Origin of the sequence: Vibrio sp. SBT000027 (genome assembly GCF_963894355.1) — a bacterium.
Lineage (GTDB): Bacteria > Pseudomonadota > Gammaproteobacteria > Enterobacterales > Vibrionaceae > Vibrio > Vibrio splendidus.
Genome location: NZ_CAWQGD010000004.1, coordinates 2,710,436 through 2,825,778, shown reverse-complemented (window position 1 = coordinate 2,825,778; position 115,343 = coordinate 2,710,436). Strand labels below are relative to the sequence as shown.

97 protein-coding genes, 1 other RNA gene and 1 other annotated feature (1 of these 99 cut by a window edge) are annotated in these 115,343 nt (G+C 44.9%); of the genes, 68 read left to right on the top strand and 30 right to left on the bottom strand.

The window, feature by feature from the left end; all coding sequences use genetic code 11:
* The 6 genes from nudF to parC all read left to right on the top strand — a co-directional run.
* Positions 1-211, top strand: partial view of an ADP-ribose diphosphatase gene (gene nudF / locus AACU28_RS22440; protein ID WP_121603610.1) — the final stretch only. Its footprint begins 419 nt before the window's first position; the window shows 211 of its 630 coding nt (coding positions 420-630); its start codon lies beyond the left edge, outside the window; it ends in the stop codon at positions 209-211.
* A 4-nt stretch (positions 212-215) separates the two neighbouring features.
* Positions 216-656 carry a DUF1249 family protein gene (locus AACU28_RS22435; RefSeq protein WP_008222561.1) on the top strand — a complete coding sequence of 147 codons (441 nt, stop codon included), beginning with the start codon at positions 216-218 and terminating at the stop codon, positions 654-656.
* 60 nt (positions 657-716) lie between these two features.
* Complete coding sequence (gene cpdA / locus AACU28_RS22430; RefSeq protein WP_121603609.1) at positions 717-1,541, top strand: 3',5'-cyclic-AMP phosphodiesterase; 825 nt, start codon at positions 717-719, stop codon at positions 1,539-1,541.
* 1 nt (position 1,542) lies between these two features.
* Entirely contained in the window at positions 1,543-2,148 is a 606-nt protein-coding gene (gene yqiA, locus AACU28_RS22425; protein ID WP_121603608.1) for an esterase YqiA, read from the top strand.
* 239 nt (positions 2,149-2,387) lie between these two features.
* Positions 2,388-4,268, top strand: coding sequence for a DNA topoisomerase IV subunit B (gene parE, locus AACU28_RS22420; protein ID WP_017077669.1), 1,881 nt, complete (start codon positions 2,388-2,390; stop codon positions 4,266-4,268).
* 3 nt (positions 4,269-4,271) lie between these two features.
* On the top strand, positions 4,272-6,530 hold the full coding sequence (gene parC, locus AACU28_RS22415) for a DNA topoisomerase IV subunit A (protein ID WP_004736005.1): 2,259 nt from the start codon (positions 4,272-4,274) through the stop codon (positions 6,528-6,530).
* 181 nt (positions 6,531-6,711) lie between these two features.
* Here parC and degS read toward each other — a convergent pair whose 3' ends face one another.
* The 3 genes from degS to zapG form a co-directional block, all read right to left on the bottom strand.
* Positions 6,712-7,776, bottom strand: a complete 1,065-nt coding sequence (degS, locus tag AACU28_RS22410) for an outer membrane-stress sensor serine endopeptidase DegS (protein WP_004736004.1) — start codon at positions 7,774-7,776, stop codon at positions 6,712-6,714.
* Positions 7,777-7,934: 158 nt separating this feature from the next.
* The gene (locus AACU28_RS22405; protein ID WP_004736003.1) at positions 7,935-9,290 is read right to left on the bottom strand and encodes a Do family serine endopeptidase; all 1,356 of its coding nucleotides are present in this window, start codon (positions 9,288-9,290) and stop codon (positions 7,935-7,937) included.
* Between the two features lie 126 nt (positions 9,291-9,416).
* The gene (zapG, locus tag AACU28_RS22400; protein ID WP_004736002.1) at positions 9,417-9,872 is read right to left on the bottom strand and encodes a Z-ring associated protein ZapG; all 456 of its coding nucleotides are present in this window, start codon (positions 9,870-9,872) and stop codon (positions 9,417-9,419) included.
* 219 nt (positions 9,873-10,091) lie between these two features.
* On the opposite strand from zapG, the gene zapE reads away from it, so the two are divergent.
* From zapE to sspB, 8 genes are all read left to right on the top strand, one after another.
* Entirely contained in the window at positions 10,092-11,195 is a 1,104-nt protein-coding gene (gene zapE / locus AACU28_RS22395) for a cell division protein ZapE (RefSeq protein ID WP_017077674.1), read from the top strand.
* Positions 11,196-11,441: 246 nt separating this feature from the next.
* Positions 11,442-11,870 carry a 50S ribosomal protein L13 gene (gene rplM, locus AACU28_RS22390; protein WP_010434689.1) on the top strand — a complete coding sequence of 143 codons (429 nt, stop codon included), beginning with the start codon at positions 11,442-11,444 and terminating at the stop codon, positions 11,868-11,870.
* Positions 11,871-11,885: 15 nt separating this feature from the next.
* Positions 11,886-12,278: a 30S ribosomal protein S9 gene (gene rpsI, locus AACU28_RS22385; RefSeq protein WP_004740758.1), complete on the top strand. Its 393-nt coding sequence runs from the start codon at positions 11,886-11,888 to the stop codon at positions 12,276-12,278.
* Positions 12,279-12,609: 331 nt separating this feature from the next.
* Complete coding sequence (petA, locus tag AACU28_RS22380; RefSeq protein WP_017072804.1) at positions 12,610-13,200, top strand: ubiquinol-cytochrome c reductase iron-sulfur subunit; 591 nt, start codon at positions 12,610-12,612, stop codon at positions 13,198-13,200.
* Positions 13,200-14,465, top strand: a complete 1,266-nt coding sequence (locus AACU28_RS22375) for a cytochrome b (RefSeq protein ID WP_004729830.1) — start codon at positions 13,200-13,202, stop codon at positions 14,463-14,465. Before petA ends, AACU28_RS22375 begins: the two co-directional genes overlap by 1 nt.
* Positions 14,462-15,199, top strand: a complete 738-nt coding sequence (locus tag AACU28_RS22370; protein ID WP_004729828.1) for a cytochrome c1 — start codon at positions 14,462-14,464, stop codon at positions 15,197-15,199. Before AACU28_RS22375 ends, AACU28_RS22370 begins: the two co-directional genes overlap by 4 nt.
* Before the next feature lie 97 nt (positions 15,200-15,296).
* Complete coding sequence (gene sspA, locus AACU28_RS22365) at positions 15,297-15,932, top strand: stringent starvation protein SspA (RefSeq protein ID WP_010434700.1); 636 nt, start codon at positions 15,297-15,299, stop codon at positions 15,930-15,932.
* Positions 15,933-15,938: 6 nt separating this feature from the next.
* Positions 15,939-16,433 (top strand): ClpXP protease specificity-enhancing factor, encoded by a 495-nt coding sequence (gene sspB / locus AACU28_RS22360; RefSeq protein WP_017087501.1) that lies wholly within the window; start codon positions 15,939-15,941, stop codon positions 16,431-16,433.
* Between the two features lie 98 nt (positions 16,434-16,531).
* Here the strand turns inward: sspB and AACU28_RS22355 are convergent, their stop codons facing one another.
* The 4 genes from AACU28_RS22355 to AACU28_RS22340 are packed head-to-tail and all read right to left on the bottom strand — an operon-like array spanning position 16,532 to position 19,949.
* Positions 16,532-17,137 carry a BON domain-containing protein gene (locus AACU28_RS22355; protein ID WP_004729818.1) on the bottom strand — a complete coding sequence of 202 codons (606 nt, stop codon included), beginning with the start codon at positions 17,135-17,137 and terminating at the stop codon, positions 16,532-16,534.
* A gap of 16 nt (positions 17,138-17,153) precedes the next feature.
* Positions 17,154-17,744: a phosphoheptose isomerase gene (locus AACU28_RS22350; protein WP_004729817.1), complete on the bottom strand. Its 591-nt coding sequence runs from the start codon at positions 17,742-17,744 to the stop codon at positions 17,154-17,156.
* Positions 17,745-17,746: 2 nt separating this feature from the next.
* Positions 17,747-18,145, bottom strand: coding sequence for a YraN family protein (locus AACU28_RS22345; protein ID WP_121603607.1), 399 nt, complete (start codon positions 18,143-18,145; stop codon positions 17,747-17,749).
* Complete coding sequence (locus AACU28_RS22340) at positions 18,132-19,949, bottom strand: penicillin-binding protein activator (RefSeq protein ID WP_121603606.1); 1,818 nt, start codon at positions 19,947-19,949, stop codon at positions 18,132-18,134. Before AACU28_RS22340 ends, AACU28_RS22345 begins: the two co-directional genes overlap by 14 nt.
* Positions 19,950-20,010: 61 nt before the next feature.
* Here AACU28_RS22340 and rsmI point away from each other — a divergent pair, with 61 nt between their 5' ends.
* The 22 genes from rsmI to AACU28_RS22230 all read left to right on the top strand — a co-directional run bounded on the left by rsmI (position 20,011) and on the right by AACU28_RS22230 (position 48,995).
* Positions 20,011-20,877 carry a 16S rRNA (cytidine(1402)-2'-O)-methyltransferase gene (gene rsmI / locus AACU28_RS22335; RefSeq protein WP_004735998.1) on the top strand — a complete coding sequence of 289 codons (867 nt, stop codon included), beginning with the start codon at positions 20,011-20,013 and terminating at the stop codon, positions 20,875-20,877.
* 196 nt (positions 20,878-21,073) lie between these two features.
* Positions 21,074-21,513, top strand: an RNA gene (gene rnpB / locus AACU28_RS22330) — RNase P RNA component class A.
* Positions 21,514-21,741: 228 nt separating this feature from the next.
* Positions 21,742-22,692, top strand: a complete 951-nt coding sequence (rsmH, locus tag AACU28_RS22325) for a 16S rRNA (cytosine(1402)-N(4))-methyltransferase RsmH (protein WP_004735996.1) — start codon at positions 21,742-21,744, stop codon at positions 22,690-22,692.
* Positions 22,693-22,695: 3 nt separating this feature from the next.
* Positions 22,696-23,013, top strand: coding sequence for a cell division protein FtsL (gene ftsL, locus AACU28_RS22320; RefSeq protein WP_004735995.1), 318 nt, complete (start codon positions 22,696-22,698; stop codon positions 23,011-23,013).
* Entirely contained in the window at positions 23,010-24,767 is a 1,758-nt protein-coding gene (locus AACU28_RS22315; protein WP_102539547.1) for a penicillin-binding transpeptidase domain-containing protein, read from the top strand. The genes ftsL and AACU28_RS22315 overlap by 4 nt, the downstream gene beginning before the upstream one ends.
* Before the next feature lie 18 nt (positions 24,768-24,785).
* Positions 24,786-26,270: a UDP-N-acetylmuramoyl-L-alanyl-D-glutamate--2,6-diaminopimelate ligase gene (gene murE / locus AACU28_RS22310; RefSeq protein ID WP_102538597.1), complete on the top strand. Its 1,485-nt coding sequence runs from the start codon at positions 24,786-24,788 to the stop codon at positions 26,268-26,270.
* Positions 26,270-27,643, top strand: a complete 1,374-nt coding sequence (locus tag AACU28_RS22305; protein ID WP_017087505.1) for a UDP-N-acetylmuramoyl-tripeptide--D-alanyl-D-alanine ligase — start codon at positions 26,270-26,272, stop codon at positions 27,641-27,643. Before murE ends, AACU28_RS22305 begins: the two co-directional genes overlap by 1 nt.
* Positions 27,640-28,722 (top strand): phospho-N-acetylmuramoyl-pentapeptide-transferase, encoded by a 1,083-nt coding sequence (gene mraY / locus AACU28_RS22300; RefSeq protein WP_004735991.1) that lies wholly within the window; start codon positions 27,640-27,642, stop codon positions 28,720-28,722. The genes AACU28_RS22305 and mraY overlap by 4 nt, the downstream gene beginning before the upstream one ends.
* 57 nt (positions 28,723-28,779) lie before the next feature.
* Positions 28,780-30,096, top strand: coding sequence for a UDP-N-acetylmuramoyl-L-alanine--D-glutamate ligase (murD, locus tag AACU28_RS22295; protein ID WP_121603605.1), 1,317 nt, complete (start codon positions 28,780-28,782; stop codon positions 30,094-30,096).
* Positions 30,097-30,118: 22 nt separating this feature from the next.
* Complete coding sequence (gene ftsW, locus AACU28_RS22290) at positions 30,119-31,315, top strand: cell division protein FtsW (RefSeq protein ID WP_004735989.1); 1,197 nt, start codon at positions 30,119-30,121, stop codon at positions 31,313-31,315.
* 12 nt (positions 31,316-31,327) lie between these two features.
* The gene (gene murG, locus AACU28_RS22285; protein WP_017077683.1) at positions 31,328-32,389 is read left to right on the top strand and encodes an undecaprenyldiphospho-muramoylpentapeptide beta-N-acetylglucosaminyltransferase; all 1,062 of its coding nucleotides are present in this window, start codon (positions 31,328-31,330) and stop codon (positions 32,387-32,389) included.
* A gap of 13 nt (positions 32,390-32,402) precedes the next feature.
* Positions 32,403-33,863, top strand: a complete 1,461-nt coding sequence (gene murC, locus AACU28_RS22280) for a UDP-N-acetylmuramate--L-alanine ligase (protein ID WP_017084769.1) — start codon at positions 32,403-32,405, stop codon at positions 33,861-33,863.
* Between the two features lie 278 nt (positions 33,864-34,141).
* Positions 34,142-34,834 carry a cell division protein FtsQ/DivIB gene (locus AACU28_RS22275; protein ID WP_004729846.1) on the top strand — a complete coding sequence of 231 codons (693 nt, stop codon included), beginning with the start codon at positions 34,142-34,144 and terminating at the stop codon, positions 34,832-34,834.
* Positions 34,827-36,095 (top strand): cell division protein FtsA, encoded by a 1,269-nt coding sequence (ftsA, locus tag AACU28_RS22270; protein ID WP_004729844.1) that lies wholly within the window; start codon positions 34,827-34,829, stop codon positions 36,093-36,095. The genes AACU28_RS22275 and ftsA overlap by 8 nt, the downstream gene beginning before the upstream one ends.
* A 31-nt stretch (positions 36,096-36,126) precedes the next feature.
* Complete coding sequence (gene ftsZ, locus AACU28_RS22265) at positions 36,127-37,356, top strand: cell division protein FtsZ (RefSeq protein WP_017084771.1); 1,230 nt, start codon at positions 36,127-36,129, stop codon at positions 37,354-37,356.
* Positions 37,357-37,452: 96 nt separating this feature from the next.
* Complete coding sequence (gene lpxC / locus AACU28_RS22260; RefSeq protein ID WP_017080243.1) at positions 37,453-38,370, top strand: UDP-3-O-acyl-N-acetylglucosamine deacetylase; 918 nt, start codon at positions 37,453-37,455, stop codon at positions 38,368-38,370.
* A 388-nt stretch (positions 38,371-38,758) separates the two neighbouring features.
* Entirely contained in the window at positions 38,759-41,485 is a 2,727-nt protein-coding gene (secA, locus tag AACU28_RS22255; protein ID WP_121603604.1) for a preprotein translocase subunit SecA, read from the top strand.
* A gap of 304 nt (positions 41,486-41,789) precedes the next feature.
* Positions 41,790-42,188 (top strand): 8-oxo-dGTP diphosphatase MutT, encoded by a 399-nt coding sequence (gene mutT / locus AACU28_RS22250; protein WP_076670693.1) that lies wholly within the window; start codon positions 41,790-41,792, stop codon positions 42,186-42,188.
* Positions 42,189-42,280: 92 nt separating this feature from the next.
* Positions 42,281-43,105 (top strand): 4-hydroxy-tetrahydrodipicolinate reductase, encoded by an 825-nt coding sequence (gene dapB, locus AACU28_RS22245; protein WP_017106812.1) that lies wholly within the window; start codon positions 42,281-42,283, stop codon positions 43,103-43,105.
* Positions 43,106-43,608: 503 nt separating this feature from the next.
* Positions 43,609-44,748, top strand: a complete 1,140-nt coding sequence (carA, locus tag AACU28_RS22240) for a glutamine-hydrolyzing carbamoyl-phosphate synthase small subunit (RefSeq protein ID WP_017109272.1) — start codon at positions 43,609-43,611, stop codon at positions 44,746-44,748.
* A gap of 16 nt (positions 44,749-44,764) precedes the next feature.
* Positions 44,765-47,995, top strand: a complete 3,231-nt coding sequence (carB, locus tag AACU28_RS22235) for a carbamoyl-phosphate synthase large subunit (protein ID WP_121603603.1) — start codon at positions 44,765-44,767, stop codon at positions 47,993-47,995.
* Between the two features lie 220 nt (positions 47,996-48,215).
* Positions 48,216-48,995 carry a TSUP family transporter gene (locus AACU28_RS22230; protein WP_004734975.1) on the top strand — a complete coding sequence of 260 codons (780 nt, stop codon included), beginning with the start codon at positions 48,216-48,218 and terminating at the stop codon, positions 48,993-48,995.
* Here the strand turns inward: AACU28_RS22230 and AACU28_RS22225 are convergent.
* From AACU28_RS22225 to gltB (AACU28_RS22175), 11 genes are all read right to left on the bottom strand, one after another.
* The gene (locus AACU28_RS22225; protein WP_017080246.1) at positions 48,946-49,791 is read right to left on the bottom strand and encodes a LysR family transcriptional regulator; all 846 of its coding nucleotides are present in this window, start codon (positions 49,789-49,791) and stop codon (positions 48,946-48,948) included. The two genes, AACU28_RS22230 and AACU28_RS22225, sit on opposite strands and share 50 nt — an antisense overlap.
* Positions 49,792-49,925: 134 nt before the next feature.
* Positions 49,926-50,507 (bottom strand): flavodoxin family protein, encoded by a 582-nt coding sequence (locus AACU28_RS22220; RefSeq protein ID WP_017084777.1) that lies wholly within the window; start codon positions 50,505-50,507, stop codon positions 49,926-49,928.
* A gap of 244 nt (positions 50,508-50,751) precedes the next feature.
* Positions 50,752-51,369, bottom strand: a complete 618-nt coding sequence (locus AACU28_RS22215) for a TRIC cation channel family protein (RefSeq protein ID WP_004734978.1) — start codon at positions 51,367-51,369, stop codon at positions 50,752-50,754.
* A 74-nt stretch (positions 51,370-51,443) separates the two neighbouring features.
* The gene (gene btuF / locus AACU28_RS22210) at positions 51,444-52,313 is read right to left on the bottom strand and encodes a vitamin B12 ABC transporter substrate-binding protein BtuF (RefSeq protein ID WP_017091322.1); all 870 of its coding nucleotides are present in this window, start codon (positions 52,311-52,313) and stop codon (positions 51,444-51,446) included.
* 1 nt (position 52,314) lies between these two features.
* A complete protein-coding gene (locus AACU28_RS22205) occupies positions 52,315-53,268 on the bottom strand; it encodes a cobalamin biosynthesis family protein (RefSeq protein WP_121603602.1) in 954 nt (317 codons plus the stop codon).
* A 10-nt stretch (positions 53,269-53,278) separates the two neighbouring features.
* Positions 53,279-53,974, bottom strand: a complete 696-nt coding sequence (mtnN, locus tag AACU28_RS22200; protein ID WP_017090520.1) for a 5'-methylthioadenosine/S-adenosylhomocysteine nucleosidase — start codon at positions 53,972-53,974, stop codon at positions 53,279-53,281.
* Between the two features lie 127 nt (positions 53,975-54,101).
* The gene (locus AACU28_RS22195) at positions 54,102-54,530 is read right to left on the bottom strand and encodes a DUF1499 domain-containing protein (RefSeq protein WP_065207238.1); all 429 of its coding nucleotides are present in this window, start codon (positions 54,528-54,530) and stop codon (positions 54,102-54,104) included.
* Positions 54,531-54,967: 437 nt separating this feature from the next.
* Positions 54,968-56,380, bottom strand: a complete 1,413-nt coding sequence (locus tag AACU28_RS22190; RefSeq protein ID WP_121603601.1) for an FAD-dependent oxidoreductase — start codon at positions 56,378-56,380, stop codon at positions 54,968-54,970.
* Positions 56,381-56,396: 16 nt separating this feature from the next.
* A complete protein-coding gene (gene gltB, locus AACU28_RS22185) occupies positions 56,397-60,860 on the bottom strand; it encodes a glutamate synthase large subunit (RefSeq protein ID WP_102539739.1) in 4,464 nt (1,487 codons plus the stop codon).
* A gap of 430 nt (positions 60,861-61,290) precedes the next feature.
* Positions 61,291-62,760 carry a glutamate synthase subunit beta gene (locus AACU28_RS22180; RefSeq protein ID WP_004734985.1) on the bottom strand — a complete coding sequence of 490 codons (1,470 nt, stop codon included), beginning with the start codon at positions 62,758-62,760 and terminating at the stop codon, positions 61,291-61,293.
* Positions 62,760-67,307, bottom strand: coding sequence for a glutamate synthase large subunit (gene gltB / locus AACU28_RS22175; RefSeq protein ID WP_004734986.1), 4,548 nt, complete (start codon positions 67,305-67,307; stop codon positions 62,760-62,762). The genes AACU28_RS22180 and gltB (AACU28_RS22175) overlap by 1 nt, the downstream gene beginning before the upstream one ends.
* Positions 67,308-67,837: 530 nt before the next feature.
* Here gltB (AACU28_RS22175) and AACU28_RS22170 point away from each other — a divergent pair.
* The 4 genes from AACU28_RS22170 to AACU28_RS22155 all read left to right on the top strand — a co-directional run bounded on the left by AACU28_RS22170 (position 67,838) and on the right by AACU28_RS22155 (position 73,660).
* Positions 67,838-68,791: a TIGR01212 family radical SAM protein gene (locus AACU28_RS22170; protein WP_121603600.1), complete on the top strand. Its 954-nt coding sequence runs from the start codon at positions 67,838-67,840 to the stop codon at positions 68,789-68,791.
* 91 nt (positions 68,792-68,882) lie between these two features.
* Entirely contained in the window at positions 68,883-70,634 is a 1,752-nt protein-coding gene (locus AACU28_RS22165; protein WP_017077703.1) for a sensor domain-containing diguanylate cyclase, read from the top strand.
* Positions 70,635-70,785: 151 nt separating this feature from the next.
* On the top strand, positions 70,786-73,209 hold the full coding sequence (arcB, locus tag AACU28_RS22160; RefSeq protein WP_121603599.1) for an aerobic respiration two-component sensor histidine kinase ArcB: 2,424 nt from the start codon (positions 70,786-70,788) through the stop codon (positions 73,207-73,209).
* Positions 73,210-73,216: 7 nt separating this feature from the next.
* Positions 73,217-73,660 (top strand): hypothetical protein, encoded by a 444-nt coding sequence (locus AACU28_RS22155; protein ID WP_102539743.1) that lies wholly within the window; start codon positions 73,217-73,219, stop codon positions 73,658-73,660.
* A 204-nt stretch (positions 73,661-73,864) separates the two neighbouring features.
* Here the strand turns inward: AACU28_RS22155 and arcA are convergent, their stop codons facing one another.
* Positions 73,865-74,581 (bottom strand): two-component system response regulator ArcA, encoded by a 717-nt coding sequence (gene arcA, locus AACU28_RS22150; protein WP_004741534.1) that lies wholly within the window; start codon positions 74,579-74,581, stop codon positions 73,865-73,867.
* A gap of 372 nt (positions 74,582-74,953) precedes the next feature.
* Positions 74,954-75,112 carry a ribonuclease activity regulator protein RraA gene (locus tag AACU28_RS22145; protein ID WP_108086383.1) on the bottom strand — a complete coding sequence of 53 codons (159 nt, stop codon included), beginning with the start codon at positions 75,110-75,112 and terminating at the stop codon, positions 74,954-74,956.
* Between the two features lie 47 nt (positions 75,113-75,159).
* Between AACU28_RS22145 and AACU28_RS22140 the strand changes: the two genes are divergently transcribed.
* Positions 75,160-75,645, top strand: coding sequence for a putative 4-hydroxy-4-methyl-2-oxoglutarate aldolase (locus tag AACU28_RS22140; RefSeq protein WP_004734993.1), 486 nt, complete (start codon positions 75,160-75,162; stop codon positions 75,643-75,645).
* Positions 75,646-75,674: 29 nt separating this feature from the next.
* On the opposite strand, the gene AACU28_RS22135 is transcribed toward AACU28_RS22140, so the two are convergent.
* Positions 75,675-76,151, bottom strand: a complete 477-nt coding sequence (locus tag AACU28_RS22135) for a DUF7840 domain-containing protein (RefSeq protein ID WP_121603598.1) — start codon at positions 76,149-76,151, stop codon at positions 75,675-75,677.
* A 316-nt stretch (positions 76,152-76,467) separates the two neighbouring features.
* Positions 76,468-76,587: a sequence feature (Thr leader region), on the top strand.
* A gap of 29 nt (positions 76,588-76,616) precedes the next feature.
* Between AACU28_RS22135 and thrA the strand changes: the two genes are divergently transcribed.
* Genes thrA through thrC form a run of 3 tightly spaced genes read left to right on the top strand, consistent with a single transcriptional unit; the run spans position 76,617 to position 81,330 of the window.
* Positions 76,617-79,076 carry a bifunctional aspartate kinase/homoserine dehydrogenase I gene (gene thrA / locus AACU28_RS22130; RefSeq protein ID WP_121603597.1) on the top strand — a complete coding sequence of 820 codons (2,460 nt, stop codon included), beginning with the start codon at positions 76,617-76,619 and terminating at the stop codon, positions 79,074-79,076.
* 17 nt (positions 79,077-79,093) lie between these two features.
* Positions 79,094-80,050, top strand: a complete 957-nt coding sequence (thrB, locus tag AACU28_RS22125; RefSeq protein WP_102456532.1) for a homoserine kinase — start codon at positions 79,094-79,096, stop codon at positions 80,048-80,050.
* Positions 80,047-81,330 (top strand): threonine synthase, encoded by a 1,284-nt coding sequence (gene thrC, locus AACU28_RS22120; protein ID WP_017077709.1) that lies wholly within the window; start codon positions 80,047-80,049, stop codon positions 81,328-81,330. The genes thrB and thrC overlap by 4 nt, the downstream gene beginning before the upstream one ends.
* A 78-nt stretch (positions 81,331-81,408) precedes the next feature.
* On the opposite strand, the gene grcA is transcribed toward thrC, so the two are convergent.
* On the bottom strand, positions 81,409-81,786 hold the full coding sequence (gene grcA, locus AACU28_RS22115) for an autonomous glycyl radical cofactor GrcA (protein ID WP_004734998.1): 378 nt from the start codon (positions 81,784-81,786) through the stop codon (positions 81,409-81,411).
* Between the two features lie 326 nt (positions 81,787-82,112).
* Between grcA and nfo the strand changes: the two genes are divergently transcribed.
* The 4 genes from nfo to AACU28_RS22095 all read left to right on the top strand — a co-directional run bounded on the left by nfo (position 82,113) and on the right by AACU28_RS22095 (position 84,749).
* On the top strand, positions 82,113-83,021 hold the full coding sequence (gene nfo / locus AACU28_RS22110; protein ID WP_102456527.1) for a deoxyribonuclease IV: 909 nt from the start codon (positions 82,113-82,115) through the stop codon (positions 83,019-83,021).
* 106 nt (positions 83,022-83,127) lie between these two features.
* Complete coding sequence (locus tag AACU28_RS22105; RefSeq protein WP_258183053.1) at positions 83,128-83,250, top strand: hypothetical protein; 123 nt, start codon at positions 83,128-83,130, stop codon at positions 83,248-83,250.
* A gap of 180 nt (positions 83,251-83,430) precedes the next feature.
* Entirely contained in the window at positions 83,431-84,111 is a 681-nt protein-coding gene (gene ung, locus AACU28_RS22100) for a uracil-DNA glycosylase (RefSeq protein ID WP_102456526.1), read from the top strand.
* Between the two features lie 86 nt (positions 84,112-84,197).
* Positions 84,198-84,749, top strand: coding sequence for a hemerythrin domain-containing protein (locus AACU28_RS22095; RefSeq protein ID WP_102456525.1), 552 nt, complete (start codon positions 84,198-84,200; stop codon positions 84,747-84,749).
* Between the two features lie 150 nt (positions 84,750-84,899).
* Here the strand turns inward: AACU28_RS22095 and AACU28_RS22090 are convergent, their stop codons facing one another.
* The gene (locus AACU28_RS22090) at positions 84,900-85,088 is read right to left on the bottom strand and encodes a DUF3545 family protein (protein WP_004735002.1); all 189 of its coding nucleotides are present in this window, start codon (positions 85,086-85,088) and stop codon (positions 84,900-84,902) included.
* A gap of 712 nt (positions 85,089-85,800) precedes the next feature.
* On the opposite strand from AACU28_RS22090, the gene AACU28_RS22085 reads away from it, so the two are divergent.
* A complete protein-coding gene (locus AACU28_RS22085; RefSeq protein ID WP_017084788.1) occupies positions 85,801-87,231 on the top strand; it encodes an alanine/glycine:cation symporter family protein in 1,431 nt (476 codons plus the stop codon).
* A gap of 59 nt (positions 87,232-87,290) precedes the next feature.
* Here AACU28_RS22085 and AACU28_RS22080 read toward each other — a convergent pair whose 3' ends face one another.
* Positions 87,291-87,413: a hypothetical protein gene (locus tag AACU28_RS22080; RefSeq protein WP_259462844.1), complete on the bottom strand. Its 123-nt coding sequence runs from the start codon at positions 87,411-87,413 to the stop codon at positions 87,291-87,293.
* 131 nt (positions 87,414-87,544) lie between these two features.
* Here AACU28_RS22080 and yaaA point away from each other — a divergent pair, with 131 nt between their 5' ends.
* Positions 87,545-88,321 carry a peroxide stress protein YaaA gene (yaaA, locus tag AACU28_RS22075; protein ID WP_017080261.1) on the top strand — a complete coding sequence of 259 codons (777 nt, stop codon included), beginning with the start codon at positions 87,545-87,547 and terminating at the stop codon, positions 88,319-88,321.
* A 182-nt stretch (positions 88,322-88,503) separates the two neighbouring features.
* On the opposite strand, the gene srmB is transcribed toward yaaA, so the two are convergent.
* Positions 88,504-89,769, bottom strand: a complete 1,266-nt coding sequence (gene srmB, locus AACU28_RS22070; protein ID WP_004735005.1) for an ATP-dependent RNA helicase SrmB — start codon at positions 89,767-89,769, stop codon at positions 88,504-88,506.
* A gap of 107 nt (positions 89,770-89,876) precedes the next feature.
* Positions 89,877-90,605: a tRNA1(Val) (adenine(37)-N6)-methyltransferase gene (locus tag AACU28_RS22065; RefSeq protein WP_108091685.1), complete on the bottom strand. Its 729-nt coding sequence runs from the start codon at positions 90,603-90,605 to the stop codon at positions 89,877-89,879.
* A gap of 314 nt (positions 90,606-90,919) precedes the next feature.
* Here AACU28_RS22065 and brnQ point away from each other — a divergent pair, with 314 nt between their 5' ends.
* Positions 90,920-92,233: a branched-chain amino acid transport system II carrier protein gene (brnQ, locus tag AACU28_RS22060; RefSeq protein WP_017077715.1), complete on the top strand. Its 1,314-nt coding sequence runs from the start codon at positions 90,920-90,922 to the stop codon at positions 92,231-92,233.
* A 161-nt stretch (positions 92,234-92,394) separates the two neighbouring features.
* Here brnQ and fldB read toward each other — a convergent pair whose 3' ends face one another.
* On the bottom strand, positions 92,395-92,916 hold the full coding sequence (fldB, locus tag AACU28_RS22055) for a flavodoxin FldB (RefSeq protein WP_004735008.1): 522 nt from the start codon (positions 92,914-92,916) through the stop codon (positions 92,395-92,397).
* 150 nt (positions 92,917-93,066) lie between these two features.
* Between fldB and xerD the strand changes: the two genes are divergently transcribed.
* The 8 genes from xerD to AACU28_RS22015 all read left to right on the top strand — a co-directional run bounded on the left by xerD (position 93,067) and on the right by AACU28_RS22015 (position 102,592).
* On the top strand, positions 93,067-93,981 hold the full coding sequence (xerD, locus tag AACU28_RS22050; RefSeq protein WP_004735009.1) for a site-specific tyrosine recombinase XerD: 915 nt from the start codon (positions 93,067-93,069) through the stop codon (positions 93,979-93,981).
* Positions 93,982-94,007: 26 nt separating this feature from the next.
* Positions 94,008-94,787: a thioredoxin fold domain-containing protein gene (locus AACU28_RS22045; protein WP_004735010.1), complete on the top strand. Its 780-nt coding sequence runs from the start codon at positions 94,008-94,010 to the stop codon at positions 94,785-94,787.
* Positions 94,788-94,866: 79 nt separating this feature from the next.
* The gene (recJ, locus tag AACU28_RS22040) at positions 94,867-96,603 is read left to right on the top strand and encodes a single-stranded-DNA-specific exonuclease RecJ (protein ID WP_121603596.1); all 1,737 of its coding nucleotides are present in this window, start codon (positions 94,867-94,869) and stop codon (positions 96,601-96,603) included.
* A 251-nt stretch (positions 96,604-96,854) separates the two neighbouring features.
* A protein-coding gene (gene prfB, locus AACU28_RS22035) for a peptide chain release factor 2 (RefSeq protein ID WP_099426155.1) occupies positions 96,855-97,953 on the top strand; the annotation gives its coding sequence in 2 pieces (ribosomal slippage) (positions 96,855-96,929 and positions 96,931-97,953; 1,098 coding nt in all).
* A 98-nt stretch (positions 97,954-98,051) separates the two neighbouring features.
* Entirely contained in the window at positions 98,052-99,584 is a 1,533-nt protein-coding gene (gene lysS / locus AACU28_RS22030; protein WP_004735013.1) for a lysine--tRNA ligase, read from the top strand.
* 271 nt (positions 99,585-99,855) lie between these two features.
* A complete protein-coding gene (gene vpsR, locus AACU28_RS22025) occupies positions 99,856-101,190 on the top strand; it encodes a cyclic-di-GMP-binding transcriptional regulator VpsR (RefSeq protein WP_004735014.1) in 1,335 nt (444 codons plus the stop codon).
* A 624-nt stretch (positions 101,191-101,814) separates the two neighbouring features.
* Complete coding sequence (locus AACU28_RS22020; protein WP_004735015.1) at positions 101,815-102,066, top strand: hypothetical protein; 252 nt, start codon at positions 101,815-101,817, stop codon at positions 102,064-102,066.
* 214 nt (positions 102,067-102,280) lie between these two features.
* Positions 102,281-102,592 (top strand): DUF6482 family protein, encoded by a 312-nt coding sequence (locus AACU28_RS22015; protein WP_004735016.1) that lies wholly within the window; start codon positions 102,281-102,283, stop codon positions 102,590-102,592.
* Between the two features lie 86 nt (positions 102,593-102,678).
* Here AACU28_RS22015 and mutH read toward each other — a convergent pair whose 3' ends face one another.
* Positions 102,679-103,344, bottom strand: a complete 666-nt coding sequence (mutH, locus tag AACU28_RS22010; protein WP_086027492.1) for a DNA mismatch repair endonuclease MutH — start codon at positions 103,342-103,344, stop codon at positions 102,679-102,681.
* Between the two features lie 616 nt (positions 103,345-103,960).
* Here mutH and rppH point away from each other — a divergent pair.
* The 7 genes from rppH (at position 103,961) to AACU28_RS21975 (ending at position 111,507) form a co-directional block, all read left to right on the top strand.
* Positions 103,961-104,479, top strand: coding sequence for an RNA pyrophosphohydrolase (gene rppH, locus AACU28_RS22005; protein ID WP_004735018.1), 519 nt, complete (start codon positions 103,961-103,963; stop codon positions 104,477-104,479).
* Positions 104,480-104,481: 2 nt separating this feature from the next.
* Positions 104,482-106,731 (top strand): phosphoenolpyruvate--protein phosphotransferase, encoded by a 2,250-nt coding sequence (gene ptsP, locus AACU28_RS22000; protein WP_121603595.1) that lies wholly within the window; start codon positions 104,482-104,484, stop codon positions 106,729-106,731.
* 8 nt (positions 106,732-106,739) lie between these two features.
* Positions 106,740-107,531: a sulfite exporter TauE/SafE family protein gene (locus AACU28_RS21995; RefSeq protein ID WP_121603594.1), complete on the top strand. Its 792-nt coding sequence runs from the start codon at positions 106,740-106,742 to the stop codon at positions 107,529-107,531.
* A 58-nt stretch (positions 107,532-107,589) separates the two neighbouring features.
* The gene (lgt, locus tag AACU28_RS21990; RefSeq protein ID WP_004735021.1) at positions 107,590-108,411 is read left to right on the top strand and encodes a prolipoprotein diacylglyceryl transferase; all 822 of its coding nucleotides are present in this window, start codon (positions 107,590-107,592) and stop codon (positions 108,409-108,411) included.
* Between the two features lie 9 nt (positions 108,412-108,420).
* A complete protein-coding gene (locus AACU28_RS21985; protein ID WP_009848438.1) occupies positions 108,421-109,272 on the top strand; it encodes a thymidylate synthase in 852 nt (283 codons plus the stop codon).
* Positions 109,273-109,412: 140 nt separating this feature from the next.
* Positions 109,413-110,813 (top strand): winged helix-turn-helix domain-containing protein, encoded by a 1,401-nt coding sequence (locus tag AACU28_RS21980; RefSeq protein WP_121603593.1) that lies wholly within the window; start codon positions 109,413-109,415, stop codon positions 110,811-110,813.
* A gap of 217 nt (positions 110,814-111,030) precedes the next feature.
* Positions 111,031-111,507 (top strand): hypothetical protein, encoded by a 477-nt coding sequence (locus tag AACU28_RS21975; protein WP_017095048.1) that lies wholly within the window; start codon positions 111,031-111,033, stop codon positions 111,505-111,507.
* A 279-nt stretch (positions 111,508-111,786) separates the two neighbouring features.
* Here the strand turns inward: AACU28_RS21975 and AACU28_RS21970 are convergent, their stop codons facing one another.
* On the bottom strand, positions 111,787-112,932 hold the full coding sequence (locus AACU28_RS21970) for a Na/Pi symporter (protein WP_004735026.1): 1,146 nt from the start codon (positions 112,930-112,932) through the stop codon (positions 111,787-111,789).
* 389 nt (positions 112,933-113,321) lie between these two features.
* On the opposite strand from AACU28_RS21970, the gene nhaR reads away from it, so the two are divergent.
* Both nhaR and AACU28_RS21960 read left to right on the top strand, forming a co-directional pair.
* Entirely contained in the window at positions 113,322-114,212 is an 891-nt protein-coding gene (gene nhaR / locus AACU28_RS21965) for a transcriptional activator NhaR (RefSeq protein ID WP_004735027.1), read from the top strand.
* Between the two features lie 99 nt (positions 114,213-114,311).
* Positions 114,312-114,605, top strand: coding sequence for an ArsR/SmtB family transcription factor (locus tag AACU28_RS21960; RefSeq protein WP_004735028.1), 294 nt, complete (start codon positions 114,312-114,314; stop codon positions 114,603-114,605).
* A 455-nt stretch (positions 114,606-115,060) separates the two neighbouring features.
* Here AACU28_RS21960 and rpsT read toward each other — a convergent pair whose 3' ends face one another.
* Positions 115,061-115,321 carry a 30S ribosomal protein S20 gene (gene rpsT / locus AACU28_RS21955; RefSeq protein ID WP_012603273.1) on the bottom strand — a complete coding sequence of 87 codons (261 nt, stop codon included), beginning with the start codon at positions 115,319-115,321 and terminating at the stop codon, positions 115,061-115,063.
* Positions 115,322-115,343 lie beyond the last annotated feature (22 nt).

Genomic DNA, 115,343 nt, shown 5'->3' with positions numbered 1-115,343 from the left:
CGATGTCTTTGTTGGCTGTGTTGATGCAACGACAGCCAAAGGGGTACACGGATTGGACTACGAAGGTGAAGACATTCGTGTGCAAGTGATGAGTCGTGAAGCGGCTTATCAGTTGGTAAAAGACGGTGTGTTTGAAAATGGTGCCACGATCATTGCGCTACAGTGGCTACAATTGAACTACCAAGAATTACAGTCAGAGTGGATAGATTAACGTCATGCCAAATATAGCAGTCAAAAAACCGTATCATGTTGATCTTGCTGAATTGATGCGAGTTTACGAGACTAACTATGCCAAACTTAACGCTCTGTTACCGGTTGGGCATGAGGTTGGTGACGTTCGCTGTTACCAAGCCGTTAATATGGTGTATCAATTGACAGTGAATGAGGTCACAAAATACACCACTTTAATAGATATATGTCAGAGTGACGCGATGCCAGTGTTTCCTTTGCCAAAAATGTCTGTCAGGCTATATCACGACGCTCGAGTTGCAGAAGTGTGCGCTAGCGGGGATTTTTCGCGAGTTAAAGCGAAATATGACTACCCCAACACTAAGCTTTTGCAAAAGGACGAGAAATTTCAATTGAATAAATTTCTTGGGGAATGGTTAACGTTTTGTTTAAAAACGGGTATCAGCCGAACCCCAATTGCCTTTTAATTGAACCTACTTAAACAACACTTTTAAAGTCTAAACAGTAACGTATCTGGATTTGTTATTTTGGAATTATCACACACTTCAAAATTTGATGAGAGCACTATTAAGCTTGTGCAGCTAACGGACACGCATTTATTTGCGCCGAGCAATGGCAGCTTATTAAGCATCAACACTCAAGATAGCTTTCGTGCTGTAGTCGATGGCATTGTTAGTCAGGGCTTTGACTATCAAGCGATTCTAGCTACCGGTGATATATCTCAAGATCACAGTGCTGAGTCGTACCAGAAATTTGAGTCAGGGATAAAGCCTTTGGAAAAGCCATGTTACTGGCTACCCGGGAACCATGACTTCAAGCCTAATATGGGCAGTGTTTTACCATCACCACAAATACAGTGTGTTGAGCATGTCTTGCTAGGCGATAACTGGCAGATGGTTATGCTGGACTCTCAAGTGGTGGGTGTACCTCACGGGCGCCTTAGTGATCAGCAACTTGATCTACTAGAACAAAAGCTGACTGAATTCCCTAAGCGTAACACCTTGGTTTTGCTGCACCACCACCCTTTATTGGTCGGTAGTGCGTGGCTTGATCAACATAACCTGAAAGATGCTGAGCAGTTTTGGGATGTGGTTCAACAGCACACCAATGTAAAAGCGATACTTTGTGGTCATGTTCATCAAGATATGAATCGCAATCATCATGGTGTACAAGTCATGGCAACCCCATCGACTTGTGTTCAATTCAAACCAAACTCGAACGATTTTGCGGTTGATACTTTATCTCCTGGCTGGCGAGAGATTGAATTGCACCAAGATGGTACGGTAACTACGCAGGTTCGCCGTTTGCCTAATGGGCAGTTCTCGCCAGATTTTGATGCAGGTGGTTACTAATATGCCGGATTTTAATCAGCAAACCGCTAAGCCATCGTTGCTTCTCTATATTCACGGTTTTAACAGTTCATCACGTTCTCACAAAGCGAACGTAATGGCTGATTACTGTGCGAAGCATCGCGCGGATATTAAAGTCGTAACGCCTCAACTACCGAGCTTCCCTCAGCAAGCAGCTCTGCATTTACAGCAGCTGGTGGAGCAATATAAAGATCAATATCAGATCGCGTTAGTCGGTAGTTCGTTGGGTGGCTATCTTTCAACATGGTTAAATAGTCATTATGGTTTCAAGGCGGTGGTTGTAAATCCAGCCGTGAAGCCGTATGAGCTTCTTGCTGATTATTTAGGTGAGCAAGTAAACCCATATACAGATGAACGATATGTGCTGGAAACAAAGCATATCGATGAACTGAAGGCGTTAGAGGTTCCGGCTATCGCTAAGCCGAGTGACTTCTGGTTACTTCAGCAAACGGAAGACGAAGTTCTGGATTACCGACAAGCGGTAGAGAAGTACCAAGGTGCGACACAGACAGTAGAAGAGGGCGGGGATCATAGCTTTGTTGATTTTGAACGTTACCCACAACAAATCGTCACTTTTCTAAACCTCTAATCTGTTTCATCAACAGAGTGATTTTCTCTTGTTTGCCTGTTATTTCATCTATCAATGGTGAAATATCATAGTTTGATGTCTTAGTTTTTGAACTAGCTTGACATCATTACTCAGCTTCCAGACTATATTCCCCAATACTTCGCTCGTTCGCTCTACTATGAAGGTTCATAGTAATGATTCTGCTTTAGTGAAACTAGAGCCAGCGAACAGACGCAAACTTTTTGAGTAAACTCCGTATTATGACTGAACAATATAATGCAAAAGACCTCGAGGTACTTGAAGGTCTCGATCCCGTGCGACACCGCCCGGGAATGTATACAGAGACAGAAAGACCAAACCACCTTGCCCAAGAAGTCATTGATAACTCGGTCGATGAAGCACTAGCGGGACACGCTAAGAAAATTAAAGTTGTGCTTCATGCTGACCAATCGTTAGAAGTTACTGATGATGGCCGTGGTATGCCGGTTGATATCCACCCTGAAAAAGGCATCTCGGGTGTTGAGCTGATTTTAACTAAGCTCCACTCAGGCGGTAAATTTTCAAACAATAACTATAAGTTTTCAGGTGGTTTGCACGGGGTAGGTATCTCGGTGGTAAACGCGCTGTCAAAACGCGTTGAAGTAACGGTTCGTCGTGACGGTCAGGTACATGAAATCGCCCTTGAGGGTGGTCATGCCGTAACCGACCTTACGGTTACGGGGACTTGTGGTCATCGCAATACCGGTACTACCGTGCATTTCTGGCCAGATCCAAAATACTTCGATAGCTCTAAGTTCTCTGTTTTACGCCTTATTAATAACCTGCGAGCTAAAGCCGTACTTTGCCCTGGTTTAGAAATCACCTTTATCGACAAGGTTGGCGGTGAAGAACATAAATGGTTCTATGAAGACGGTCTAAAAGACTACCTTGCTGAAGGTGTGAAAGGTTATACCTTATTGCCTGAAGAACCTTATGTTGGCGAATTCGTTGCTGAAACGGAAATGGCGAACTGGGCGATCATTTGGCAGCCAGAAGGCGGTGATATGATCACCGAAAGTTATGTGAACTTAGTACCAACTAAGCAAGGTGGTACACACGTAAACGGTCTTCGACAGGGTCTGCTTGATGCAATGCGTGAGTTCTGTGAGTTCCGTAATCTTCTCCCTCGTGGCGTTAAGTTGACGGGTGATGACATTTTTGACCGTTGTTCTTACGTTCTATCTGTGAAGATGCAAGATCCACAATTTGCGGGTCAAACAAAAGAGCGCTTATCTTCTCGTCAAACTGCTGCGTTTGTGTCTGGTGTAGTGAAGGATGCTTTCAGCTTGTGGCTGAATGAAAAGCCTCAGCTAGCAGAATTACTTGCAGAAGCTTGTATTGCTAACGCACATCGTCGTATGCGCGCAAGCAAAAAGGTTGTACGTAAAAAGATTGCTTCTGGACCTGCACTGCCGGGTAAGCTAACCGACTGCTCGGTTCAAGATTTAAGCCGTACCGAAATCTTCTTCGTGGAAGGGGATTCGGCGGGTGGTTCTGCTAAACAAGCACGTGATCGTGAGTTCCAAGCGGTTATGCCACTTCGCGGTAAGATCCTAAATACGTGGGAAGTGTCAGCAGACCAAGTATTGGCTTCACAAGAAGTACATGATATTTCAGTTGCTCTGGGCATCGACCCAGATAACGATGATTTGTCAGGCCTGCGTTACGGTAAGATCTGTATCCTTGCCGATGCGGACTCGGATGGTCTTCATATCGCGACACTGCTATGTGCACTATTTACTCGCCATTTCCATGCATTGGTTGAAGCGGGTCATATCTATGTGGCAATGCCTCCTCTGTATCGTATCGATTGCGGTAAAGAAGTGTTCTACGCACTCGATGACTCAGAGAAAGATGGTGTGCTTGAGCGACTGTCGCAGAAGAAAGCCAAAATCAACGTGCAACGATTTAAAGGTCTGGGTGAAATGAACCCACTTCAGTTACGTGAAACCACTATGGATCCAAATACTCGTCGTCTTGTTCAATTAACGATTGATGACAACGACGCGACCAACGAGATGATGGACATGCTGCTTGGTAAAAAACGTGCAGATGATCGCCGTACATGGCTACAGACTAACGGTGATATGGCCGAGGTATAATGGATGTCTAACGAAATTACATATGATGGCGTTGAACAGCTGCCAATGCGCAAGTTCACCGAAGATGCCTACTTAAATTACTCAATGTACGTGATCATGGATCGTGCATTACCGTATATCGGTGATGGCTTGAAGCCAGTACAGCGTCGTATTATCTACGCGATGTCTGAGCTGGGCCTATCCGCTGCATCGAAATACAAAAAATCAGCACGTACCGTTGGTGACGTATTAGGTAAGTATCACCCACACGGTGACTCTGCTTGTTACGAAGCGATGGTATTGATGGCGCAGCCTTTCTCTTACCGCTACCCATTGGTGGATGGTCAAGGTAACTGGGGTGCTCCGGACGACCCGAAATCGTTCGCTGCGATGCGTTATACCGAAGCAAAACTGTCAAAGTTTGCGGAAGTTCTGCTTGGTGAATTAGGTCAGGGAACCGTTGATTGGCAACCCAACTTTGATGGCACGATGAAAGAGCCTCAGATGTTGCCAGCACGCCTTCCTCATATCTTACTTAACGGCATTACAGGTATTGCGGTTGGTATGGCGACCGACATCCCGCCTCACAATGTACGTGAAGTGGCGAACGCGGCGATTCATTTGATTGATACGCCGAAAGCTGAACTTCCAGATGTGATGGGTTTCATTCAAGGCCCTGATTACCCGACAGAAGCTGAAATTATTTCGCCGAAGTCGGACATTGAAAAGATCTACCGTACAGGCCGTGGCAGCATAAAAATGCGCGCGGTATGGCACAAGGAAGGCTCTGATATCGTTATCACGTCTTTACCTCATCAAGTGTCAGGTGCGAAGTTACTTGAGCAAATTGCGAACCAGATGCGAGCTAAGAAGCTGCCTATGGTTGACGACTTGCGTGATGAATCAGATCACGAGAATCCAACGCGTATCGTCGTGGTTCCTCGTTCAAACCGTATCGACTGTGACCAACTGATGAGTCACTTATTCGCGTCGACGGATTTAGAGAAAAACTTCCGCGTTAACTTGAACATGATTGGTTTAGATAACCGTCCTCAAGTTAAAGGCTTAGTTCAAATCCTGAAAGAGTGGATTGAGTTCCGTCGCACGACCGTTCGTCGTCGTTTGCAGTACCGTTTAGATAAAGTACTGGCACGCTTGCATATCTTAGAAGGCTTACTTGCCGCTTATCTAAATATTGATGAAGTGATTGAAATCATTAGAACAGAAGACGAACCATGTCCTGTTTTGATGAACCGTTTCAACATTTCTGAAATTCAAGCCAATGCGATACTCGATATTAAACTTCGTAACTTAGCTAAGTTAGAAGAATTTAAAATTCGAGCTGAGCAAGAAGAGCTTGAAGCTGAACGTGAAAAGCTTGAAAAGCTACTCGGTTCAGAGCGTCGCTTGAATACCCTGATCAAAAAAGAAATCCAAGCAGATGCAGATAAATACGGCGATGATCGTCGCTCACCGTTGATTGAGCGTGCTGAAGCGAAAGCGCTAACAGAACGTGACTTAGTACCAAGCGAACCAATTACGGTTGTGTTGTCTGAGAAAGGTTGGATTCGTCATGCTAAAGGGCATGAAGTTGACGCTGAAGGCTTGAACTACAAATCAGGTGATAAATTCTTAGCAAGCACTAAGGGTAAGAGTAACCAACAAGCGGTGTTCCTCGGCAGTGATGGCCGAAGCTACTCCCTTGAATCTCACTCACTGCCATCGGCACGAAGCCAAGGTGAGCCAATTACAGGCCGCTTGAACGTCAGCCCTGGTACTTCTATTCGCCAAGTGGTGATGGGAGAGAATGAACAGCTATGGTTAGTCGGTTCTGATGCGGGTTATGGTTTTGTTTGTAAAGGTAGCGATCTGCTGTCTAAGAACAAGAGCGGTAAAGCGTTGGTTAACTTGCCACAAGCTTCTGAAGTGATGTTGCCAAGCCCGATTGCTGACTTGGACTCTAACCAGATTCTGGCGATTACTAACCAAGGTCGTATGTTGTTGTTCCCGATTAAAGACCTACCTCAGTTGAGCAAAGGTAAGGGTAACAAGATCATCAACATTCCTTCTGCGAAAGCAAAAGAGCGTGAAGAGTTTGTCTCGCATCTAATGGCTATCCCAGAGAATGCGACGCTGACAATCTATGCGGGTAAACGCAAACTTGGCTTGAAACCTGCGGATCTTGAAAATTTCCGTGGTGAACGTGGTCGTCGTGGTGGTTTACTACCTAGAGGACTACAACGAGTGACGCGCATTGATATCGATGAACCTAGCGACGCTTAGCTATGACACGTAGCTATGACACTTAGCTCTTACGCTTAGTTATATAGTTAGTTTTCATTGAGTTTATAATTCGCTTGATTGATAAAAGAAAACCCAGCTTAAGAGCTGGGTTTTTTGTGTCTGGAAGTTTAACAGTGTGGGGTCGCTAACTTCATGTTAGCAATCAACATACGTATATAGGCTACAGGCGTGTATCTTCAGCGATAGTCACCTTGAGGGTCTTGTTTTCACCTTTGCGTAATACACCAACATCAATGACAGTACCTGGGCGCAGGTCAGTAACAATGTCCATTACGCTCTGTCGTCCGCTAATCTGGGTATTATTGATGCTGACAATAATATCTTGTGCTTCAAAGCCTGCATCAGCCGCAGGACCGTTCGGGTCTATCCCGAGTACCACAATACCGCCGATATTCTTATTGCCGAGTAAGCGTGACGTCACCGAGTTGATGTCTTGTCCGTCTATGCCAATATAACCACGAATCACACGACCATCAGCGATGATTTTTTGCATGATTTTATTCGCTAGTGGGTAGGGGATAGCAAATGAAATCCCGTAGGTTTCCATGTCGGTAGCTTGTTGGAAAGACGCGGTATTGATACCGACTAACTCACCTTGTGAATTGACAAGTGCACCACCGGAGTTACCTTCATTGATTGCCGCATCGGTCTGGATAAAGGCTTGATGACCATCTGCACTGATTGAAGAGCGACCTGTTGCCGAGATAATACCAAAGGTTGTGGTTTGACCTAGGTTATACGGGTTACCGATAGCGAGAACCACATCTCCGACATTTGCAGTGTAATCTTGGTTCAGTGGAATCACTGGTAAGTTGTCACCGCTGACTCTGAGTATCGCGATATCGGTGCGCTTGTCTGAACCGACAAGCTGTGCGGCGGCTACTCGTCCGTCTTGAAGTGCCACAACTATTTGGTCGGCTTGAGCAACAACGTGAAAGTTGGTAATGATGTAGCCTTTTTCGCTAACAATGACTCCTGAACCCAAACCTTGAGTCAGTAGCTTATTGCGATCGCTTTCTGCGTATTTACGACTATAAATATTGACCACAGCGGGTGCAGCACGTCGCACCGCTTGGTTAAATGAGATCTGAAGAGAGCCAATATTATCGACTTGAGGACTAGTGACATCTGAAACTATAGCTGGCCTTAAGCTCGGAAATGCGAGAAGAATAAGTGCCGCTGAAACGAGTCCAAGGGAAATAGAACGAAATAGAAAGGACAGCATGTTTCCCTCTTCAACAAGTAAGGTATGGAGCATCCGTCAATGGATGACTGACTTGATTACGAGTGAAGCATAGCATTTTGATTGATCTAAAGAAAAGGGAGACTGAGTAAGTTTAAAGCAAACTTACTGAGCCTCCCTGTAATTGCGCTGACGTATGACTATCGAATAACTAGATAGATAGTCCTGTCGCCTCTTTGGATATTAAGCGCCAACACGCCAGGTTGTTTTTCAAGAATCTTTCTAAATTCAGCAAGGTTCTTAACGGGTTGGCGGTTTACCCCGATGATGATGTCATCTTTAAGAAGTTGATAGGCTTCTGCTGGCGAACCTTGAGCGACACTTGATACCTTGACGCCTGTCGTTGAGTCGCTGTCGGTTGTGTTAGTGAGCTCTGCACCGGCAAGTCCTTCATGGAGTTTTTCAGCTTGTGTCTTACTATTGGTGGATTCACCCAGAGTCACATCAAAGGTCATATTCTTTCCGTCACGAACGACACCAAGTTCGATCTGTTTACCTGCGCCGAGGGTTGCGACTTTGGCTCTTAACTCGCTAAAAGTATCAATACGCTTACCATTAATAGAGACAATAACATCGCCCGCTTTCAGTCCGGCTTTGTCCGCAGCACTGTCGGGTACAATTTGGCTGACAAAGGCACCTTTGCTGGATTCATAACCAAGCGCTTCCGCCAATTCAGAGGTGACCTCTCCGCCTTGAACACCCAGCATACCGCGTTTTACTTCACCGAAATCGAGAATTTGTTCTGTCAGGTTTTTCATCATATTGGATGGGATTGCAAAGCCGATACCGACATTACCTCCGTTAGGGCCAAGGATAGCCGTGTTGATACCAATCAGCTCACCGTTGAGATTCACTAACGCACCTCCAGAGTTACCACTGTTGATAGCGGCATCGGTTTGAATGAAGTTTTCAAAGTTCTCTAGATTTAGGCCGCTACGACCGAGTGCAGAAACGATCCCGGATGTCACGGTTTGACCGAGTCCAAATGGGTTGCCGATAGCGACACTGAAATCACCGACTCTTAACTTGTCGGAGTCTGCAACTTTTATCTGGGTAAGGTTCTTGGCTGTTTCGAGTTTTAATAGCGCGATATCCGACATCTGGTCGCCGCCGATCAGCTCGGCATCGTACTCTCGACCATCATGAAGTTTTACTTTGATATCGTCGGCACCATTGATGACATGGTAATTGGTGACAATATGGCCTTTCTTGGCATCAATGATCACACCAGAACCTAGCCCGCGGAATGGGCGTTCTCGTGTTTGTTCTGGACCAAAAAAGAATTGAAATTGTTCAGGGATTTGCTGACGTTGTACCTGTTTGCCTTCTACGGCAATACTAACCACAGCGGGGGTCACTTGTTCAAGCATAGGTGCAAGGCTTGGTAATTGTTCATTACCCACACTCAATGGCAGTGCGGCTGTTGCTTGAATGGGGGTGATGATTGAACTTAAGCTTAAAGTCAGTACCGATAAAGCAAGCAAAGGTTTTTTCATCATAAACTCCTCTCTAGTTTAGGTCTTAACCCTCTTATACGTTTAATAAGTATGAGAAGTTTCAAATGACCTGAGTGAAAGTTATGACTCAAAAACCTTTGTAAAGTTCACAGAAGTGTTAAATGTTTACGATGCTTTTGCTGTTACAACATCGGGAGCATCCATGATTTCTTTCTTCTGCTCTGTAAATAAACCCGTTGCGCCATTAGCGTAATCTTTCGGTTGTTCTTCAAGTGTCGCCTCTTTAACTGAAGGTTTGTCTTGTGGTTTATCCGAATGGGCTGCGGCTGTTTTCACAAATGGATTATCTTGCTCTGGCAGATTAGGGATCAGCTCTGAGCTTGTTTTTTCCATGTGTTGGTACAGTTTTGTGTAGTCCTTACCTAAGGTGTCCAACATTTCTGCTGATTTCGCAAAGTGGTCAGCTAGCTCTTGTCGCTGCTGTTCAAGGGCAAACTTTGCGCTATCTAATTCTTTCTGTACGTTCTTTTGTTTTTTGTATTCAGGTGTCATGAGACGAGAAATAGCGACCCCTAAAATAACTCCGACTAGTAAACCGGCAACGGCATACATCCAAGGCATAACAGCTCCTTATTATTGTTTTTTAACATGTTTGTTACTGCTTAGTTACACGTGATACGGCTCCATGGTACTATGAGAAAGCCGCAGTATAAAGAGAAATGCGTGTGCGCTAGTTAGCAGTTTGATGCTGCATTATTCACCGCATAGCGACATGTCTCGTACTGTTTGGGCTCATTTTTATTTGCTGTCTGATATTGCTTTCATTGTGGAAATGTCGTCATGAATCCCATTAAAAAATACGAACAAGATATAAAAGAACATGGATTTCAAAGAGATCCAGCGCAAGAGCAAGCCGTTAAATCTTTAGATGAACTCTTTCATCAATTCCAAGATTACATGAATACGCCTATTCCTCAACTGACTCGATTCCAGAAATTAATGGGCAAAAAGCCAGAACTGCCAGAGCCACCAAAAGGCCTCTATTTTTGGGGTGGCGTCGGGCGCGGTAAAACGTACTTAATGGATACGTTCTACGATGCCTTACCGACCACAAAAAAAATGCGTGTTCACTTTCACCGCTTTATGTATCGAGTCCATGATGAGCTAAGGGCGCTAGGTAATGTTAGCGACCCGTTGCCTTTAGTCGCAGATAAGTTGAAAGAAGAAGCGGATATTATCTGTTTTGATGAATTCTTTGTTTCAGACATCACGGATGCCATGATCTTAGGAACTTTGTTCCAAGAGTTATTCGCTCGCAACGTTATCTTAGTCGCGACCTCTAATATTCCACCTGCGGATTTGTATCGTAACGGGTTGCAGCGAGCTCGCTTCTTACCCGCTATTAAGCTTATTCAAGGCAATTGCCATATTCTTAATGTCGATAGCGGAATCGATTATCGTCTTCGTACGTTAGAGCAGGCTGAGATCTATCATTACCCGCTGGATAGCCAAGCGAACATCAACCTCGAAACATATTACGCGCAGCTAGTTGGTGAAGATAAAGAGAAACTCAAACAGATTGAGGTCAATCACCGTCAACTGGATGTAGTCGAAGCAAGCGATGGTGTGCTACATGGTACGTTTGCTCAGCTTTGTCAGTCGGCTCGCAGCCAGAATGACTATATTGAGCTGTCTAGGGTTTATCACACGGTTCTGCTGGCTGATGTGTTGCAAATGGGTGCGACTTCAGATGACGCAGCAAGACGCTTCATTGCGTTAGTTGATGAGTTCTATGAGCGTAACGTGAAATTGATTATTTCAGCGGAAGTGGAGCTAGAAAAGCTATATACCCATGGTCAGTTAGAATTTGAGTTTAAACGTTGTCAGTCGCGTTTAATCGAAATGCAGAGCCATGAATATTTGGCAAAAGAACACTTAAGTTAGCTTTGATTATCTCGAATAAGAAAGAGAATTAAAAAAATCGTGATTTTGTTCAAAAAGAGGTGATTTTTTCTTCGCTCTTCTCTATAATCCTGCGACCTACCGTTACTGCGGGCCTCTAGCGATGAGTAAAATCACGTTATGCCAAGAGTTTTCCAACACTCGAAGGGGTGATGATGGTAACTCTTAGACAGTGGGAATACGCGAGTATTCCTTAAGTGTAAATTTTTTAAATAGGTAATTATTAGCATGAAAACTTTCGTTGCTAAACCAGAAACTGTAAAACGCGACTGGTATGTTGTAGACGCTGAAGGCAAAACTCTTGGCCGTCTAGCAAGTGAGATCGCTTCTCGCCTACGCGGCAAGCACAAAGCAGAATACACTCCTCACGTAGACACTGGTGATTACATCATCGTTGTTAACGCTGAGAAAGTAGCTGTGACTGGTAACAAAGCTAAGGGTAAGGTTTACTACCGTCACTCTGAGTTCCCAGGTGGTCTTAAGACTATCACTTTTGAAAAGCTAATTGCTAAGAAACCAGAAATGGTTCTTGAACTAGCAGTTAAAGGTATGCTTCCACGTGGTCCTCTAGGCCGCGCGATGTACCGTAAGCTTAAAGTATACGCTGGTACTGAGCACAACCATGTTGCTCAACAACCACAAGTACTAGACATCTAATTGGGGATTAAGACAATGGCAGAGAATCAATACTACGGCACTGGTCGTCGCAAAAGCTCAGCAGCTCGTGTTTTCATCAAACCAGGCTCTGGTGAGATCGTAATCAACAAGCGTAGCCTTGATGTTTACTTCGGTCGTCCAACTTCTCGTATGGTTGTTAAGCAACCTCTTGAGCTAGTTGAACTAACTGAGAAACTTGACCTTTACATCACTGTTTCTGGTGGTGGTATTTCAGGTCAAGCTGGCGCAATCCGCCACGGTATCACTCGTGCTCTTATGGAATACGATGAAACTCTACGTCCTGCTCTACGTGCAGCTGGCTATGTTACGCGTGACGCTCGTTGCGTTGAACGTAAGAAAGTTGGTCTACGTAAAGCACGTCGTAAACCTCAATTCTCTAAGCGTTAATTTTTCCTTACCGAAAAATACACGCGACCAGTTTTATTACTGGAATTGTGGTTCAAAGCTCGGCTATATGCCGGGCTTTTTGTCTTTCTGGCCCCCGCTAAACGCTTCCCCCTCCTCGTTTTATTCCTAAATTCTTATATTTTGAAAGCTTTTGTAACCCAATGTGCGCTTTGCCTCATGATTGTTACAAAAAGGTAGCTTTATCTTGTCAAAAAGTAGGGTTTTATTTATCATTTGCCGTCAATAAATAGAACTAAATACATATTTTGTTAGCCATGCTCTTTAATCGGAATTATTTCAATCCATAAGGAGCAAATGGGAGAATGTTTGGATGAGCAACGCGCCTTTAAATAACGGTCGCAGGCGTTTCTTAACCGCAACAACAGCCGTTGTTGGTGGTTTGGGAGCAGCTGCTGTAGCCGTGCCTTTTATTAAATCATGGAACCCGAGTGCCAAAGCGAAAGCTGCGGGCGCGCCGGTGGAAGTGGAAGTCAGTAAGTTAGAACCGGGACAAATGGTTCGTGTCGAGTGGCAAGGTAAACCTGTATGGGTTGTACGCCGTGCTGAGTCGGTACTAGAGAACCTAAAAGCGATCGGTGGTCAACTTCGTGACCCTCAATCTGAAACTGAACAACAACCAGACTACGCACAGAACGAGTTTCGTTCTATTAAGCCGGAGTTCTTCATTGCTGTTGGTTTCTGTACGCACTTAGGTTGTTCTCCAACTTACCTGCCAGATTCTTTTGCAGAACAAGTTCAGGGCGTTAAGTCTGGTTTCTTCTGTCCTTGTCATGGTTCAAAGTTTGATATGGCAGGTCGAGTATTCCAAGGCGTACCAGCTCCATTGAACCTTGTAGTGCCAAAGCATATGTATTTGAGTGACACTAAGATCATGATCGGTGTGGACGAGGGAGACGCATAATGCAAGGATTGCTTGATTGGGTAGAAAAACGTCTACCCGCAATGAATGCTTATAAAAAGCATTTATCTGAATACCCAATGCCTAAGAACTTTAACTTTTGGTACCTTTTCGGTTCTTTGGCAATGTTGGTACTGGTTAACCAAATCCTTACAGGTATTTGGCTAACAATGAACTACGTTCCGTCTGGTGATGGCGCATTTGCATCTGTTGAATACATCATGCGTGATGTGGAATACGGCTGGTTACTGCGTTACATGCACTCGACAGGTGCTTCGGCATTCTTCGTGGTTATCTACCTGCATATGTTCCGTGGTCTAATCTACGGTTCTTACCAAAAGCCTCGTGAGCTACTTTGGCTCTTCGGTATGCTGATCTTCTTAGTGCTTATGGCTGAGGCTTTCATGGGTTACTTACTACCATGGGGGCAAATGTCTTACTGGGGTGCTCAGGTAATCATTTCTCTGTTTGGTGCGATTCCTGTTATTGGTGATGACCTAACGCTTTGGATCCGTGGTGATTACATCATCTCTGGTGCAACGCTGAACCGTTTCTTCGCACTGCACGTTATCGCTCTACCAATCGTACTTCTGCTGCTTATCGTACTTCACGTACTAGCACTGCACGAAGTGGGTTCGAACAACCCAGACGGTATCGAGACTAAGCTTCCTAAAGGCACAATGGGCGACGACTACAAAACTCAGTTCCCATTCCACAAGGATTACACTAAGAAATACGACATCATTGACTCTGTTCCTTTCCACCCATACGGGACGGTGAAAGATATGGTCGGTGTTGCTGGTTTCCTATTCTTGTTCTGTTACGTGCTGTTCTTTAATCCAGAGATGGGTGGATACTTCCTTGAGCCGCCTAACTTCGAAGCTGCTAACCCACTGAAAACACCTGAGCATATTGCTCCAGTTTGGTACTTCACGCCGTTCTACGCTGTACTTCGTGCTGTTCCTGATAAGCTGATAGGTGTAGTTGCAATGGGTGCATCTATTGTTGTGCTATTCCTACTGCCATGGTTCGACCGTTGTAAAGTGCGCTCTTACCGTTACCGTAGCAAACTGCATTTGATTAACATCATCCAATTCACAATAAGCTTTATTGCGCTTGGTGTACTTGGTGCGCTTCCAGCAACGCCAACGTATACGCTACTGGCTCAGATCTTTAGCTTAGGTTATTTCATGTTCTTCGTTCTACTGTGGTTCTACAGTAAAAATGAAGCGACGAAACCATTACCAGAAAGGGTGACATTCAAATGAAAAAGTGGATTGTAATTTTATTTGCTATGTTGCCGTCACTGGCGATGGCAGCGGGTGCAGGCGTACCATTAGACAAAGCAAACAATGATTTAACAGATAAAGCCTCATTGCAAAATGGCGCTAAGATGTTCATGAACTACTGTTTTGCTTGTCACTCAACGCAGTACCAGCGTTATGAACGTGTTGCGAATGATTTAGAGATCCCTGTAGATCTAATGAAGGAAAACCTGATTTTCGACCCTGAAGCGAAAATCGGTAGCTTGATGGTTAATGCTATGCCCTCTGATCAAGCGGCAAGTTGGTTTGGTGCTCCGCCACCAGATCTAACTTTGGTTGCTCGTGTTCGTGGCGCAGATTGGCTATACACGTACCTTCGTACCTTCTATGAAGACCCATCTCGTCCGTTTGGCGTGAACAACATTGTTTTCCCAAGTGTTGGTATGCCGCACGTTCTTGAAGAGCTGCAAGGTATTCCAACACCAATCTACGATACTCATATGGTAGATGGCGAGGAAGTGACAACTGTTGTTGGTACTGAAACTGACGGTTCTGGCGAATTAAGTGCTGGTGAATACGACGAAGCAGTTCGTGACCTTGTTAACTTTTTGGTTTACTCGGGCGACCCAGTTCAACTTGAGCGTCATGCAATGGGTTGGTGGGTAATGGCCTTCTTAGTAATCTTCACTATCATCGTGATTTTGCTGAAGAAAGAGTATTGGCGTGATGTGCACTAATTGTGCTATAATACCGTGCTAATTCCCAAATTATGTTAATGTTCAATGGAGGCTTTAGGCCTCCATTGTTTTTATTTAAAGTGTACTGGAGGGCTCCATGGCTGTAGCTGCCAATAAACGTTCTGTAATGACTCTTTTCTCAAGTGCTTCTGATATGTATAGCCATCAGGTGCGCATTGTTCTTGCTGAAAAAGGCGTAAGTGTTGAAGTTGAGTTGGTTGATGAAAAAAATCTACCAGCAGAGCTTGTTGAACTGAACCCGTACAAATCAGTACCTACTCTTATTGATCGTGAGCTTGCTTTATATGACTCAAAGATCATTATGGAGTACTTAGATGAGCGTTTCCCTCATCCACCGTTGATGCCTGTATACCCGGTTGCTCGTGGTAATAGTCGTCTAATGATGTACCGCATTGAGCGTAACTGGTATTCAGTTGCAGAGAAGATCGTTAAAGGCAACGCTGAAGAATCTGAAGCAGCTCGCGTTAAACTGCGCAACGACCTACTGACTCTTGCTCCTATCTTCGCTGAGTATGAATACTTCATGAGCGAAGAGTTTAGCCTAATTGATTGTTACCTAGCTCCGCTACTATGGCGTTTACCTGAGCTTGGTATCGAATTAATTGGCCCTGGTTCTAAAGAGCTTAAGATTTACATGAACCGCGTATTCGAACGTGATTCATTCCTAGCTTCTCTAACTGAAGCTGAGCGTGAGATGCGACTCGTTCGCTAAGCGTTTATGGATATTTCAAATATGACTCCACGCCGACCATATATGCTTCGTGCATTTTATGAATGGCTGGTTGATAACGAATTAACTCCACACCTTGTTGTTGAAGCAACATTACCGGGTGTAAGAGTTCCAGAAGAGTTTGTTCAAGATGGTCAGATCATTCTGAACATCGCGCCTCGTGCGGTTGGACAACTTGAACTGGGTAACGAAGCTGTGACGTTTAGTGCTCGCTTTAGTGGTCGTCCACACTCTGTGATCGTGCCGCTTTACGCAGTACAAGCGATTTATGCTCGTGAGAATGGTGCTGGTACCATGTTTGAACCTGAAGAGGCTTACATGGAATCTTTTGAAGAAGGGATTGAAGAAAGCCCTTTTGAAGAACAAGAGAAAGGCCCATCTTTGAGCGTAGCAACGGCAGACGTAGATGCTGAAGAGCCTGACTCAGATCCTGAGCCTCCTCGTCCAGCAAAAGGTCGCCCAAGCCTTCGTGTTATCAAATAACGTTTAACGTTAGCTAAATAACGACTCAAATAAAAAAGCAGCGACTCGTCGCTGCTTTTTCTTTTCTGCTAAATAGCATTTAATTGGCTTGCTTAAGGCTAGTTAACGGCCGTCTCTTCTTCGCCATATTCAAACGCTCGAATCACCTGCTTTACGCCTGAAACATTACGCGCAACTTCTGTCGCGATATCAGCATGCTCTCTAGATACTAACCCAAGTAAAAACACCTCTGAATCTTCAGTGATGACTTTAACCTTGATGCCGTTGAGATCAGCGTTTGCAAGAAGGGCTGATTTCACCTTGGTAGTAATCCAGCTGTCGTTACTTATAGCACTGATGGTCAATGGCTCTTTTACTCGCACCTGATTATGGATGCTTTCTACACCTGCCACTTCTTTGGCTTGGTTTTCAAACGCGCGGCGCTCTGAGTCAGTGGTCGCTTGCCCCATCAATACAACCGAACCTCGGTAAGAGCTCGCTGTGATACGAACGTTGCCACGATATGGCTGCTTGTTGGTGATGGCTGCGACTTCAAATTCGATATTGTTATCGTTCCAGATTTGTTTGGTGGTTCGTGTGTCAGTGACTAAGTTCGCTGTGGTTGCAGCACCAGCAATGAAAATGCCAGCACAACCAGACAGGGACAGTGTAAGTAGCGAAACACTAATCAGCTTAAACAGCCTCATAGAGGTTAATGATTTCATTGTGATGCTCCGTATATCACTCTTCGTGAGCAGGGAAGAGTACTTGATCGATTAGGTCACATAGGCAATGCAGTGTCACCATGTGTACTTCATGAATGCGTGCTGTACGGTGTGAAGGGATACGAATTTCTACATCGTGTTCGCCAAGTAAGCCTGCCATTTCACCACCATCTTTACCCGTAAAGGCGATGATCGTCATGTCACGTGTTACCGCTGCTTCCATCGCTTTGATGATGTTTTTGCTGTTACCGCTAGTAGAGATAGCCAGTAAAATATCGCCAGTTTGACCAAACGCACGTACCTGCTTAGAGAAGATCTCTTCGTAGTGATAGTCGTTGGCTACTGCCGTTAGCGTGGTGTTGTCTGCTGTGAGAGCCATTGCCGGGAGGCTAGGGCGCTCGGTTTCAAAGCGATTAAGTAGGCACGATACAAATTGCTGAGCATTCGACGCCGAACCACCATTACCACAACAAAGAATTTTGTTTCCGTTAAGCAAGGTCGCAACCATTGCTTGAGCGGCATGCGTAATTGCGTCTGGCAGTGCTTCTGCAGCCGCAATTTGGATCTGAATACTTTCTGTAAAACTTTCTTTAATGCTGTCTAGCATGTTTATCCTTGGGTAATCGCGTTTTGAATCCAGTCGATATTGTCATTCGGCCCTTCTATGGCAACGATATCAAACCTGAAATCTGTAGAGTGCACCGACAAGCCTTGCTGCATAAGCCAAACATTGGCTGTTTTGAGCAGCTTCTGTGACTTTTTTGCTGTCACCATTTCGGCGGCATGTCCGTAGCGGGTTTGCTTGCGGTATTTTACCTCAGCAAACACAACCGTATTGTTATGGCGCATTATAAGATCAATCTCGCCACATTTAGCTATGAAGTTTTCTTGAATTAACGATAATCCGTGGCCAACTAAATAATTTTTAGCCACGGTCTCGTATTTATCACCCACTTGTTTGTGGGTGATTGTTGGTTTGGACAGGTACTTTCGGCTAAAAAGCCCCATGCTCTGCCCAGCTGATTTCACGTTGAACAACACAGTTGTTGTCGATGGTTAACACGCCGGTTTCACCTGGAATGCTGTAACCCTGTACGGCTTTCATCTGTGGCAATGCATCCATTAGGTAGTAGGCATCCATCCCTAGTGCTTGCAGACGTTTTTGGCCGTTTGAATGTGCAGGCCATAGGTCGTTTAGCTCTTTGTTAAGCTCGTTCTTGCTCTCAACCAATAGTGGGATGTCACTGTAGAACACACCCGTTAGATCTTCGTACTGCTTGTCACCGCTGTTGCTGCGTGAGTTTGAGAACAAGGCTGGTTGGTCAGCATCTGGGTTAATCGCGACTTCAATGAAAGGCTTAATCAACGTAAGCTCTGAGTTCTTCGCCACAATGTAAACAGAGTCGATATCACGACGGCTGCGCGGTTCAGTTTCTAGATCTAGGTTAAGTAGCCCGTCCATTTGAGCGATACGTTGTTGGCTCTCTTGTAAGCCGAATACCTGATTCACATTGCGCTGAAGTTGGCGCTTGTCAGAGAATAAGGTAATCGCGACTTCGTTGTTGCTGTATTTTTTCCACTCTTTCTCAAACGCTTGTTTAACGCGGTCACCTAAACGCCCTTTTGGCGCAAGAATAAGCGGGTACTTGTAGCCTTGAGCAAAAAGGTGTTTCGCTGCCTGAGCGACTTCTTGCTCTGGCGAAAGAGCGAGATAGCAAATATTGGTATCAGGTTCTAGCTGCGTCGGAATATTTAGAGCTAAAGCTGGAATCGAATTTTCGTGGTTTTTCTGCGCTTGCTGAAGCTTGGTAATATTGCTCTTAATCAGCGGGCCAACGATGAAATCTACTTTGTTCTCTTCCAGTGTCGCTTTAATTTCAGCAGCACTTTGTACGTTGGTGTCCATAACCGTTAGCGTTGCGTTTTCTTCGCGCTCTTTGTCATTCATCATCGCAAAGATGAAACCATCACGCACAAGCTGTGCTTGCTTGCCGTACTTACCCGTGAGCGGCAGTAATAGCGCAGTGCTAGTTGGTTTACTGATCTCTAGCGCCAATATGTCAGTGACCGCCTGAGGTGTGTATGTTGCTGCTGGGTGACGAGGGTTCTCAGCTAGCCAATCAGACAGAGTTTTCTGTAGGTCTGGAAGGTTAGAGTTCAGCGTCTTCATATAAATAGCCAGCTGTAACCAACCTGCTAGAACGTCTTCTGTCGGAGAAGTCTTAAGTTCTAGAATCTCATATTGAGAGTAGCTATTCAGGTTCTGCCAAATACGGTCGGCAGCTTGTTGTTGGAGCTCGTCGTCAGCGTCTAGATACTCTGAATAAAGAACTAACTCACGGCTTGCTTCAAAATACTCGCTTTGCATTTCAGAAATGTTCGCGCGTAGCTCGTGATAATCTTTCCACTGCTCGTTCGGAAGTTTCCACCAAGGCTGGAAGTTCAGTTGGCTATAAGCTTGTTCAGGCTGCGAGTTATTCACCAACAGTTGAGCGCGCGCTAATTGCCATTCCGCTTGTTGAACTTCACTCAGCTCTTGTTTGGCTAAGCGCTTGATAAGCAGAGTCGCTTGATCGGTTTTTCCAGCTTGCACAGAAGCCTTAAGTGCCATGATTAACCAGTCGTTTTGTAGACTTCCTTTGCTACTATCCGCCTGCATCATGTAACTTTCAGTTGATTGCGCTGGATCTAGTGTAATATCAACACGCGTTGGTGCTTGAGGACCTGAAGAACAAGCCGCCAATGTAATTGCTAATGCAATTGGAGTTAGTAAGCGTGGTACACTGAGTCTCTTATGGTTCATCGTTGCCATGAGTTCTTTAAATTCCGTATAAATTTGTATCTATATTAATCGTTGAAGTGATGGTAAACAAATGACAGATAACAAAACCTTGCTCACAGAGAGCCCAACTCTCTACATTGTGCCAACCCCAATCGGAAATTTGGGAGATATCACTCAAAGAGCAATTGAAATTTTATCAAGTGTCGATGTTATTGCAGCCGAAGACACACGCCACACGGGTAAGCTGCTTGCTCACTTCAATATATCCACCAGAACGTTCGCTTTACATGATCATAATGAACAAACTAAAGCACAAGTTCTAGTCGAAAGGTTATTAGAAGGTCAGTCTATCGCATTAGTCTCTGATGCGGGTACTCCTTTAATCAGTGATCCAGGTTACCATCTTGTCTCACAATGTCGTCAAGCGGGTGTGAGAGTTGTGCCACTTCCCGGTGCTTGTGCTGTAATTACCGCACTCAGTGCGTCAGGTCTGCCGTCGGATCGTTTCAGCTTTGAAGGCTTCTTACCGCCAAAGAGCAAGGGTCGCAAAGACAAGTTCTTAGAGATTGCAAAAGCAGAGCGCACATGTATTTTCTACGAATCACCGCACCGTATTACGGATTCTTTGCAGGACATGCTAGAGATCTTAGGACCAGACCGTGAGGTCGTTTTGGCTCGTGAGCTAACCAAGACATTCGAAACCATTCAAGGATTACCATTAGGTGAGTTGATTGAATGGATAGAAGAAGACTCGAACCGCAAACGTGGAGAGATGGTGTTGCTGATCCATGGTCACCGTGAAGAAGCGAGCACCGATCTGCCAGACGAAGCAACTCGCACACTCGGCATTCTAACCAAAGAGCTACCCCTTAAAAAAGCGGCGGCGATGACAGCAGAAATCTACAATCTGAAAAAGAACGCTTTATACAAATGGGGCTTAGAGCATCTAGACAACTAGAGAGCTCTTTATAGACTAGGTACCTATTTATAGAGTAGATAACCTTTATTGAAAAAGCTTCTGAGGAATGATGGTATTACCGTTATTCCTCTTTTTTTGTCTAGATTGTGTAAAAATCATGCATTCGATTAGAGGTTTGCAGCATATTTGTGATCTCGCTAGACACTGCTCACTAATCTCTATACAATCCGCCCTCGGAGTTGAACGGGTAATCGCTGCTTTGCTGATGTCCTTCGGGAGACTGACGTTGAGGTCCTTCGGGAAACTGACGTTGAAGTCCTTCGGGAGACTGGTAGAGGGGAGGAACGTCCGGGCTCCATAGAGCAGGGTGCCAGATAACGTCTGGGGGGCGCGAGCCCACGACAAGTGCAGCAGAGAGAAGACCGCCGATGGCCTCATTTCTTCGGAAGAGGCACAGGTAAGGCTGAAAGGGTGCGGTAAGAGCGCACCGTGCGACTGGCAACAGTTCGTAGCAAGGTAAACTCCACCCGGAGCAAGATCAAATAGGCCCTCGCATTGCGCTGCTCGCGTATGGGGGCGGGTAGATTGCTTGAGCCTGTGAGCGATTGCAGGCCTAGACGAATGGTTACCGCCGCGCAAGCGGAACAGAACCCGGCGTATGTGTCAACTCCACCTATATAAAGAACCCATCATTACTTAACGGTAGTGATGGGTTTTTTGCTTTATATTGACGTAAATGATTTAGATTTCCTTAGAATCCTTCACCCTGATATGAGCTTGGGTCAAAAATTCCCAAAGCCTATACACAATATGGTGGAGATACGGCGTGAAATCAGTACACTAAAACGTTAATAGAACAAATTATTGCCGAACTAATGGCTCAATCCACTCACTGAGAAGACTATGACAGAAGCATTCAAACATATTTCAGTATTGCTTAACGAATCTATTGACGGACTTGCGATCAAACCTGACGGTACCTACATTGATGGTACTTTTGGCCGTGGTGGTCACAGCCGTACAATCCTGTCTAAACTGGGCGAGAATGGACGACTCTTTAGTATCGACCGCGATCCACAAGCGATTGCTGAAGCTCAGAAGATTGATGATCCTCGTTTTACGATTATCCATGGTCCATTTTCGGGTATGGCTGAATATGCAGAGCGTTATGACTTAGTCGGTCAAGTGGATGGCGTATTGCTGGATTTAGGTGTTTCTTCACCACAGTTGGATGATGCTGAACGTGGCTTTAGCTTTATGAAAGATGGTCCGCTGGATATGCGCATGGACCCAACAACAGGTGTTCCTGTCTCTCAGTGGTTAGTTGAAGCGGATCTTGATGACATTACATGGGTTATTCGTGAGTTCGGTGAAGACAAACACGCTCGTCGTATCGCGAAAGGCATCATCGCTTATCAAGAGAATGAAGAGAACGAACCGCTAACGCGTACTGGTCAACTGGCTAAGCTTATCTCTGACGTCGCTCCAAAGAGCTTCAAAGAGAAAAAGCACCCAGCGACACGTGCTTTCCAAGCATTCCGTATCTACATCAACAGCGAACTTGAAGAGATTGATACCGCACTGAAAGGCGCAGCAAGCATTCTTGCTCCTCAAGGTCGTATTTCTGTTATCAGCTTCCACTCGCTTGAAGACCGCATGGTGAAGCGCTTTATCCGTAAAGAGAGCCAAGGGCCACAGGTTCCTCACGGTTTACCGCTAACAGAAGATCAAATTAAAGCTTTAGGCAGTGCCGATCTAAAACCAATTGGTAAAGCGATCAAGCCTTCTAAAGATGAAGTGGATGAGAATACTCGTTCGCGTAGCTCAGTACTACGAATCGCAGAAAAGCTATAGTCAATGAAGACCTCCAAGCCTAACTTAGCCAAGATAATATTTTTTGATTTGATCTCCGTGGGCAAGGTTCCATTGGTACTTCTTATCTGTATCTTTGCGAGTGCGATGGGGGTCGTTCTTACGACACATAATTCACGTCAGGCGATCACGAAAAAAGACATGGCATTAGTGGAACGAGAACAGCTTGATGATGAGTGGCGAAATTTAATGCTTGAAGAGACGGCTTTGGCTGAACATAGCCGCGTTCAAGCATCGGCAAAACGAGAGCTAGACATGAAACGTCCAGACTCTGACAAAGAAGTTGTGATCACACTGAAATGACCGGTAAAAAGGAAAAATCACCCGCCAAACCCGTTAAGAAATCAACGAAAGAGCGAGTGAAGAGCGAAAAGGATTCGGATCCAATTCTTATTAAATGGCGTTTCAACGTCGTTATTGCTTTCGTGTTTCTTGCCTTTGCTGCACTCGTTGGTCGTGTGGCTTACATCCAAATTATTGAACCAGATAACTTAATCCGTCAGGGCGATCTTCGCTCGGTACGTGTTAAGGCTATTCCTTCCGCCCGCGGCATTATCTCAGACCGCAATGGCGAACCGCTTGCTGTGAGTGTTCCAGTTGAGGCGGTATGGGCCGACCCGAAAACGATTTTCGATAAAAATGGCATGGCCCAGATTGATCGTTGGTATGCGTTAGCTGATGTACTTGGCTTAGAACGACAATCGATGATCGACAAGATCTCTAGCAACAAATCCCGCCGATTTGTTTACCTACAAAGACAAGTTAGCCCAGCGATGGCTAAGTATATTCGTGAACTAAAGCTGGTGGGTGTTGGCCTGAAAGCGGAATCTCGACGTTACTACCCCGCAGGCGAAGTCAGTGCACACCTTATCGGTGTTACCGGCATTGATGGGCACGGTTTGGAAGGCGTTGAACGCAGCTATGACAAATGGCTCACGGGCGAAGCGGGTAAGCGGACGATTCGTAAAGATCGCTATGGACGCGTTGTTGAAAACATTGCTTTAGAAGAGCGTGAAGAAGGCAAACCACTCGAATTAACGATCGATCAACGATTACAAGCCATTGCTTATCGAGCGATTAAGCAGGCCGTGGCCGATCACAAGGCGACTTCAGGCTCTGCGGTATTACTCGATGTGAAAACGGGTGCCGTGTTAGCCATGGTTAATGCCCCTTCTTATAATCCGAATAACCGCTCTGACTTACAAAGCTTCAAAATGCGTAACCGCGTGCTCACCGATGCAATGGAACCTGGCTCGACCGTGAAACCTTTTGTGGTTTTGGCGGCGCTAGAGAACGGCACTGCAGACCCAGATATCGTGATTGATACTGGCAATGGCATTATGCAGATCGGTGGTAGTCGTGTACGAGATTCTTCTAAAGTCGGTAAGGCTGACTTAGCGTTGATCCTCAAGAAGTCGAGTAACATCGGTGTTGCTAAATTGGCGCTTAACATGCCACTTGAAGCCTTGCTTGGGATGTACAGTTCGGTTGGTCTAGGCGAGATGTCTGGGCTGAATTTGGTTGGTGAAACGAGCGGTATTTTCCCGAATCGCCGTCGTTGGTCAAAGTTTGAAATTGCGACCTTAGCGTTCGGTTATGGCTTGTCTGTTACGCCGATGCAGTTGGCACATGCCTATGCGACGTTAGCTAACAAAGGTTTGTATGAGCCGATTCATATTATTAAGAGTAACGACCAAGATTTTTCTAAGCAAATCATCAAGCGCGAGAACGCTGAGCTGGTTTTGAATATGCTAGAAGGGGTGACTCAAAAAGGCGGTACGGCGACAAGAGCTGCCGTTCCGGGTTACCGCGTTGCAGCCAAAACGGGTACCTCTCGTAAGGCTGAAGCTGGCGGCTACAGTGATGAATACATCGCGGTTACCGCAGGCTTTGCTCCAGTTAGTGATCCAAGAGTGGCATTGGTTGTTGTGGTCAATGAGCCTCAAGGCGACCTTTACTATGGTGGTTCAGTCGCAGCCCCCGTCTTTTCTGAAATCATGAAGGGCGCACTGCAAATAATGAACGTCCCTGCTGATGAAAATAAGTTTCAAGAATAGAGTTAATCAGGATTCAATATGAGTAATAGCCTCACGCTGTCATCTTTACTTTCTCCTTGGGGAGACTTTAGTTCACCTGAACTGGAGTCGATTGCTGTTGAGCAATTGGAGCTAGATAGCCGAGCCATCAAGGAAGGTGATATTTTTGTTGCCGTAGTCGGACATGCTGTTGATGGCCGTCGTTTTATCGACAAAGCGGTCGCACTGGGAGCTCATGCTGTTATTGCACAGGCCGATGCTGAAAAGCCTCATGGTCTGATTGAATGGTTGGATACTGTCCCTGTTATTTACATTAACAACCTTAACTTGGTGCTATCTGAGTTAGCTGGTCGTGTTTACTCGTCTCAAGCGACTAAGTTGATTGGTGTTACCGGCACCAATGGCAAAACCACCATCACCCAATTGATTGCTCAATGGCTTGATCTCGTCGGTCAACGCTCAGCGGTAATGGGCACCACGGGTAATGGTTTCTTAGACAATCTAAAAACCGCAGCGAACACCACAGGCAGTGCCATCGAAATACAGCGCACACTGAGTGAGTTAGCTGCAGAAAAAGCTATCTACACGGCAATGGAAATCTCTTCTCACGGTTTGGTGCAAGGTCGAGTAAAGGCTTTGGACTTTGAGGTAGGTGTATTTACTAACTTGAGTCGTGATCATCTTGATTACCACGGCACGATGGAAGAGTACGCATTGGCTAAGAAGAGCCTGTTTACTCAACACAAATGCAAGCACGCAGTGATCAATGTGGATGACGAAGTGGGTAAAGCTTGGATGCCGGACTTATCCAATGCTATTGCAGTGTCACTGTTACCGCTAACGGGCTATCAACAGTCGGTGTGGGCATCTGATGTCGCTTATGCAGAAACCGGTATCAAGCTCTCTTTCGATGGTAGCTGGGGGCAAGGGAAGCTTTCTGTTCCACTGATTGGTCAGTTCAACGCATCAAACGTACTGGTTGCTTTTGCGACTTTGCTTGCGTTGGGTATCGACAAGCAAATCTTGGTCGACACTGCGCCTCAGCTTCAACCTGTGATTGGCCGTATGGAGCTTTTCCAAGTTCCTAGCAAAGCCAAGGTGGTTGTCGATTACGCTCATACACCCGATGCGCTAGAGAAAGCATTGGCAGCACTGCGCGTGCATTGCTCAGGAAAACTGTGGGCAATCTTTGGTTGTGGTGGAGATCGCGACACTGGTAAGCGCCCAATGATGGCTGCGACCGCAGAGCAGTTCGCCGATAAAATCATTATTTCAGATGATAACCCTCGCAGCGAAGAACCGGCACTGATTGTCAAAGACATGCTGGCTGGCTTAAGTAAACCTGAAGCTGCGTTTGTCGAACACGATCGCTATCAAGCCGTTAAGTTTGCGCTTGAGCAGGCAGGCAGCGATGACATTATTCTTCTGGCTGGTAAAGGCCATGAGGATTACCAAGTATTGAAAGACAAAACGGTACATTACTCAGACCGAGAGTCTGCGCTTCAACTTTTAGGTATTTCATAATGATTGATGTATCACTTGAGCAAATCTGCTCCGTGGTCAGTGGTGAGCTGATTGAAGCGGGCAACTCGAACAATAACGTAATCAATGCAGTTTCAACGGATACTCGTACCGTTGAAGAAGGCGCCTTGTTTGTCGCTATCGTTGGAGAGCGTTTCGACGCGCATGACTTTTGCCATCAAGCCGTTGAAGCAAACGCGAGCGCGTTGTTAGTCGAACGAAAACTTGACCTAAATATTACTCAAGTTGTTGTCGAAGACACTAAACTTGCTTTAGGTGAACTAAGTGCTTGGATTCACAAACAATGTGACGTGCCAACGATGGCGATTACAGGCAGCTGTGGCAAAACGACCGTTAAAGAGATGGTGGCGAGCATTTTACAGCAACGTGGCAAGGTGCTGTTTACGGCGGGTAACTTCAATAATGATATTGGTGTGCCTTTGACCTTGTTACGCAGTGAACCCAATGATGACTATGCTGTGATCGAATTAGGCGCTAACCATATTGGTGAAATTGCCTATACCACTCAGCTAGTGAAGCCACAAGTTGCCTTAGTTAATAATGTAGCCGCGGCTCATTTAGAAGGCTTTGGTTCTATTGATGGTGTGAAACAAGCGAAAGGTGAAATTTTTCAGGGGCTTGCTGCTGGTGATACTGCTATTGTTAATTTAGAGAGCAACGGTGGTGATTTTTGGAATGAAGTACTTGCGGATAAAACGGTTCTGACATTTTCTGAAGGTAGTCGTGAAGCCGATTATTTTGCTGAAAATATCGAAATCAACGACCAAGGCGAAGCTTGCTTTGATATGCAAACACCACAAGGTGCTACGGCTGTTGAACTTGGTATTATTGGTCAGCATAACGTGGCGAACGCGTTGGCGGCTGCAGCGTTGAGCATTCAATTTGGCGCAACGCTTGATGAAATAAAAAGTGGTTTAGCGAATCTTATCTCGGTTAAAGGACGAGTTGAGGTTCAACAATTAAGTCAGAATATCAAGCTGATAGATGACAGTTATAACGCCAGCGTACCCGCGATGAAGGCGGCAGCCAAACTGCTGTCGAGCTTCAAAGGTCAACGTTGGTTGATTTTAGGCAATATGGCTGAATTAGGCGACGAAAGTCTTGCACTTCACCGTCAAGTCGGTGAATATGCTGCCCCATTCGCTTTTGAGCATGTACTCACTTACGGTGATGATACCAAGGTGATTAGTGAGGTCTGTAACGGTACCCACTTTGCAACGCATCAAGCGATGATCGCGCACATAGAGCAGCACTTACGCTTGCCAGAAAACGCGTCACATACCTTGTTGGTAAAAGGCGCGAATAGTGCAGGAATGAGTAAAATAGCCGCTGCTTTAAAGGAGAACTTTTCATGATAATTTGGCTTGCAGAGCTACTACAGCCACACCTTTCTTTTTTCCGTTTGTTCGAATACCTATCGTTTCGTGCAATCGCGAGTATTTTGACGGCTTTATGTCTGTCGCTGTGGATGGGACCTCGTTTAATTGAGCGTCTGCAAATGCTACAAATTGGCCAAGTTGTTCGTAATGACGGCCCTGAATCTCACTTTAGCAAACGTGGTACACCAACCATGGGTGGCGTGATGATCCTAGCTGCGATCATTATTACGGTATTGATGTGGGCTGATCTTTCCAATCCTTATGTTTGGGCTGTATTAGTTGTACTTGCTGGTTATGGCGCGGTCGGTTTTGTTGATGACTACCGTAAAGTGGTTCGTAAGAACACCGATGGCTTGATTGCTCGCTGGAAGTACTTCTGGCAATCGGCTATTGCATTGGTTGTGGCATTTGCTCTGTATGCTCACGGGCACGATACTGCAGCAACTCAATTGGTGGTTCCTTTCTTTAAAGATGTGATGCCACAATTGGGTTTATTGTACATCGTACTGACTTATTTTGTTATTGTGGGTACAAGTAACGCGGTGAACCTAACAGACGGCCTAGACGGCTTGGCCATTATGCCAACGGTTATGGTTGCTGCTGGTTTTGCTGTGATTGCTTGGGCAACAGGTAACGTTAACTTTGCAGCATATCTACACATTCCATACATTCCATACACCTCTGAACTGGTTGTGGTATGTACTGCTATCGTCGGTGCCGGACTTGGCTTCCTATGGTTCAACACTTACCCAGCGCAAGTATTCATGGGCGATGTTGGCTCACTAGCGCTTGGTGGTGCACTGGGTGTGATCGCGGTGTTAGTTCGCCAAGAGTTGGTACTGGTTATCATGGGCGGTGTGTTTGTAATGGAGACCTTGTCAGTTATTCTGCAGGTGGGCTCTTACAAATTGCGTGGTCAGCGTATTTTCCGCATGGCTCCGATTCACCACCACTATGAACTGAAAGGTTGGCCAGAGCCGCGCGTAATCGTGCGCTTTTGGATCATCTCAATGGTATTAGTACTGGTTGGCCTAGCGACACTGAAAGTTCGTTAATCTTATGTGAGCCTCTGATCAGAGGCTCTTTAAAACTATTAAGAGCATCTTGTTTAAATGGAACGTTGGCAAAATATTCAAAATGTAGTGGTTGTGGGGCTCGGTATTACCGGGCTCTCTGTCGTTAAACATCTCGTAAAATATCAGCCTCATACTCATGTGAAGGTGATTGATACTCGAGAGCTACCACCAGGAAAGGAATCTTTACCTGAATCGGTAGAACTGCATTCTGGAAGTTGGAATAGCCAATGGTTAGCGGAAGCTGATTTGGTGATTGCTAACCCAGGTATCGCCTTAGCGACGCCTGAAATACAAGATGTTATTCAAGCGGGAACTCCGGTTGTTGGCGATATTGAACTGTTTGGCTGGGCGGTAGACAAACCTGTTGTGGCTATCACAGGTTCCAATGGCAAGAGCACAGTGACCGATCTAACGGGTGTACTTGCAAAGGCTGCTGGTCTTAACGTTGGTGTTGGTGGCAACATCGGTATTCCTGCCTTAGACCTTCTTGAGCTTGATGCTGATTTATATGTCCTTGAGCTTTCAAGCTTTCAGCTAGAGACAACATCCAGTCTCAACCTTGCAGCGGCGGCCTTTTTGAACTTGTCAGAAGATCATATGGATCGCTATCAAGGCATGGCCGATTACCGTGACGCCAAATTAAGAATTTTTAACAACGCTCAGTACGCGATTGTAAACCGCGAAGACAAAGAGACTTATCCTGACCATACGATGTCATTGGTGACCTTTGGACTTGATGACCAAGAGTTTGGTGTATCAATGGTCGATGGCACCGAATGGCTAGTGGATAATGGTAAGTCAGTACTTGCTACTCAAGATTTAACATTGGTTGGACGTCACAATGTGGCAAATGCGCTAGTCTCGCTAGCACTGCTTAAACAAGTCGGTATTGATTACAGCAAAAGCCTTGAAGCTCTGAAGGCCTACAATGGTTTAACGCATCGTTGCCAAGTGGTGGCTGATAAGCGTTCTATTAAGTGGGTTAACGACTCGAAAGCAACCAACGTAGCCAGTACATTAGCGGCTCTGTCGGGCTTAGAATATCAAGGCACCTTGTATCTTCTGGTTGGTGGTGTAGGTAAGGGCGCTGATTTTAGTGAGCTTGAACCTGTGTTGTCACAGCTAGAGCGTGTTCAACTGTGTTGCTTCGGTGAAGATGCCGCGCAATTTATGCCATTGCATCCATCGGCTAAGACGTTTGATACCATGCGTGACATTATCGAGAGTGTCTCGAAGCAGTTAGTTGCCGGTGATATGGTGATGTTGTCTCCAGCGTGTGCGAGCTTCGATCAATTTAATAACTTCATGGCGAGAGGTGATGCGTTCACTGACCTTGCCCATGAGTATGCCTAACGTGTTGAAGGACTAACATTCAGTGCAAAGAGTGAAAGAGATTAATCAATCCATTTGGCAATGGCTAAACCGTGCCACACCAGAGGCGCTCTACGATCGTCAGTTGGTATGGATTGCTCTTGGACTGATGCTGACCGGATTGGTGATGGTAACGTCTGCTTCGTTCCCAATCAGTGCACGTTTAACTGATCAGCCGTTTCACTTTATGTTCCGCCATGCCATTTTCCTTGTGTTGGCGTTAATCGTATCCAGCGTCATATTGCAAATTCCAATGAAACGTTGGTTTCAATACAGTATGTACTTATTGGGTTTATCCTTCTTTTTGCTGGTCGTGGTATTGGCTGTCGGTAAGTCGGTTAACGGTGCATCGCGCTGGATCCCTCTTGGATTATTTAACTTACAACCCGCTGAAGTCGCTAAGTTGTCGCTGTTTATCTTTATGGCGGGTTATTTAGTTCGTAAACAAGATGAAGTGAGAAAAACCTTCTTCGGTGGCTTTGGTAAACCGATCATGGTATTCGGTGCTTTTGCTGTGTTACTACTTGGCCAGCCCGATTTAGGTACGGTAGTTGTAATGCTGGTGACCTTGTTCGGAATGTTATTTATCGCAGGAGCCAAGCTTTCACAGTTTATTGCTTTGATGGTGGCGGGTATTGCTGCGGTCGTTGGTTTGATTGTGATAGAACCTTATCGTGTTCGACGTGTTACCTCATTTTGGGAACCGTGGAATGACCCGTTTGGCAGTGGCTACCAGTTAACTCAATCGCTAATGGCATTTGGTCGTGGTGATTGGATGGGGCAAGGCCTTGGAAACTCGGTTCAGAAGTTAGAATATTTACCAGAAGCACATACCGATTTTGTGTTTGCGGTATTGGCTGAAGAGTTGGGTTTTGTTGGCGTGACCTTAGTGCTGATCCTTATTTTTAGTTTGGTGCTTAAAGCCATTTTAATTGGCAAAAAAGCCTTCGAGAACGACCAGTTATTCAGTGGTTATCTTGCCTTTGGTATTGGTATTTGGTTTGCTTTTCAGACGCTTGTTAACGTAGGTGCTGCATCGGGTATTGTTCCGACCAAAGGTCTAACCCTGCCGCTTATCAGTTACGGTGGTTCAAGCCTTATCGTCATGTCAGTAGCGGTTTCTATGCTGCTGCGTATCGATCACGAATGCCGAATACAACAAAAAGAACAAGCCGACAATCAAAACGAATTAGTAGAATAAGAATCTAACGTGATGAAACAAAACAAAAAACTTTTAGTGATGGCTGGTGGAACTGGCGGTCACGTTTTCCCAGGGTTAGCGGTGGCGAAAAAGCTTCAGCAACAAGGTTGGGAAATTCGCTGGTTAGGAACCGCAGACAGAATGGAAGCGGATTTAGTGCCAAAGCATGGTATTGAGATCGACTTCATCAAGGTGAAAGGCCTGCGTGGTCAAGGCATTAGCAAGCTAATTAAAGCGCCATTCCAGATTATTAATGCCATACTTCAAGCAAGACAGCACATCAAAGCATGGCAACCAGATGTGGTGCTTGGAATGGGTGGTTACGTGAGTGGCCCCGGTGGCATCGCGGCATGGTTATCCGGTATTCCTGTAGTTTTGCATGAACAAAATGCAGTTGCAGGTTTAACCAACCAATGGCTATCTAAAATTGCTAAAAAAGTATTCCAAGCTTTCCCTGGTGCTTTTCCAACGGCTGACGTTGTTGGTAACCCTGTGCGTGAAGATGTTGTTGCCTTAGCAGAACCCGAGCAACGCATGGCAGAGCGTGACGGCGATATTCGAATCCTAGTTATGGGTGGCAGCCAAGGTGCTAAAATTCTTAACGATACTCTGCCTGTAACATTGGCTCAGTTAGGCGCTGGTTTTACTGTGATGCACCAAGCTGGTAAAAACAATCAACAGCAAGTGATTGAACAATACAAATCACATTCTGTTGATAATGTTCAAGTGACTGAATTTATTGATGATGTGGCGCAAGCTTATGAGTGGGCAGATCTATTAGTGTGTCGCTCAGGTGCATTAACCGTATCAGAAGTGTCTGCAGCCGGTGTGGGTTCTATCTTCGTTCCGTTTATGCATAAAGACAGACAGCAAGCGTTGAATGCCGATCACCTAGTTGAATGTGGCGCAGCGTTAATGATTGAACAGCCTCAATTGACGGCTGATAAGCTAGCGAACACGATTGCTCAGCTTGATAGAAATGAATTAAAAATGATGGCAACAAAAGCTCGTCAAGCAGCCAAGCTTGATGCTGATGTGACCGTCGCTGAAGCGATTAAAGCTTTAGCAAAATAATGAGATTGAATTGATGACGATTGAACATACCCAAGACTTAGCGCAAATCCGTGCAATGGTGCCAGAGATGCGCCGTGTTAAATCTATCCACTTCATCGGTATTGGTGGCGCAGGAATGAGCGGGATTGCTGAAGTCTTGCTTAATGAAGGCTACCAGATCACGGGTTCTGATATTGCTCAAAACCCAGTGACCGATCGTTTAGTTAGCAAGGGTGCTACCGTTTACATCGGCCACCAAGCAAGTAACGTTGCTGATGCAAGTGTGGTGGTGGTTTCAACCGCTATCAACGAAGAAAACCCAGAGATTATTGCTGCTCGTGAAGCGCGTACACCTATCGTTCGTCGTGCAGAAATGCTGGCTGAGCTGATGCGTTTTCGTCATGGCATTGCTGTGGCAGGTACGCACGGTAAAACCACTACGACCGCGCTAGTGACACAAATATATTCGGAAGCGGGTTTAGATCCAACTTTCGTAAACGGTGGTTTGGTAAAAAGTGTTGGTACCAATGCTCGCCTAGGTTCGAGTCGTATTCTTATCGCTGAAGCCGATGAAAGTGACGCGTCATTCTTACACCTGCAACCAATGGTTAGTATTGTGACTAACATTGAAGCGGATCATATGGATACCTACGGCGGCGATTTTGAAACGCTAAAGCAGACGTTTATTGATTTCTTACACAATCTGCCATTCTACGGTCAGGCTGTGATGTGTGTTGATGATCCGGTAGTACGTGAGCTTATTCCTCAGGTTAGCCGTCAAGTGATTACCTACGGCTTCTCAGAAGACGCTGATATCCGCATTGAAAACTATGTACAACAAGGTCAGCAAGGCAAGTTTACGGTTGTTCGCAAAGGTAAAGCCAATCTCGATATTACGTTGAACATTCCCGGTCGCCATAACGCACTGAACGCATCAGCGGCGATTGCGGTTGCGACGGAAGATGACATCAGCGATGAAGCGATTCTAAAAGCGATGGCTGGAACGGAAGGCACTGGTCGTCGTTTCGATCACCTTGGTGAATATGAAACGGGTAAGGGTGTTGCAATGCTGGTCGATGATTACGGCCATCACCCAACCGAAGTTGATGTCACCATTCAAGCTGCGCGAAGTGGTTGGACTGATAAACGTCTTGTGATGATCTTCCAACCGCACCGTTATAGCCGCACTCGCGATCTGTATGATGACTTCGCGAACGTTCTTGAGCAGGTTGATGTGCTTATTCTGTTAGATGTTTATTCTGCAGGTGAGAAACCTATTGCAGGGGCTGACGGACGCTCGTTAAGTCGAACTATTCGTGGGCGTGGTAAGATTGATCCCATCTTTGTTGCTGATATCAACACGCTGCCGTCGGTTTTAGCCAACGTTATTCAAGGCGGAGACCTTGTTTTAACACAGGGTGCTGGTGATGTTGGTCGTGTAGCGAAGCAACTTGAATCGCTACAATTAGACATTAATAAGATGCAAAACGCGTAACAGAATACTGTATACAGACTGTGGTTGATCGCTCACTTCTTGCGATTGACCTAAAATTGACCAAAAATCTTATTATCAACGTTTGATAGTTTGATTTTGCTCAGTATAATTCATAGGTTAAAGTAAGTGCTTTTACCTCTATTACGAAGATAGGGAATAGAATTGCGAACCAACGACAGGGAATGCGGGCTTTGGTAGAAAGTACTTTTAGCGAAAACCGCCACCTATTCAGTTTACCATCGCTAAAGAAACACGCTGTAGGCGGGTCTTTTTTTGTCATGGTACTGCTATTCATTGGATTTCTTTTCTATACCACACTGACTTGGATGTGGGACGATCAGCGATTGCCTCTCTCCAAAATAGTACTTCAAGGCGACTTAACTTACGTAACTGCTGGTGATGTTCAACATGCCTTTGGCGAGCTAGAGCATATTGGAACGTTCATGTCGCAAGACATCGGTGTGTTGCAAGACAGTTTAGAAGCGTTACCTTGGGTTTCAGTGGTGTCCATTCGTAAGCAGTGGCCAGACACAATAAAAGTATTTTTGACTGAGTATCATGCAGCAGCAATCTGGAACGGTAACATGCTGTTGAATGATAATGGTCAGGTGTTTAATGGTGATATCGGTCTTTTGAAGGGCGATAGAGTCAAGCTTTACGGCCCAGACGGCACCAGCCAAAAAGTGATAGAAAAGTGGCGACAAATAACCCCTTTGATTAACAATCTAGGGTTAACCGTTACCTCGCTCGTTCTCAATGAGCGCCGCGCTTGGCAAATAATCCTAGATAACGGTATCCGTTTAGAACTAGGTAAAGATTCTTTAGATGAGCGTGTTGAACGCTTCATTTCGCTTTACAACGAACTTGGTAGTAAAGCGAATCAAGTGAGCTACATCGACCTCAGGTATGATACGGGAGCCGCTGTAGGCTGGTTTCCAGAGCAAGAGTTAGAAGAGAGCACAGATGACTAAGACCGCAGATGACAACATAATCGTTGGTCTTGATATAGGCACTGCGACCATATCAGCTCTAGTTGGTGAAATATTGCCTGATGGTCAAATCAATATCATTGGTTCAGGGCAAAGCCCATCCAGAGGTATGGATAAAGGTGGTGTAAACGACCTAGAGTCGGTAGTGAAGTCAGTTCAGCGAGCCATTGATCAAGCAGAGTTGATGGCGGAATGCCAAATCAGCAATGTGTTTATCTCGCTATCGGGCAAACATATCGCAAGCCGAATTGAAAAAGGCATGGGCACTATTTCTGATGAAGAGGTGTCTCAAGATGATATGGATCGAGCGATCCATACCGCGAAATCAATTAAAATAGGTGATGAGCAGAGAATTCTGCACGTGATTCCACAAGAATTTACCATCGATTATCAAGAGGGGATCAAGAATCCACTTGGTTTATCTGGTGTTCGAATGGAAGTCAGTGTTCATCTAATTTCTTGCCATAGCGACATGGCGAGAAACATTATTAAAGCTGTTGAACGATGTGGTCTCACTGTAGAACAAATCGTGTTTTCAGGACTTGCCTCAAGCAATGCGGTAATTACTGACGACGAGAGAGAGCTTGGAGTATGTGTTGTTGATATTGGTGCTGGTACGATGGATATTTCCATTTGGACTGGCGGCGCATTACGACACACAGAAGTCTTTTCCTACGCAGGAAATGCAGTAACCAGTGATATTGCCTTCGCTTTCGGCACGCCAGTGAGCGATGCTGAAGAGATAAAAGTAAACCACGGTTGCGCTCTGAGTGAACTCGTAAGCAAGGATGATTCTGTTAACGTCCCTAGTGTAGGTGGCCGTCCATCGAGAAGTTTGCAAAGACAAACTTTGTCGGAAGTGATTGAACCACGTTACACTGAACTTATGGGTCTCGTTAACCAAACTATTGATACGGTTCAATTACAGCTACGAGATGAAGGTATTAAACACCACCTTGCAGCTGGCGTCGTTCTCACTGGTGGAGCGGCACAAATTGACGGATTGGTAGAGTGTGCGGAACGTGTTTTCCGCAATCAAGTTCGAGTTGGTAAGCCGTTAGAAGTTAGTGGCTTAACTGACTATGTTAAAGAGCCGTATCATTCTACGGCGGTTGGTTTACTTCATTACGCAAGAGATTGTCAGATAAGTGATGAGGGTGATTACAGCGAACCTAAGCGTTCAGCACCTTCTATGTCAGGCTTGTTTGGTAAATTGCGTAATTGGATACAAAAAGAGTTTTAACCTGAGTTGCAGGAAAAAACGGAGATAACACATGTTTGAACCGATGATGGAAATGTCTGACGATGCAGTAATTAAAGTCGTTGGAGTTGGTGGCGGTGGCGGTAATGCTGTTGAGCACATGGTACGTGAATCGATCGAAGGCGTAGAGTTCATCAGTGTTAATACTGATGCACAAGCCCTTCGTAAAACGAGCGTGAGCAGCGTGATCCAAATTGGTGGTGATATCACTAAAGGTTTGGGCGCTGGTGCAAATCCACAAGTAGGCCGTGATGCAGCTCTCGAAGATCGAGAAAGAATTAAAGAAGTTCTAACTGGCGCCGATATGGTATTTATCGCAGCTGGTATGGGCGGTGGTACAGGTACAGGTGCTGCTCCAGTTATTGCTGAAGTTGCGAAAGAGCTGGGTGTGCTAACGGTTGCTGTTGTAACTAAGCCATTTAGCTTTGAAGGCAAAAAGCGTTTAGCGTTTGCTGAGCAAGGTATCGAAGAGCTTTCTAAACATGTGGATTCTTTAATTACGATTCCAAATGAAAAGCTACTTAAAGTACTTGGCCGTGGCGTAACACTGCTAGAAGCTTTCGCAAGTGCAAATGATGTACTTAAAAACGCTGTACAAGGTATCGCTGAGCTAATTACTCGCCCTGGTATGATTAACGTCGATTTCGCGGATGTTCGCACTGTGATGTCGGAAATGGGTCATGCAATGATGGGTAGCGGTATCGCAAAAGGTGAAGACCGTGCTGAAGAAGCTGCTGAAACGGCAATTTCTAGCCCATTACTAGAAGACATCGACCTAGCTGGCGCGCGTGGCGTTCTTGTGAACATCACTGCAGGCCTAGATATGCGTTTAGATGAATTCGAAACTGTGGGTAATACAGTTAAGGCATTCGCTTCTGATAACGCAACGGTTGTTATTGGTACCTCTCTAGACCCTGATATGACGGATGAAATCCGTGTAACTGTTGTTGCAACAGGTATCGGCACAGAGAAAAAACCAGACATTACTCTAGTTGCTGGTGGTAAAGCAAAAGTAGCGCCAACGCCTCAACCTCAAGTTGCTGTTCAAACAGCAGCAAAAGTGGAAGAGAAAGTGGCACAACCATTGCAGGAAAAAACTGAGGTAAAACCTCAAGTTAAACCACAGCCAACAACGTCACCTGTTTCTTCGGGTACAGGCGCTAGCCAGAGTGCAGCACCTAAAGCTGAGAAAGAGAGCGGATATTTAGATATTCCAGCATTTTTACGACGTCAGGCTGATTAACAAATACCCAAAATTTGACTATCGTCGAATTAATGGTAAAATTCGCGGTTGGTAAATACTGACCGTGATTTGTAGCACTGATAACGAGGCAAGCAGATGATCAGACAACGTACTCTGAAAGAAATTGTGAAAACAACTGGTGTGGGTCTCCACTCTGGTCGTAAAGTCACACTTACTCTTCGCCCGGCAGCTGCAAATACAGGTATTGTTTATCGTCGTACAGATGTCAATCCACCTGTAGATTTCCCAGCTGATCCAGCATCAGTTCGTGACACTATGTTATGTACTGCTCTTGTTAATGACGAAGGCATACGTATCTCTACAGTGGAACACCTTAACGCAGCTCTAGCTGGAATGGGTATCGACAACATTATTGTTGAAGTCGATGCTCCAGAAATTCCAATTATGGATGGTAGCGCAAGCCCATTCGTATACTTGCTACAGCAAGCGGGTGTAGAAACACTGAATGCAGCGAAACGTTTTATTCGAATCAAAAAGCCTATCCGTTTTGAAGATGGCGATAAGTGGGCAGAGTTTGTTCCATTTAACGGCTTCCGTATGGACTTTGAGATCGACTTTAACCACCCTGCAATTGAATCCGATGAGCAACGTTTGTTGTTTGATTTCTCATCACAAGGTTTTGTGAAGCAGATTTCTCGCGCTCGTACTTTCGGTTTCATGCGCGATATTGAGTACCTTCAGTCTCAAAACCTAGTACTTGGCGGTAGCTTTGATAATGCTATCGTACTGGACGAATACCGAATTCTTAATGAAGAAGGTCTTCGTTTCGACAATGAGTTTGTAACTCATAAAGTATTGGATGCGATTGGTGACCTTTACATGTGTGGACACGCTATTATTGGTGAGTTCCGTGCATACAAATCAGGTCACGGCCTAAATAACCAACTTTTACGTGCAGTTCTTGCTGACGCCGAAGCTTGGGAATGGGCAACATTCGAAGAAGAAGCTGGCTCTCCAGTTGCTTTCGCAGAACCGGGTATGGTTCTAGCGTAATTGTTGTTTACAACAATATAAGATTTCAAAAACCAGGCCATTGGCCTGGTTTTTTTGTATCTATTTTCCAGATACAGTGTCGTTAACCTCCGGAAATTGCTGGCTAATGGGCTGCTGTCTGCTTAATCCATCAGCAATTAGAAAGAAAAGTTCCAAGCACATCAAACAAATGGTGTTCTAAATGGTCGTTAGTGTGAAAATTACTTACACTAAAGGGCATTAATTTTAACTCAAGCCTTGAAAACTCTACTCTCAAGTACAATATCAAAGATACTAGATTTATCTCAGTATCCTTGGTTAGTAACTGAAGACTAGTTCATAGCTAGTAGAGACTGACGGCATTTAAAATAGATCGCGGACGATCTGAGAACGAAGAGATTCCAAGCACATGATTACTAAGCTGCTGACAAAGGTAATTGGCAGTCGCAATGACAGAACACTGCGCCGCCTTAGAAAAATTGTAAAAGAAATTAATAACTACGAACCAACGTTTGAAGCACTTTCTGATGAAGAGCTAAAAGCAAAAACGGTTGAGTTTCGTGAGCGCTTAGATAAAGGTGAATCGTTAGATCAACTTCTACCTGAAGCTTTCGCTACGGTACGTGAAGCGTCTAAGCGTGTTTACGGCATGCGTCACTTTGACGTGCAAATGATTGGTGGCATGGTTCTAAATGCTGGCCAAATTGCAGAGATGCGTACTGGTGAAGGTAAGACACTTACCGCAACCCTACCAGCTTATCTAAACGCGCTACCAAGCAAAGGTGTTCACGTAATAACGGTGAACGATTACCTAGCGAAGCGTGATGCGGAAACAAACCGTCCATTATTTGAATTCCTTGGCATGACTGTTGGCGTGAATGTGGCAAACATGGCTCCGCCAGAGAAAAAAGAAGCGTACCAAGCTGACATCCTATACGGAACAAACAACGAGTTTGGTTTTGATTACCTTCGTGACAACATGGCTTTCCGTGCTGAAGACCGAGTTCAACGTGAGCGCTTCTTCGCTGTAGTCGATGAGGTTGACTCAATCTTAATTGATGAAGCTCGTACTCCGTTAATTATCTCTGGCCCAGCTGAAGATAGTTCTGACCTTTATACGCGCATTAACACTCTAATTCCTTCTCTAGAGCGTCAAGATAAAGAAGATTCAGAAGAGTACCGTGGTGAAGGTCACTACACCATGGACGAAAAATCAAAACAGGTTCACCTGACTGAAAACGGTCAAGAATTTGTAGAAGAACTAATGGTCAAAAACGGCTTGATGGAAGAGGGTGATACACTTTACTCTCCAACCAATATCAGCCTATTGCACCATGTGAATGCTGCGCTTCGTGCACACGTATTGTTTGAGAAAAACGTCGACTACATCGTTACTGAAGAAGGCGAAGTGGTTATCGTTGATGAACATACTGGTCGTACTATGCCAGGTCGTCGTTGGTCTGAAGGTTTACACCAAGCTGTTGAAGCTAAAGAAGGTGTGAATATTCAGAATGAAAACCAAACATTAGCATCGATCACATTCCAGAATTTCTTCCGTCTGTATGAAAAACTGTCAGGTATGACAGGTACTGCTGATACAGAAGCGTTCGAATTCCAGTCTATCTACGGCCTAGAAACGGTGGTTATCCCAACCAACAAGCCTATGGTTCGTAACGATATGCCAGATGTGGTTTATCGTACTGAAGAAGACAAGTTCAATGCGATCATTGAAGACATCAAAGACCGTGTAGCGGCTGGTCAGCCATCACTGGTTGGTACAGTTTCTATCGAGAAATCTGAACTGCTGTCTAACGCATTGAAAAAATCAAAAATTAAGCACAACGTTCTAAATGCTAAGTTTCATGAAATGGAAGCTGAGATCGTTGCACAAGCTGGTATGCCTGGTGCGGTAACTATCGCAACTAACATGGCCGGTCGTGGTACCGATATCGTGCTAGGTGGTAGCTGGCAGGCACAACTTGAGAAGATAGAGAACCCAACCAAAGAGCAGATCGAGAAGATCAAAGCTGATTGGAGAATCATCCACGATAAAGTACTTGAGTCAGGTGGTCTGCACATCATTGGTACTGAGCGTCATGAATCTCGCCGTATCGATAACCAGCTACGTGGTCGTTCTGGTCGTCAAGGTGATGCGGGTTCTTCTCGTTTCTACCTATCAATGGAAGATTCTCTGCTACGTATCTTTACGTCTGATCGTATGGCTGGTCTTATCCAAAGTGGTATGGACGAAGGCGAAGCGATTGAATCTAAGATGCTGTCTCGCTCAATTGAAAAAGCACAACGTAAAGTGGAAGGTCGTAACTTCGACATCCGTAAGCAACTTCTTGAGTACGATGATGTAGCCAATGACCAACGTAAGGTTGTTTATGAGCTACGTGATGAGCTGATGAGCTCAGATGACATCAGTGAGATGATCGAACACAACCGTGAAGATGTACTGGCGTCAGTCATTGATGAATACATCGCACCTCAGTCTCTTGAAGACATGTGGGATATCGCAGGTCTGCAAGATCGTCTCAAGAATGATTTCGATCTAGACTTTGATATTCAAGGTTGGTTAGACGAAGACGACAAGCTTTATGAAGAAGCATTGCGTGAGCGCATTCTTGGTATGGCAGTAGATTCGTACAAACAGAAAGAAGAAGTGGTTGGTGCTCAAGTACTGCGTAACTTCGAGAAGTCTGTGATGCTACAAACGCTAGACGGCCTTTGGAAAGAGCACTTGGCTGCGATGGATCATCTTCGTCAAGGTATCCACTTACGTGGTTATGCTCAGAAGAACCCGAAACAAGAGTACAAGCGCGAGTCGTTTGAACTGTTTGAAGGTCTACTAGATGTGCTGAAAACAGACGTTGTGACTATCCTTTCTAAAGTTCGCGTTCAGCAACAAGAAGAAGTTGAAAAGATGGAAGCTCAACGTCAAGCTCAAGCTGAACAAGCGGCGCGTCGTGCACAAGCACAACATGCAACGGCTGAAAACCAGCTAGCTGACGATGAAGCGGATGCAGCATCTCCACAAACGGTAGTGCGCGATGAGCGTAAAGTGGGTCGTAACGAACCATGTCCATGTGGAAGTGGTAAGAAGTACAAACAGTGTCACGGTAAAATAGACTAAGTCTGGTGAATCGTTGCTGTAACGGATGATTGCATTGTCGGAGGTACTCACTTACCAACGTAAGCTCCGTGTCTCCTCCTTGCACTCACCACGTCACAGCTTAGCTTCACACAAACTTATTGATAAAAAGAGTCGCTTAGGCGGCTCTTTTTGTATGTGAATAATAAGGTTTTGATAGCGTCATCTTCGAGAGTGAGGGACGAGCGAGTCGGGGATCTTTCGAACTAACAAAAGAGCAGATCCCCTATCTAATTCGTTCCTCATTGTAGGGAATGACGATAGGGACATGAAAGGAACACCATCAATGAAAAGAATCCATATTGTAGCGGGCATCATCTTTAATCAAGATAAGTCACAGGTATTTATCACTAAGCGCCCAGACGACAAGCATAAAGGCGGCTTCTGGGAGTTTCCTGGCGGTAAGGTTGAAGTGGGTGAAACCATTGAACAAGCAATGACTCGTGAACTTGATGAAGAAATTGGTATCAATGTGACTGAACAGTCTCTGTTTGAACACCTTGAGTTTGATTACAGTGATAAGTCGCTTAAGTTCGATTTCATCCTTGTGACCGATTTCGAGCAACAGCCTTATGGTAAAGAAGGGCAACAAGGTGAATGGGTCGATCTTGAATCATTGAGCCAATACGCCTTCCCCGAAGCAAACGTGCCAATTTTAGAGCGAGTAATAAAAGAGTTTTCGTAATTGCTAGCCTGAGTTTGAGATTGTTGTTAGTTTAAAGAGATTAATCGAATGAACGTTACTGCGACAGATGAGCAGTGACGGTAACCAAAACAATGGAGATATTCGCAGTGGTAAGAATTGCAATTGCAGGAGCAGCTGGCCGTATGGGTCGTAACTTGGTGAAAGCCGCTCACCATAATTCAGAAGCAAGCGTTGGTGCTGGTTCAGAGCGTCCAGAATCATCTTTGGTCGGTGTTGACGTTGGCGAGTTATGCGGTGAAGGTCGTTTTGATGTGGCTCTAGTTGATGACCTTTCGAAAGCGGTTGAAGAGTTTGACGTGATTGTCGACTTTACCGCACCTGTAAGCACATTAGCGAATATTGAACTTTGTAAACGTCACGGTAAGAAACTGATCATTGGTACTACTGGTTTCTCTGAAGAAGAGAAGCAGGTTATTGATGCGGCTTCAAAAGAGATGGCTATAGTGATGGCACCGAACTATAGCGTTGGTGTGAACTTGGTTTTTAAGCTGTTAGAGAAGGCCGCTAAAGTGATGGGCGATTACTGTGATGTTGAAATCGTAGAGGCTCACCACCGTCATAAAGTCGATGCACCTTCTGGTACTGCGATTGGTATGGGCGAAGCGATCGCTGGTGCGATGGGCAATGAGCTAAACGATGTCGCTGTATGGTCACGCGAAGGCATTACGGGTGAGCGTACAAAAGACGAGATTGGTTTTGCGACAATCCGAGCAGGTGACATCATTGGCGAGCATACCGCAATGTTTGCTGATATTGGTGAGCGCGTTGAAATTACCCATAAAGCAACGGACAGAATGACCTTTGCCAATGGTGCGATCAAGGCGGCTGTTTGGCTAAATGATAAGCCAGCAGGCTTTTATACCATGACAGACGTCCTTGGTTTAAACGATCTATAAATAGATATTTATGCGCTGGCAATTGCCGGCGCTTTCTTTATTTGCCCCTTTTTTCTACTTAAACTCCTCTTGGTCACTTTCTTCTTATTCTCCGATTTTCCTAATTAGAACTGCATTTAGTTGTTGTTTATCACTGTTTGGTTGTTGTTTTTGATTTAAAGCTTTAAATCTACGTGTTTACTCATTGTATTTATCGATTGCGTTTTGTTGGTGATATTTTTGCCACCTAATGGTGGGTGAAAATGACGGGCGAAAATTAGAAAATCGTAATATTCCTATTAATAGAGTATGAAAGTTGAACTTTTGAAGCTTTGATGGGGAAAATTGAATTAGTTCTTACAAATGTTTAATTTCTTTTGCGTTAAATGTTGACACGTATCACGCAGATCACTAAAATACCGCCAATTTGTCTAATTTCCATAAACACGCAGTTTTTGGTGTTGCAGGAAGGTAGATTTGCAAATTAAATCAATTTTAATGCATTTTTATTTCTGGAGGTTGTCTTGAAGAAGTCAGCACTACTCGTCCTAGAAGATGGGACAGTATTTCACGGTGAAGCCATTGGCGCTGTAGGTTCTGCAGTTGGTGAAGTCGTTTTTAATACCTCGATGACGGGGTACCAAGAAATCCTCACTGATCCTTCCTATTCTCAACAAATCGTTACCCTTACTTACCCTCACATTGGCAATACCGGAACCAATTCCGAAGACGAAGAATCTTCTTCAATCCACGCTCAAGGCCTTGTGATTCGCGATCTCCCTCTAATCGCTTCTAACTTCCGTAATGAACAATCCCTTTCTGATTACCTTAAGTCGCAAAACGTTGTTGGTATCGCTGATATCGATACTCGTAAGCTGACGCGTATTCTTCGTGAAAAAGGCGCACAGAACGGTTGTATCGTAGCGGGTAACAATTTAGATGAAGCTTTGGCTCTAGCTAAAGCAAAAGAATTCCCTGGCCTGAAAGGTATGGACCTTGCGAAAGAAGTTACAACAAAAGAAGCGTATCAATGGAAACAAGGTTCGTGGACGCTTACGGGTGGACTTCCTGAAGCGAAAGCAGACTCTGAATTGCCATACCACGTTGTTGCTTATGACTTCGGTGCAAAACGAAACATCCTACGAATGCTTGTTGACCGCGGCTGCCGCCTAACGGTTGTTCCTGCTGAAACTTCAGCAGAAGAAGTACTCGCTCTAAACCCTGATGGTGTTTTCCTTTCAAATGGCCCTGGTGACCCAGAACCATGTACTTACGCAATTGAAGCAACAAAAGTGTTCCTAGAAAAAGGTTTACCAATCTTTGGTATCTGTCTAGGTCACCAGATTCTTGCTCTTGCGTCAGGTGCTAAGACAGTGAAGATGAAGTTTGGTCACCACGGTGCAAATCACCCGGTTAAAGATTTAGATCGTGATGTTGTGATGATTACTTCACAAAACCACGGCTTCGCTGCTGACGAAGATACGCTTCCAGAGACATTACGAGCGACTCATAAGTCTCTATTTGATGGTTCTCTACAAGGTATCCACCGTACAGATAAACCAGCATTTAGCTTCCAAGGTCACCCAGAAGCAAGCCCAGGTCCAGAAGATGCGGCGCCGCTATTCGACCACTTCATTGAATTAATTAAACAGCACACAGCGTAATCCGGAGTAGTAGATAATGCCAAAACGTACTGACATTAAAAGTGTTCTAATTCTAGGTGCTGGTCCGATTGTTATCGGTCAAGCATGTGAGTTTGATTACTCTGGTGCTCAAGCTTGTAAAGCACTTCGCGAAGAAGGTTACCGAGTTATTCTTGTAAACTCGAACCCAGCGACAATCATGACTGACCCAGACATGGCTGATGCGACTTACATCGAACCTATCCAATGGGAAGTGGTTCGTAACATCATCGCTAAAGAGAAGCCAGATGCAGTTCTACCGACAATGGGTGGCCAGACTGCACTTAACTGTGCGTTAGATTTAGAAAAATACGGCGTACTTGAAGAGTTCGGCGTAGAGATGATTGGCGCAACTGCTGACGCTATCGACAAAGCTGAAGACCGCTCTCGTTTTGATAAAGCAATGAAATCGATTGGTCTTGAGTGTCCAACGGCTGATACAGCGAAAACGATGGAAGAAGCTTACAAAGTTCAAGAAATGGTTGGCTTCCCTTGTATCATTCGTCCATCGTTTACGATGGGTGGTACAGGCGGTGGTATCGCTTATAACAAAGAAGAATTTGAAGAAATCTGTCGTCGTGGTTTGGACTTGTCTCCAACCAACGAACTTTTAATCGATGAGTCACTTATCGGTTGGAAAGAGTACGAGATGGAAGTGGTTCGCGACAAGAACGACAACTGCATCATCGTATGTGCGATTGAAAACTTTGACCCAATGGGTATTCACACTGGTGACTCAATCACAGTGGCTCCGGCTCAAACGCTGACAGACAAAGAATACCAATTAATGCGTAACGCATCTCTAGCAGTACTGCGTGAGATTGGCGTTGAAACAGGTGGCTCAAACGTACAGTTTGGTATCAACCCGAAAGATGGCCGTATGGTTATCATCGAGATGAACCCACGTGTATCTCGCTCTTCGGCACTAGCATCTAAAGCAACAGGTTTCCCAATCGCTAAGATTGCAGCGAAACTGGCTGTTGGCTTTACGCTAGACGAGCTAATGAATGACATCACTGGCGGCGCAACGCCAGCATCATTCGAACCAACAATCGATTACGTAGTAACTAAGATTCCTCGTTTTAACTTCGAGAAGTTTGCAGGTGCTAACGACCGTCTAACGACTCAAATGAAGTCGGTTGGTGAAGTTATGGCTATCGGCCGTAACCAACAAGAATCTCTACAGAAAGCACTTCGCGGTCTAGAAGTTGGCGCAACTGGTTTTGACGAAATGGTCGACCTAGATGCACCTGACGCTCTAACGGCGATTCGCCATGAGCTTAAAGAAGCTGGTTCTGACCGTATTTGGTACATCGCAGATGCTTTCCGTGCTGGTATGTCAGTTGATGGTGTATTCAACCTAACGCAAATTGACCGTTGGTTCCTAGTTCAAATCGAAGACATCGTAAAACTAGAGCAAGAACTTAAAGCGAAAGGCTTTGCTGGTCTGAATAAAGACGAGCTAATGAAGCTTAAGCGTAAAGGTTTTGCTGATGCTCGCCTGTCTAAGATTCTAGGTGTGGCTGAAAGTGAAATTCGTCGTCTACGTGACCAATACGATATTCACCCAGTCTACAAGCGCGTAGATACTTGTGCGGCTGAGTTCTCTTCTGATACGGCTTACATGTACTCATCTTACGATGACGAATGTGAATCGAACCCAACAGACAAAGAGAAAATCATGATCTTAGGCGGCGGTCCAAACCGTATCGGCCAAGGTATTGAATTCGATTACTGTTGTGTACATGCATCTCTAGCACTACGTGAAGATGGCTACGAAACAATCATGGTTAACTGTAACCCTGAGACAGTTTCGACAGACTACGATACGTCTGACCGTCTGTACTTTGAACCAGTAACTCTGGAAGACGTACTAGCAATCGTTCGTGTTGAGAAGCCAAAAGGCGTTATCGTTCAGTACGGTGGTCAAACACCATTGAAACTGGCTCGTGAGCTTGAAGCTGCTGGCGTACCAATCATTGGTACTAGCCCAGACGCAATCGACCGTGCAGAAGACCGTGAGCGTTTCCAAGTTGCTGTTGACCGTCTTGGTCTTCTACAACCAGAAAACGCGACAGTAACAACAATGGAGCAAGCGGTAGAGAAATCTCGCGAAATCGGCTTCCCATTGGTTGTTCGTCCTTCTTATGTTCTTGGTGGTCGTGCGATGGAAATCGTATACGACGAGCAAGACTTACGTCGCTACTTCAACGAAGCAGTAAGTGTTTCAAACGAATCTCCAGTACTACTTGATAGCTTCCTAGATGATGCAATTGAAGTAGACGTTGATGCGATTTGTGACGGTGAGCGCGTTGTTATTGCGGGTATCATGGAGCATATCGAACAAGCGGGTGTTCACTCTGGTGACTCAGCATGTTCTCTTCCTGCTTACACGCTAAGCCAAGAAATCCAAGACGTAATGCGTGAGCAAGTTGAAAAGCTAGCGTTCGAGTTGGGTGTTCGTGGTCTAATGAATACGCAGTTTGCTGTTAAGAACAACGAAGTGTACCTAATCGAGGTTAACCCTCGTGCAGCACGTACAGTACCGTTCGTATCGAAAGCAACAGGCGCGGCAGTCGCTAAGATTGCAGCTCGTGTGATGGCGGGTCAATCGCTAGATTCTCAAGGCTTTACGAAAGAAATCATCCCACCATACTACTCAGTGAAAGAAGTTGTTCTTCCGTTCAACAAATTCCCTGGTGTTGACCCACTATTAGGCCCAGAAATGCGCTCTACTGGTGAAGTTATGGGTGTTGGTGCAACGTTTGCTGAAGCATACTCTAAAGCTGAATTGGGTTGTGGCAACATCTACCCAGAAGGCGGCCGTGCACTTCTTTCTGTTCGCGAAGGCGACAAAGAGCGTGTTGTTGACCTAGCATCTAAGCTATCTAAGCTTGGTTACCAGCTAGACGCAACACACGGTACTGCAGTTATCCTTGGCGAAGCGGGTATCAACCCACGTCTAGTAAACAAGGTACACGAAGGTCGTCCTCACATTCTTGACCGTATCAAGAACAACGAGTACACGTACATCGTGAACACAGCAGCTGGCCGTCAAGCGATTGAAGATTCTAAAGTTCTTCGTCGTGGCGCACTGGCTGAGAAAGTGAACTACACGACTACGCTAAACGCTGCATTCGCGACTTGTATGGCGCACACTGCAGACGCGAAAACGTCAGTAACTTCAGTTCAAGAGCTACACGCACAAGTTAAAGCTTCTCAAGCTTAATTGACTCACGTGTATCGCTGTTAAGCGGATATAAATGCTCAAAGCCCACTCTTCGGAGTGGGCTTTTTTATGTCTGTCATCTGGTGTTGGTTAAATAGTGAAAATCTGGTAATGGCTAAATGATGAAAATTTGGAATAGGTTACAATCTTGTGTTTCGTTGTTGATTGTTTGCTCACGGTGGTAAGTTGTCGCTTCACGAGAATTTAAGGCGTTGGGTATATGGAAATCACTCTAGAAATATTGGCTATCTTGTTTGTTGTTGCAACGGCAGCAGGCTTTATTGATGCAATGGCTGGCGGCGGTGGATTATTGACTCTACCAGCATTGCTAGCGGCTGGAGTACCACCAACGCAGGCACTGGCAACCAACAAACTTCAAAGTTCTTTTGGCAGCTTCTCCGCCAGTTGGTATTTCGTACGCAACGGTATCGTTAGTATTAAAGAAATGCGCCTCGCGATCTTCTGTACTTTTATTGGGTCTGCAATTGGCGCCGAGTTAGTGCAGCATATTGATGCGAGCTTATTGACGAGCATGATCCCCTTACTGCTTATCGCGATCTCTCTCTATTTCCTATTAGCACCCCAAACTAGAGCGTCTGAAGGTAAGCAAAAGATGTCTGAAGCCGTGTTTGCTTTGTGCATTGGTGGCGGTGTTGGTTTCTACGATGGCTTCTTTGGCCCAGGAACGGGTTCTATTTTCACCGTCTGTTTTGTCGCTATCGGCCATTTCTCTTTAGTGGATGCAACGGCACGTACTAAGGTTCTTAACTTCACTTCGAATATCGCAGCTTTAATCTTCTTTATTTTGGCTGGTTTACCCATTTGGGAATTAGGCTTAGTGATGGCGGTTGGTGGCTTTATGGGCGCTCAGCTTGGCGCTAAAGTAGTGGTGACAAAAGGGCAGAAATGGATTCGCCCTCTTGTGATCGTGATGTCGATGTTAATGGCGTCTAAACTGCTTTGGGAACAGCATCAACAATGGATTCTATCAGTATTTTAACTCGTGGAGATTGATAGCTGTTCGGCCTTACACAGATATGAATCGGTCGAATCAATCCCTTCAATTCGGCAAAACTAAACAGGTATTGAGGCTCAATATTGAGTGTTTTTACGATAGAGAGCGGGATCAACGCTGGCCCTGTCCCACCCAACGCTAACTGAGCTGCTGCGGTGTAGGCATCCATCTCCATCAAGGGTTTGATGCCGAACTTTTCAAGCACAGATAACTGATACGAGTTTGCCGGATTGGTCATGTCGTTAGTGATGACCATTGGAGGAAGCTCCGTTAACGGCGACTTACTCACAATATAGAACGGCTCATCAAACAGATGGAATGTCATTAACCCATGATGCGGTGGCAGTAAACCAGCACACAACCCTAAGGTCGCTTTGCCAGATTGTACTCGCTCTATGATTCTTGGGGTATGGTTCGTGGTAATAGTGATGTATTTATCTTGCTGGATAAATTGGCCCATCATCTCACCTAGATAACCCGCGATCAGCGACTTAGAGCTATCTAAGGTGATGAGAGTGGTATCTTCCAACTCTTGCTGCTCATAAATAAGACCACGAAGTTCATTGAATGCAGGGCCGATACTCTCGATTAATGCAATCGCATCGGGCGTCAGTTTGATCTGTCGGCCACTCGGTTCTATGAGTTTCTTGCCTAACTTCTTCTCTAAATTAGCAATCCGTTTGCTGACCGCTGATTGGCTGATATAAAGCAAACTGCCGGTGCGGCTCATGGTTTTTGCTTTACTTAAAACCAATAGAGTTTCGATTCCTTCGAGTAGCATTGGGTTATATTCATGAAAGTTGGGAATGATTAAACCAAGTTACCTCAAACGCCATTCATTCTCTAGTCTGAGCACATAGATATCAGACAAGCTAGGGGTTTTGACGTTAGCTCGTTAATTAGGAAATTAGCTCGTTAGGCTTTCTTAACTAGACTCGCGATGCGTTGGCCAAAATAGAAAGCGGTTTTAAGATCATTACTATTGATGTGATTATTGGTGCTCTCTGCCGTCTGATCATCACTGGCGACCAAACCAATACTTGAACCTGTGCGATTCAAACCTAAATCATCAATATGCTTTGAGATATCAAGCCCTGCCCAAATCATGCCATGCTGACAAGCCAGAGTGAAAAAGCTCAGTAGAGTTTGCTGTTGTTCACCGTTAAGGCTACCACCAGTGGTGAAACCTGCAGCGAGCTTATTTCGCCATGCCTTCTTACAGTAGCTATCACTGCTCGCATCCATGAAACTCTTAAATTGAGCTGCTGGTGAGCCCATATAAGTTGGGGAGCCAAAGATAATGGCGTCACAGCTGTCTAATGCGCTGAGCTTATCGTCATTGTCATATCTTCCTTCGACTATTTCAGAAGATAGCACCTCGATGAGCAGTGCTGAGTTAGATTGTTGAGTGTTAATGCCTTCTGCGATTGTCTCTGCGACTTGCTTAGTCGCTCCATTCTTAGAGAAGAAAACAATGCCCACTTTATTGATGCTCATCTTGAACTCCCTTTTGCCAATGTTAGTAAATAAATTAATTTATAAAGTGATTTGTTTATTAATATAGCCTGTGAATTAGATAAGTAAACAAAAAACATTACTAACCTAGTGATGAATGAGTTAATGAGCTAACTAGAGTGTCAGGAAAGAAGGGGATCTTTGAATAATGGAAATAGAGGGGATAAGTAATTTGAAAGCGAATTAAAAAAGGCTCCTTTGCGGAGCCTCTTAGTCATCGTTCTATCTATTTGATAGCAAAGGTAGGCAATGACAAGTGCCAGCGAATAGCGCCAAGCCTAATCAATAGTGTTGTGAACACACCGGCTAAAAATGCGGTTTCTGAATCGTGCCCCATGAGAATCGCCATTGTATGGAAAGCACCACCAATGATACAAGCCGTGGCGTAGACTTCACTTCTTAAGATCATCGGCACTTCACGGGCAAGCACGTCACGGATAATACCGCCACCACAGCCTGTGATAACCCCCATGATAATAGCCACTAATGCCGAGTCTTGATAATTCAGCGCTTTCTCAACACCAATGCCAACAAATACGGCTAAGCCTATCGCATCACATACCGGCAATATCCACCAAGCCAGACGTTTAGGGCGTCTTACAATAATCATGGTCAGCAAACAGGTAGTGATAATGACCCAAAGGTAGGTGGTATCGGTGATCCAAAACACGGGAGTCGCACCCAATGCCATGTCACGGATAGTGCCGCCGCCAATCGCGGTCACACTGCCTAGAACGGCTACGCCAAAGGGGTCCATCTTAAGACGGCCAGCGACAAATACGCCTGAGACAGCAAAAATGGCAGTGCCAAATAAATCGATAATATAAAGCAGCATGGAGTCCATGATACTGGTGCTCTTATAGTTAAAATTGTAGGGACAGGTCGGTGGCGAATTGTACGAAAAAATGCAGCAAATAGTTAGTGATTTTGCCTAGCTCTATCGAAGAAATCGCATACTTGTTGGATCGCTTTCAAAGTTCTCGTTGTCGGGCGATTAATCCAGTCAGAATTGAGTGACCAAATCTGATTTTGAGCGACTGCTGGGATCTCGTCCTCCCAAGTTTGCCACATGGTTCCATTCTCAATTGCATGCTGAGAAGTGAAGATCACTTGCGGTTTCCTTAATACAACTTGTTCAATACCAACTTGAGGATAAGGGGAAGCACTGTCTTCGAAAATATTCTGGCCGCCACAAAATTCAAACACCTCACTTGGCCAGTGCCCTTGAGCGACGGTGATGATCGGCTTTTCACTTAGCTGATAAAAGTAGTTTACGGGCTCGGCATCTTTATATTTTAGTCTCAATGCGTTGAGTTGTTCTTTGTATTGCTTGGCATTGTTTTCCCCAATACTCGGATCACTAGAGTATTGGCTGAGTTGTTCAATATTGGTCGCAATACTCTCTAGGCTTTTTGTTTTCGAGTAGTAAATATTAAACCCAAATTGCTCTAGTTTCGCGAGTTCTCTGGGCGGGTTTCCCGCTGGCCACGCAAGAATCAAATCAGGTTGCAGTGCGATGATCTTCTCAACCTTGATGCCTTGATAGTTTGCCACTTTTTCAAGCTGGTCTGCTTGTGGTGGGTAATCACTCCGCTCACTTACCGCAACAAGGTTATCACCTAAGCCAGCACTGTACGCGAGTTCAGTGGCGTGAGGAGCAAGACTTACTACGCGTTGAGCTGGCTGTACTTTTTCTGGAGTCAGCGATGTTTCTTCCGCAAATGATAAAGGCAGCCATAAGCTGGAAGACAAAAGAGTAAGGCTTGTAACAAGTGCTGAAGGTTTCACTCTAAATCCCTTGGTGAACAAATAGTAAGATTAGGCTTTGTAAAAATATCCAGATAGCAATACGACCAAACAGCAGCTTCTGAACCTGAAATAGATGCAGAGCTGATGGGGCGATTCTTCCACCCAATTTTGCGCGAATGGCTTTGGTGTTGTTGTAAATAGCAGGGCCACCCAATGATAATTCCAGCTTGTTGCCAACGGCCGTGATCAACCAAGCAGGCCCAGGCAGTGGCCAAGAACGGCTTTGGGCAAGCATCATCTTGAATGTGTGCATTGCTTTATCACCACATATGATCATCAAAGCAAACAAACGCATCGGTATGAATTCTAGGATAGCGACTATCTTGATAGCCGTTGAGCCGAACGGAGAAAATTGCTTGCGACTTGGCGACCAAGCTCGAGCTAACTCGACTACAAGGCGATACATTAAAGCCGCAATTCCACCACCAATGGCGTACCAGAATAAAACACATACCACATTGCGAGCATAACCCATGATGATGGTTTCAGCAGCGGCTTTGCCAAGCCCAAGTGATGAAAGTGATTCAGTTTGACGATTGACAACCGGCGCCAATAACTGACGAGCGGCAGCTTTATCTTCTTGACCAAGCGCTTTGATCAGCTGATTTGCTAGCTTTTCGTTATTGCGCCAATCAATCGCCAGTAATAACAGTGCTAATTCAAACAGTTGAGATTGCCAAACCAATGGTTGCAGTGCCAATAGAATTACCAGAGTCGGCAGTACCATTACGCCCCAGGCTAATGTGCCCGAGATTAAGCTTTGGGAATAGTTTTGGTTGTTATTAACCTTGCTTGCTAAAAGCTCAGCAAACTTATGCCATAAGGTCATAGGGTGTGCGGCATGGGGGATAGGTAAAATCAAATGAAAAAGCAGTGCTCCCCACATTACAAGGAGCACGCCATTTGCAAATACCTGATCAAACAGTGTTTGCATGTCTAGTCGCTTACTTTAGTAGGGCAACCATCTTGATAACCATTTCTGAAGAGCTTTGAGCTGCTAGTGGCAGGAACTCTTCGAAGCTCATTGGTGATTCTTTGTCTGCAACGTCAGATATTGCACGAACAACCACGAATGGTACTTGGAATTGGTGACAAGCTTGAGCGATAGCCGATGCTTCCATCTCTACAGCAACCACTGATGGGAAGTGCTTGCGGATGAACTCTTGGCGTTCTGCTGTGCAAACAAATGCGTCTCCAGTACAGATAAGACCGCGAACAGCGTGCTTATCTTCCATTTGCGCTAGTGCTTGTTCAGCAACAGCCATCAATTTGTCGTCCGCTTTGAACGCTGCAGGTTGACCTGCCATTTGGCCGATTTCGTAACCAAAAGCTGTAACATCTGCATCGTGGTGACGAACTTCAGTTGAGATAACCACATCGCCAAGGTTCAGTGTTGAATCAAAACCGCCAGCAGAGCCCGTGTTCAGTACTACGTCTGGTTGGTATTCGCTTAGTAGGATTGAAGTACCCACTGCAGCGGCTACTTTACCAATGCCTGATTGAAGCAAAACAACGTCAACACCATTTATCTGACCAGAGAAAAAGGTACAACCGCCTTTATTAACTTCAGTAATGTCTGAAATTGCTGCCTTTAGGATCGCAACTTCTTGCTCCATTGCGCCAATGATGCCGATTTTCATGTGTAGTCTCTTAATAAATAATATTTAAACAGTAGAGCGAAATTGTAGCATGGATAAGAAGTGTCGAGCGACTGCCCAGAGGCACTTCTCATCCGAATAGCAGCGATTTATCTGCGTATTCTTTTATCTATTTGATCAGGCCTTCGCTTTTTAAGCTAGCGCGAAGTTGTTCAGCACGCTTTCGGTTTACGCCAAAATCAGAGTGACCAGTACGAGACTCTGAACGCACGATCAGTTTGCCATCAGTGATCTTAAGTTCTAAGTCATCGACAAAGCGCATGATGCGAGAAGTACATTCAACACGCAGGTAATCTTCTGTTTTACTCGCGGTTTTCGATCCCGGTAAGGTTAGTGCAACCTGCTCAATCGCATCTAAGTTTGCTGAATCTGATAACTCAAACGCGGCCAATGTATGCTGTTCACGGTCATCTTGAGTTGATACGCAGTTTGGTTTGTCTCCACAAGGTGATGAAGTTCTGTCTTTCATGTCCGTGATTCCTTGGCTACAAGCGGTTAAGGTCAAAAGAGATAGAGAAAGGAGAGCGGCTTTTTTCATAGTGTTTCCTATGGCGTTGTTTTAATTGTAATTATAGGTATTGGCTTGTTTGCGATTGTTTTACGTATTTTCGATATGCTTGTGATAAACGTATCTAATTCAAAAAAGGATCCATCATTGGATCCCTTTTTTATAGTAACGAGCTGAGTAATAAAGGAAACCTTATACTAGGGCGTGTTGACCTTTCGTGGTTAAATTTTGTTCGAGATAAAAGCGTTTTAATCGCGGCGAGGGGGAAGTAGCCTAGTCACTCTAAGCAAATCTCCCTCAACAAAGAGTAAAACGCTTTTAGCCGAACCCTTCGGGCAGCGTTTGCTGGTCATTTCTACTACGTTATCGGCTTCTCATGTAGGCTAGCTACACATCGACGCCTCTGCCTTGTATAAATGCCCAGCAACTCGCTGCAAAAATCAGCTCGAAAGATCAACACGCCCTGGTCACACTTCTAGGTAATCCAATATCCCTTCCGCGGCTTTACGGCCTTCATCGATAGCGGTCACCACTAAGTCAGATCCTCGAACTGCATCACCACCTGCAAAGATCTTACTGTTGGTGGTTTGGTATTGAAATTCTTGTTTACCGGGAGCCTTGATGCGACCCCATTGGTCGAGCTCTACACCGAATGGTTCTAGCCACTCCATTGCATGAGGCTGGAAACCAAATGCCATGATAACGGCGTCTGCTTCAAGAACATGCTCACTGCCTTCTACGGGTTCCGGACGACGGCGACCTGCGTCATCGGGTTCACCTAGCGCCGTTTTCACCACTTTGACGCCAGTCACATGGCCTGATGAATCGGTTTCTAATGCTAATGGCTGAAGATTGAACATGAACTTCACGCCTTCTTCTTTTGCATTCTTCACCTCACGGCGAGAGCCTGGCATGTTGGCCTCATCACGACGATAAGCACAGACGACGTTAGCAGCATGCTGGCGAATAGACGTTCGGACACAGTCCATCGCGGTATCACCACCACCAAGCACAACCACTTTTTTGCCCTTCATGTCGATAAACGGCGTTGGGTTATCCAGTTCCATGACCTTGTAAGTATTGGAAACAAGGAAGGGTAAAGCATCATAAACGCCCGGTGCTTCTTCGTTGTCTAACCCAGCGCGCATGTTTTTATAAGTACCGACCCCTAAGAAAACAGCATCATAGTCATCGACAAGTTGTTGTAGTTGAACGTCTTTACCGACTTCGGTATTCATCTTAAATTCAACGCCCATCCCACTAAAGATACGGCGACGGTTTTCCATGATGCCTTTCTCGAGTTTGAACGATGGGATACCAAACGTTAGCAGGCCACCGATCTCCGGGTAGCGGTCAAATACCACGGCCTTCACACCGTTTCGAACTAAGATATCAGCTGCAGCAAGACCAGCGGGGCCTGCGCCTATGATTGCGACCTTTTTTTCGGTCCATTCAACGTGAGACATGTCTGGTTTCCAGCCCATCTCAAACGCTTTGTCATTGATGTATTTTTCAATGTTGCCGATGGTTACTGCACCGAAATCGTCGTTGAGCGTACAAGAGCCTTCACATAGACGATCTTGAGGACAAACACGGCCGCAAACCTCAGGCAAGCTGTTGGTTTGGTGGGACAGTTCAGCCGCTTCGATAATGCGTCCCTCATTGGCAAGTTTGAGCCATTGAGGGATGTAGTTATGGACGGGGCACTTCCATTCACAGTAGGGGTTACCACAGTCTAAACAGCGGTCGGCCTGTGCCTTAGCTTGTTGTTTCGTGAAAGGTTCGTAGATCTCTACAAACTCAATCTTACGTATCTTGATTGGTTTCTTCGCTGGGTCTACGCGATTCACATCAATAAATTGGTATACATTCTGGCTCATGATTGGCTCCTTCCAATTATTGCGCTTGAACACGAAGTTCAGCAGAGCTGCGGCTTTGGTGACCGAGCAAGGTGTTGAGATCCGCCGTCTTCGGCTTCACTAAGTAGAACTTTGGAATCCATTCATCAAAGTTCGCCAGAATAGCTTCAGCGTGTACTGAGCCAGTCTCTTCTAAGTGCTCCGCAATCAAGCCGCGCAGGTGTTCTTGGTGGATAAATAGGTCAGACAGAGAAAGTGCTTCGACCGACTCGTTGTTTACACGGCCTTGGAAGTCTTCATTCTTGTCCATCACATAAGCAAACCCACCTGTCATACCGGCGCCGAAGTTCACTCCGGTTGCGCCAAGAATGGCAACAATACCACCGGTCATGTATTCACAGGCATTGTCACCTGCACCTTCAATCACGGCAACGGTGCCTGAGTTACGCACGCCAAATCGTTCGCCTGCAGTACCTGCTGCAAATAGCTTGCCTCCGGTCGCACCATACAAACAAGTGTTACCTATGATGGTCGCTTCGTTACAAACAAATGCAGTGCCTTGGTGAGGTTTGATAACCACCTTACCGCCCGCCATGCCTTTGCCGACATAGTCATTGGCATCACCCGTCAGATACAGCTCAACGCCGCCAGCGTTCCAAACCGCAAAGGATTGGCCTGCTGTGCCATCGAGGTACAACTTAATTGGTGAGCCTGCCATGCCTTGGTTACCGTAGCGTTTCGCTATTTCACCAGAGATACGAGCGCCAATCGAGCGATCGGTGTTGATTACGTTGTAGTAAAGGCTGGTGGATTGACGTTTCTCAATCGCATCAATGGCATCATCAAGGATCTGTTGGTTGAGTTGCGCTTTATCAAATGGTGCGTTTGGCTCGGTCCAAAACAGTGGGTGACCTTCTGGAGATACCGGAGCTTCGAGTATTGAAGAGAGATCAAGCTTGCTCTGTTTCGCCGTGAGGCCTTGAACGGCTTCAAGGAGATCCGTGCGACCAATCAGGTCTGTGAGCTTTTCGACGCCAAGTTCTGCAAGGTACTGGCGAACTTCGTCGGCTAGGCCGGTAAAGTAGTTCACGACCATGTCTGGCAGGCCTTTGAAGTATTCACGGCGTAGTGTTTCATCTTGAGTCGCAACGCCCGTTGCACAGTTGTTTAGGTGACAAATTCGTAAGAACTTACACCCCATCGCGACCATTGGCGCAGTACCAAAACCAAAGCTTTCAGCACCGAGAATCGCGCCCTTGATAACATCGAGTCCGGTTTTTAAACCCCCATCGACTTGCAAGCGGATCTTATGGCGTAGGCCGTTGGCCACCAGTGCTTGTTGAGTTTCCGCTAAGCCAAGCTCCCAAGGGCAACCTGCGTATTTTACCGAGGTCAATGGACTTGCCGCGGTACCACCGTCGTAGCCAGAAATCGTAATCAGGTCGGCATAGGCTTTCGCCACACCAGTAGCAATGGTGCCCACACCCGGTTCCGATACTAACTTCACTGAAACCAAGGCTTTAGGGTTCACTTGCTTAAGGTCGAAAATAAGCTGCGCCAGATCCTCGATAGAATAAATATCGTGGTGCGGAGGAGGGGAGATCAGTGTCACGCCTTGAACTGAGTATCTCAGTTTGGCAATTTCTGCGGTGACTTTATGGCCCGGTAGTTGACCGCCTTCGCCTGGCTTCGCACCTTGTGCAACTTTGATTTGCAGAACATCCGCATTGGTTAAGTAATGTGGTGTTACACCAAAGCGACCGGAAGCTATCTGCTTGATACGAGAATTACGATCAGTACCGAAGCGTCGTGGATCTTCACCACCTTCACCAGAGTTGGAATAGCCTCCTAATCGGTTCATCGCCATGGCCAGAGCTTCATGAGCTTCAGGGCTTAAGGCACCAATCGACATCGCAGCAGAGTCGAAGCGTTTAAAGAGATCACTGCTCGGTTCGACTTTTTCTAATGCTAGAGGTTGAGCTGCTTTTTTAAGGCTCATTAAGTCACGCAACATGGCAGCAGGACGAGCATTAACTTGCTTCGCAAAAGATTGATAATCTGATGTTTCGCCTGTCTTTACGGCGGTTTGTAAGGTACTGACTACGTCTGGGTTGTAGGCGTGGTATTCACCGCCATGTACGTATTTGAGCAAACCACCATGTTCCAGTGGTTTACGTTTAGTCCATGCTTTACGAGATAGGTTATAGATATCTTGTTGGAAGTCGCTAAAGCTAGCGCCTTGGATACGAGTCGTTACGCCTCGGAAACACAAGTCAACGACATCGGTATGCAAACCGACCGCCTCAAATAATTGCGAGCAGCGATAAGAAGCAATCGTCGAGATACCCATCTTCGACATGATCTTATACAGACCTTTGTTGATGCCGTTTTGGTAATTTTGCAATGCAGTGCGATAGTCTTTATTTAATGAACCGTCGTCCAACATTTTGCCCAATGCTTCATAAGCGAGATAGGGATAAACTGCGGTTGCACCGAAGCCAAGCAGAACTGCAAATTGGTGCGGGTCACGTGCGGTTGCTGTCTCAACCACGATGTTGGCATCACAACGTAGGTTGTTGTCAGCAAGTCTGGTTTGCACCGCACCTACAGCCATCGCTGCTGGAACCGGGAGCTTGCCTTTCTCTAAGTGCTTGTCTGAAAGTACAATCAAAACAGCACCATCACGGACCTCTTGCACCGCACGATCACACAAGTCTTTAATGGCTTGTTCGAGATCTTTATCAGCAGGATCATAGTGCATGCTAAGAATCGCGTGGCCATAGTGTTTTTGATTTAACTGCAGAAGTTGCTGCATGTCAGAGTAGACCAGAACTGGCGAATTAAATGTCACACGATAGGCGTGACCGTCTGTTTCGCAGAACACGTTCATCTCTTGGCCGATACTGGTGGCTAAAGACATAACATGCTTTTCACGCAGTGGATCAATCGGTGGGTTGGTGACTTGTGCAAACATTTGACGGAAATAGTCAGTGACGAGACGTTCTTTCGAAGAGAGCACAGCCATCGGCGTATCATCGCCCATCGAGCCTACGGCCTCTTGTCCCATATCTCCAAGCACACGCAGTACTTGGTCCGACTCTTCGTTGCTCATCGCAAACTGTTTTTGGTAGGTCTTGAGCGTGTCATCGTCAAAGCTGCGCTTACCGACTTGCTCATCGGGCAGATCGGAAAACGGTGTGAGTTTGTGAACGTTCTTTTCCATCCACTCTTTATAGGGATGGCGACCTTTAAGGTCATTATCGATCTCGTTAGATTGCCACAGTTTACCGCGGCGCGTATCTATGACGAGTAGTTCACCCGGGCCGACACGCCCTTTCTCTGCCACTTCGTCTGGCGCGTAATTCCAGATGCCTACTTCAGAGGCCAGCGTGATTAGGTTGTCTTTGGTAATCACATAACGCGCAGGGCGTAAGCCGTTTCTATCTAGGTTACACGCAGCGTAACGACCATCAGAAAGGACGATACCTGCAGGGCCATCCCACGGTTCCATGTGCTTGGAGTTGAAGTCGTAGAATGCACGCAGATCGGGATCCATGTCTGGGTGGTTTTGCCAAGCGGGCGGCACGAGCATACGCATCGCTCGGAATACATCCATACCACCGGCAAGGAACAGGTCGAGCATGTTATCTAGACTTGATGAATCTGAGCCTGTCTCATTCACAAAGGGTGCGGCCGTTTGTAAATCGGGCAGCAGTGGTGAAGAGAATTTATAGGCACGAGCTTTAGCCCACTGACGGTTACCTTCGATGGTATTGATCTCACCATTGTGCGCCAAATAGCGGAATGGCTGAGCCAGTGGCCAACGCGGCTGAGTATTGGTTGAGAAGCGCTGGTGGAACAGGCATATCGCCGATTCCATACGTAAGTCAGCAAGATCGAGGTAAAATCGTGGAAGATCGGCCGGCATACACAAGCCTTTGTAAACCATGACTTGTGTCGAAAGGCTACAAATATAGAAATCTTTGTCTTCTGTGATCTGCTTTTCAATTCGACGACGAGCGATGTAAAGGCGTCGTTCAATATCGCGTTCACGCCACCCTGCAGGTGCTGAGATAAACACTTGCTGAATATTAGGAACGGAATCTTTTGCGATTGGACCTAATACGTCGGTGTTGGTCGGCACGACACGCCAACCTGCAACGGTTAACGTTTCTTGAGCTAGCTCTTTATTGACGATGTCTTGCGCGGATTGCGCTTTGATTGGGTCTTGGCTGAAGAAAATCATGCCGACAGCGTATTGCTTGCCGAGCTTGAAGTTATTCTCTTCTGCAATAATTCTGAGATAAGAGTCTGGCTTCTGTAGCAATAAGCCACAGCCATCTCCTGTTTTACCATCCGCAGCAATACCACCACGGTGTGTCATGCGATCGAGGGCTGAAATAGCAGTTCGTACCAACTTATGACTCGGTTGGCCTTCCATTTGCGCTATTAAACCAAATCCACAGTTGTCTTTTTCAAGACTAGGATCATATAGAGCCATTGCAATTCTCCCTTTTGCTTCTCTGTCATCCAGACAGTAAATGACTAACTATTCATATACTTGTTATTTTTTATAAGCTTATAGTTTGTCTTTAACTAGTTAAAACGTTATTGGTTGTGTTAACAAAACCGATTGGTTTTATTTTCACCAGCTTTACAACGTATAGCTAATTGTGTTTAAGGTCAAGTTCATGGTTAATTATCATGCGTAAACGCGATTAACCACGTAATAATCTAAAATAGTAGAATGATATCAAAGGGATATAAAAGGCAGATGTTAATGGGATTTAACATGTGCAACGAAGGGAATGTCCCAGGAGCCGTAAGGCAGATAGAAAAAAGGCTAGCATCGAGTGCTAGCCAAACATAAAAGTTAGGAAGGGTGTTGCTTTTCCTCTAGGCTAACGTTATCGACGTTAGCCCGAGAAATATTATGCGGAAAGCATGAGTGAATCAGCTTTCGCTTCTAAGTTTGAGTTACCCATTAAGAAGTCATCAATGGCAATTGCACATTCACGACCTTCATTAATACAACGTACAACCAGAGACTGACCAGTACGCATATCACCAGCAGCGAAAACGCCTTTCTGGTTCGTCGCAAAACCTTCAGAAGCGACGTTACCGCGCTCGTCCAGTTTAATGTCTAGTTGAGCAAGCACGCCTGTAGGCTCTGGGTGTAAGAAGCCCATTGCAAGGAATGCCATGTCACATGGAATAACACGTTCAGAGTTCGCTACTTCATCAAAACCTGGACGTTCGCCTGGTTTTGCGTCTTGCCAAACGATGTCAGCGATACGTAGACCCGTTACTTGACCTTGATCGTCGCTAATGAACTCTTTGGTTAAGATGTTCCAATGACGTTCACAACCTTCTTCGTGAGAAGTGGTGGTTTTCATGATCATTGGGTATTGAGGCCAAGGCATATTTGCAGGGCGTTTCTCTGGTGGGATCGGCATGATCTCAACTTGAGTAATGCTTGCTGCTTTATGACGGTTTGATGTGCCTACACAGTCAGAGCCTGTATCACCACCACCGATAACCACAATGTGCTTATCTTTAGCGTGAAGCTCTTCTGTCTTAAGATCTAAGTCGTTGGCACGGCGATTATTTTGACCAAGGAATTCCATGGCAAAATGAACGCCTTTAAGCTCACGACCTGGGATTGGTAAGTCGCGTGGAACCGTAGAACCACCCGTTAGCAATACCACATCAAACTCTTGGCGTAACTGTTGAGCATTAACATCAACACCGATGTGTTGGTTAACTTTAAATTCAACGCCAGCTTCAGCCATTAGGTTGATCTTACGATCAATTACGTCCATACCCAGTTTGAAATCTGGGATACCGAAGCGAAGTAGACCACCCACTTTCTCGTCACGTTCAAATACCGTTACCGAGTGACCGGCACTGTTTAGCTGCTCAGCTGCGGCTAAGCCTGCAGGGCCTGAACCGATAACTGCGACAGTTTTACCTGTGCGAGAGCGTGGTGTTTTAGGCTTTGCGTACCCTTCACGGTACGCAGTTTCTACAATCGTTTTCTCGATATTACAGATAGTGATTGGGTCTTGGTTGATGCCAAGAACACAGGCACTCTCACAAGGAGCAGGACAAACACGACCTGTAAACTCAGGGAAGTTATTGGTAGAGCTAAGAATGTTCCAAGCCTCTTCCCAGCTGTCGCGATAAACAGCGTCATTGAATTCTGGGATGATGTTACCAATCGGACAGCCGTTGTGACAGAAAGGTACGCCACAGTCCATACAACGAGATGCTTGAGTATTGATCTTTTCACCAAACTCTTCGTTAAGTACGAACTCTTTGTTGTCTTCAATTCGAACTGACGGGTCGAGCTTCTTTGGAAGCTCACGACCGTGTTCTAAAAATCCAGTAGGCTTACCCATTATACTGCCTCCACTTCTTCCGTTTGTGCCTGTTGTGCTTCAGCTTTACGCTTTTGAAGAACCGCTTTGTAGTCGCGTGGCATTACTTTAACTAGCGATGCAACACTTGCTTCAAAGTTGTCTAGGAAAGACTGAGCAACTTCACTTCCTGTGAATTCAACATGCTTAGTTAGCATATCTAGTAGAAGATCTTTATCTTCTTGTTCAATTGGATCTAGGTCTACAAGTTCTGCGTTGAGCTTGGTCTCGAAGTCACCCGCTTTATCCCAAACATAAGCGACACCGCCACTCATACCTGCAGCAAAGTTACGACCCGTTGAACCAAGGATAATTGCCGCACCACCAGTCATGTATTCACAACCGTGGTCACCAACACCCTCAACAACAACCTTCGCGCCAGAGTTACGAACACAGAAACGTTCGCCAGCCATACCGCGAATGAAAGACTCACCAGAGGTTGCACCGTAGAAACATACGTTACCCACTACGATGTTATCTTCAGCAACGATAGTAGATCTTGCATCTGGGTACAGTACCAACGTACCGCCAGACAGACCTTTACCCCAGTAATCGTTCGCGTCGCCTTCTACTTCGAACTTAACGCCTTTCGCAAGGAATGCACCGAAAGATTGACCTGCACTACCGTGGAACTTAACGTTCATTGGCTGTGGTAAACCTTGGTCTTTGTAAACCTTCGAGATTTCGTTCGACAGCATCGTGCCTGCTGAACGGTCCGTGTTGATGATAGGGAACTGAGCGGTAACCGCTTCACCTTTCTCAAGCGCTGGGATTGCAGCCTGAATCAACTTACGGTCTAGAACGTCTTCAAGATTATGATTCTGTGTTGTCTGGTTGTAGATACCATCTTCTGCACGAGCCTGCTCAATGTGCAGTACCGGTGTTAGATCTAGGTTCTTGTACTTCCAGTGACCGATGTCATCACGAACTTTAAGTTTGTGCGATTGACCAACCATCTCATCAATAGAGCGGAAGCCAAGTTCAGCCATTACTTCACGTAGACCTTCAGCCATGTATTGGAAGAAAGTGACTACGTCTTCTACGCGGCCGTCGAAACGTTCACGAAGAGTTTTGTTCTGTGTTGCGATACCAACAGGACATGTATTCTTGTGACACTTACGCATCATGATACAGCCTTCAACAACTAGAGCAGCTGTTGCTACGCCCCATTCTTCAGCGCCAAGTAACGTTGCGACTGCAAGGTCACGTGGTGTTTTCATCTGACCATCAGACTGAACAACGATACGGTTACGTAGGCCGTTTTTCAGTAGTGTTTGGTGCGTTTCCGCTAGACCTAATTCCCAAGGCAGACCGGTGTGACGGATAGAAGACATCGGAGATGCACCCGTACCACCATCAAAACCTGCGATAAGCACCACGTCAGCTTTCGCTTTCGCTACACCAGATGCAATCGTACCAACGCCTGCTTCCGATACTAGCTTCACGTTGACACGGCCGTTACGGTTCGCGTTTTTCAGATCGTAGATCAGCTGAGCCAAATCTTCGATTGAGTAGATATCGTGGTGCGGCGGTGGGGAGATAAGACCTACGCCCGGAGTCGAGTGACGCGTTGCGCCGATCCAGTCATCAACCTTATCACCAGGTAGTTGACCACCTTCGCCAGGTTTCGCACCTTGAGCCATCTTGATTTGCAGCTCATCAGCGTTAGATAGGTAGTAAGACGTTACACCAAAGCGACCAGAAGCCACCTGTTTGATTGCTGAACGTTCCCAGTCGCCATTTTCTTTACGCTCGAAACGTGCTGGATCTTCACCACCTTCGCCTGAGTTTGATTTCGCGCCAATGCGGTTCATCGCGACAGCCAGTGTTGAGTGAGCCTCATGCGAGATTGAACCGAAGCTCATTGCGCCTGTTGCGAAACGCTTAAGGATTTTCTCAATAGGTTCTACTTCCGCTAGAGGAATAGAGCCTGCTGGGTTCTTGATGAAATCAAGTTGGCTACGTAGTGTTGCTGCGTTGTCGCCTTGAGCATCAACGGCGTTCGCGTACTTCTTGAATTGACCGTAATCTTTGTTACGCGTCGATTCTTGAAGTAGAGAAATGGTTTCTGGGTTGAATAAGTGCTTCTCACCACGTTGTTTCCACTGGTAAACACCGCCAACATCAAGAACTTGAGCTGGGATTTCACGAGCAGGGTAACCAACACGGTGACGAACTAATACTTCTCGTGCGATATCGTCGATCGTTAGACCTTGGATACGAGAAACAGTACCAGTGAAGTATTTTTCAACCACTGATTTGCTAACACCAAGTGCTTCAAAGATTTGAGCGCCGTGGTAAGACTGCAGCGTAGATATACCCATCTTCGAGAAGATCTTCAGTAGACCGCCGTTAACACCCTTACGGTAGTTATCGAATAACTCACGTGGATGAACGTTTGGATCTAGCTTCTTAGTACGTTGCAGTTCAACAATCGTTTCGATAACTAGGTATGGGTTAACTGCGTTTGCACCGTAACCGATTAAGGTTGCAAAGTGGTGTGTCTCACGAGCATCGCCCGTTTCAACAACGATGTCACACTTAGCACGTAGCCCTTTACGGATTAGGTGGTGGTGAACCGCGCCAACCGCCAGCATTGCTGGGATAGCGGCGTGGTTTGAGTTAACCGCACGGTCAGTCAGTAGGATGATAGAGTAGCCATCAATAACCGCATCTTCTGCATATTGGCAGATACGTTTAAGTGCGCGCTCTAACTTACCTTGGTCTCCGTTTGCTTGGAATACGATATCCAGCGTCTTCGATTGAAGGTGCTCATTATCGATTGCACGCAGTTTCTCTAACTCTGAGTTAGAAAGAACAGGAGACTCAAGTTCCACTTTTTGACAGTGTTCAGGCGTTTCAGCAAGTAAGTTCTGATCTTTACCTAGGTAAGTGTTCAGAGACATAACCATACGCTCACGAATCGGGTCGATTGGCGGGTTAGTTACTTGTGCAAACAACTGCTTAAAGTAGTTTGAAAGGTGCTGCGATTGATGAGAAAGAATCGCTAGCGGCCAGTCAGCACCCATTGCAGAAAGTGGCTCGTAGCCTGTTTTTGCAAGAGGGAGAATGATTTCGTTTACTTCTTCAGAGCTCACACCAAACGATTGTTGTTTGTGTAGCAGTTTCTCTGGAGAAGGTTGGTTAAATTCGTTGCTCGCATCGGGTAGCTTTTTCAAGCTCAGAAGGTTCTCTTCAACCCATTTTTCGTAGGGTTGCGATTTAGCGATACCGTCTTTCACTTCTTCATCAGAAATGATGCGACCTTGCTCAAGGTCAGCAACGAAGATACGACCAGGCTGTAGACGACCACGATATTCAACGTTTTCAGGTGCGATCTCAACAACACCAGACTCAGACGCCATCACTAGGAAGTCGTCTTTAGTTACTGTGTAGCGAGAAGGACGCAGACCGTTACGGTCAAGAGTTGCACCAACTTGAACACCATCGGTGAAACATACTGACGCTGGGCCATCCCATGGTTCCATTACGTTCGCGTGGTACTGGTAGAACGCACGACGAGTTGGATCCATGTTTTTGTTTTCTTGCCATGCTTCCGGGATCATCATCATCAACGCATGCGGCAGAGTACGACCTGAAAGAACAAGCAGCTCAAGCGCCATATCGAAGTTTGATGAGTCTGAGCTACCTTCTTGACAGATAGGAAGCAGCATGTCGATTTCAGCTTGTGTAAACAGATCCGATTCTAGGATTGCTTCACGTGCTTTCATCCAGTTCAGGTTGCCGCGAACCGTATTGATTTCGCCATTATGCGCGATGTAACGGAAAGGCTGAGCTAGACGCCAACGAGGGAATGTATTGGTAGAAAAGCGAGAGTGTACGAGTGCTAGAGCTGTCACCATAGTTGGGTTTTGCAGATCTAGGAAGTACTGAGGAACTTGTTCAGTTGTTAGCTGACCTTTGTACACCAATGTCTTGTAAGACATAGAGTTGATGTAGAAGTCATCACCGATATTTGAAACGCTTTCTAGGCATACACGAACCGTGTAGTTACGTAGAACATACAGTTTACGCTCAAGCTCTTCTGGTGTGATACCAGGGCCGCCAGAAATAAATACGTGTTCAAATTGAGGTTCAGTGCTTAATGGGTCAGCACCAATCATTGAATTGTCAGTTGGAAGTTCACGGTAGCCGATAACTTCTAACTCAAGGCGTTGTGCATTGCGTTCTAGAATGTCACGACACTGTGCACGTTTGTATTCATCTTTAGGGAAAAGTACAACACCAACACCATATTTTTCAAAAGATGGCAGTTTAATTCCAAGCTTTACGGCTTCTTCTAGTAAGAATTCGTGCGGCTTCTGTAGCAGGATACCTGCACCATCACCAGAACACGGATCGCAGCCTTGGCCGCCACGGTGTTCCATACGTGCAAGCATATCGAGTGCTTGAGTTACTACATCATGAGATTTGCGATTCTTTAGATGCGCAACAAAACCGATACCACAAGCGTCATGCTCCAATTCAGGAGTATACAGACCCTGTGAGTTCTGCTCTTGATCTACCATAGATACATCCTTCCAGTTAAATCTAGGCGCAACTTATTTGTATTAAGTTAGCCTTGTCCTTTTATATTTATGGGTCTAAACCTGCCTATGCTGGCGGTTTGAATCCTTTCCGTATCTCGCAGGAAAAGTATTGCGAGAAAAACAATCCTTAGTGATATCCGTTTATTTTTAGCCACAAACTAGTGGTTTATATAGGTGGGATATGGGTATCACCGACTTATTGGCAAGTTTTAGATGTAAGTAAATACTCAAAAATAGCCAATATGTGTAAGTATCCTACAATTTTGTCTAGGCGAATTGCAATGAAAGTTGGTCCATGTAGACCATTTTTTTCGTTTTATTTTGAATTTAATGTCTAACAAATGTGCAACATTAGGCAAATAGAGCCGATTTTTTGCATGTTTATTGATATTTGATAGGTTGCTCGCAAAAAGCCTTGCGTAAACTAATTGGTCGAATTTTGCAGGGATGTAATTTTTTTTCAGAAAAAGACTGAGATTCATTTTTATTTACTTGAGCACTTTGAAAATATGCAATTACACGAGTTGGTTAATACTATCGGCCAAGACCTTCAACGTCGTTATGGCGAAAAGGTTCACAAGCTGACACTTCATGGTGGTTTTAGCTGCCCAAATCGAGACGGCACAATCGGTCGCGGTGGTTGCACTTTTTGCAATGTGGCGTCTTTTTCCGACGAACAAACTCAGATTCAAAGTATTGCCGATCAATTAAAAGACCGTGCGGGTGAGATTGCCCGTGCTAAGAAGTATCTTGCTTACTTTCAGGCATACACCAGCACTTATGCTGAAGTGCAGGTGCTCAAGAACATGTACGAAGAAGCCCTTAAAGCTCCGGGTGCCAATATTGTTGGCCTTTGCGTTGGTACAAGACCCGATTGCGTGCCTGATTCTGTATTGGAACTGCTGTCGGGTTACGTGAAACAAGGCTATGAGATTTGGCTAGAGCTCGGGCTACAAACGGCCAATGATAAAACCCTCAAGCGAATTAACCGTGGCCACGATTTCGCGGTGTATGAAATGATCACTCGGCGTGCTCGTGCTTTGGGGATCAAGATATGTACTCACCTTATTGTTGGCCTGCCCAAAGAAACCAAAGCGGATAACCTTGAAACTTTAGATAAGGTATTAGCCGTTGGCACCGACGGTATTAAGCTGCACGGGCTCCATATAGTAGAGGGCAGTACCATGGCTAAGGCGTGGAAGGCCGGAAAGCTAGAAGCACCAAGCCTTGAGGAGTACATTGATATCGCGACTGAGGTGATTCAACGTACTCCAGCAAACGTGGTTTATCACCGAGTATCTTCTGCGGCGAGACGCCCAACGTTACTCTCTCCTTTGTGGTGTGAGAACCGTTGGTTGGCGATGACTGAGATTGGCCGTTCGCTTGATAGAACTGGCGCACAAGGCATCAAAACTGGCTCTGCATTCGAGTACACACTGCCCGTTTTAAACGCGGTCAATTGATAGAAAATGGTGACTGTCGGTAACAGCAGATAAAACCAACAAATAGTGGTAACATTTCCCTCACAGATTTTATGGTATAGATTGAGAGTAAATGGAACTGGTAATGACTTGGTTGTGGGACAGGGCGTATGGCTACGGTATTTATATCGTTGTTGTATTGCTGATTGCTCTCATCTGCTGGCATCTTTATTCACGTTATCAGTCGCATCTTGAAAAACTTCTACTCGCTACTCCATCGCCACTCTACTTTGTTGATGTTCGAAGTGGAGAGATCTTATATGCCAATCGCCAAGCTATGCAGCTGCTTGGTATTCGCCAAATTGGCGTTAACTTTCGATTCCCTACCGTTGAAAGCGAGAATAGCTTTCGTCATTACTTAACCAATCACATCAACTCTCGATCATTTGAGCAGGTCTCCCTGTGGGCGCTGTCTGAATTTGAGTCCTTTAAGATCAATTTGGTTGGTCGCAGGATCCGTTTTAGAAGTAAGAAAGCGTGGATGATTCACGCATCACCGTATAAAAATACAGATGAAGAGGTGTCCCAAGAAGTTCGTGAGCTTAATGTCGCGCGCACCGCTTTGGATTCTTTATCTGAGCTGATCTATGTAAAAGATCAAAAGGGTGAGTTGGTGACGAGTAATCGCTCGTTTAAAAAGTTTTGGCATGGACGCTCTGAAGAGGGCACTTTGAGTGTTTCTGGTGGGGCTTTAAAAGGTCGAGTCAGTGAACGTTCGTGGACAACGGATCAAGACGGTAAGGGTTGTTTGCTTGAAACTTACCAAAGTGTCTTGCTCTCGCAAGATGGATCAACCATAGGTACGCTCTCAATTAGCCATGATGTGACCGATTGGCACGACATGCAGCAAAAGCTGCGCGGCGAAATGGAAAAGCGAAAAGATACTGAAGTCGCGCTTGCCCAACGTGACACCATCCTCCAAAACATCTTGGAAGCGAGCCCTGACTCGATTGGTATCTTCAACGAAAATATGGTTTACCAAGCATGTAATAAGCCATTTGTGGCTGCGCTGGGTATCTCTGAAGTGAGTGATTTGGTCGGTAAGCGCCTGCAAGATGTGGTGCCTAATAGTATGTATATGCGTATTTCAGACACCGATCACCAAGTGCTTCATCAAGGTAAGTCATTACGCTATATCGATAAGGTTGTCTCTAGTGATGGCGAATACACTTGGTATGATGTGGTGAAATCACCGTTTAGGGATCTGGCATCAAGCACTAATGGTGTGTTGATCATGGCGCGTGATATTACAGAACGTTACCTTGCGGAGCAGAAACTTGAAGAAGCCAACCTTGAGCTTGAGCGTCTTAGCTTTATGGACAGCCTGACTCAGGTTTCCAACCGCCGTCGTTTTGATGAACAGCTTTCGACGCTGTGGCATTATCATGTGCGTGAGAAATTACCACTGACGATTATGCTGTGTGACATCGATTTCTTTAAAGGTTACAACGATTTTTACGGACATCAACAAGGTGATGATGCTCTGATCCAAGTCTCTCAGGCATTTAAGCAGGTGCTGAACCGTTCATCGGATTGTGTGGCTCGTTACGGTGGTGAAGAGTTCGGCTTTATTCTACCGAATACCACGGCTGAGGGTGCTCAGCTGGTGGCACAGCGTATCCATGATGGGATCCTTAAATTGGAACTGGCGCATGAGAAATCGAATGTCTCTGAATTCATCACGGTGAGTATTGGTATTATCTCTTACATTCCGACACCTGATGATGAAATGGATTCGGCGGTTGCCTTGGCTGACAGTGCGTTGTATCAAGCTAAATCCGACGGTCGAAACCGTTCGATGGTGCATCCTTCCTCAATTCGATAAGCACATTTATCTCTTGCTGCCCCTCTATTTATCCCACTTATCTGTTTTAAACAATATAACTGTAGCTCTCTTGCTGCGTGTGATGTAGCTAGCTTACCTCCTCTCTTTAAACAGGGTAGAATATTGCTAGTCTTATCGCATGGAGCGTTAAATGAAACCCATGAAAAATCTCGCTCAGTATTACGTGGATCTACTCGTAAAACTGGGGATTGTCCGCTTTTCTATCTTACTCGCCTTAGCGCTTGTAGCCCTCGCAGTTGTTGTGCAAGTGGGTATTACCCTCGCACTCAAAGGTAATGTTGATGATATCGACATTGTCCGTTCGGTTTTCTTCGGTTTAGTGATCACGCCTTGGGCGGTTTATTTCCTATCAGTGGTCGTAGACCAGCTGGAAGAGTCTCGTCAAAGGTTGGCGAAATTGGTCTCTAAGCTTGGTGACATGCGAGAGCGAGATCAAGAGCTCAACAATAAACTGCAACTCAATATCGAGAAGCTTAATCAAGAAATTGAAGAGCGTGAAAAAGCGGAAGAAGCACGCGCAGAAGCAATGCACGATCTCGAAAATGAGGTGTTCCAGCGTGAGCGAACTCAGCTTGAACTCGCAGAGCGTACGGCACTGTTACGCTCGTTTATCGATGCCTCTCCTGATCTTATTTACTATCGCAATGAAGATGGTGTGTTCTCTGGTTGTAACCGTGCAGTTGAAGAGCTTACTGGCAAGACAGAAAAAGATCTCGTTGGCTTAACGCCTTGGGATGTTTATAGCAAAGAGATCGCTCAACAAGTTGTTGAAACCGATAAGAAGGTATTTGCTGACAACCAAGCACTGACTTATGACCAATGGTTGGAATACCCTGATGGCCGTAAGAGCTACTTCGAACTGCGTAAGGTGCCTTTCTACAGTAAAGAAGGTCGTCACTTGGGCTTGGTCGGTTTTGGCCGTGATATTACTGAGCGTAAAGAGCACCAAGAGTCACTGGAGAAAGCCAGTCGTGATAAGACCACCTTTATCTCAACCATTAGCCACGAGTTAAGAACGCCGCTCAATGGCATCATCGGCTTGAGTCGTATGTTGTTGGATAGCCAACTGACGACCGAGCAGCGCAAGCAGATGCAAACCATCAAGGTGAGCGCGGTGACATTGGGTAATATCTTTAACGATATTATCGATATGGACAAATTTGATCGTCGTAAACTTGAGTTATTCCCAACTCCGCTCAACTTTGAAGATTTCGTTGTCGAAATCGAGAGTATTTCTGCGTTAATGGCAGAGCAAAAAGGGTTAAGGTTTGATCTTGAAAGGTTATCGGATCTTCCTGCTGCGGTCGAAGTGGATGGTACTCGTCTTAGACAGGTGTTGTGGAACCTTGTTAGTAATGCCATGAAGTTCACCAAAGATGGTGGTGTGGTGATGACAGTCAGCGCTGAAATTGATGGCGACTTTGCCAACATCACCATGGAAGTAGAAGACACCGGGATTGGTATTCCTGAAAGTGAAATCGAGAAGATCTTCGCGATGTACTACCAGGTGAAGTCGGGAACAGATAATCTACACGCTGTCGGTACTGGTATTGGTCTTGCCGTGTCTCAACAGTTGATCAATATGATGGATGGCCACATTGAAGTCACCAGTGAAGAGGGCTTTGGTAGTACCTTTACGGTTTCGATTCGAGTGCCTGTTAATCACGATACTCAGGCTCTGATCAAAACGCCAAGAAAGCAGTCCAATCTTAAGATCTTCATGGTCGAAGATATTGAGCTTAATATCACAGTAGCTCGCTCTCTACTTGAAAGCCTTGGTCATGAAGTGACAGTCGTAATGACGGGTAAAGAGGCGCAAATCGTTTTCAACCCGAAAGATTATGACTTGGTATTACTGGATATCCAGTTACCAGATATGACGGGCTTCGATATTGCTCAATACTACCGCGAGAAATACAGCAAGCTGCCGCCTTTGGTGGCATTAACCGCGAACGTATTAAACAACAAGCAAGAGTACTTCCAGAAAGGCATGGACGAAGCGATCAGTAAACCACTGTCGGTTCGTGCAATCCAGGATGTCATCAGCGATCTTATCGAGGATGCGCCAGAGGCTATTGAGAAAGTTAAGGGTATTGATACAGCCAAGGGTATTGATACTGCAAAGGATGTTGAAAAAGTAACCGGTATTGAGAAAGTAACAGGTGCTGAAAAAGTAACAGCGAGTAAGCCTGCTCTTTCAACGATTGATACCACTTTGCTTGATATTGATATGCTAGAGTCTTATGTTGACATTGTCGGGTCGAAACCGGTTTTGGACAGCATCGTGATGTTTGAAGACATGATGCCGGAATATATGGAAATATTGAATTCCAACATGGTGGCGAAAGATCAAGACAGCATCGTTTCTGAAGCGCATAAGATTAAAGGTGCGGCAGGTTCAATTGGCCTGAAGCGCATACAGCAAGTTGCTCAGAAAGCTCAATCTCCAGATATGCCTGCGTGGTGGGAGAACATTTCAGATTGGGTTGATGAAATAAATAACGAATACCAGAATGACATTGAAGTCTTAAAGAGTTGGTTAAATCAAAGGTAGAAGAATAATGAAAAAATTAGCATTCGCCGCATGTGTCGTGGCATTAGCGGGTTGTTCTGCACCACAAGTAGAATGGCAGCAAGATAACCAAGTAGAAGTATCTGCAGCGACAGTCACAATGAAAAGCAACCTGTGGCACAACAAGATGCCTACGATTGGAGAGGCTCAAGATAAGACTCTGCACGGTTCTATCTACCTAGAGTCTGACTCACAACTACCAGCAACGCTTGCGGTTGAGAGTGTGACGGTTAAACAGGGTGCGGATACCTTGTTGGTAACAGCTGACGATCTTGATTTAAGAACACACAGTGAAACTCAGTGGGAAGTCGCGTTTGTATGGCAGTTAGAGATCGATAGTGACAAGCCTGTTGATGTTGCGATTGAACTCAAAGACGGCGAAACCGTGAAGTGGCTGGTTGAGAAAGACGTTAAGGTTGATACGGTTTACTAAAACCTTAGCGATCAATGAACAATAAAAAAGGGAGAATGCGTTGGCATTCTCCCTTTTTAATCACTATTGATTACACTTCGACTGTTAGAAGTACTATTGGTTTATAAGTACTATCAGTTTATAAGTACTAACGGTTTAGAAGTGCTATCGGTTTAGAACAGCTAACCGACGACAAGAACTAAACGGCCCGAAGCGCGAATCGAATTAGTCTTCTAGGTCACCACAAAAGCGGTAGCCTTCACCGTGAATCGTTGCGATGATTTCTGGCGTACCAGAAACAGACTCAAAGTGTTTACGAATACGACGGATTGTTACGTCTACAGTACGATCGTGTGGCTTAAGCTCACGGCCAGTCATCTTCTTAAGAAGGTCTGCACGTGTTTGGATCTTACCTGGGTTCTCACAGAAGTGAAGTAGAGCACGGAACTCTGAACGAGGTAGCTTGTAGCCTTCGCCATCTGGGCTAACCAGAGAGCGACTGTTGATGTCTAGTACCCAACCATTGAACTCGTACTTCTCAACGCTACGCTTTTCTTCTTGAACAGAGCTTGTGCTCATTGAACGGTTAAGAAGGTTGCGTGCACGGATAGTCAGTTCACGAGGGTTGAAAGGCTTAGTGATGTAGTCATCAGCGCCGATCTCTAGGCCAAGGATCTTATCAACTTCATTATCACGACCCGTTAAGAACATAAGCGCTACATTTGCTTGCTCACGTAGTTCACGCGCAAGTAGTAGGCCATTCTTACCAGGAAGGTTGATGTCCATAATTACAAGGTTAACTTGGTTGTCAGATAGCACTTGGTGCATCTCTTCACCGTCGCTAGCCTCAAAAACAGCATATCCCTCTGCTTCAAAAATACTCTTTAGAGTGTTACGAGTTACTTGCTCATCTTCAACGATAAGAATCTGCGGGGTTTGCATTTGGCGGTACCTAAATTTGTGACGAAACTGTGCTAATAGAATAAATTCTAGGCAAAAACATAACATACAGGTAATGTATTTTTGATGATAACTTAAAGTTTTCAAAAAAACACTTACTTCCAGCTATCTGCCTTCCTTGAAGTATTGCCCAATAACGTAGATCCAGTACGCCTTTCAATCATTCTGTTAGTGATTGCAGTGGATTCTATAATGTTAACAGCATGCTAACAACGCGAGAATGTTAATTCCATTCACTTTGTTGATTTACATCAATTGCCGTATCGCAACAAACTTTAATAGTATGGCTACAACTTAACCAATGTTATGGTGATTATTTAGCAGCAAAACTAGAATGATTATTCGAGATAGTTCTCACATCTCGCTTGCTAAAGACCAGATTTTGAACCAAGGAAGCTGAAAGCTGTCCTTAGAGTCTAGTAGATAAATATGCGCAATCAACTCTAATTCAATAATAAATTGAGCATAGAACAATGAAAACAAAGGATTAATTCTAACAACATATAAAAGCATAGAGGCACACCCGCATTAGACGGCAACGCCTTACTCACGGAGGATATATGCACGATATAACACCTGATTTGTGTGACGAGTTTGAAAGCAAAGTCACCCAACTGAACATGCCATTGCAGAACTTCGGTCAACGTGGCGCGTTCTGGGGAAAAATTGTAACAGTTCGTTGTTATCACGATAATTCCAAGGTTCGCGAGGTTTTAGAGACTGACGGCAGTGGCAAAGTGCTCGTCGTAGACGGTAATGGTTCGTGTCAGAAAGCACTGCTTGGTGATCAATTGGCGATTCTAGCTATAGAAAACGGTTGGGAAGGCGTCATTGTGAATGGTGCGGTTCGTGATGTAGCGATGATGGCGCAGATGGATCTTGGTATTCAAGCGCTTGGGGCATCACCATTTAAAACCGAGAAGCACGGTGTTGGGCAAGTTAATGTCACGCTCACGGTACACAATCAACTGATTCAGCCTGGTGACTATATATATGCTGATTGGAATGGTGTGTTAATTTCAACGGAATTGTTGATTGAATCTTAACGGGCTTAACAATCAAGAAGTGAGATAGATTAGAAACGAAATCCTAATCCCACTTCAACACCTTGCTGCCACTCTTCATAATCAAGGGTGGCATGCAAATCTAGATTGTCGGTCAGTTGTACTCGGCTTGAAACCTCAGCGGCGACCGACTTTTCACTGTCCTCGGTTTCATCTTTATAAGTGTGCAGAGAACTGTTGAAAGAGACTCTCTCTGAGAATTGATAGCTGACACCACTCAAGAATCCACTCTCATATTTTAGTGAATCACTATTAATACGTGTACCGACATAAAGATCTACATCGGCAAACAGACTGTAAGAATAGCCACTATCGACTTTCCAAGTGTCAAAGCTTTCACTTGATGCATTTTGTGTGGAGATAAAAAACTTATGGGCAGAACGATCGATTTGACTGGGTAGCAAAGGCAAATTGTTTAACAGAGGTAGGCTGTTCGCTGAACAAACAACAGGTATAGCAAAGGCTAAAAGAATAAGTAATCTCTTCACTTCCCACTCCTGATGTCATTATTATTGTTCTTCGAACGTTATCGTTCAATTAAAGCACAAGATCTGTACGTTCGCTGCACAATCGATATAGCATTTTGTTATGGCTATATATGCAATGGGTTAACTTTGTTGTTCTGATATCAAACCCAACCTTTGAATTGTAGGCTTATAGCCGCCGTTTTATCCCTGAAATGGCGGTTTGCTCTGAAAAATGGTGTGAATGTAAAAAAAACGCAACTTTTCATTGACGTGTAGTAGTAAAAATTGATACACGTAGAGTAAAGCACAAGCAGAGAATTTGATATGCAGCACGTAAGCCACCTAGTAATGACCACCACCATTATTATTACCGACATTCACATTGTTGGGGCAGGCTGCTAAGTAACGGATTTTAAAAAAAAAGGCCTGTATCCAACAAGATACAGGCCTTTTTTTGTACCATTTTTATGACTTATGGAGAAAGGGATGCGCGTTTTAAAGTTTGGAGGTTCATCATTAGCTGATGCAGATCGTTTTTTACGAGCAGCAGATATCATCGCTAATAATGCCCAGCAAGAAGAGCTAGCCGTTGTACTATCGGCTCCAGGAAAAACAACCAATAAGCTGGTTGCTGTTATTGAAGCAGCACTAAAAAATGGTGAAGCAGACGTACAGATCACCGAGATCGAATCATCATTCGCTGCATTGTTTGCAGAGATTCAAGCTGTATTGCCGTCAGTCGATGGCGCTGCATTTCAAGAGCAGGTCGATACCTCTCTTGCTCAACTTAAGCAGTTCGTGAATGGTATTAACCTACTGGGTATGTGCCCAAATCACGTAAATGCTCGCATCATCAGTAAAGGTGAGCGAATTTCAATCCAGTTGATGAAAGCGGTACTTGAAGCGAAAGGCCAGCCAGCAAGCCTGATTGACCCAGTTCAATACCTATACGCTAAAGGTGACCACCTTGAAGCGATGGTCGATGTGGATGTTTCAACTCAGAACTTCCGTCAATCACCGCTTCCACAAGGTCACGTGAACATCATGCCGGGCTTTACGGCTGGTAATGAAAAAGGTGAGTTAGTAACGCTTGGTCGCAATGGCTCTGATTACTCAGCAGCGGTTCTAGCGGCATGTCTACGCGCTGATTGTTGTGAGATCTGGACAGATGTCGATGGTGTTTACAACTGTGACCCGCGTTTAGTGGATGATGCTCGTCTTCTTAAATCGCTAAGCTATCAAGAAGCGATGGAGCTTTCTTACTTCGGCGCTTCGGTTCTACATCCGAAGACTATCGCTCCTATCGCGCAATTCCATATTCCTTGCCTAATCAAAAACAGCTTCAACCCACAGGGTGCAGGTACTTTGATCGGCCAAGACACTGGCGAAGATAACCTAGCAATCAAAGGCATCACTACGCTAAGTGACCTAACGATGGTTAACGTATCAGGCCCAGGTATGAAGGGCATGGTAGGCATGGCGAGTCGTGTATTCGGCGCGATGTCTTCTGCAGGCGTTTCTATCGTCCTTATTACTCAATCCTCTTCTGAGTACAGCATCAGCTTCTGTATTGAATCGGCTGATAAAGTGAAAGCGAAGCAAGTGCTATCAGATGCGTTTGAACTTGAGCTGAAAGATGGCCTGTTAGAGCCTGTTGAGTTCATGGACGATGTCGCGATTGTTACGCTGGTGGGTGACGGTATGCGCACTTCACGTGGCGTGGCGTCTCAATTCTTCTCTTCTTTAGCTGAAGTGAACGTCAACATCGTTGCTATCGCGCAAGGTTCTTCTGAACGCGCGATCTCTGCGGTTATCCCTGAAGACAAAATCTCTGAAGCGATCAAAGCGTGTCACGAGAACCTATTTAACTCTAAGCACTTCCTTGACGTATTCGTTGTTGGTGTTGGTGGTGTTGGTGGTGAGCTTGTTGACCAGATCCAACGTCAACAAGGCAAACTGGCTGAAAAAGGCATCGTGATTCGCGTATGTGGTTTAGCAAACAGCAAAGGCTTATTGCTAGATAGCGATGGTCTACCGCTAGAGCAGTGGCGTGATCGCATGTCGAGCGCGACAGAAGAGTTTAGCTTAGCGCGCTTAAATGCACTTGTTCAACGTAACCACATTATCAATCCAGTATTGGTTGACTGTACGTCTAGCGAAGGCATTGCGGCGCAATACGCTGATTTCCTAGCGGCTGGTTTCCACGTGGTAACACCAAATAAGAAAGCAAATACAGCGAGCATGGCTTACTACCATCAACTTCGTGAAGTTGCACGTAACTCACGTCGTAAGTTGATGTACGAGACAACAGTAGGCGCAGGTCTACCGGTCATCGAAAACCTACAGAACTTAATTTCTGCGGGTGATGAGCTTGAGAAGTTCAACGGCATTCTTTCTGGTTCACTGTCGTACATCTTCGGTAAGCTTGATGAAGGTATGACACTGAGCCAAGCAACCAATATTGCAAAAGATAACGGCTTTACTGAACCGGATCCTCGTGATGATCTGTCTGGTATGGACGTTGCGCGTAAGCTGCTTATTCTTGCTCGTGAAGCGGGTATGGCACTTGAGCTTGAAGATGTTGAAGTTGACCAAGCATTGCCACCGGGTTTTGATGATTCAGGCACGGTTGAAGAGTTTATGGCTCGCTTGCCAGAAGCGGATGCTTACTTCCAAGAACAGTCAGCGATCGCAGCAAAAGAAGGCAAAGTACTTCGTTATGTTGGTGAAATCGCCGATGGTAAGTGTAAAGTTCGTATCGCAGCTGTTGATGGCGACGACCCAATGTTCAAGATTAAAGATGGCGAGAACGCATTAGCATTCTACAGCCGTTACTACCAACCGATCCCTCTAGTATTGCGTGGTTACGGTGCGGGTACTGAAGTTACAGCAGCAGGCGTATTCTCTGATGTGATGCGTACTCTTGGTTGGAAATTAGGAGTTTAGGAATGAGTTCAAGTGATATGGATGTTGTTGTTTATGCGCCTGCATCAATCGGCAATGTCAGTGTAGGGTTTGATGTGCTGGGGGCAGCTGTGTCTCCAGTGGATGGCACGCTGCTCGGTGACCGAGTTATGGTTAAAGCAGGTGATGAATCATTCTCACTAAAAACAGCAGGCAGTTTTGTTTCTAAGCTGCCAACTGAAACCAAAGAAAATATTGTCTACGACTGCTGGGTTGTGTTCTCTCGAGAGCTTGATAAAAAAGGCGTTGCGGTTAAGCCTTTGGAAATGACACTAGAAAAGAACATGCCTATTGGTTCTGGTTTAGGTTCAAGTGCCTGTTCAATTGTCGCGGCACTGGATGCTTTAAACCGTTTTCATGGTCAGCCACTGAATGAAACTGAACTGCTTGCTCTGATGGGCGAAATGGAAGGTAAGATTTCAGGCGGTATCCACTACGATAACGTTGCACCCTGTTACCTTGGTGGTGTGCAATTAATGCTGGAAGAGCTAGGTGTCATTAGTCAAGAAGTACCATGTTTTGATGACTGGTACTGGGTAATGGCGTATCCGGGCATTAAGGTTTCAACGGCAGAAGCTCGCGAGATTCTACCTTCTCAATATCGTCGCCAGGATGTGATTGCTCATGGTCGCCATTTAGCGGGTTTCATCCATGCTTGCCACTCTGGTCAGCCGGAGCTAGCCGCTAAGATGATCAAAGACGTGATTGCTGAACCATATCGTGAGAAACTGCTTCCAGGGTTTGCTGATGCGCGTAAATACGCAACCTCAGCTGGAGCGCTTGCTACTGGGATCTCCGGTAGTGGCCCAACTCTATTTAGCATTTGCAAAGAACAAGATGTCGCCGAGCGTGTTGCACGCTGGTTAGAACAAAATTACGTACAAAACGAAGAAGGATTCGTCCACGTTTGTCGCTTAGATAAGCAAGGTTCGATCGTTACAGGAAGTGAGTTATGAAGCTGTACAACATCAAAGAAAATGACGAGCAAGTCTCTTTTGGCCAAGCCGTTCGTCAAGGTCTAGGCCGCAATCAAGGTCTATTTTTCCCATCTGAACTGCCAAAGTTTGATGACATCGATGCGCTGCTAGCAGAGGACTTTGTCCCTCGTAGTTCAAAGATTCTCTCGGCTTTAATAGGCGATGAGCTACCAAAAGAACAGGTTGCTCAATTGGTGGATGCGGCGTTCCAGTTCCCTGCACCTATCAAGCAAGTAAAAGACGGTGTTTACGCGCTTGAGCTTTTCCACGGCCCAACACTCGCGTTTAAAGATTTTGGTGGCCGCTTTATGGCTCAATCTTTAGCGGCTGTTTCAGATGGTGGTCAAATCACTATTTTAACGGCAACATCAGGTGATACTGGTGCGGCGGTTGCGCACGCTTTCTACGGTATGGAAGACATTAATGTTGTGATCCTTTACCCGAAAGGCAAGATCAGCCCACTGCAAGAGAAGCTGTTTTGTACGCTAGGTAAGAACATCCATACTGTGGCGATCGATGGCGACTTTGATGCGTGTCAGGCGCTAGTGAAAGATGCATTTGACGATGCTGAGCTGCGTAAAGAGATCGGTCTTAACTCGGCAAACTCTATCAACATCAGCCGTTTAATGGCTCAGATCTGTTACTACTTTGAGGCGGCTTCTCAGCTGACTAAAGAGCAACGTGAAGACCTAGTTATTTCTGTACCAAGTGGTAACTTTGGTAACCTAACGGCTGGTCTATTGGCTAAAGCGCTAGGTCTACCTGTGAAGCGTTTCATCGCAGCAACCAATGAAAATGACACGGTTCCTCGTTACCTAGAAACAGGACAATGGGATCCAAAGCCAACGGTAGCAACAACATCGAACGCGATGGACGTGAGCCAACCAAACAACTGGCCTCGTATCGAAGAGCTTTGCCAACTGAAAGGTTGGGGCTTAGATACACTAGGCAAAGGTAAGGTATCTGATGAGCAGAGTGCTGAGTCAGTACGTGACCTAAAAGCACAGGGTTACCTATGTGAACCACATGGTGCGATTGCTTACCGTCTACTGGAAGAGCAACTGCAAGAGAACGAAACTGGTCTGTTCTTGTGTACTGCACACCCAGCGAAATTCAAAGAAGTGGTTGATGATATTTTAGGTACGGATATTGAGCTGCCAGGCCCGCTAGCAAAACACGCGGCGATGGAGTTGTTATCTGAAGATCTTGATAATGATTTTGAAGCGCTAAAAGTAGTGCTTCGTCGAGTTCAACCGTAACGTACATCTGTATTGTTGAACAAATAAAAACGGCGCTCAATGAGCGCCGTTTTTGTATTCTAATTCAAGCTCTAAAAATTATAGAGACTCAGTGAACGTACGTGCGATAACGTCACGTTGCTGTTCAGTTGTTAGAGAGTTGAAACGTACAGCGTAACCCGATACACGGATAGTTAGCTGTGGGTAGTTCTCTGGGTTAGCAACTGCATCTTCTAACGTTTCACGCTTAAGAACGTTAACGTTTAGGTGTTGACCGCCTTCGATGCGTGGTGCTGCTTCGATTGCAACTTCACGGCTTTCGTAGTCGCCTAGGTCTGCAGCTGAGATAACTTGGTCAGCTTCGAAACCTGCAGTAGCAACAACACAACGAGCTTCATTCTTTTCGTTGTCTAGTAGCCAGATTGAGTTTAATAGGTCATCGTTTGCTGCTTTAGTAATTTGAATACCTTGGATCATAACTATCTCCTAGTCCACTGAATGTGGTTTGATTATGGTGTTAACTTTCGATTTTTGTTGAGCTGGGTAATATATACCTAATATCTGTAAGGTTAACATTGATTTAAGTCAAAAAACAACCAAAAACCATATTTTTACAAAGGTGATTATATTGAGGTAAATCAATAAAACCTTTGAAAACAAAGTAATTACAAAATATTTTAAAGTATAAAAAATATTTAACAGTCTTATTTGTTGTAAGTTTACTACATTTGTTGTGTTTTTATTGAACTACAAACGATACGACCCTTTATTTATTAAGCATTCTGAAAGTGTAAAGTGATTTAATGACAAACAATAATTCATCCTCAAAACCTCAAACCAATATTAAGTTTATTGGTGCTCATGTGTCTGCTGCTGGTGGTGTTGATCTGGCGCCAATGCGCGCAAGAGAGATCGGTGCCAATGCTTTTGCGCTGTTTACCAAAAACCAAAGACAGTGGGCAGCAAAGCCGCTGGAAGCGAAAACCATTAGTGCGTTTAAAGCCAACTGTAAGATGTTGGGCTTTAGTGCTGAGAATATTCTTCCTCATGACTCCTACCTTATTAACCTAGGAGCACCAGAAGAAGAGAAGCTAGAGAAATCACGTGCGGCTTTTATTGATGAAATGGAGCGTTGTAACCAACTAGGACTCACGCTTTTGAATTTTCATCCTGGGAGTCATTTGAAGAAAATCTCAGAAAGCGAATGTTTGGCCAAGATCGCTGAGTCTATCAACTTGGCTCACCAAGCGGTGCCTGATGTAATTGCAGTGATTGAGAATACCTCAGGGCAGGGGACTAATCTGGGTTGGAGATTTGAGCACCTAGCAGAGATCATCGACCAAGTAGAAGATAAGTCGCGTGTCGGTGTGTGTTTAGATACTTGCCATACGTTTACGGCCGGTTATGACTTACGAACAAAAGAAGCGTGTGAGCAGACTTTTGCTGAGTTCGAGCGCATTGTGGGTATGCACTATCTAAGAGCAATGCACATCAATGATTCAAAAGCTGAGTTTGCGAGCCGAGTCGATCGACATCATTCTTTAGGAAAAGGCGAGATTGGCTGGGATTGTTTTGAGTATATTGCCTCGGATTCTCGCTTTAATGGTATTCCTCTTATCTTGGAAACCATTGATTCGACGATCTGGAAAGAGGAAATTCAACAACTTAGAATGTTCCATCGCTCAGCAACGGCGGCGAGCGAAGAAGCGTAATAATAGAGGGGGAAATTTATTTCCGTCTATTTCTAAAAATTGGCACCTTTCTTTCATAGTACTAAAGTGAATATGTAGTTCACGATGTCTTACAGGAGGTGCCTTTATGTATTCAATCACCCAAACTTCAACTTCAACTTCAACTGTTGCTGTCGCCAGCCGTTTACCGACACCAAACCGTCACGTGCATAGCCATGGCCACCATCGTACACAGCAAAAAAGTGGTTAATCGAGATAAACACAACTTGAACTGATTATTATGATTCATCAACAAGTGAACCCTACACATCATGTTTATTGATAGCTGTATGAGGTATAACTAGAGCCTTATTTAGGACAGTTAGCCGATACAGCTATTTTTTTGTCTGGTGAAAGCCCCTAGAAACCTTGATGATTGGGAAGTAAAACGATGAGCGCACCAAAGAGTTGGGAATCCATTATTAATGATGAACGTGACAAAGAGTACTTTCAGAGTGTTCTCGCTTTTGTCGAACAGCAACGTAATAGTGGAAAAACCATCTACCCTCCTCAAGAGCAAGTGTTCAGTGCTTTCGATATGACGCCTTTTGAGTCTGTACGCGTGGTTATCCTTGGGCAAGACCCTTATCACGGCGCTAAGCAAGCTCACGGTTTAGCATTCTCTGTGCTACCTGGCGTTAAAATTCCACCGTCTCTACGTAATATGTACAAAGAACTCGCACAAGATATAGACGGCTTTGAGATCCCGAGTCATGGTTACCTCGACACTTGGGCATCTCAAGGGGTATTAATGTTGAATACGGTACTGACAGTAGAAGAGGCAAAAGCACACTCACATGCTAAGTGTGGTTGGGAAACCTTTACCGATGCCATCATTGCTGAGCTAAATCAGCGCTCTGAGCCGATCATCTTCTTACTCTGGGGCGCGCATGCCCAAAAGAAAGGCCAAGCCATTGATGCAGACAAACACCATGTGTTGACTGCACCTCATCCATCGCCATTATCCGCCCATCGTGGCTTCTTTGGTTGTCAGCATTTTTCAACAACCAATAAGCTGCTTTCTTCTATGGATCAACAACCTATAGATTGGCGATTATCAACAGAGCTGTAGCTTGGTGGTTTTCTGAGCAGGGTCAAATCATAAATGAGCATCTTCGTATACACTTATAAATAGTAGGTGTAATGGAGTGCAATACTATGATGATTGAAAGGATAAGACGAGAGCATGGCTATATGGCTCGTTTGCTCGCGATACTCAACAATAAGTTAGAGCATCTAAAACAAGAGCGAGAAATAAACTATAGCTTGATCGCAGAGGTGGTTCATTATCTCATGAACCATTCAGATAAGGTGCATCACCCTAAAGAAGACGTTATTTATCGTTACTACCTCAAGCAATATGGCAGCGATCAAATGATTGAAGACTTGGAGCTGGAACATCAATTGCTTTCTGAGAAAACAGCGGACTTTTTAGGTGTGGTCGATATGATCCTCCAAGATGCGGTTGTTCCTCAGCAAGTCTTTATTGAGCAGCTTGAAGCCTTTGTTAAAGCTCAACGAAAGCACATGGAATATGAAGAGAAGCATGTGTTACCGATGATTGTGAAGGCATTCACGGTCAAAGATTGGCAAGAAGTAGAGTCTCAATGGCTTCAACCGGAAGACGACCCTGTCTTTGGAGATACAATTGCCGATCAGTACCGCCAACTTGCGGCTCGTGTTCGACAGAATGAGCAAGAGTGCGTGTAGCCCGTTGTCGTATTGAAACGCTGCTATTATTAGGCGCTCTCTATTAAGACGCTCGCTTTCAAATTGTGCTCTAAATCGAAGAGTGGTTTCATACAATAAAAAAGGCACCTACATAGGTGCCTTTTGCTATCTGATTTCTTGTCGTGCAGATTAAAGCTTTATATCATCAAGGCTAAAATCGAGACCGAGATTCATCTCTCTGAGCTCTTTCTCAAGCTGTCTACGATCGTTGATTGCCTCGATTTCTCGCCATTTACGCTTGAGTGGTTTAGAGCGAGTTTTTTGAGTTGCACGAGGCATTTCTAGTTCTGATAGTTCATCGAATTGAAAGCTATCCATAAGCCATATCTCCTTCCGTGGGAATCGTTCTTACGAACCATTAAATATCATATTTAGGTTCACAATAACCTTGATTTGTTTCTCATTTGTTTCAAATCTATGAAGGTTTTGTTCTGTTTTCTTATGCATGCTCACACATTGTGGAGATTTTTATGTACAAAAAACAAGCAAACAAACCTAAGTAAACGATTAAATTAGGGGTTATGGAATGTTAATTCATTGTGCGAATGGAATGGTATTTTTACTACACTGCATTTAAGTGCGTATTGCGCCGTGCGGTAGCGGGTTCTCATTGCCCTAGAAAAAAATACAGATCTTCACTATACCTTGTAAAACCTAGGCTGACGTCATCTTTATAGGATGACGTTCTTGTTTTGGTGGTGCCTTGGTTGTTGTTGATATTATGTCCCGATAATGTGACTTTTATTGGGCTGTATTGTTGAAAATTGTGTTAACAAAAGGTGTGTTATTAGTGAAATGTCATTTTAATATAAATGTATTTGCATATTGATTTTTAGGCCATCTCGCTGCATTATCCGCCCGTCAAAAAATACACTGATACGTAAAATGGATGCATGAAGCGACATTTACAATCTAGATCGCAACAAATAAATATAAATCTAATGCCGACACAACTATTGACACTGGCATAGGTGATCTAGAGGAAGGCTCGGAAGCAAGATCGGTGCTTAAACTCAATTACGAGGTTCACGTGACAGACTTAATCAATTTGATGAACGATCTCCTTTGGGGATCTATCTTAGTTTACTTACTCGTTGGTGTGGGTATCTACTTCACTGTACGACTAGGCTTCATTCAATTCCGCCATTTCGGCCACATGTTCTCTGTTCTTAGAAACAGCCGTAAAGCAGACAGTGCTGGTATCTCTTCTTTCCAAGCTCTTTGTACTAGTCTTGCTGCTCGTGTAGGTACAGGTAACATGGCAGGTGTTGCTGTGGCACTAACCGCCGGTGGCCCTGGTGCTATCTTCTGGATGTGGCTAATCGCCATGCTAGGTATGGCAACATCATTTGCTGAAAGCACACTAGCACAGCTATACAAAACGCGTGATAACGACGGTAACTACCGTGGCGGCCCTGCATACTACATGGAGAAAGGCCTAGGTATGCGTTGGATGGGGGTTCTATTCTCTATCTTCCTAATCATCGCATTTGGTCTAGTATTCAACGCGGTTCAAGCGAACGCGATTGCAAGTGCAATGAACACGGCATTCGACTTTGAGCGTGGCTACGTTGGTGTTGGTATCGTAATTATCTCTGCATTCGTTATCTTCGGTGGTATCCGTAAGATTGCCCGCACTGCAGAAATCATTGTTCCAATCATGGCACTGGCTTACTTAGCTATCGCTATCTACGTAATGCTAATGAACATTGAGAAAGTGCCTGAAGTTCTGGCTCTTATCTTCAAGAGTGCATTCGGTCTGCAAGAAGCAGCAGCGGGTGGCCTAGGTTACGCGATCGCACAAGCGATGATTAACGGCATCAAACGTGGTTTGTTCTCGAACGAAGCGGGTATGGGTTCTGCGCCAAACGCAGCAGCTTCTGCTACGCCTTACCCACCACACCCAGCATCACAAGGTTATGTGCAAATGCTAGGCGTGTTCATGGACACAATTGTTATCTGTTCTGCAACAGTAGCAATCATCCTGATGTCTGGTGAGTATGTACCGCACGGTGAAGTAACGGGGATCGAACTAACGCAACGTGCACTAACGGCACAAGTAGGCGAATGGGGTGGCATCTTTGTCGCGGTAGCGATTTTCTTCTTCGCTTTCACTTCAATCATTGCAAACTACTCGTACGCTGAAACGAACCTTATCTTCCTTGAGCACAACAACAAGAAAGGCCTAGTGCTGTTCCGTATCGTTGTATTGGGTATGGTTATGTTCGGCTCTCTCGCGACACTGCCAACGGTATGGGCATTGGCTGACGTATCGATGGGTCTAATGGCGATTGTGAACTTGGTAGCGATCATCTTGCTATCGGGCATCGTGATTAAGCTAGCGAAAGACTACAACCGTCAATTAGACGCGGGTAAAGTACCCACGTTTGATGCGGATGATTTCCCTGAGCTTAAGGCTCAATTGGAAGATGGTATTTGGGTTAACAACAAGAAGAAGTAATCTTGTTGGAGTGATTCATCACTCATCCTAAAATCATTAGAAAGGCTAAGGTTTCGACCTTAGCCTTTTTCTTTGCCTGCGATTTCTATCTGTTTACAATTTCTATCTGTCTGCAGTTTTTCTTGGTGAGTGATTTTTGCTTTGTCTGCGACCTTTTCTTTGTAAACGATTTTTCTTTGCAAGCGACCTTTTCTTTGTAAGCGACTTATAGCTAGATCTGTCTATCAAAGTAATAGGAAGAGTCATAAAGACAAGTTGATGTTTTTTCTATACTCTAGCTGCATCCAGTTAGATAACCGATTAGGGTAAAGTTATGTTAGTTGTCGTTTCTCCAGCCAAGACATTAGATTACGAATCACCATTAGCGACTGAGCGCTTCAGCCAGCCAGAGTTTGTTGAACACTCTGCAGAGCTTATTGAAGTGTGTCGTAAGCTGACACCTGCTGATGTTTCAGCTCTGATGAAAGTAAGCGATAAGATTGCTGGGCTGAACGTAGCGCGCTTTGAGCAGTGGAGTGAGACCTTTACCCAAGACAATGCACGCCAAGCAATCCTAGCCTTTAAGGGCGATGTGTACACTGGCCTAGATGCTGAAACACTGTCGGACGATGATTTTGACTACGCACAGAATCACCTGCGTATGCTTTCTGGGTTATATGGCTTGCTTAAGCCGTTAGATCTGATGCAGCCTTACCGCCTAGAGATGGGCACACGCTTAGCTAATGAGCGTGGCACTAACTTGTACCAGTTCTGGGGCAATATCATCACTGATAAGCTGAATGAAGCATTGAATGCTCAAGGCGACAATGTGTTGATCAACCTAGCATCGAACGAATACTTTAAAGCGGTGAAGCCGAAGAGCCTCGATGGTCAAATCATCACGCCAGTTTTTAAAGACTGTAAGAATGGTCAGTACAAGGTGATCAGTTTTTACGCCAAGAAAGCGCGTGGCATGATGGCTCGCTACATCATTGAGAACAAAATCGATTCCGTTGAAGCGCTGACCAAATTTGATACGGCGGGTTACTACTTCGTTGAAGAAGAGTCGAACGCGAAAGAGCTCGTCTTCAAGCGTGAAGAGCAAAACTAGTAGCTCTTGGTTAATTAGTTACTATTGGTTAATTAGTTACTCTCGGTTTGAGTCGGTAATTAAAATTAGAGGCCTAGTTATTTAGCCTGATAACAAGCCAGACAATAATAAACCAGACAAAGAAAAGCCCCATGCAGATAACTGCATGGGGCTTTTTGTTGAATCATTGAAAGGCGGTTAGATTACTTGTTCTTAACGGCTTTCTTTTTCTTTGCGATTTTCTTTTTCTTAGCAATTTTTTGCTTCGCTACCGCTTTCTTGTCTTCTTTCTTCGGTTTCTTCTTCTTCGTTACCGCGGCTTTCTTATGCGTTGGGCGCATGCCTTCGATGAAGCGTTCTTTGATCGCATCTTCAGTGTAACGAGCCACACGTTCAATCATTAGCTGATCGTGCGCTTCAATGATAGAAACCGCGTTACCTTTCTTACCTGCACGAGCCGTACGGCCGATACGGTGAAGGTAGACATCTGCTGTACGCGGCATGTCGTAGTTAATAACGTGGCTCACATCAGGAAGATCGATACCACGAGCTGCGACGTCAGTTGCTAGCAGTACGTTGATAGAACCATCGCGGAAACGAGAAATCGCGTTGTTACGACGATCTTGAGGCATTTCACCTTGAATCCACACACATGGAATCTGTGCACTTTCTAGTTGAGCTCGTAGCTCACCTAGGCGATCACGCGTCTTCAAGAAGATGATGCTGCGTTCAGCTTGCTCTGTGATGATATGTTTTAGGATATTAAGCTTGTGCTTAGCTGAATCGGCGCGGTGATACCATTGAGTGATCTTCTTACGTTCACGCAGTGATGATTTAGCATCGATCTCTGCTGGGTTTTTCAGTAGATCTTCAGTGAAACCTTCAATGCCTTTACCTTCTAGTGTTGCTGAGAAAAGTAAAGTTTGTTTACGCCAGCGACACTCTGCAGACAGACGGTCAACAACAGGGCCAAAGCCCATGTCTAGCATACGGTCTGCTTCATCGAGAACCAGCCATTCAATCGCACGACAATCGAAACGCTCACCCTCAATGTATTCCATCAGACGACCGGGTGTTGCCACCACGATATCTTGGGTTGTACTTAAGATGTCAGCGTGCTCTTGGTACATCACACCGCCCGTGATCGTAAAGATGTTCAGGCTGGTGTATTTAGCAAGCTCACGTGCTTGTTCGGTGATCTGCATTGCTAGTTCACGCGTTGGCGTTAGGATAAGCATACGTGCAGGGCCAGATTTCTTACGTGGGAAATCCAGTAGGTATTGCAGTGCTGGCAATACAAATGATGCTGTTTTACCAGTACCTGTTGGCGCAGAAGCCAAAACGTCTCTTCCATCTAACGCTTGCGGGATTGCTTCAGCTTGTATCTGTGTTGGGCGTTCGTAGCCCATTTCGTCAATTGCTTTAAGCAGCTCTTGGTTTAGATCGAGTTCTGCAAAGGTTCTGATCACTGTTGTTTCTCCACAAGCAATAAATGTTTCTGCCTCAAAAAGCAGACGATAAAAAAGAGTAGTCGGACATTATAGAAGCATTAGTGATTAGGATCACATGGTATTTGCTACATCTTGAGATAAAAATCTTTAGTAAGGGCAATAAATGCCTCGCTATAACCGCCATCGTGATGGATCGTAAGCGATTCACGCTGCAAATCTTGCTCACAAACAGGATCTTTAGACAATTCAAACAGGACTCGAATTGCCGGCTTTCTGTCTGTTGTTTTCACATCAAGGCGCTTTGCTAGGTACCAACCACATTGTTGGGCAAGCTTGATGAAGCCTTCTCCCTCGGTCGTCGGCAGTATAAAACTGGCGGTGGCGACATCAGTCGTTATCTCGAAACAACGCTGAGCAAGCTCAAGGTGATCCAAGCTATTGGTGTGTCTCGCGGTGGCTCTTTGGCTTTGCTGTGCCTGCTCTCCAGAGTTGAAGTAGGGCGGATTACAAATTATTGCATCAAATCGTTGCGAGAAATCCGTGGTTAACACGCTGCCATGATGAAGGGAGATGCGATCTTGCCAAGGCGACTGCTCAATATTGACTGTGGCAGCATCAATGGCGTGCTGATCAATATCTATCGCAGAGATTGAAGCATCCTCAAAACGCTGCGCAGCCATCAAGGCTAACAGACCTGTTCCTGTTCCAATATCGAGTACACATGATCTTTGTGGCAGGCTTACCCACGCGCCAAGTAACACGCCATCGGTACTGACGGGCATGCCGCTTTGTCCTCCGTAAATCGAGAATTTTTTGAAATTGAAGCTTTTGGTTTCGGTTTTTTTGTCTTTCATGAATGTTCTGGATATCGATATATTTTAAGTGATTAGCTCTAATGTTAATTAATTGTATGGCTCAATGTTCTATTTGAGAATTCATTGTTGTTAATTATGGTTAGCTTATAATTATGGCAATATTTCCATATCCAGTGGAATCCACTGCTTTTGGTTCTAAAATGCAAATTTATATGGTGTTTTTTTGTGGTGACTTGCAGCTAGCCAAGTGTTTCGTCATTATGCGCGACTATTTTATAGATTGATTGGCAGCTTCTAGCTGTAACATTCACGTAAGCACAACATAAATTCATAAATATAATTAAGGATTATCTGTGAAACAGAGTCTAAAACTAACAGATATAATGGCATTGGGCTTTATGCTTTTTGCGTTTTTCTTAGGTGCGGGTAACATCATCTTCCCACCTCTTGCTGGCCAATTAGCTGGTGACCACTTTCTTCCAGCGATGTCTGGTTTCCTGCTGACCGCCGTTGGTCTGCCGTTAATCACTATCGTCGCAGTTGCAGTGGCTGGTGGCTCTTGGGGTCATCTAACGAAAGATCTTCCAAAGCGAGCTGCAACTATCATGGCTGTGCTGATCTTTATCATCATCGGTCCTGCATTCGCTGCGCCACGTACCGGCCTTGTTGCTTATGAGATGGCGGTGAAACCGTTCTTCATCGATGCCTCTCAAGCTCACCTCACTCTTTTTTCGATTGCATTTTTTGTGGTAGCGATGTTCTTCTCATGGTCGCAAGGTAAGCTTATCGACGTAATCGGCAAGGTACTGACACCTGCACTATTTGTTGGTTTGGTTGTACTGGCAGTTGCTGTGTTCGTTAACCCACAAGGCGACATTCTTGCGGCTCACGGTGAGTACATTACTCAGCCACTGACCAAAGGTTTCCTTGAAGGCTACAACACCATGGATACGTTTGCTTCGTTGATGTTTGGTATGCTGATCGTTGATGCGATTCGCAGCAAGGGCATTACTGATCGTGCAGCGACGACTAAGTACCTTATCAGCGCAGGTTGTATTGCCGCGGCTGGTCTAGCGTTTGTTTATATCTCTCTGTTCTTCTTGGGCGCAACAAGCGCAACAGTCGCAGCGGGTGCGGACAATGGCGGTGCTATCTTAAGCCTTTACGTTCAATCACTGTTTGGCCCATCAGGTCAGCTAGTGCTTTCAGTGATCGTATTACTGGCGTGTCTAACAACGGCGATTGGCCTTGTTTCAGCATGTTCTGATTACTTCAGCTCGCTAACGCCTTTGTCTTACAAGACTTGGGTAATCATCAACGGTGTAGCTTGTGCAACTGTAGCGAACGTTGGCCTTTCTCAACTGATTTCTCTGTCTGTCCCAGTACTGTTTGCACTGTACCCAGTCGCTATCGCTTTGGTCGCACTGACATTCTTGCGTAGCCGTTTCCCTAATCCAAAAGCCGCTTACCGTGTGGTTGTATTAGTGTCTCTACTGTTCGCTCTTATTGATGGCGCTAAAGTAGCGGGTGTAGATGTGTCTGCACTTAAGATGCTGCCACTATTTGAGATTGGTATGGGTTGGTTACTTCCAACTGCTGCTGCAATCATCTGCATGTTCTTTGTTGGTAAAGCAACAGAACAAGAGATGGCTGAAGAGACCGTTTAATCTTCCGTTGAGATTAGATTGTCCTTCGAGATGAAATAGAAAAGGCCTCATTACTTCGCAGTAATGAGGCCTTTTTGTATCTAATCGATGATGTTCTTTCTGCCTGAAGCTTTTAGTTCTTAGTTCTTAGTTCTTAGCTCTGAACTCTAAGGAAGCAGAACTTATAGCTTTTCGCTGTACTCGACGAGGACTTGTTCAACCCAAGTTGCGATACGTTCGTCGCTGAGTTCGTACTGTGAATCTTCATCCAGAGCCAAACCAACAAACTGAGACTTGTCTTCTGTTAATGCTTTAGATGCTTCGAATTCGTAGCTGTCATCGTTTGGCCAGAAGCCGACAAACTCAGCGCCTGCGGTTTTCAATTCATCATGCAATAGACCCATCGCATCTAAGAACCACTCACCGTAGCCCTCTTGGTCACCTAGACCAAACAGAGCCACCACCTTACCTTTCATTGGCGTTGTTGCGATGTCTTCCCACAACTCATTCCAGTCTTCTTGGATTTCACCGAAATCCCACGTTGAGATACCAAGCAGTAAAAGGTCGTAGTCCGCCATAAAAGAAAGAGGGGTTTCTTTCACGTTATGGATATCAACTAGGTCTTCACCAATAATGCCGCGAATTTTCTCTGCTGCCATTTCGGTATAGCAGGTGGTTGAGCCGTAAAATAATCCAATTTTCATAGCAAACGTTCGATTTTAATTTCAGATGGCGAATTCTAACCATAAATCGACTTCGATTGCAGCGATTATCCGCTCAAGTCGTAATTTTTATGGCATTCATATTTGCTCTGACATACTCTCAAAACAGTTTCCAATATTGTGAGTAACACTATGCAGTCGCCTCAAGGGCAGAGCGCAGACCACGGTCTCGTTGAGCAGTTTTTAGATGCTATGTGGATGGAGAGGGGGTTATCGGAGAATACGCTTGTCTCATATCGTACCGACTTGTCCAAGCTTCTAACGTGGATGGAAAAGAACAATTACCGCCTCGACTTTATTAGCCTTTCAGGGCTACAGGATTATCAAGGCTGGTTAGCCGACGCCGATTTTAAGCAGACTTCCCGTGCTCGCATGTTGTCGGCGATTCGTCGCTTGTTCCAATACTTGCACCGCGAGAAAGTGAGAGGCGATGATCCGAGTGCATTGTTGATCAGCCCTAAGCTGCCACAACGCTTGCCAAAAGATTTGAGTGAAGAGCAAGTTAATGCACTGCTAGAGGCTCCTGATCCCAATGACCCTATTGAACTTCGCGATAAAGCGATGCTTGAGTTATTATATGCAACTGGTCTTCGTGTTACCGAGTTAGTCAGTTTGACGATGGAAAATATCAGCCTAAGACAAGGCGTGGTGCGTGTTATTGGTAAAGGCGGTAAAGAGCGCTTGGTGCCAATGGGCGAAAATGCCGTGGACTGGATTGAGACTTTTATTGAGCAAGGTCGGCCACAACTGCTCGGCGAAAACAGTTCTGATGTGGTTTTTCCGAGTAAACGCGCCAAGCAAATGACCCGTCAGACGTTTTGGTATCGTATTAAGCATTACTCGGTTGTTGCTGGTATAGACACAGAGCTATTGTCACCACACGTGTTAAGACACGCTTTTGCGACTCATTTACTGAACTATGGCGCAGATCTCAGGGTCGTACAGATGTTGCTTGGGCATAGTGACTTATCGACAACCCAAATTTATACTCACGTGGCGACCGAAAGGCTGAAGCAAATTCACGCGCAGCATCACCCACGTGCTTAAATCCATTTATTTTTAAGGTGAACTTAATGAGCGTATTACGCCGTCTTCCTCTATTAGTGCTTCCTCTCATGATTACTGCATGTAATGCATCAGAAGCGAAAGTCGAACAAACATCAACAGCCGTAGAAGTTGCTCCAGCTCAAGTTATTGATACAGCAGCGTTAACTAAGCGTTTTGAAAAAATCGGTATCAAGGTAGAGAAGATTGTTCCTTCAGACATTGATGGCCTATTAGAGATTCAAACTAACAGTGGCATTATCTTTTCTTCTCCAGAGGGCGATCACTTTCTAGCCGGCACTCTTTACTCTCTGGATGATAACGGCAAATTCAGTGACGTTTTGGCTGAGCGTCAAGCTCCACTTAATGCTGAAAAGGTCGCGGCGATGTCGGATACGGTTATCGAATATAAAGCCGATAACGAAAAGTATGTTGTGACGGTATTTACTGACATTACCTGTGGCTACTGTGTTCGTCTGCACAGCCAAATGCAAGGCTATAACGATCTAGGTATTACCGTTCGTTACATGGCTTACCCACGCCAAGGTGCGACAGGACAAGTTGCCGATCAAATGGCGGCAATCTGGGCTTCAGATGATCCAAAAACAGCCATGCACGATGCTAAAGTAAACCGTCAAATGCCAGCGTCTGGTAAAGACCTAGCAGAGCAGAAACAGATCATCGCCAAACAATACCAATTGGGTCGTGAGCTTGGCATCAATGGCACACCTGCTATCGTACTAGCAAGCGGTGAGTTGGTGAGTGGTTACTTACCGCCAGCACAACTTCTTCAACGTTTAGAGCAATAATATCGTTTCTGTATTGCCAATTTATCCCCCATGTTTTTGATTTAAGGAGTGGCCTGATTAATATCAGGCCCATTTTTATATGATAGAGATCCAACGCCGTCCTGAGGTCGACACTTCAGTCTTACCTGCTCACTTACCTGACTTGTTAAAGCGCATTTATGTGAGTCGCGGAATCGACAGTGCTGACCAACTAGAGACAGCAGCGAAAGGCTTGCACTCTTATCAAAAACTGGGCGGCATTGATGCTGCGGTTGAATTGTTGTTCAAAGCCATTCAGCAGCAAAAGCGCATCATCATTGTTGGTGACTTTGATGCCGATGGCGCAACCAGTTCGGCGTTGTCTGTGCTTGCTCTGCGTATGTTGGGCAGCTCTAACGTTGATTATCTAGTACCAAACCGTTTTGAAGATGGTTATGGCTTGAGCCCTGAGGTTGTCGAACAGGCGATCGAACTTGGTGCTGAAGTGATCATGACCGTGGACAACGGTGTCTCTTCGATTGACGGTGTCCGTTTCGCTAAAGAGCAAGGCCTTGATGTGCTGGTTACCGATCATCACTTGCCAGGCAATGAACTGCCAATCGCCGATGCGATGGTCAATCCGAACCTTGAAAGCTGTGCATTTCCTTCAAAAGCGCTAGCGGGTGTGGGTGTCGCCTTTTATCTAATGATGGCGTTGTGTGTTCACATGCGTAAGTTGGGCTGGTTTGTTCAACACGGTATGACAGAGCCCAAGTTGATGGAACTGATTGACCTAGTGGCACTGGGTACTGTTGCGGATGTGGTTCCACTTGATGAAAATAACCGAATCTTGGTGCACCAAGGGCTACAACGCATTCGTGCGGGCAAAGCTCGTCCGGGTATTCAAGCCTTGATTGAAATTGCTAAGCGAGATGCTAAGCGATTAGTTGCCTCCGATTTTGGTTTTGCGCTTGGTCCACGTATCAATGCGGCTGGCCGATTGGATGACATGTCTTTTGGTGTTGAGCTGTTAATGAGTAACAACATCCATGCCGCGCGTCGAATGGCCAGCGAGTTAGATGGCTTGAACCAAACACGTAAAGAGATCGAAGAGGGCATGAAACAAGAAGCGATGGCTTTTTGTGAGCGCCTTGAATTTGGTAAAGACGATTTGCCTTCTGGTTTAGCTCTGTTTCAACGTGATTGGCACCAAGGCGTAATCGGTATTCTCGCTTCGCGTATCAAAGACAAATATCACCGCCCAGTGATCGCATTTGCTGATGGTGGTGAAGGCAGCATCAAGGGTTCATGTCGTTCGATTCCAGGTTTGCACATGCGCGATGCGCTAGACAGAATCGATACTCAAAACCCTGGCTTGATCTTGAAGTTTGGTGGTCACGCAATGGCTGCTGGCTTAACCATTATGGAAAAAGACTTCGAGCGATTCAGCAAGATGTTTGATGACGTTGTGCGTAAAGAACTCGGTGAGACGGCACTTAAGGGCATTATCTTGTCTGATGGTGAGCTGTTACCTGAAGAGTTCTCAATGCACACCGCTGAAACGTTGCGTTCAGGTGGTCCGTGGGGCCAAGCTTTCCCAGAACCGATCTTTGATGGTGAGTTTAAAGTGCTGCATCAAAAACTGGTAGGTGAAAAACACCTTAAATTGATGCTAGAACCTCTATACAAAGGCCACCCAACCAATGTGATGATTGATGGTATTGCTTTCAATGTTGATTTACGTCGTTGGCCTGATACGTCAGTGAAAACGGTTCATCTTGCATTTAAGCTGGATATCAACGAGTTTCGTGGCAACCAATCGTTGCAGTTGATGGTTGACCATATTGAAGCCAAATAGTTGAAGCCAAATAGCGTTATCGTTCACTGAATGATGTTCATCATTTAGCCCCAAATTCAACAAGCTCTGTTCAAAAGCAGGGCTTGTTTTCTTTCTTTCCCTTACAAATTTCACGTGTTTTTTCTGTCTGTCAATTTTATATTCCATTAAGTTGTTGAATCTTGGCTTTCCGCTCTAAAAAATTCTGTATCTCCGTCACACTTTTGAGTACAATTCTTCGGTTAAATTCTACTCATAAATGATGAGCTAAAATGTTTGAAATCAATCCTATTAAAAACCGTCTGCAGGATGTGTCTGAACGCACAAATATCCTGAGGGGGTATCTTTGACTATGACGCTAGAAAAGAGCGTCTAGAAGAAGTAAACGCAGAATTAGAACAACCGGATGTATGGAACGAACCTGAGCGTGCTCAAGCGCTAGGTAAAGAACGTTCTGCATTGGAAGCAGTAGTAGAAACGATCGACCAACTTGACCAAGGTGTTGAGGATGTTGAGGGTCTATTAGAGCTTGCGGTTGAAGAAGAAGACCAAGAAACGTTTGACGAAATCGAACCAGAATTAGCAGAGCTAGAAGCTAAGCTAGAAAAACTGGAATTCCGTCGTATGTTTGCTGGCGATCACGACGCATCAGATTGCTACATCGATTTACAGTCAGGCTCGGGCGGTACAGAAGCTCAAGATTGGACTTCAATGATGTTGCGTATGTACTTACGTTGGGCAGATTCGAAAGGCTTCAAGACCGAAGTGATCGAAGTGTCTGATGGTGATGTTGCTGGCCTTAAAGGCGCAACGGTACGTATTTCTGGTGAATACGCTTATGGTTGGTTACGCACAGAGACAGGTGTTCACCGTCTAGTTCGTAAGTCACCATTTGATTCAAGTGGCCGTCGTCATACTTCATTTGCATCTGCGTTTATCTACCCAGAGATTGATGACAACATTACGATCGATATTAATCCTTCTGACTTACGTATTGACGTATACCGTGCCTCTGGTGCTGGTGGTCAACACGTAAACACCACGGAATCGGCGGTACGTATTACTCACGTTCCAACCAACACCGTGGTTCAATGTCAGAATGACCGTTCGCAGCATAAGAACAAAGACCAAGCGATGAAGCAGCTACGTGCTAAGCTTTTTGAACTTGAGATTCAAAAACAAAATGCTGAAAAACAAGCGAGCGAAGAAACGAAATCAGACATCGGTTGGGGCAGTCAAATCCGCTCTTACGTACTGGATGATTCTCGTATCAAAGATTTGCGCACCGGCATCGAAAATCGCAATACTCAAGCGGTTCTTGACGGTGACTTAGACAAGTTTATTGAAGCTAGCCTGAAATCAGGTCTGTAAGCTTTACCAACTCTTAAGCTTTACCAATAATATTGGTAAAAATGCCTATATTTTCAAAAATATAGCTGTCCAAATTATAAAAGCAAGGTACATCTCTAATGACTGATGCTGTTCAAAACGAAAACGCACAAGAAGCTTCTTCACCTGAAGAGAACAAACTAATCGCTGAACGCCGTAGCAAGCTGGATCACATCCGCTTGAACTGCAAAGCGAACGGTCACCCAAATGATTTCCGTCGCGAGCACCTAGCTGGCGATCTTCAAGCGGAATTCGGTGAGAAGACTAAGGAAGAGCTAGAAGAGCTTAACCACATCGTTGCGATCGCTGGTCGTGTTATGGCGAAGCGTGGTCCATTCCTTGCGATTCAAGAAACTTCTGGTCGTATCCAAGCATACGCAGCGAAAGACGTACAAAAAGTACTGAAAGAGAAGTACCAAGGCCTAGATATCGGTGACATCATCGGTGTTAAAGGTGCGCTTCACAAATCTGGTAAAGGTGACCTTTACGTGAACATGGAAGAGTTTGAACTGCTAACTAAAGCACTTCGTCCTCTACCAGAGAAGTTCCACGGTCTAACTGACCAAGAGATGCGTTACCGTCAGCGTTACGTTGACCTAATCGTGAACGAAGATTCTCGTAACACATTCATCGTGCGTTCTAAGCTTGTGTCTTCAATCCGTAACTTCATGAGCTCAAAAGGCTACCTAGAAGTTGAAACGCCAATGATGCACGTGATCCCAGGCGGTGCTACAGCACGTCCATTCATCACTCATCACAACGCATTAGACATCGACATGTACCTACGTGTTGCACCTGAGCTTTACCTTAAGCGTCTAGTGGTTGGTGGTTTTGACCGTGTATTCGAGATCAACCGTAACTTCCGTAACGAAGGTCTTTCTCCACGTCACAACCCAGAATTCACAATGATGGAATTCTACCAAGCGTACTCTGACTACAAAGATCTAATGGATCTAACGGAAGAGATGCTAAGCACAGCAGCGATGGACGTTCTTGGTTCTACTTCTATGCCTTACGGTGACGAAACGGTTGAGTTCGGTGGCACTTACGCTCGCATGAGCATGTTCGATGCAATCAAACACTACACACCTGAAAATGCAAACATTCAAGCTCTGACTGAAGATGATCTTCAGAACAGAGAATTGATGGTTAAAATTGCAGAAGAAGTAGGTCTGTACGTTGAGAAATTCTGGACTTGTGGTCAGCTTCTTGAAGAGATCTTTGGTGAAACGGCTGAGCCTCAGCTAATTCAACCAACATTCATCACGGGTTACCCAGCGGACATCTCTCCACTGGCTCGTCGTAGCGACAGCAACCCATTCTTCACTGACCGCTTTGAGTTCTTCATCGGTGGCCGTGAAGTAGCGAATGGTTTCTCTGAGCTTAACGATGCACAAGACCAAGATGAGCGTTTTAAAGCGCAAGTTAACGCAAAAGACGCGGGTGATGACGAAGCGATGTACTACGATGCAGACTACATTACTGCACTAGAGCACGGCTTACCGCCAACAGCGGGTCAAGGTATTGGTATTGATCGTCTAGCGATGCTATTTACAAATACGCACACAATCCGTGACGTGATCTTGTTCCCGGCAATGCGTCCACAAGCGTAATACTCGCTTATGGGATGTAACAGCCCATCTAATTAAAAAAGCCACCTTCGGGTGGCTTTTTCTGTTTTTAGGCTGCAAAACCTAGCCTGTACCCCACTCTTGATTCGAAAAACCATTATTTCTGACATAGTCTTACTATTGAGACATAAAATCTAAGATAGTCTCACTACTATACGTCCTGCGCTGAATACGATCTCGTGGCATTTTGTCGAACGATGAAGCAGTGACTCGTATTAGCTTGATTTAAATAAAAATAGAATAAGGAAGAAGGATGGGAACTCAATTTAAGATGGATTCCTTACCAGGTTCTCTTATCGTCGTTGGTGGTGCGTACGAACCCTGGTTATCAGTGTTAGAGCAAGTGGGTTGGCAATGTACCCAGTGTGCAGATTTACGAAAAGCCGATGCCTTGATTGCTGACATTGGCCCATGCATTGGCATTGTGGATCTTAGTCATGATGAGTTTAGCCTTAACGGTATCGCTAATCTCGTGAGCAACAACAAGCAAGTAAGATGGCTCGCTTTTATTCGTGAATCGCAATTGAGCTCTGATACCATTTGCCAATTTATCGTGAACTTCTGTATCGACTTTTTCACGGCGCCAATCCCAGATGCCCAGTTATTGAGTACCATTGGTCACCAATTGGGTATGCTCAAGCTTGAGCAGAAAGTATGGCCGAATTACGGCATCAACAACAATATGGGTTTGCTTGGCGACTCTGTGGCTGTGAAGCGTTTGAGAGACCAAGTAAAGCGCATTGGGCCGACTGATGTCAGTATCCTGATTTACGGAGAGAGTGGAGCAGGAAAAGAGACGGTTGCACGCTCAATTCATCAAAACTCTTCGCGAGCGCAAAAGCCATTTTTAACGGTCAATTGTCGTGCCTTATCTGAAATGAGAATAGAGGCCGAGGTATTTGGTATCTCTGCACAGCCCGCTGCAGCACCTTGTCTGTTGGAAGAAGCCGACGGCGGAACCATCTTACTCAATGATGTATTGGCGATGCCACGCAATCAGCAGTTGAACCTGCTGCGTTTCTTACAAGAAGGTAAAATTGAAACTGCGGATGGTCCTAAACCTGTCGATGTGCGTATTCTGGCCGCGAACTCTTCTGATATCGAAAAGGCATTGATCGAGGGCGACTTCAATGAAGAGCTTTATCATTACATCAATGTTCTGCGTATTCACGTTCCGAGCTTAAAAGAGCGAGTGAGTGATATTTCAGTATTGGCTAATCATTTTCTACGTGAGTATTCAAAAGAGTTTAATGCTCAAGCGAAGAGCTTTTCAGACGATGCTATCCGCTCGATGAATCGTTATCACTGGCCGGGTAATGTGCGTGAGTTGATGAATCAAATTAAGCGTGTCGTGCTGATGTCGGATGCGGTGATCATTGACGATCAACAACTGGATTTACCAAAACAGAATGATGAGCGCCGCAGTCTCAAAAGTATCCGTGAGCGTTCAGAGCGAGATGCGTTGCTGATTGTTCTGGAATCTTATGGTGGTCAAGTATCGTTGGCCGCTAAGGAGCTTGGAGTTTCGCGTGCAACCATGTACCGATTGCTGAATAAACATAGCCTGATTTCTGAAGGTGTTGTTTAGAGCTCTCTATTCATTGATTCTATCCAGTTAGTGTAAATCTAAGAGCCACGCATGATGCGTGGTTTTTTTATATCCATTGCTACAACTTCTCGTTGATCGTTGATCGTTGATCGTTGACTGCTGATAGATTGATAGATTGAGCTATTGGAGGCTCGGTCTTTAAGATAGATGTTCTGTGATTTTATATAATCATAGTGAATATGTTATATATAAAGTGATATGCAACTGATATTTTGGGTGAATCATTTGTTTTGAAATTGTTAATCAATTATCGGTTGAATAATATACTCACTTGGTTAGACTTTAACCGTGAAAGCAATGGTTTAACAAAGACTTATTTGCTTTTATTATCTCATTTCTTTTTGGATTTTTTAGTTAGTTTGGAGGCGCAAATGAAACATTTCGATTTTATACAGCATATTTGCGCGTCGTTTGATCCGTGTACTGACATGGTGACAGTTATGTCACAAACATCAGCCATGGCCGATCTAAACACCCAAGATAAACCTAACTAATAGATCCGTACCCTTATTTGGCTGCGGAAAAATAGCAGCTAAGTGAGAAGCCCTCATACTATCTAATACGCTATTTTTCCTCAGTTTATTTTACAACTGGAGAGTTATTATGCGTCACTCAGTATACTTAAAACTAGCAACAGTCCTTATCCGTGCAGACCTTCGTCGTGAAGAACGTGAATGGCAACGAAAAGTTCGTCGTAGTTCATACGATCTACCATGGAACAATACTCATTTATTGAGAGATATTGGCCTTGAAGCCGATGGTCGACCAATTGGTTTTTCTGAACCTGAAGTCGTTACGATTGAACGTCGAGTTCGTCACCTTCGTCGAGTCTTAAGCGCGCGAATACCGACGTAATCTTGTGGGGTGATAGCGCCTTTCACCCCTTAAGATAAATATCAGCGATAGTTGTGGCGTCGGAAGTGCAAGCTTTTGAACTAGAACTGGCCAAAAAAGAGAAGCACTTGCTTCTCTTTTTTGCTTTTTTAAGCCGTTATGTGTGCTTTTTTAAGTCGTTATCTAGTAAAGAAAAAGAGTTCTACTACGCTTTATAGAGCAAGGGAGGCTGGCTATGCAAAAGCATCAATTAGACATGTGGTTACATGGAGAGCACAAAGACTCTTATCAAACACCAAAGGTATACGTTATTGGCTGTTCCGATATCTCGGAATATCTATTAGCAGTGGAATATAAACACAAGCTAGAACCGGTAAAGCAAGACGGTGAGCCGCTTCACTTTGGATCCTTGGATCAAGTGAAAGAAGAGTTGCTCCGGCTCGGTTTTGAAAAGGCGTATCTTCGCTTACACAACGCCTATGATGAGTTTGGTAATGAGCCAAGCCAAAGCTACTGTGATATTGAACTGGCGCTCAAACCTCATTAGAGAGCGTTTGTAGCTAGAGATTGATTCTAGTTACTGGCGGTTTGTAACATACTGATAGTTTGGTCCATCTATTCTAAATAAAAGCTCTATGCGTAATGGGTTGTCAGCAATTTATGGGTGAATTGAGTCCGTAGATAGAAACCACGTGGCTTAGTCTTGATAGGTTTTCCACTTGCACCGTAAGCTTCTGTTAACACGCGACTGTTGGCCGCTTTTGGTCGTAAATGCAGTGCTTCACCGTGTCTTGCTGTTATCTGCTCAACGTTACCCAACACGATCAACTCCATCAGCTCTTCCCAATCTCTTTTCAGGAGTTCGTTTTCAGCTAGGCTTGGTGTCCAGAGTAATGGGGAGCCAACATGCCTTTCTGCCAGCGGGATCTCTCTTTCTCCCTCAACAGGGATCCACAACACTTTAGATAGCTTGTTTCGAACGTGACTGGTTTCCCAAGTTATGCCTTGCACGCCCATCAATGGAGCGACACAAACAAAGGTGGTTTCGAGTGGCTTTCCAGAGTAGCCAATCGGGATGCTTTTAAGCTCGATACCGAGTTTGGCAAAATCTTGTTCTGGCTTGCTGCCAGCGGGCGCACCCAAGTGCCATTCCAATAGCTGTCCAACCCAGCCTTTATCACGCTTGAGGTCGTTTGGCATCACCATCTCAGCTTCATCGGCGAGCTCTTTAAAGGTCATTCCGGCGATAGCATACGCTCTGTCTAGCAGCTCTTGTTGTGTTTGTGGTTCTGGTTTCATAATAAAAGGCATGATCAAAAAAATGATTTTACCAGAAGTTATCACCATATGACGACTGGTTAAGAAATGATCTCCTTGTTAGGAAAGGGATCAAACTCATGGTTATCCACAGGACATAAAGGTAATTAATTGAAATATTAATTTAGTGGATAAATAAACAGGAGTTTATGGTGGATTAAATGCTTGCCAAATGGGGTTAAAAATGAATCTTTCACTTACTAGTGTGGATAAACATCGGAGTGGTTGATCTTTAACCACGTTCAGTTTTTGAAAGATCTTTTACTTTTCTAATGTTTTTGAAAATGAAAAATTAATTTTAAATTATTGATTTTTAATGGAATAAATTAAATTTGTTCGACTTGGTGTTTTTGGTGTTGATGAATCTATGGATTAAAAAAAACGATTGCGGGTAATTCTTCACATAGTTATTCACAGAAAAGGTGAATAAATGTGGTCTATGTCTCACTATTGTGTGGGTAACTAGAATTTGAGCAAAACTTATCCATATTCTTAGTTAATATTCATAAATATAGCGCTTGTCACGTCACTAAGTTTGCTCCGATTGGGGATATGTGGAAAAATCAGAGTAATTAAAAATTTAGATAGAGGTTGGCCAGTGATAGATGGCGATGGTTACCGATTAAATGTTGGTATTGTAATCTGTAACAACCATGGTCAGGTCTTCTGGGCTAAACGATACGGGCAACATTCATGGCAATTCCCTCAAGGGGGGATAGATGAAGGTGAAACTCCGGAACAGGCAATGTACCGCGAGTTGTATGAAGAGGTTGGCCTTACTAAAAAGGATGTAAAGATCGTCGCGACAAGTCGTCATTGGTTACGCTATAAGCTGCCCAAACGACTGGTTCGGTGGGATTCTAAACCTGTCTGTATTGGACAAAAACAGAAGTGGTTCCTTTTACGCTTAGATTGCGATGAATCGCAGATCAATATGCAGCGTGGAAGTACACCTGAGTTTGATGGTTGGCGTTGGGTGAGTTACTGGTACCCAGTTCGACAAGTTGTTTCTTTCAAGCGAGATGTTTACCGTCGAGCGATGAAAGAATTCGCATCTTTAGCAATGCCGTTTAAAGAGCGAAAAACAAAAGGAAAACGCAAATTGCGTAGAGGTTAAGCATGCTCAGTCAACTAAGGGAAATAGTTGAACACGTATCAAGAGTTGAAGATGTGTCGACGGCTCTTGATATTTTGGTTAAAGAGACATGCAGTGCGATGCAGACGGAATGTTGCACCGTGTATTTGGCAAATAATGATATGCAGCGTCTTGAGTTGATGGCAACTCAAGGCCTGATCTTCAAAGGCAATAGCATTCACATTGGTTTTGACGAAGGTCTGGTTGGCCTTGTTAAAAGAAGTGCTGAACCTATCAACCTTGCACAAGCGTCTGCTCACCCTGCTTATAAGTTTTTTCCAGAGCTTGGAGAAAAGGTTTATCACTCTTTTCTCGGCACTCCGATTATCCATCGCAAGCAAGTGCTTGGCGTATTGGTTATTCAACAGAAGTCTCCTCGTTTATTCAGTGAGATGGAAGAATCCTTCCTTGTCACTCTCTCAGCACAACTTGCGGTCATTGTGGCGCACGCTCAAACTCAAGGCCATTGGCTTTTAGAGCAACAGAAGCTACCTAAGATTAAAGGTATTGCAGCTTCATCGGGCGTTGCGATTGGCGATTTATGGTGGGACAACACTCAGCCTGAACTTACCGATGTTTATCCAGCATCGACGCTTAATGTTGAAAGAGAGCATGAAATGCTGGCAGTCGCCGTCGAAAATGCTCTCAATGACTTTAAGCGAATGCGAAAGCGCCTAGACAGTGAAATCAATAAAGACGCGTTGGCGATCTTTGACCTGTTTACTCACTTACTCAACGATCCAATGTTACGTAAGGATCTTAAGAGCCAAATCCAGAAAGGCGATAAGGCTGATTGGGCATTAAGGCAGGTTGTTGAGAGTTACTCGAATCGCTTTGCTCGTATGTCAGACGTGTACCTTCGTGAGAGGGCACAAGACATCCGAGAGCTTGGTCAAAGATTGCTCTATTTTCTTCACAATTCTGAACATGAACTTCGCACGCTAGATAAGCCAATTATTTTGGTGGTTCGAGAGCTAACGGCTTCGGTATTGGCCTCTATTCCCAAAGAAAAACTTTTAGCGGTTATTTCTTTGGAAGGGGCGGCGAATTCACATGCCGCGATTTTATCTCGAGCTTTGGGTATTCCTTCTGTTATGGGGGTTAACCTAAATCTTGCTCAAGCTAATGGTAAGCAAGCGATTGTTGACGGGTATAGTGGCGAGATCTTTATTGAGCCGACTCAAAACCTGCTCAAAGAATATCAAGGGCTGATTCTAGAAGAGAGTGAGCTCTCTTCGATGGTCAATCGAGAACTATACTTACCGGCAAAAACGCAAGACAACCAGCAAGTCGGGATCCTGCTTAATGCGGGCTTGAGTGCCGACACCAATATCGCTATCAACCAAGGCGTTGATGGGGTGGGGCTGTATCGAACCGAAATTTCTTTCTTGTTACAGCAGAGGTTCCCGTCAGAGGACGAACAATTCAAGCAATACCGTTCTGTACTCGCGAGCTACCCTGAGAAGCAAGTGGTGATGCGTACACTCGATATCGGTGGCGATAAGGCCTTACCTTATTTCCCTATCGAAGAGGACAACCCATTCCTTGGCTGGCGTGGTATTCGTTTTACGCTCGATCATCCTGACATCTTTATTATTCAGTTACGTGCCATGCTACGTGCGAGCTGTGAAAGCCATAACTTGAGTATTTTGCTGCCGATGATCTCTGGTGCGCAGGAACTGGATGACGCGCTACAACTTATTGAACAAGCGTATGACGAAGTGCATGAGCTTGATAACCGAGTGCGTATGCCTCGCGTTGGTATCATGATTGAAGTGCCATCAATGCTTTACATACTGCCGCTGATTGCTGATAAGGTCGACTTTGTTTCAGTCGGTACCAACGACTTAACTCAATATTTATTAGCGGTTGATCGGAACAATTCACGAGTATCCGATGTCTATGAATCAATGCACCCTGCGGTGATCATGGCATTAAAACAAATTCATGATACTTGTAAGCAACATCAATTACCTGTGTGTATTTGTGGCGAGCTAGCTGGTGATCCTATGGGCGCGTTGTTACTGATTGGGTTGGGGTATGAGACGTTAAGTATGAATACCTCGAATGTCGCGAGGACTAAATATTTGATTCGCCAATCTAACTTGAGTGAATTACAGGATTTGGCAAATAGAGCGCTTTCAAAACCATATGGTAGTGACATCTATAGTATGATGCTGAACTATTTCGAAGAGCGTGAATTTACAGGCTTCATTCGAGCAGGTAAAAAATAGGATTTAACGTGTCATATGAACTGATAGGCTTGTTAGCAGGCCTTGGTGCTATTGTTGGTGTTTTAGCGGGCTTGCTAGGCATTGGTGGTGGTTTGCTGGTCGTTCCTGCCTTGCTATTTTTGCTTCCTAAAGCGGGTATTCCTCAAGAGTTTGCGATGCAAATGGCATTGGCAACCTCGTTATCAACCATTATTGTTACCTCGGGATCGTCTGCAATTAACCATTTAAAATTGGGTAATGTGGAACTTTTTGTCGTTAAGTGGTTGATGCCTGGTGTGGTGATTGGTGGTTTCCTAGGTTCTTTTGTCGCCGACGTTATTCCTGCTCAATATCTGCCAAAAGTCTTTGGTGTGATTGTCTTGGTATTGTCGTTGCAGATGTTGTTGTCGCTCCGCTCTAAGAGTCAAAAGTCGATGCCGGGTTCAGCTAAGACCATGTTATGTGGTGGCGGTATTGGTTTGGTTTCAAGCTTGGCTGGTATTGGTGGTGGTTCTTTATCGGTGCCTTTCCTTAACCATCACGGTGTGGAAATGCGCAAAGCTGTAGGCTCATCCTCTGTATGTGGTTGTGTTATCGCGATTTCGGGAATGCTAGGCTTTATTTGGCATGGCTCTTCTGTCGATGATCTTCCGGCGTATAGCTTGGGTTATGTTTATCTACCGGCTTTGATAGCGATATCTTGTACCTCAGTACTGACCACACGAGTTGGCGCTAAACTGGCCACTCAATTGCCAACCCCCGTGCTGAAGAAATTCTTTGCGGTATTTTTAATGTTTATAGCAGCCACTATGCTGCTGTAGTGTCTTTTCTGTTAGCTGTTGAGTTAACCGTTATTCAATTTTAGATAGAGAGCCAAGTATGTCTCAGGGTTTTATCGAATTCCCAAATATCGATCCTGTTCTTATTGAACTAGGACCAATCTCAGTTCGTTGGTACGGCCTAATGTACCTTGTCGGCTTTATGTTTGCTCTTTGGTTAGCAAATCGCCGAGCTGATCAACCCGGTAGTGGTTGGACTCGAGAGCAAGTATCAGACCTACTGTTTGCTGGCTTTCTAGGTGTGGTGCTTGGTGGTCGTATTGGCTACGTACTTTTCTACAACTTTGGCCTTTTCATTGATGATCCACTCTACCTATTTAAGGTATGGACTGGCGGTATGTCTTTCCACGGTGGTTTGCTTGGTGTGATCACCGCGATGCTTTGGTATGCCAAAAAGAACGGTCGAACCTTTTTTGGTGTCGCTGACATGATTGCACCATTGGTTCCATTTGGTTTAGGTATGGGCCGCATGGGCAACTTCATGAACAGTGAGCTATGGGGTCGTGTGACTGATGTGCCATGGGCGATTGTATTCCCTAACGGTGGTCCACTCCCTCGTCACCCATCTCAGCTTTATGAAATGGCGCTTGAAGGTATTGTACTGTTCTTCATCTTGAACTGGTTCATCAAAAAGCCTCGTCCTCTTGGTTCTGTATCAGGGTTATTCCTAGCAGGATATGGTACATTCCGCTTCCTAGTTGAATACGTACGTGAACCTGATGCTCAGCTAGGTTTGTTCGGTGGATTTATCTCTATGGGACAAATTTTGTCACTGCCAATGGTTATCATCGGTGTGCTGATGATGGTTTGGGCATACAAGCGTGGTCACTACAAAGATGAATTACCACAACAAACGAAGTAAGGAATTGGTGTGAAACAGTATTTAGATCTCTGTCAGCGTATCGTTAATGACGGTACTTGGATTGAAAATGAACGCACAGGCAAGCGCTGCCTAACCGTAATCAATGCTGACCTTGAATATGATGTAGGTAATAACCAATTCCCACTGGTAACAACACGTAAAAGTTTTTGGAAAGCCGCAGTTGCTGAGCTGCTTGGCTATATCCGTGGTTACGACAATGCTGAAGATTTTCGTAAGTTAGGGACTAAAACTTGGGATGCGAATTCTAACCTGAATGAAGCATGGCTAAATAACCCTTACCGCAAGGGTGAAGACGACATGGGCCGTGTTTATGGCGTTCAAGGACGTGCATGGGCAAAACCTGACGGCGGTCATATCGACCAACTGAAGAAGATTGTTGATGATCTAACGAACGGCATTGATGATCGCGGCGAGATCTTAAACTTCTATAACCCAGGTGAGTTCCACATGGGTTGTTTACGTCCGTGTATGTACAGCCACCACTTCTCTCTACTTGGTGACACTTTGTACCTAAACAGTACTCAGCGCTCTTGTGATGTTCCATTAGGCCTGAACTTCAACATGGTTCAAGTGTATGTGTTCCTAGCAATCATGGCGCAAATCACGGGCAAGAAAGCCGGTGTGGCTTACCACAAGCTGGTTAATGCTCATATCTACGAAGATCAACTCGCACCTATGCGTGATATCCAGTTGAAGCGTGAGCCTTTAGCGGGGCCAACATTCCATATCAATCCTGAGATTAAGTCTTTAGAAGATTTGGAAACGTGGGTGACGATGGATGACTTCTGGGTTGAAGGCTACGAATGCCACGAAGCGATTAAGTACCCATTCTCGGTTTAATCTAATCTGCTTTGACTGACTGATTGACTGATTGATCGAAAGGCTGCCTCTGCGCAGCCTTTTTTATTTCTGATGCTTGGCTTGCTTACTATTCGTAAAACCAATAATCTTGAGTGGTCTTTTCTAACCACAGAACTACTATGACTCGCTCGCATTGCTTTGTATTGCAACACGACTTTCCTATTTCTTTCTACCCTGATAAAAACCAGTTGGTGATTGATAGTGAAGAGATTCATTTAGAGCCACTACAAGCAAGGCTGCTCAGCTATTTCATCGAGAAGCGCGGGCAAGTGGTTAGTACGCAGCAGATAGCCGCTGATGTCTGGCAACGAACTCAAGTGTCTGACAACTTGGTTAGACAGGTCATCAGCTTACTGCGCAGTCAGCTTCAGGATAAGTCACGCCCGTATCGCATCATTCAGACCATTCCTAAGCAAGGTTACCTGTTCGATGTTGAGGTGACTCAGCCGAGTGTCGAACCAACTTCCGTTGATGACGCCTCTCTACCTGAATCTGAGCCTAAACCTTTTGTTGTTAATTCGAAAAAGAAAACCATCGCCCTGATTACAACCGCAGTATTCTCTGTTGGCTTAATAGCAGCTTGGGCGTGGCAAATTGATGTCTCAACCAATGACACAGCTGTTATTTCTGCGCCTCAAAGTGATGTGATTCCCGTTTATATCCATGACATAACACTCGATTCTGCGGACGATTATGAGATGTCGGAAAGCGTGTACAACTACCTATTCTACGGGCTGAACTCAGCGAGAAATTTATCGGGTTACCACTTCTCTCAGCTATCGAAACAGGGCAAGCAATCACTTGCCAATAATGGTGTCGAACTCAAAGGTTGGCTCAAGCAAAAGGGCAGTGATTATATACTGAGCGTGCTGATACAAAACAACCGCCAGCCCAATCAAAGCCAGAAAGTGGAAAAGAGCTTTAGCCAAGATAACTTCTTTGATGCCATTGGGGATGTAATTCTTGAGATTAAAGCCATTATTGCCCCAATGAGTTCAGAATACGGCGTCGTCAGTCATCGAGTGACTTCTATTGATAACTACGATGATTGGAAGGTTATTTCAGAGGGAATATCGCTTTTCTACCAAGGTAAAGGTGGACAGCCATTTGCAGAGATCGCACTTCAGTTGGATACGATTCAACAGCAAGGAAGAGACAATTATTTGGTCAATGCCTTATTGTCGTATTCGGAATCTTTGGCTTATTTGCAAAGTCATGAGCAAGAAGATCGCGAACATGCACTGCAACTGGCAAAGCAAGCCTTCGAGATGAACCCACGTTGTGACATCGCTAATCTTACCTTGGGTCTTGCATTGTTAATCAACCAACATGCCAATCAAGCTTTCCCTTACCTTTTTTACGCGGCCGAAAGTACACCGAGCCCAATCAGTTTTTATCTACTTAGTGTGGCTGACAAGCTGTCGGATAATCCCGAAGGTTCGCAATACAACTATCAGCGCTATACCGAAGTGAAAAAAGAGTATAATGGTCAACTGTTTGATCTTATTGAATCTTTATAAAAAACAAACCTTTCCTAAACCACAAAATTCTCTCTGAAGTGAAGACGTTGAGTTACCGCTAATAGTAACGGCTCTTCTGCAAGGTTTTCTTGTGCCGACAGGCTTCTCAACATGTTTGATTATTGTTTGGACTCAGGCTCGATTGCCTTGCATCAAGCGTAAAAACATCGACTTCCACATACTGGTAACCAAATCATTAATTATTTGGGGTACACACATGTTGAAGAAGTTTGCTTTTCAGATCATTCCAATTCAGATCTTCTTATTCGTCTTTTGGTTCAAAAATGGCTTTGTCGATAAAGTGATGGGCGTTGTGCTTGGCTTTATTACGCCAGATACCGCTTATTCAGGTGATACTTGGGCTGGCTGGAAAGGCTATATTGTAGGAACTTGGGATAAGAGCCAAATCGGTCATGCTCTACTGAGTCCAACATTCGATTTCATGTTCCCTATTTTGATTGCTTTGCAATGTGTGCCGTTTTTACTGGTTATCCGTTCGGTATTTGCAGGTGAGTTCATGTCTGGCAAGGAGCGTCCGTGGTTACTCTATGCTGCCTTTGCTTCTCTGTTTGTGACTTCTTGTATGGCTTTCACTCAAACCATCACAGGTGCAAGCGACGGGCAGTATCTATGGCAACTTATCGGCTTTGGCATGGTTGCCATTATGTATCTGCGTAATGAGCAAGGTAAGTAAGCGTTGTTTAGATGCGGGATACGAAGGGTAGCTAGATACGAGTAAACGAGATGCGGGATACGAAGAGCGTCTTTAGATTTGAGTCAGTGAGGTACTGAGTACCAAACGCAGATAATGAGAGGAAGTCGCTTTTCGTCACTCTCTACTCGAATCTCGTATCTTCTTTTTGTTTCCCACATCTGCCTTTCAGAAAAGAAAAAGCCCGCAACCTAGGAGGTTGCGGGCTTTGTTATAAGCGATGTGTCTTGTTAGCGGTTAAGCTATCTAATTATTTAGCGATTAAGCCGTCAGTGCTAACACGGTACCAGGCAGTACAAGGAATACCGCAATAAGGTAACCAGCCACTACAGATTTATTCTTCACAGCCATGTCAGAAATAATATCAGCGGCTTTTACTGGTAGTTCACGTAGGAACGGAATACCAAAGATGAATACCGTTGCCATGATGTTGAACACCAAGTGTACTAGAGCAATCTGCAGTGCAAATACTGCGAACTCACCAGATACTGCTGTCGCTGCTAATAGAGCGGTAATACACGTACCGATGTTTGCACCCAGAGTGAATGGGTAAACGTCACGTACTTTAAGGACACCTGAACCTACTAGTGGAACCATCAAGCTTGTTGTCGTAGAAGATGACTGAACAAGGATAGTAACGATAGAGCCAGAAGCGATACCGTGGATAGGACCACGACCAATTGCATTCTTTAGAATCTCACGAGCACGACCCACCATCAGGCTCTTCATTAGCTTACCCATTACCGTGATAGCTACGAAGATAGTCGCGATACCTAGAACGATAAGCATGATACCACCAACAGTGTCGCCAAATGTCGATAGTGGCTCTTTAATCGCACTGACTACTGGTTTAGTGATTGGCTTGATGAAGTTAAGACCACCCATGCTCATATCACCTGTTGCTAGCATCGGTGATACTAACCAGTGAGAAATCTTCTCTAGAATACCAAACGCCATCTCTAGTGGTAGGAATATAGCAACGGCTAATAGGTTAAAGAAGTCGTGAATCGTCGCACTTGCGAATGCACGTTTGAACTCATCTTTACAACGAACATGACCAAGACTAACTAGCGTATTGGTTACTGTAGTACCAATGTTCGCACCCATGATCATAGGGATTGCTAGCTCAACAGGTAAACCACCTGCCACGAGGCCAACGATAATTGAAGTAACTGTACTTGATGATTGAATAAGTGCTGTTGCCACTAAACCAATCATTAAGCCTGCAACTGGGTGTGAAGCAAATTCGAAAAGAACCTTTGCTTGCTCGCCTGTTGCCCATTTGAAGCCTGTACCAACCATTGAAACTGAAAGTAATAGTAGGTAAAGCATGAATGCCAAGTTAGCCCAGCGTAGCCAACGAGTTGTGCTCGAGATAGGCGCTGCTGCAGTAGTAGCTTGGTTCATAATGTTTTCTCCATTGGACCGTTTAAGTCTGTGTTTGGTCTGTTTGTTTAATCTGAGCGTGATGTTAGAGAACAAATATTTCAGTAATATTACATTTTGGTTTAGGTGAGACTTTTTTGTGATGATTTGCCCTTTAAATATTTGGCCTTGAAATGACGGTGGCTTAACTTGTTGTTTTTATGGGGTTTTATTCGTATTTTTGATAGGTGATATAGATCTTAAAAGTTAGAGAAAAATTAAAAATAATTGCTGAAATATTACATTATGAAATCAGACACTTCGAAAAAATAAGTAGTAATAACTAGTTTGGTTAGGTTTTTCCGAGTTTGTTGAGCGAAGGTGTCATATTTGATATAAAAGGGTATCTACTCTTTTATTACGGCACATCTATGTCGCACCTCAACTATAACCACCTTTATTACTTCTGGATGGTTTGCAAGCAAGGCTCTGTTACTAAAGCTGCAGAAGCTCTATTCCTAACACCACAAACGGTAACAGGTCAGATAAAAGCGTTAGAAGAGCGTATGGATGGCAAGTTGACCAAGCGCAATGGTCGCAGTGTTGAGCCTACAGAGCTTGGACAGCTAGTCTTTAAATATTCCGACCGTATGTTTGGCCTGAGCTACGAGATGCTGGATATCGTGAATTACAGCCAGCACTCCAATATTCTGTTTGATGTTGGTGTTGCAGATGCGCTGTCTAAAAGGCTTGTCAGCAAGATACTGATGTCGACCATTCCCCCAGATAACAGTATTCATTTACGCTGCTTTGAATCGACCCATGAAATGCTACTTGAGCAACTGTCTCAACATAAGCTCGATATGATCTTGTCTGACTGTCCGGTGGACTCTAGTCAAAGTCCTGGCCTGTTTAGTAAGAAGTTAGGTGAGAGTGGAATGAGTTTTTTCAGTTCGGGTAAGGTTGAAGGTGTTAGCTTCCCGGCTGTATTAGAGCAAAGAAAGCTTTTGATCCCAGGAAGTCGCACCTCGATGGGGCGTAAAGTGCTGCAATGGTTTGATAGACAAGGACTTAAACCTGATATTTTGGGTGAGTTTGATGACGCGGCATTGATGAAGGCTTTTGCTCGTTATCACGATGACGCTATCTTCTTAGCGCCTACGCTTTATATGTCTGAAGTTGAAGAGGATTCATCACTGCAATTATTGGTTGGTATTGAAGAATTAAAAGAGGAGTACTACGTCATATTTGCTGAGAGGATGATCCAACATCCAGCAGTAAAAAATGTATGTGACGCAGATTTTAGCAAATTGTTCGAGTGAGGCGGTTTGTTAATGAATTGATATCGATTATCATAACGCCACCATATGCCGGAAATACTAATAGCCGTAGTTGGTGTAAAGGTTGTAGGGAGCCAAACTATGAACTTAAAAGAGATGGAGAAGAACTCAGCGCAAGCTGTGATTCTACTCAAAGCCATGGCCAACGAGCGTCGCTTACAGATTTTGTGCCTATTACATGGTACTGAGCTGTCAGTTGGGGAGTTGTGTGGCAAGTTGGAACTGAGTCAGTCTGCTTTATCTCAACATCTTGCTTGGTTGAGAAGAGATGGTTTGGTCGAAACTCGCAAAGAAGCTCAAACTGTGTATTACACATTGAGCAGTGAAGAAGTAAAAGCGATGATTAACCTACTGCATGGTATTTACTGCAAGTAGCTTATTGCTGGTGGGAGGGGGATTTCTTATCAGTGATAGAATGACACAAGGAAGTGTCAGTATTTCATGTCGAATGTTAGTGCCTATCTATTTACCAACCTATCTATTTATCTATTTATCTATTTTCTTGTCTGTTTATTTTCTCGTTGTCTGTTTTTTATATGCTTAGTTGTCTATCGGTAAGCGATACATCTTGTCGTCAGCGATATGCCTTTAGTCAGCGATATGCCTTTAGTCAGCGATATGCCTTTAGTCAGCGATATGCCTTTTAGTAAGAAAATACGTGTCAGTTAGCCAAATGCCTTTTAGTAAGCTGGTATCTGCCGGCAAACCACGTGCTTTTAAGTAAGCTAAGTAATGTTCAGCAAGAAAAATCGCTGTGTTACTCAAAATTTAGATATAAAAAAACCGGCCGAGGCCGGTTTTTTTCGTTTTGCGTTGTAATCAAATTTCTATTAAAGAGCTTTGATTGCAGCAGCGAAACGAGACTTATGACGTGCAGCTTTATTCTTATGAATAAGGCCTTTAGTCGCCATGCGGTCTAGAAGAGGTGTAACTTCTACAAGAGCAGCAGTTGCAGCTTCTTTATTGCCAGCTTCAATAGCTGCAATAGTTTTTTTCATGTAAGTGCGCATCATAGAACGACGGCTAGCATTGTGCTGGCGACGTTTCTCAGCTTGGATAGCGCGCTTCTTAGCAGATTTACTGTTTGCCAAGGTCTAACTCCCAAAAACTTAG

Bases quoted from the DNA above. Each gene is read 5' to 3' on its own strand.
- AACU28_RS22435 (WP_008222561.1), top strand. From the start codon at position 216: ATGCCAAATATAGCAGTCAAAAAACCGTATCATGTTGATCTTGCTGAA.
- yqiA (WP_121603608.1), top strand. From the start codon at position 1,543: ATGCCGGATTTTAATCAGCAAACCGCTAAGCCATCGTTGCTTCTCTAT.
- parE (WP_017077669.1), top strand. From the start codon at position 2,388: ATGACTGAACAATATAATGCAAAAGACCTCGAGGTACTTGAAGGTCTC.
- parC (WP_004736005.1), top strand. From the start codon at position 4,272: ATGTCTAACGAAATTACATATGATGGCGTTGAACAGCTGCCAATGCGC.
- degS (WP_004736004.1), bottom strand. From the start codon at position 7,776: ATGCTGTCCTTTCTATTTCGTTCTATTTCCCTTGGACTCGTTTCAGCG.
- AACU28_RS22405 (WP_004736003.1), bottom strand. From the start codon at position 9,290: ATGAAAAAACCTTTGCTTGCTTTATCGGTACTGACTTTAAGCTTAAGT.
- zapG (WP_004736002.1), bottom strand. From the start codon at position 9,872: ATGCCTTGGATGTATGCCGTTGCCGGTTTACTAGTCGGAGTTATTTTA.
- zapE (WP_017077674.1), top strand. From the start codon at position 10,092: ATGAATCCCATTAAAAAATACGAACAAGATATAAAAGAACATGGATTT.
- rplM (WP_010434689.1), top strand. From the start codon at position 11,442: ATGAAAACTTTCGTTGCTAAACCAGAAACTGTAAAACGCGACTGGTAT.
- rpsI (WP_004740758.1), top strand. From the start codon at position 11,886: ATGGCAGAGAATCAATACTACGGCACTGGTCGTCGCAAAAGCTCAGCA.
- petA (WP_017072804.1), top strand. From the start codon at position 12,610: ATGAGCAACGCGCCTTTAAATAACGGTCGCAGGCGTTTCTTAACCGCA.
- AACU28_RS22375 (WP_004729830.1), top strand. From the start codon at position 13,200: ATGCAAGGATTGCTTGATTGGGTAGAAAAACGTCTACCCGCAATGAAT.
- AACU28_RS22370 (WP_004729828.1), top strand. From the start codon at position 14,462: ATGAAAAAGTGGATTGTAATTTTATTTGCTATGTTGCCGTCACTGGCG.
- sspA (WP_010434700.1), top strand. From the start codon at position 15,297: ATGGCTGTAGCTGCCAATAAACGTTCTGTAATGACTCTTTTCTCAAGT.
- sspB (WP_017087501.1), top strand. From the start codon at position 15,939: ATGGATATTTCAAATATGACTCCACGCCGACCATATATGCTTCGTGCA.
- AACU28_RS22355 (WP_004729818.1), bottom strand. From the start codon at position 17,137: ATGAAATCATTAACCTCTATGAGGCTGTTTAAGCTGATTAGTGTTTCG.
- AACU28_RS22350 (WP_004729817.1), bottom strand. From the start codon at position 17,744: ATGCTAGACAGCATTAAAGAAAGTTTTACAGAAAGTATTCAGATCCAA.
- AACU28_RS22345 (WP_121603607.1), bottom strand. From the start codon at position 18,145: ATGGGGCTTTTTAGCCGAAAGTACCTGTCCAAACCAACAATCACCCAC.
- AACU28_RS22340 (WP_121603606.1), bottom strand. From the start codon at position 19,949: ATGGCAACGATGAACCATAAGAGACTCAGTGTACCACGCTTACTAACT.
- rsmI (WP_004735998.1), top strand. From the start codon at position 20,011: ATGACAGATAACAAAACCTTGCTCACAGAGAGCCCAACTCTCTACATT.
- rsmH (WP_004735996.1), top strand. From the start codon at position 21,742: ATGACAGAAGCATTCAAACATATTTCAGTATTGCTTAACGAATCTATT.
- ftsL (WP_004735995.1), top strand. From the start codon at position 22,696: ATGAAGACCTCCAAGCCTAACTTAGCCAAGATAATATTTTTTGATTTG.
- AACU28_RS22315 (WP_102539547.1), top strand. From the start codon at position 23,010: ATGACCGGTAAAAAGGAAAAATCACCCGCCAAACCCGTTAAGAAATCA.
- murE (WP_102538597.1), top strand. From the start codon at position 24,786: ATGAGTAATAGCCTCACGCTGTCATCTTTACTTTCTCCTTGGGGAGAC.
- AACU28_RS22305 (WP_017087505.1), top strand. From the start codon at position 26,270: ATGATTGATGTATCACTTGAGCAAATCTGCTCCGTGGTCAGTGGTGAG.
- mraY (WP_004735991.1), top strand. From the start codon at position 27,640: ATGATAATTTGGCTTGCAGAGCTACTACAGCCACACCTTTCTTTTTTC.
- murD (WP_121603605.1), top strand. From the start codon at position 28,780: ATGGAACGTTGGCAAAATATTCAAAATGTAGTGGTTGTGGGGCTCGGT.
- murG (WP_017077683.1), top strand. From the start codon at position 31,328: ATGAAACAAAACAAAAAACTTTTAGTGATGGCTGGTGGAACTGGCGGT.
- murC (WP_017084769.1), top strand. From the start codon at position 32,403: ATGACGATTGAACATACCCAAGACTTAGCGCAAATCCGTGCAATGGTG.
- AACU28_RS22275 (WP_004729846.1), top strand. From the start codon at position 34,142: ATGGTACTGCTATTCATTGGATTTCTTTTCTATACCACACTGACTTGG.
- ftsA (WP_004729844.1), top strand. From the start codon at position 34,827: ATGACTAAGACCGCAGATGACAACATAATCGTTGGTCTTGATATAGGC.
- ftsZ (WP_017084771.1), top strand. From the start codon at position 36,127: ATGTTTGAACCGATGATGGAAATGTCTGACGATGCAGTAATTAAAGTC.
- lpxC (WP_017080243.1), top strand. From the start codon at position 37,453: ATGATCAGACAACGTACTCTGAAAGAAATTGTGAAAACAACTGGTGTG.
- secA (WP_121603604.1), top strand. From the start codon at position 38,759: ATGATTACTAAGCTGCTGACAAAGGTAATTGGCAGTCGCAATGACAGA.
- mutT (WP_076670693.1), top strand. From the start codon at position 41,790: ATGAAAAGAATCCATATTGTAGCGGGCATCATCTTTAATCAAGATAAG.
- dapB (WP_017106812.1), top strand. From the start codon at position 42,281: ATGGAGATATTCGCAGTGGTAAGAATTGCAATTGCAGGAGCAGCTGGC.
- carB (WP_121603603.1), top strand. From the start codon at position 44,765: ATGCCAAAACGTACTGACATTAAAAGTGTTCTAATTCTAGGTGCTGGT.
- AACU28_RS22230 (WP_004734975.1), top strand. From the start codon at position 48,216: ATGGAAATCACTCTAGAAATATTGGCTATCTTGTTTGTTGTTGCAACG.
- AACU28_RS22225 (WP_017080246.1), bottom strand. From the start codon at position 49,791: ATGCTACTCGAAGGAATCGAAACTCTATTGGTTTTAAGTAAAGCAAAA.
- AACU28_RS22220 (WP_017084777.1), bottom strand. From the start codon at position 50,507: ATGAGCATCAATAAAGTGGGCATTGTTTTCTTCTCTAAGAATGGAGCG.
- AACU28_RS22215 (WP_004734978.1), bottom strand. From the start codon at position 51,369: ATGGACTCCATGCTGCTTTATATTATCGATTTATTTGGCACTGCCATT.
- AACU28_RS22205 (WP_121603602.1), bottom strand. From the start codon at position 53,268: ATGCAAACACTGTTTGATCAGGTATTTGCAAATGGCGTGCTCCTTGTA.
- mtnN (WP_017090520.1), bottom strand. From the start codon at position 53,974: ATGAAAATCGGCATCATTGGCGCAATGGAGCAAGAAGTTGCGATCCTA.
- AACU28_RS22195 (WP_065207238.1), bottom strand. From the start codon at position 54,530: ATGAAAAAAGCCGCTCTCCTTTCTCTATCTCTTTTGACCTTAACCGCT.
- AACU28_RS22190 (WP_121603601.1), bottom strand. From the start codon at position 56,380: ATGAGCCAGAATGTATACCAATTTATTGATGTGAATCGCGTAGACCCA.
- gltB (WP_102539739.1), bottom strand. From the start codon at position 60,860: ATGGCTCTATATGATCCTAGTCTTGAAAAAGACAACTGTGGATTTGGT.
- AACU28_RS22180 (WP_004734985.1), bottom strand. From the start codon at position 62,760: ATGGGTAAGCCTACTGGATTTTTAGAACACGGTCGTGAGCTTCCAAAG.
- gltB (WP_004734986.1), bottom strand. From the start codon at position 67,307: ATGGTAGATCAAGAGCAGAACTCACAGGGTCTGTATACTCCTGAATTG.
- AACU28_RS22170 (WP_121603600.1), top strand. From the start codon at position 67,838: ATGCAATTACACGAGTTGGTTAATACTATCGGCCAAGACCTTCAACGT.
- AACU28_RS22165 (WP_017077703.1), top strand. From the start codon at position 68,883: ATGGAACTGGTAATGACTTGGTTGTGGGACAGGGCGTATGGCTACGGT.
- arcB (WP_121603599.1), top strand. From the start codon at position 70,786: ATGAAACCCATGAAAAATCTCGCTCAGTATTACGTGGATCTACTCGTA.
- AACU28_RS22155 (WP_102539743.1), top strand. From the start codon at position 73,217: ATGAAAAAATTAGCATTCGCCGCATGTGTCGTGGCATTAGCGGGTTGT.
- arcA (WP_004741534.1), bottom strand. From the start codon at position 74,581: ATGCAAACCCCGCAGATTCTTATCGTTGAAGATGAGCAAGTAACTCGT.
- AACU28_RS22145 (WP_108086383.1), bottom strand. From the start codon at position 75,112: ATGCTTTTATATGTTGTTAGAATTAATCCTTTGTTTTCATTGTTCTAT.
- AACU28_RS22140 (WP_004734993.1), top strand. From the start codon at position 75,160: ATGCACGATATAACACCTGATTTGTGTGACGAGTTTGAAAGCAAAGTC.
- thrA (WP_121603597.1), top strand. From the start codon at position 76,617: ATGCGCGTTTTAAAGTTTGGAGGTTCATCATTAGCTGATGCAGATCGT.
- thrB (WP_102456532.1), top strand. From the start codon at position 79,094: ATGGATGTTGTTGTTTATGCGCCTGCATCAATCGGCAATGTCAGTGTA.
- thrC (WP_017077709.1), top strand. From the start codon at position 80,047: ATGAAGCTGTACAACATCAAAGAAAATGACGAGCAAGTCTCTTTTGGC.
- grcA (WP_004734998.1), bottom strand. From the start codon at position 81,786: ATGATCCAAGGTATTCAAATTACTAAAGCAGCAAACGATGACCTATTA.
- nfo (WP_102456527.1), top strand. From the start codon at position 82,113: ATGACAAACAATAATTCATCCTCAAAACCTCAAACCAATATTAAGTTT.
- AACU28_RS22105 (WP_258183053.1), top strand. From the start codon at position 83,128: ATGTATTCAATCACCCAAACTTCAACTTCAACTTCAACTGTTGCTGTC.
- ung (WP_102456526.1), top strand. From the start codon at position 83,431: ATGAGCGCACCAAAGAGTTGGGAATCCATTATTAATGATGAACGTGAC.
- AACU28_RS22095 (WP_102456525.1), top strand. From the start codon at position 84,198: ATGATGATTGAAAGGATAAGACGAGAGCATGGCTATATGGCTCGTTTG.
- AACU28_RS22090 (WP_004735002.1), bottom strand. From the start codon at position 85,088: ATGGATAGCTTTCAATTCGATGAACTATCAGAACTAGAAATGCCTCGT.
- yaaA (WP_017080261.1), top strand. From the start codon at position 87,545: ATGTTAGTTGTCGTTTCTCCAGCCAAGACATTAGATTACGAATCACCA.
- AACU28_RS22065 (WP_108091685.1), bottom strand. From the start codon at position 90,605: ATGAAAGACAAAAAAACCGAAACCAAAAGCTTCAATTTCAAAAAATTC.
- fldB (WP_004735008.1), bottom strand. From the start codon at position 92,916: ATGAAAATTGGATTATTTTACGGCTCAACCACCTGCTATACCGAAATG.
- xerD (WP_004735009.1), top strand. From the start codon at position 93,067: ATGCAGTCGCCTCAAGGGCAGAGCGCAGACCACGGTCTCGTTGAGCAG.
- AACU28_RS22045 (WP_004735010.1), top strand. From the start codon at position 94,008: ATGAGCGTATTACGCCGTCTTCCTCTATTAGTGCTTCCTCTCATGATT.
- recJ (WP_121603596.1), top strand. From the start codon at position 94,867: ATGATAGAGATCCAACGCCGTCCTGAGGTCGACACTTCAGTCTTACCT.
- lysS (WP_004735013.1), top strand. From the start codon at position 98,052: ATGACTGATGCTGTTCAAAACGAAAACGCACAAGAAGCTTCTTCACCT.
- vpsR (WP_004735014.1), top strand. From the start codon at position 99,856: ATGGGAACTCAATTTAAGATGGATTCCTTACCAGGTTCTCTTATCGTC.
- AACU28_RS22020 (WP_004735015.1), top strand. From the start codon at position 101,815: ATGCGTCACTCAGTATACTTAAAACTAGCAACAGTCCTTATCCGTGCA.
- AACU28_RS22015 (WP_004735016.1), top strand. From the start codon at position 102,281: ATGCAAAAGCATCAATTAGACATGTGGTTACATGGAGAGCACAAAGAC.
- mutH (WP_086027492.1), bottom strand. From the start codon at position 103,344: ATGAAACCAGAACCACAAACACAACAAGAGCTGCTAGACAGAGCGTAT.
- ptsP (WP_121603595.1), top strand. From the start codon at position 104,482: ATGCTCAGTCAACTAAGGGAAATAGTTGAACACGTATCAAGAGTTGAA.
- lgt (WP_004735021.1), top strand. From the start codon at position 107,590: ATGTCTCAGGGTTTTATCGAATTCCCAAATATCGATCCTGTTCTTATT.
- AACU28_RS21980 (WP_121603593.1), top strand. From the start codon at position 109,413: ATGACTCGCTCGCATTGCTTTGTATTGCAACACGACTTTCCTATTTCT.
- AACU28_RS21975 (WP_017095048.1), top strand. From the start codon at position 111,031: ATGTTGAAGAAGTTTGCTTTTCAGATCATTCCAATTCAGATCTTCTTA.
- AACU28_RS21970 (WP_004735026.1), bottom strand. From the start codon at position 112,932: ATGAACCAAGCTACTACTGCAGCAGCGCCTATCTCGAGCACAACTCGT.
- nhaR (WP_004735027.1), top strand. From the start codon at position 113,322: ATGTCGCACCTCAACTATAACCACCTTTATTACTTCTGGATGGTTTGC.
- AACU28_RS21960 (WP_004735028.1), top strand. From the start codon at position 114,312: ATGAACTTAAAAGAGATGGAGAAGAACTCAGCGCAAGCTGTGATTCTA.